The organism is Nocardioides okcheonensis, assembly GCF_020991065.1.
Taxonomy (GTDB): Bacteria; Actinomycetota; Actinomycetes; order Propionibacteriales; family Nocardioidaceae; genus Nocardioides; species Nocardioides okcheonensis.
Genome location: NZ_CP087710.1, coordinates 747120 through 857739, shown reverse-complemented (window position 1 = coordinate 857739; position 110620 = coordinate 747120). Strand labels below are relative to the sequence as shown.

At 72.9% G+C, this 110620-nt stretch carries 116 protein-coding genes, 1 tRNA gene, 1 rRNA gene and 1 riboswitch (1 of these 119 running past the window's edge); of the genes, 77 read left to right on the top strand and 41 right to left on the bottom strand.

Going from position 1 to position 110620, the window contains the following annotated elements; all coding sequences use genetic code 11:
* The 3 genes in view from LN652_RS03905 to LN652_RS03895 are tightly spaced (at most 40 nt apart) and all read left to right on the top strand, a layout consistent with a single transcriptional unit that may run on beyond the window.
* On the top strand, positions 1–30 hold the end of the coding sequence (locus LN652_RS03905) for a hypothetical protein (protein WP_230443387.1). Its footprint begins 153 nt before the window's first position; the window shows 30 of its 183 coding nt (coding positions 154–183); its start codon lies off the left edge, out of view; its stop codon occupies positions 28–30.
* 40 nt (positions 31–70) lie between these two features.
* Positions 71–853, top strand: a complete 783-nt coding sequence (locus LN652_RS03900; RefSeq protein WP_230443386.1) for an aminoglycoside adenylyltransferase domain-containing protein — start codon at positions 71–73, stop codon at positions 851–853.
* Between the two features lie 16 nt (positions 854–869).
* Positions 870–1271 (top strand): hypothetical protein, encoded by a 402-nt coding sequence (locus LN652_RS03895; RefSeq protein WP_230443385.1) that lies wholly within the window; start codon positions 870–872, stop codon positions 1269–1271.
* A gap of 14 nt (positions 1272–1285) precedes the next feature.
* Here LN652_RS03895 and LN652_RS03890 read toward each other — a convergent pair whose 3' ends face one another.
* On the bottom strand, positions 1286–2212 hold the full coding sequence (locus LN652_RS03890; RefSeq protein WP_230443384.1) for a hypothetical protein: 927 nt from the start codon (positions 2210–2212) through the stop codon (positions 1286–1288).
* A gap of 53 nt (positions 2213–2265) precedes the next feature.
* Here LN652_RS03890 and LN652_RS03885 point away from each other — a divergent pair, with 53 nt between their 5' ends.
* Complete coding sequence (locus LN652_RS03885; RefSeq protein ID WP_230443383.1) at positions 2266–2811, top strand: NYN domain-containing protein; 546 nt, start codon at positions 2266–2268, stop codon at positions 2809–2811.
* Positions 2812–2835: 24 nt separating this feature from the next.
* Here the strand turns inward: LN652_RS03885 and LN652_RS03880 are convergent, their stop codons facing one another.
* Positions 2836–3762 (bottom strand): SMP-30/gluconolactonase/LRE family protein, encoded by a 927-nt coding sequence (locus tag LN652_RS03880; protein ID WP_230443382.1) that lies wholly within the window; start codon positions 3760–3762, stop codon positions 2836–2838.
* Positions 3763–3832: 70 nt separating this feature from the next.
* Between LN652_RS03880 and LN652_RS03875 the strand changes: the two genes are divergently transcribed.
* Positions 3833–4438, top strand: a complete 606-nt coding sequence (locus tag LN652_RS03875) for an acVLRF1 family peptidyl-tRNA hydrolase (RefSeq protein ID WP_230443381.1) — start codon at positions 3833–3835, stop codon at positions 4436–4438.
* Between the two features lie 3 nt (positions 4439–4441).
* Here LN652_RS03875 and LN652_RS03870 read toward each other — a convergent pair whose 3' ends face one another.
* Complete coding sequence (locus LN652_RS03870) at positions 4442–4927, bottom strand: GbsR/MarR family transcriptional regulator (protein WP_230443380.1); 486 nt, start codon at positions 4925–4927, stop codon at positions 4442–4444.
* A gap of 55 nt (positions 4928–4982) precedes the next feature.
* On the opposite strand from LN652_RS03870, the gene LN652_RS03865 reads away from it, so the two are divergent.
* The 3 genes from LN652_RS03865 to LN652_RS03855 are packed head-to-tail and all read left to right on the top strand — an operon-like array spanning position 4983 to position 8348.
* Positions 4983–5873 carry an ABC transporter ATP-binding protein gene (locus LN652_RS03865; RefSeq protein WP_230443379.1) on the top strand — a complete coding sequence of 297 codons (891 nt, stop codon included), beginning with the start codon at positions 4983–4985 and terminating at the stop codon, positions 5871–5873.
* A complete protein-coding gene (locus tag LN652_RS03860; RefSeq protein ID WP_230443378.1) occupies positions 5870–7435 on the top strand; it encodes an ABC transporter permease in 1566 nt (521 codons plus the stop codon). Before LN652_RS03865 ends, LN652_RS03860 begins: the two co-directional genes overlap by 4 nt.
* 10 nt (positions 7436–7445) lie before the next feature.
* Positions 7446–8348, top strand: coding sequence for an aminoglycoside phosphotransferase family protein (locus tag LN652_RS03855; protein ID WP_230443377.1), 903 nt, complete (start codon positions 7446–7448; stop codon positions 8346–8348).
* A gap of 13 nt (positions 8349–8361) precedes the next feature.
* Here the strand turns inward: LN652_RS03855 and ypfJ are convergent, their stop codons facing one another.
* On the bottom strand, positions 8362–9300 hold the full coding sequence (gene ypfJ, locus LN652_RS03850; protein ID WP_230443376.1) for a KPN_02809 family neutral zinc metallopeptidase: 939 nt from the start codon (positions 9298–9300) through the stop codon (positions 8362–8364).
* A 111-nt stretch (positions 9301–9411) separates the two neighbouring features.
* Between ypfJ and LN652_RS03845 the strand changes: the two genes are divergently transcribed.
* The 3 genes from LN652_RS03845 (at position 9412) to LN652_RS03835 (ending at position 13874) form a co-directional block, all read left to right on the top strand.
* Positions 9412–11010 carry an ABC-F family ATP-binding cassette domain-containing protein gene (locus tag LN652_RS03845; RefSeq protein WP_230443375.1) on the top strand — a complete coding sequence of 533 codons (1599 nt, stop codon included), beginning with the start codon at positions 9412–9414 and terminating at the stop codon, positions 11008–11010.
* 113 nt (positions 11011–11123) lie between these two features.
* A complete protein-coding gene (locus tag LN652_RS03840; RefSeq protein WP_230443374.1) occupies positions 11124–11906 on the top strand; it encodes an enoyl-CoA hydratase/isomerase family protein in 783 nt (260 codons plus the stop codon).
* A gap of 84 nt (positions 11907–11990) precedes the next feature.
* Positions 11991–13874, top strand: a complete 1884-nt coding sequence (locus tag LN652_RS03835; RefSeq protein ID WP_407941545.1) for an ABC transporter ATP-binding protein — start codon at positions 11991–11993, stop codon at positions 13872–13874.
* A gap of 292 nt (positions 13875–14166) precedes the next feature.
* Here LN652_RS03835 and LN652_RS03830 read toward each other — a convergent pair whose 3' ends face one another.
* On the bottom strand, positions 14167–14670 hold the full coding sequence (locus tag LN652_RS03830) for a GNAT family N-acetyltransferase (protein WP_230443372.1): 504 nt from the start codon (positions 14668–14670) through the stop codon (positions 14167–14169).
* An 88-nt stretch (positions 14671–14758) separates the two neighbouring features.
* Here LN652_RS03830 and LN652_RS03825 point away from each other — a divergent pair, with 88 nt between their 5' ends.
* From LN652_RS03825 to LN652_RS03815, 3 genes are all read left to right on the top strand, one after another.
* Complete coding sequence (locus LN652_RS03825; protein WP_230443371.1) at positions 14759–15112, top strand: hypothetical protein; 354 nt, start codon at positions 14759–14761, stop codon at positions 15110–15112.
* A gap of 66 nt (positions 15113–15178) precedes the next feature.
* Complete coding sequence (locus tag LN652_RS03820) at positions 15179–15487, top strand: hypothetical protein (protein ID WP_230443370.1); 309 nt, start codon at positions 15179–15181, stop codon at positions 15485–15487.
* 154 nt (positions 15488–15641) lie between these two features.
* Positions 15642–16412 carry an SDR family oxidoreductase gene (locus LN652_RS03815; protein WP_230443369.1) on the top strand — a complete coding sequence of 257 codons (771 nt, stop codon included), beginning with the start codon at positions 15642–15644 and terminating at the stop codon, positions 16410–16412.
* Here LN652_RS03815 and LN652_RS03810 read toward each other — a convergent pair.
* Positions 16356–17294 (bottom strand): SURF1 family cytochrome oxidase biogenesis protein, encoded by a 939-nt coding sequence (locus tag LN652_RS03810; protein WP_230443368.1) that lies wholly within the window; start codon positions 17292–17294, stop codon positions 16356–16358. The genes LN652_RS03815 and LN652_RS03810 overlap by 57 nt on opposite strands.
* Positions 17295–17353: 59 nt before the next feature.
* Here LN652_RS03810 and moaA point away from each other — a divergent pair, with 59 nt between their 5' ends.
* Together moaA and LN652_RS03800 are read left to right on the top strand one after the other, a co-directional pair.
* Positions 17354–18343: a GTP 3',8-cyclase MoaA gene (moaA, locus tag LN652_RS03805; protein WP_230443367.1), complete on the top strand. Its 990-nt coding sequence runs from the start codon at positions 17354–17356 to the stop codon at positions 18341–18343.
* Entirely contained in the window at positions 18340–18756 is a 417-nt protein-coding gene (locus LN652_RS03800) for a hypothetical protein (RefSeq protein WP_230443366.1), read from the top strand. The genes moaA and LN652_RS03800 overlap by 4 nt, the downstream gene beginning before the upstream one ends.
* A gap of 5 nt (positions 18757–18761) precedes the next feature.
* Here the strand turns inward: LN652_RS03800 and LN652_RS03795 are convergent, their stop codons facing one another.
* Positions 18762–18962: an acetone carboxylase gene (locus LN652_RS03795; protein WP_230443365.1), complete on the bottom strand. Its 201-nt coding sequence runs from the start codon at positions 18960–18962 to the stop codon at positions 18762–18764.
* A 185-nt stretch (positions 18963–19147) separates the two neighbouring features.
* Positions 19148–19438 (bottom strand): DUF3099 domain-containing protein, encoded by a 291-nt coding sequence (locus LN652_RS03790; protein ID WP_230443364.1) that lies wholly within the window; start codon positions 19436–19438, stop codon positions 19148–19150.
* A 70-nt stretch (positions 19439–19508) separates the two neighbouring features.
* On the opposite strand from LN652_RS03790, the gene LN652_RS03785 reads away from it, so the two are divergent.
* From LN652_RS03785 to LN652_RS03765, 5 genes are all read left to right on the top strand, one after another.
* Positions 19509–19721 carry a dodecin gene (locus LN652_RS03785; RefSeq protein ID WP_230443363.1) on the top strand — a complete coding sequence of 71 codons (213 nt, stop codon included), beginning with the start codon at positions 19509–19511 and terminating at the stop codon, positions 19719–19721.
* A 70-nt stretch (positions 19722–19791) separates the two neighbouring features.
* On the top strand, positions 19792–20511 hold the full coding sequence (gene fabG / locus LN652_RS03780) for a 3-oxoacyl-[acyl-carrier-protein] reductase (RefSeq protein WP_230444676.1): 720 nt from the start codon (positions 19792–19794) through the stop codon (positions 20509–20511).
* Positions 20512–20555: 44 nt separating this feature from the next.
* Complete coding sequence (gene fabI, locus LN652_RS03775; RefSeq protein WP_230443362.1) at positions 20556–21326, top strand: enoyl-ACP reductase FabI; 771 nt, start codon at positions 20556–20558, stop codon at positions 21324–21326.
* A gap of 31 nt (positions 21327–21357) precedes the next feature.
* On the top strand, positions 21358–23058 hold the full coding sequence (locus LN652_RS03770; protein WP_230443361.1) for a Mur ligase family protein: 1701 nt from the start codon (positions 21358–21360) through the stop codon (positions 23056–23058).
* Positions 23055–23702 carry a class I SAM-dependent methyltransferase gene (locus tag LN652_RS03765; RefSeq protein ID WP_230443360.1) on the top strand — a complete coding sequence of 216 codons (648 nt, stop codon included), beginning with the start codon at positions 23055–23057 and terminating at the stop codon, positions 23700–23702. The genes LN652_RS03770 and LN652_RS03765 overlap by 4 nt, the downstream gene beginning before the upstream one ends.
* A 34-nt stretch (positions 23703–23736) precedes the next feature.
* On the opposite strand, the gene LN652_RS03760 is transcribed toward LN652_RS03765, so the two are convergent.
* The 3 genes from LN652_RS03760 to LN652_RS03750 all read right to left on the bottom strand — a co-directional run bounded on the left by LN652_RS03760 (position 23737) and on the right by LN652_RS03750 (position 27919).
* On the bottom strand, positions 23737–24102 hold the full coding sequence (locus LN652_RS03760) for a cupin domain-containing protein (protein WP_230443359.1): 366 nt from the start codon (positions 24100–24102) through the stop codon (positions 23737–23739).
* A complete protein-coding gene (cphA, locus tag LN652_RS03755) occupies positions 24103–26874 on the bottom strand; it encodes a cyanophycin synthetase (protein WP_230443358.1) in 2772 nt (923 codons plus the stop codon).
* A 76-nt stretch (positions 26875–26950) separates the two neighbouring features.
* Positions 26951–27919 carry a cyanophycinase gene (locus tag LN652_RS03750; protein WP_230443357.1) on the bottom strand — a complete coding sequence of 323 codons (969 nt, stop codon included), beginning with the start codon at positions 27917–27919 and terminating at the stop codon, positions 26951–26953.
* A 33-nt stretch (positions 27920–27952) separates the two neighbouring features.
* Between LN652_RS03750 and LN652_RS03745 the strand changes: the two genes are divergently transcribed.
* Both LN652_RS03745 and LN652_RS03740 read left to right on the top strand, forming a co-directional pair.
* Positions 27953–28483 carry a SixA phosphatase family protein gene (locus LN652_RS03745; protein ID WP_230443356.1) on the top strand — a complete coding sequence of 177 codons (531 nt, stop codon included), beginning with the start codon at positions 27953–27955 and terminating at the stop codon, positions 28481–28483.
* Entirely contained in the window at positions 28480–29268 is a 789-nt protein-coding gene (locus LN652_RS03740; RefSeq protein ID WP_230443355.1) for a putative protein N(5)-glutamine methyltransferase, read from the top strand. Before LN652_RS03745 ends, LN652_RS03740 begins: the two co-directional genes overlap by 4 nt.
* Here LN652_RS03740 and serB read toward each other — a convergent pair.
* A complete protein-coding gene (gene serB / locus LN652_RS03735; RefSeq protein WP_230443354.1) occupies positions 29240–30457 on the bottom strand; it encodes a phosphoserine phosphatase SerB in 1218 nt (405 codons plus the stop codon). The genes LN652_RS03740 and serB overlap by 29 nt on opposite strands.
* Positions 30458–30608: 151 nt before the next feature.
* On the opposite strand from serB, the gene LN652_RS03730 reads away from it, so the two are divergent.
* Together LN652_RS03730 and LN652_RS03725 are read left to right on the top strand one after the other, a co-directional pair.
* Entirely contained in the window at positions 30609–31052 is a 444-nt protein-coding gene (locus LN652_RS03730; RefSeq protein WP_268932227.1) for a DUF805 domain-containing protein, read from the top strand.
* Positions 31053–31153: 101 nt separating this feature from the next.
* Positions 31154–31510 carry a VOC family protein gene (locus LN652_RS03725; protein WP_230443353.1) on the top strand — a complete coding sequence of 119 codons (357 nt, stop codon included), beginning with the start codon at positions 31154–31156 and terminating at the stop codon, positions 31508–31510.
* Positions 31511–31523: 13 nt separating this feature from the next.
* Here LN652_RS03725 and LN652_RS03720 read toward each other — a convergent pair whose 3' ends face one another.
* The gene (locus tag LN652_RS03720; protein ID WP_230443352.1) at positions 31524–32252 is read right to left on the bottom strand and encodes a hypothetical protein; all 729 of its coding nucleotides are present in this window, start codon (positions 32250–32252) and stop codon (positions 31524–31526) included.
* Between the two features lie 76 nt (positions 32253–32328).
* Here LN652_RS03720 and LN652_RS03715 point away from each other — a divergent pair, with 76 nt between their 5' ends.
* From LN652_RS03715 to LN652_RS03700, 4 genes are all read left to right on the top strand, one after another.
* Positions 32329–33135: an ABC transporter ATP-binding protein gene (locus LN652_RS03715; RefSeq protein WP_230443351.1), complete on the top strand. Its 807-nt coding sequence runs from the start codon at positions 32329–32331 to the stop codon at positions 33133–33135.
* 17 nt (positions 33136–33152) lie between these two features.
* Positions 33153–33614, top strand: a complete 462-nt coding sequence (locus tag LN652_RS03710; protein WP_230443350.1) for an NfeD family protein — start codon at positions 33153–33155, stop codon at positions 33612–33614.
* A gap of 118 nt (positions 33615–33732) precedes the next feature.
* Entirely contained in the window at positions 33733–34812 is a 1080-nt protein-coding gene (locus LN652_RS03705) for an SPFH domain-containing protein (RefSeq protein ID WP_407941544.1), read from the top strand.
* On the top strand, positions 34809–35570 hold the full coding sequence (locus LN652_RS03700; RefSeq protein WP_230443348.1) for a sulfite exporter TauE/SafE family protein: 762 nt from the start codon (positions 34809–34811) through the stop codon (positions 35568–35570). Before LN652_RS03705 ends, LN652_RS03700 begins: the two co-directional genes overlap by 4 nt.
* Here the strand turns inward: LN652_RS03700 and LN652_RS03695 are convergent.
* Complete coding sequence (locus LN652_RS03695; RefSeq protein ID WP_230443347.1) at positions 35514–36569, bottom strand: alpha/beta hydrolase; 1056 nt, start codon at positions 36567–36569, stop codon at positions 35514–35516. The two genes, LN652_RS03700 and LN652_RS03695, sit on opposite strands and share 57 nt — an antisense overlap.
* A gap of 85 nt (positions 36570–36654) precedes the next feature.
* On the opposite strand from LN652_RS03695, the gene LN652_RS03690 reads away from it, so the two are divergent.
* Both LN652_RS03690 and LN652_RS03685 read left to right on the top strand, forming a co-directional pair.
* Entirely contained in the window at positions 36655–37794 is a 1140-nt protein-coding gene (locus LN652_RS03690; protein ID WP_230443346.1) for a PP2C family protein-serine/threonine phosphatase, read from the top strand.
* A 4-nt stretch (positions 37795–37798) separates the two neighbouring features.
* Positions 37799–38779: an oxidoreductase gene (locus LN652_RS03685; RefSeq protein ID WP_230443345.1), complete on the top strand. Its 981-nt coding sequence runs from the start codon at positions 37799–37801 to the stop codon at positions 38777–38779.
* A gap of 18 nt (positions 38780–38797) precedes the next feature.
* Here the strand turns inward: LN652_RS03685 and LN652_RS03680 are convergent, their stop codons facing one another.
* From LN652_RS03680 to LN652_RS03660, 5 genes are all read right to left on the bottom strand, one after another.
* Positions 38798–39775 carry an ABC transporter ATP-binding protein gene (locus LN652_RS03680; protein ID WP_230443344.1) on the bottom strand — a complete coding sequence of 326 codons (978 nt, stop codon included), beginning with the start codon at positions 39773–39775 and terminating at the stop codon, positions 38798–38800.
* 1 nt (position 39776) lies between these two features.
* Positions 39777–40589: an ABC transporter permease gene (locus tag LN652_RS03675; protein ID WP_230443343.1), complete on the bottom strand. Its 813-nt coding sequence runs from the start codon at positions 40587–40589 to the stop codon at positions 39777–39779.
* Positions 40582–41379 carry an ABC transporter permease gene (locus LN652_RS03670; protein ID WP_230443342.1) on the bottom strand — a complete coding sequence of 266 codons (798 nt, stop codon included), beginning with the start codon at positions 41377–41379 and terminating at the stop codon, positions 40582–40584. The genes LN652_RS03675 and LN652_RS03670 overlap by 8 nt, the downstream gene beginning before the upstream one ends.
* Positions 41380–41477: 98 nt before the next feature.
* Positions 41478–41996 carry a CAP domain-containing protein gene (locus LN652_RS03665; protein ID WP_230443341.1) on the bottom strand — a complete coding sequence of 173 codons (519 nt, stop codon included), beginning with the start codon at positions 41994–41996 and terminating at the stop codon, positions 41478–41480.
* A gap of 295 nt (positions 41997–42291) precedes the next feature.
* Positions 42292–42813 carry a YbhB/YbcL family Raf kinase inhibitor-like protein gene (locus tag LN652_RS03660; protein WP_230443340.1) on the bottom strand — a complete coding sequence of 174 codons (522 nt, stop codon included), beginning with the start codon at positions 42811–42813 and terminating at the stop codon, positions 42292–42294.
* 50 nt (positions 42814–42863) lie between these two features.
* Between LN652_RS03660 and cobA the strand changes: the two genes are divergently transcribed.
* A complete protein-coding gene (gene cobA / locus LN652_RS03655) occupies positions 42864–44111 on the top strand; it encodes a uroporphyrinogen-III C-methyltransferase (RefSeq protein WP_230443339.1) in 1248 nt (415 codons plus the stop codon).
* Positions 44104–44916 carry a TrmH family RNA methyltransferase gene (locus tag LN652_RS03650; RefSeq protein WP_230443338.1) on the top strand — a complete coding sequence of 271 codons (813 nt, stop codon included), beginning with the start codon at positions 44104–44106 and terminating at the stop codon, positions 44914–44916. The genes cobA and LN652_RS03650 overlap by 8 nt, the downstream gene beginning before the upstream one ends.
* On the opposite strand, the gene LN652_RS03645 is transcribed toward LN652_RS03650, so the two are convergent.
* The 3 genes from LN652_RS03645 to def are packed head-to-tail and all read right to left on the bottom strand — an operon-like array spanning position 44879 to position 46944.
* Entirely contained in the window at positions 44879–45514 is a 636-nt protein-coding gene (locus LN652_RS03645) for a DedA family protein (protein WP_230443337.1), read from the bottom strand. The genes LN652_RS03650 and LN652_RS03645 overlap by 38 nt on opposite strands.
* A 9-nt stretch (positions 45515–45523) precedes the next feature.
* Entirely contained in the window at positions 45524–46315 is a 792-nt protein-coding gene (locus LN652_RS03640) for a TrmH family RNA methyltransferase (RefSeq protein ID WP_230443336.1), read from the bottom strand.
* Between the two features lie 14 nt (positions 46316–46329).
* Positions 46330–46944, bottom strand: a complete 615-nt coding sequence (def, locus tag LN652_RS03635; protein WP_230443335.1) for a peptide deformylase — start codon at positions 46942–46944, stop codon at positions 46330–46332.
* 88 nt (positions 46945–47032) lie between these two features.
* Here def and LN652_RS03630 point away from each other — a divergent pair, with 88 nt between their 5' ends.
* Positions 47033–48394, top strand: a complete 1362-nt coding sequence (locus tag LN652_RS03630) for an acyl-CoA dehydrogenase family protein (protein WP_230443334.1) — start codon at positions 47033–47035, stop codon at positions 48392–48394.
* Positions 48394–49608 carry an acyl-CoA dehydrogenase family protein gene (locus tag LN652_RS03625; protein ID WP_230443333.1) on the top strand — a complete coding sequence of 405 codons (1215 nt, stop codon included), beginning with the start codon at positions 48394–48396 and terminating at the stop codon, positions 49606–49608. The genes LN652_RS03630 and LN652_RS03625 overlap by 1 nt, the downstream gene beginning before the upstream one ends.
* A gap of 82 nt (positions 49609–49690) precedes the next feature.
* Here the strand turns inward: LN652_RS03625 and LN652_RS03620 are convergent, their stop codons facing one another.
* The gene (locus LN652_RS03620; RefSeq protein WP_230443332.1) at positions 49691–49984 is read right to left on the bottom strand and encodes a YiaA/YiaB family inner membrane protein; all 294 of its coding nucleotides are present in this window, start codon (positions 49982–49984) and stop codon (positions 49691–49693) included.
* A gap of 97 nt (positions 49985–50081) precedes the next feature.
* On the opposite strand from LN652_RS03620, the gene LN652_RS03615 reads away from it, so the two are divergent.
* The 6 genes from LN652_RS03615 (at position 50082) to LN652_RS03590 (ending at position 55146) form a co-directional block, all read left to right on the top strand.
* Positions 50082–51518 (top strand): pyridoxal-dependent decarboxylase, encoded by a 1437-nt coding sequence (locus tag LN652_RS03615; protein ID WP_230443331.1) that lies wholly within the window; start codon positions 50082–50084, stop codon positions 51516–51518.
* Positions 51519–51570: 52 nt separating this feature from the next.
* A complete protein-coding gene (locus LN652_RS03610; RefSeq protein WP_230443330.1) occupies positions 51571–52203 on the top strand; it encodes a hypothetical protein in 633 nt (210 codons plus the stop codon).
* An 11-nt stretch (positions 52204–52214) separates the two neighbouring features.
* Positions 52215–53651 (top strand): GuaB1 family IMP dehydrogenase-related protein, encoded by a 1437-nt coding sequence (locus LN652_RS03605; RefSeq protein WP_230443329.1) that lies wholly within the window; start codon positions 52215–52217, stop codon positions 53649–53651.
* A gap of 10 nt (positions 53652–53661) precedes the next feature.
* A complete protein-coding gene (locus LN652_RS03600; protein WP_230443328.1) occupies positions 53662–54342 on the top strand; it encodes a sulfotransferase in 681 nt (226 codons plus the stop codon).
* The gene (locus LN652_RS03595) at positions 54339–54887 is read left to right on the top strand and encodes a nucleosidase (protein ID WP_230443327.1); all 549 of its coding nucleotides are present in this window, start codon (positions 54339–54341) and stop codon (positions 54885–54887) included. The genes LN652_RS03600 and LN652_RS03595 overlap by 4 nt, the downstream gene beginning before the upstream one ends.
* Positions 54888–54990: 103 nt before the next feature.
* Complete coding sequence (locus LN652_RS03590) at positions 54991–55146, top strand: hypothetical protein (protein WP_230443326.1); 156 nt, start codon at positions 54991–54993, stop codon at positions 55144–55146.
* Between the two features lie 152 nt (positions 55147–55298).
* On the opposite strand, the gene LN652_RS03585 is transcribed toward LN652_RS03590, so the two are convergent.
* From LN652_RS03585 to LN652_RS03575, 3 genes are all read right to left on the bottom strand, one after another.
* The gene (locus LN652_RS03585) at positions 55299–55880 is read right to left on the bottom strand and encodes a LysR family substrate-binding domain-containing protein (protein WP_230443325.1); all 582 of its coding nucleotides are present in this window, start codon (positions 55878–55880) and stop codon (positions 55299–55301) included.
* Positions 55881–55915: 35 nt separating this feature from the next.
* A complete protein-coding gene (locus LN652_RS03580; protein WP_230443324.1) occupies positions 55916–57598 on the bottom strand; it encodes a BCCT family transporter in 1683 nt (560 codons plus the stop codon).
* A gap of 85 nt (positions 57599–57683) precedes the next feature.
* Positions 57684–59342 carry a bifunctional 3'-5' exonuclease/DNA polymerase gene (locus tag LN652_RS03575; protein WP_230443323.1) on the bottom strand — a complete coding sequence of 553 codons (1659 nt, stop codon included), beginning with the start codon at positions 59340–59342 and terminating at the stop codon, positions 57684–57686.
* A 61-nt stretch (positions 59343–59403) separates the two neighbouring features.
* Here LN652_RS03575 and LN652_RS03570 point away from each other — a divergent pair, with 61 nt between their 5' ends.
* Entirely contained in the window at positions 59404–59862 is a 459-nt protein-coding gene (locus LN652_RS03570; RefSeq protein WP_230443322.1) for a VanZ family protein, read from the top strand.
* Positions 59863–59872: 10 nt separating this feature from the next.
* Here LN652_RS03570 and LN652_RS03565 read toward each other — a convergent pair whose 3' ends face one another.
* Positions 59873–60853 (bottom strand): Acg family FMN-binding oxidoreductase, encoded by a 981-nt coding sequence (locus tag LN652_RS03565; RefSeq protein ID WP_230443321.1) that lies wholly within the window; start codon positions 60851–60853, stop codon positions 59873–59875.
* 133 nt (positions 60854–60986) lie between these two features.
* On the opposite strand from LN652_RS03565, the gene ppk2 reads away from it, so the two are divergent.
* The gene (gene ppk2, locus LN652_RS03560) at positions 60987–61943 is read left to right on the top strand and encodes a polyphosphate kinase 2 (RefSeq protein WP_230443320.1); all 957 of its coding nucleotides are present in this window, start codon (positions 60987–60989) and stop codon (positions 61941–61943) included.
* Entirely contained in the window at positions 61940–62896 is a 957-nt protein-coding gene (locus LN652_RS03555; RefSeq protein ID WP_230443319.1) for a universal stress protein, read from the top strand. Before ppk2 ends, LN652_RS03555 begins: the two co-directional genes overlap by 4 nt.
* A 13-nt stretch (positions 62897–62909) precedes the next feature.
* Here LN652_RS03555 and LN652_RS03550 read toward each other — a convergent pair whose 3' ends face one another.
* From LN652_RS03550 to LN652_RS03530, 5 genes are all read right to left on the bottom strand, one after another.
* A complete protein-coding gene (locus tag LN652_RS03550; protein WP_230443318.1) occupies positions 62910–63629 on the bottom strand; it encodes a gamma-glutamyl-gamma-aminobutyrate hydrolase family protein in 720 nt (239 codons plus the stop codon).
* A 10-nt stretch (positions 63630–63639) separates the two neighbouring features.
* Positions 63640–64419, bottom strand: a complete 780-nt coding sequence (locus LN652_RS03545) for a 3-oxoacyl-ACP reductase (protein WP_230443317.1) — start codon at positions 64417–64419, stop codon at positions 63640–63642.
* A gap of 50 nt (positions 64420–64469) precedes the next feature.
* Positions 64470–65822, bottom strand: coding sequence for an aldehyde dehydrogenase family protein (locus LN652_RS03540; protein WP_230443316.1), 1353 nt, complete (start codon positions 65820–65822; stop codon positions 64470–64472).
* Between the two features lie 5 nt (positions 65823–65827).
* Entirely contained in the window at positions 65828–67195 is a 1368-nt protein-coding gene (locus tag LN652_RS03535; protein ID WP_230443315.1) for a glutamine synthetase family protein, read from the bottom strand.
* A 93-nt stretch (positions 67196–67288) separates the two neighbouring features.
* Positions 67289–68023, bottom strand: a complete 735-nt coding sequence (locus LN652_RS03530; protein ID WP_230443314.1) for a FadR/GntR family transcriptional regulator — start codon at positions 68021–68023, stop codon at positions 67289–67291.
* A 148-nt stretch (positions 68024–68171) separates the two neighbouring features.
* On the opposite strand from LN652_RS03530, the gene LN652_RS03525 reads away from it, so the two are divergent.
* Positions 68172–69749: an amino acid permease gene (locus tag LN652_RS03525; RefSeq protein ID WP_230443313.1), complete on the top strand. Its 1578-nt coding sequence runs from the start codon at positions 68172–68174 to the stop codon at positions 69747–69749.
* An 83-nt stretch (positions 69750–69832) separates the two neighbouring features.
* Here LN652_RS03525 and LN652_RS03520 read toward each other — a convergent pair.
* Positions 69833–69918: transfer RNA gene (locus LN652_RS03520), tRNA-Leu, on the bottom strand.
* Between the two features lie 81 nt (positions 69919–69999).
* Here LN652_RS03520 and LN652_RS03515 point away from each other — a divergent pair.
* From LN652_RS03515 to ribH, 6 genes are all read left to right on the top strand, one after another.
* Complete coding sequence (locus LN652_RS03515) at positions 70000–71331, top strand: M20/M25/M40 family metallo-hydrolase (protein ID WP_230443312.1); 1332 nt, start codon at positions 70000–70002, stop codon at positions 71329–71331.
* Between the two features lie 129 nt (positions 71332–71460).
* Positions 71461–71614: riboswitch (FMN riboswitch) on the top strand.
* Positions 71615–71698: 84 nt separating this feature from the next.
* Positions 71699–72733, top strand: a complete 1035-nt coding sequence (ribD, locus tag LN652_RS03510) for a bifunctional diaminohydroxyphosphoribosylaminopyrimidine deaminase/5-amino-6-(5-phosphoribosylamino)uracil reductase RibD (protein WP_230443311.1) — start codon at positions 71699–71701, stop codon at positions 72731–72733.
* The gene (locus LN652_RS03505; protein ID WP_230443310.1) at positions 72734–73363 is read left to right on the top strand and encodes a riboflavin synthase; all 630 of its coding nucleotides are present in this window, start codon (positions 72734–72736) and stop codon (positions 73361–73363) included. It begins immediately after the preceding gene.
* The gene (gene pnuC, locus LN652_RS03500; RefSeq protein ID WP_230443309.1) at positions 73363–74052 is read left to right on the top strand and encodes a nicotinamide riboside transporter PnuC; all 690 of its coding nucleotides are present in this window, start codon (positions 73363–73365) and stop codon (positions 74050–74052) included. The genes LN652_RS03505 and pnuC overlap by 1 nt, the downstream gene beginning before the upstream one ends.
* Complete coding sequence (locus LN652_RS03495; protein ID WP_230443308.1) at positions 74049–75293, top strand: bifunctional 3,4-dihydroxy-2-butanone-4-phosphate synthase/GTP cyclohydrolase II; 1245 nt, start codon at positions 74049–74051, stop codon at positions 75291–75293. The genes pnuC and LN652_RS03495 overlap by 4 nt, the downstream gene beginning before the upstream one ends.
* Positions 75290–75769, top strand: coding sequence for a 6,7-dimethyl-8-ribityllumazine synthase (ribH, locus tag LN652_RS03490; protein WP_230443307.1), 480 nt, complete (start codon positions 75290–75292; stop codon positions 75767–75769). Before LN652_RS03495 ends, ribH begins: the two co-directional genes overlap by 4 nt.
* Positions 75770–75778: 9 nt before the next feature.
* Here ribH and LN652_RS03485 read toward each other — a convergent pair whose 3' ends face one another.
* Positions 75779–76084, bottom strand: coding sequence for a DUF3072 domain-containing protein (locus tag LN652_RS03485; protein ID WP_230443306.1), 306 nt, complete (start codon positions 76082–76084; stop codon positions 75779–75781).
* A 106-nt stretch (positions 76085–76190) separates the two neighbouring features.
* On the opposite strand from LN652_RS03485, the gene LN652_RS03480 reads away from it, so the two are divergent.
* The 3 genes from LN652_RS03480 to LN652_RS03470 are packed head-to-tail and all read left to right on the top strand — an operon-like array spanning position 76191 to position 77770.
* Positions 76191–76454, top strand: a complete 264-nt coding sequence (locus LN652_RS03480; RefSeq protein WP_211731663.1) for a phosphoribosyl-ATP diphosphatase — start codon at positions 76191–76193, stop codon at positions 76452–76454.
* A 7-nt stretch (positions 76455–76461) separates the two neighbouring features.
* A complete protein-coding gene (hisG, locus tag LN652_RS03475) occupies positions 76462–77307 on the top strand; it encodes an ATP phosphoribosyltransferase (RefSeq protein ID WP_230443305.1) in 846 nt (281 codons plus the stop codon).
* The gene (locus LN652_RS03470) at positions 77291–77770 is read left to right on the top strand and encodes a PH domain-containing protein (RefSeq protein ID WP_230443304.1); all 480 of its coding nucleotides are present in this window, start codon (positions 77291–77293) and stop codon (positions 77768–77770) included. Before hisG ends, LN652_RS03470 begins: the two co-directional genes overlap by 17 nt.
* Before the next feature lie 19 nt (positions 77771–77789).
* Here the strand turns inward: LN652_RS03470 and LN652_RS03465 are convergent, their stop codons facing one another.
* Entirely contained in the window at positions 77790–78707 is a 918-nt protein-coding gene (locus tag LN652_RS03465; protein WP_230443303.1) for an aldose 1-epimerase family protein, read from the bottom strand.
* 31 nt (positions 78708–78738) lie between these two features.
* Between LN652_RS03465 and LN652_RS03460 the strand changes: the two genes are divergently transcribed.
* Positions 78739–79701 carry a GNAT family N-acetyltransferase gene (locus tag LN652_RS03460; protein WP_230443302.1) on the top strand — a complete coding sequence of 321 codons (963 nt, stop codon included), beginning with the start codon at positions 78739–78741 and terminating at the stop codon, positions 79699–79701.
* On the opposite strand, the gene LN652_RS03455 is transcribed toward LN652_RS03460, so the two are convergent.
* From LN652_RS03455 to LN652_RS03445, 3 genes are read right to left on the bottom strand one after another with little or no spacing between them, the layout of a single operon-like run.
* A complete protein-coding gene (locus tag LN652_RS03455; RefSeq protein ID WP_230443301.1) occupies positions 79671–80261 on the bottom strand; it encodes a nucleoside/nucleotide kinase family protein in 591 nt (196 codons plus the stop codon). The two genes, LN652_RS03460 and LN652_RS03455, sit on opposite strands and share 31 nt — an antisense overlap.
* A complete protein-coding gene (locus LN652_RS03450; RefSeq protein WP_230443300.1) occupies positions 80251–81468 on the bottom strand; it encodes an amino acid deaminase/aldolase in 1218 nt (405 codons plus the stop codon). The genes LN652_RS03455 and LN652_RS03450 overlap by 11 nt, the downstream gene beginning before the upstream one ends.
* Complete coding sequence (locus tag LN652_RS03445) at positions 81465–81932, bottom strand: hypothetical protein (RefSeq protein ID WP_230443299.1); 468 nt, start codon at positions 81930–81932, stop codon at positions 81465–81467. The genes LN652_RS03450 and LN652_RS03445 overlap by 4 nt, the downstream gene beginning before the upstream one ends.
* A gap of 47 nt (positions 81933–81979) precedes the next feature.
* Between LN652_RS03445 and LN652_RS03440 the strand changes: the two genes are divergently transcribed.
* From LN652_RS03440 to pheT, 11 genes are all read left to right on the top strand, one after another.
* A complete protein-coding gene (locus tag LN652_RS03440) occupies positions 81980–82516 on the top strand; it encodes an SseB family protein (RefSeq protein ID WP_230443298.1) in 537 nt (178 codons plus the stop codon).
* Between the two features lie 244 nt (positions 82517–82760).
* Positions 82761–83513 carry a translation initiation factor IF-3 gene (infC, locus tag LN652_RS03435; protein ID WP_329958457.1) on the top strand — a complete coding sequence of 251 codons (753 nt, stop codon included), beginning with the start codon at positions 82761–82763 and terminating at the stop codon, positions 83511–83513.
* A 99-nt stretch (positions 83514–83612) separates the two neighbouring features.
* A complete protein-coding gene (locus LN652_RS03430; protein ID WP_211731670.1) occupies positions 83613–83825 on the top strand; it encodes a large ribosomal subunit protein bL35 in 213 nt (70 codons plus the stop codon).
* 74 nt (positions 83826–83899) lie between these two features.
* Complete coding sequence (gene rplT, locus LN652_RS03425; protein WP_201935762.1) at positions 83900–84286, top strand: 50S ribosomal protein L20; 387 nt, start codon at positions 83900–83902, stop codon at positions 84284–84286.
* A gap of 5 nt (positions 84287–84291) precedes the next feature.
* Positions 84292–85083, top strand: a complete 792-nt coding sequence (locus LN652_RS03420) for a TrmH family RNA methyltransferase (protein WP_230443297.1) — start codon at positions 84292–84294, stop codon at positions 85081–85083.
* Positions 85080–85343, top strand: a complete 264-nt coding sequence (locus LN652_RS03415; RefSeq protein ID WP_230443296.1) for a DUF4031 domain-containing protein — start codon at positions 85080–85082, stop codon at positions 85341–85343. The genes LN652_RS03420 and LN652_RS03415 overlap by 4 nt, the downstream gene beginning before the upstream one ends.
* A 10-nt stretch (positions 85344–85353) precedes the next feature.
* Positions 85354–86430, top strand: coding sequence for a sensor histidine kinase (locus tag LN652_RS03410; protein ID WP_230443295.1), 1077 nt, complete (start codon positions 85354–85356; stop codon positions 86428–86430).
* 81 nt (positions 86431–86511) lie between these two features.
* On the top strand, positions 86512–87210 hold the full coding sequence (locus LN652_RS03405; RefSeq protein ID WP_230443294.1) for a response regulator transcription factor: 699 nt from the start codon (positions 86512–86514) through the stop codon (positions 87208–87210).
* On the top strand, positions 87207–89828 hold the full coding sequence (locus tag LN652_RS03400; RefSeq protein ID WP_230443293.1) for a DUF4153 domain-containing protein: 2622 nt from the start codon (positions 87207–87209) through the stop codon (positions 89826–89828). Before LN652_RS03405 ends, LN652_RS03400 begins: the two co-directional genes overlap by 4 nt.
* Positions 89829–89981: 153 nt before the next feature.
* Complete coding sequence (gene pheS / locus LN652_RS03395) at positions 89982–91079, top strand: phenylalanine--tRNA ligase subunit alpha (RefSeq protein ID WP_230443292.1); 1098 nt, start codon at positions 89982–89984, stop codon at positions 91077–91079.
* 16 nt (positions 91080–91095) lie between these two features.
* Positions 91096–93579 (top strand): phenylalanine--tRNA ligase subunit beta, encoded by a 2484-nt coding sequence (gene pheT / locus LN652_RS03390; protein WP_230443291.1) that lies wholly within the window; start codon positions 91096–91098, stop codon positions 93577–93579.
* Between the two features lie 56 nt (positions 93580–93635).
* Here the strand turns inward: pheT and LN652_RS03385 are convergent, their stop codons facing one another.
* Entirely contained in the window at positions 93636–94439 is an 804-nt protein-coding gene (locus LN652_RS03385; protein ID WP_230443290.1) for a maleylpyruvate isomerase family mycothiol-dependent enzyme, read from the bottom strand.
* Positions 94440–94528: 89 nt separating this feature from the next.
* Between LN652_RS03385 and argC the strand changes: the two genes are divergently transcribed.
* Genes argC through argG form a run of 7 tightly spaced genes read left to right on the top strand, consistent with a single transcriptional unit; the run spans position 94529 to position 101800 of the window.
* Entirely contained in the window at positions 94529–95557 is a 1029-nt protein-coding gene (gene argC, locus LN652_RS03380; protein ID WP_329958456.1) for an N-acetyl-gamma-glutamyl-phosphate reductase, read from the top strand.
* Positions 95557–96708: a bifunctional glutamate N-acetyltransferase/amino-acid acetyltransferase ArgJ gene (gene argJ, locus LN652_RS03375; RefSeq protein WP_230443288.1), complete on the top strand. Its 1152-nt coding sequence runs from the start codon at positions 95557–95559 to the stop codon at positions 96706–96708. Before argC ends, argJ begins: the two co-directional genes overlap by 1 nt.
* On the top strand, positions 96705–97688 hold the full coding sequence (gene argB, locus LN652_RS03370; RefSeq protein WP_230443287.1) for an acetylglutamate kinase: 984 nt from the start codon (positions 96705–96707) through the stop codon (positions 97686–97688). Before argJ ends, argB begins: the two co-directional genes overlap by 4 nt.
* A complete protein-coding gene (locus tag LN652_RS03365) occupies positions 97685–98890 on the top strand; it encodes an acetylornithine transaminase (protein WP_230443286.1) in 1206 nt (401 codons plus the stop codon). Before argB ends, LN652_RS03365 begins: the two co-directional genes overlap by 4 nt.
* Entirely contained in the window at positions 98887–99810 is a 924-nt protein-coding gene (argF, locus tag LN652_RS03360) for an ornithine carbamoyltransferase (protein ID WP_230443285.1), read from the top strand. Before LN652_RS03365 ends, argF begins: the two co-directional genes overlap by 4 nt.
* Positions 99807–100358, top strand: coding sequence for an arginine repressor (locus LN652_RS03355; protein WP_230443284.1), 552 nt, complete (start codon positions 99807–99809; stop codon positions 100356–100358). Before argF ends, LN652_RS03355 begins: the two co-directional genes overlap by 4 nt.
* Positions 100355–101800, top strand: a complete 1446-nt coding sequence (gene argG, locus LN652_RS03350) for an argininosuccinate synthase (RefSeq protein ID WP_230443283.1) — start codon at positions 100355–100357, stop codon at positions 101798–101800. Before LN652_RS03355 ends, argG begins: the two co-directional genes overlap by 4 nt.
* A gap of 72 nt (positions 101801–101872) precedes the next feature.
* Here argG and glpK read toward each other — a convergent pair whose 3' ends face one another.
* Together glpK and LN652_RS03340 are read right to left on the bottom strand one after the other, a co-directional pair.
* The gene (gene glpK, locus LN652_RS03345; protein WP_230443282.1) at positions 101873–103390 is read right to left on the bottom strand and encodes a glycerol kinase GlpK; all 1518 of its coding nucleotides are present in this window, start codon (positions 103388–103390) and stop codon (positions 101873–101875) included.
* Between the two features lie 64 nt (positions 103391–103454).
* Positions 103455–104141 (bottom strand): MIP/aquaporin family protein, encoded by a 687-nt coding sequence (locus tag LN652_RS03340; protein WP_230444673.1) that lies wholly within the window; start codon positions 104139–104141, stop codon positions 103455–103457.
* A 202-nt stretch (positions 104142–104343) separates the two neighbouring features.
* Here LN652_RS03340 and LN652_RS03335 point away from each other — a divergent pair, with 202 nt between their 5' ends.
* From LN652_RS03335 to LN652_RS03320, 4 genes are all read left to right on the top strand, one after another.
* The gene (locus LN652_RS03335; RefSeq protein ID WP_230443281.1) at positions 104344–106062 is read left to right on the top strand and encodes a glycerol-3-phosphate dehydrogenase/oxidase; all 1719 of its coding nucleotides are present in this window, start codon (positions 104344–104346) and stop codon (positions 106060–106062) included.
* Between the two features lie 13 nt (positions 106063–106075).
* A complete protein-coding gene (gene argH, locus LN652_RS03330) occupies positions 106076–107545 on the top strand; it encodes an argininosuccinate lyase (RefSeq protein ID WP_407941520.1) in 1470 nt (489 codons plus the stop codon).
* The gene (locus LN652_RS03325) at positions 107529–108104 is read left to right on the top strand and encodes a DNA-3-methyladenine glycosylase (protein WP_230443280.1); all 576 of its coding nucleotides are present in this window, start codon (positions 107529–107531) and stop codon (positions 108102–108104) included. The genes argH and LN652_RS03325 overlap by 17 nt, the downstream gene beginning before the upstream one ends.
* Positions 108105–108571: 467 nt before the next feature.
* Positions 108572–110093 (top strand): 16S ribosomal RNA (locus LN652_RS03320).
* Positions 110094–110620 lie beyond the last annotated feature (527 nt).

Below are 110620 nucleotides of genomic sequence, written 5' to 3'. Positions count from 1 at the left end.
CGTCGCGAGCACGTGTTGCCGCGTCGATAACCCGTGGCGGCGGGGTGTCGGCCGGGCGCACACTCCCTGCGTGCTGAACCCCCACCCCACGCGCTACGCCGAGCTGAACGGCGTGCTGCACGACCTCGTCATCGGCGCGCAGGACGCGCTCGGCGAGTCGTTCGTCGGCGCCTACCTGCAGGGCTCGTTCGCCCTCGGCGCCGGTGACCTGCACAGCGACTGCGACTTCCTCGTCGTGGTCCGGGAGCGCCCCGACGCGGACCAGGAGGAGGCGCTCCGCGCGCTCCACCGCGCGCTCCCGCACCGCGACGGCCACTGGAACCGCCACCTCGAGGGGTCGTACGCCGTCGCCGCCGACCTGCGCACGACCGCGGGCCTCGGCCGCGACTGGCTCTACGTCGACCACGGGTGGGACGAGATGCGCTGGGCGGAGCACTGCAACCAGCCGTGGACCCGCTGGATCCTGCGCGAGCACGGCATCACGCTCGTCGGGCCGTGCCCGGTCGAGCTGATGGACCCGGTGCCGGCGGAGGTGCTGCGCGCCCACGCGCGGGCCGGTCTCGACACCCTCGCCGACGACGTCCTCGGCTGGTGCCCGCCGACGATGGCGTGGTGCCAGCGCTACCTCGTGGTGCAGGCGGCTCGCAGCCTCTACACCGTGCGCACCGGCGAGGTGGCCAGCAAGCGCGACGCGCTGCGCTGGTCGATGGTGCACGGTGACCCGCAGTGGCGTCCGCTGCTGCAGCAGGTGCTCGCCGACCGCGACTGCGGCTTCGACCCGCAGGCGGCACCGCGGCCCGGCTCGATGGAGGCGGCCCGCGCGTTCGCGGCGCACGTGGCGGCCGTGGCCTGACCCGTAGGCTCGGGACATGAGCGAGCACGAGGTCGACCCGCCCGCGACCGGCAGCAGCGAGGTCGACTTCGACCACGAGGAGCTGCGGGTCTTCTGGGACCTCGCCCGGTTCCACGCCAGGCTCAACACCATGCCGGGCTACTTCGGGCCGACCGCGCTGGAGTCGGTCCCGCCGCCGGGATGGGCGTACGGCGACACGGCGGGGGAGTCCGACGCGTTCGTCGCGCAGGTGCTGGCCGACGACGGCGGGTCCACCACCGCACCGCTCGAGGACTACGCCGGGGACCTGCCGCAGACCGGCTCGCTGTCCATCCTGTGCGACGGCGCAGGCGTGCCCCGAGCGCTGCTCGAGGTGACCCACGTGGCCACCTCGGGCGACGAGGTCGTCGAGTCGTTCCGGGTCGTCCACCGGTCCTGACCGGCCGCGCCCGGTCAGCCGCGGTAGGCCGGCAGCGCCGGATGCCAGGTGAGCGGCACGGCCGGCACGATGTCCTCGCTGGTGTCGTCGGGCCAGGTGGCGCGCCCGACGTACGTCGTCCCGGCGAGCGTGAGCCGGACGGTGTAGTCGAACGGCCCGCTGCCGAGCGTCGTCGCGCGCCGGCCGAGCCGGTCGGAGGCGCGGAACGACAGCCCGCCCTCGACCCAGCACCGCTCCGGGCGGCCGAGGGGGAGCACCACGGACGCCCCGTCGGAGGAGGAGACGGTGATCTCGGCGCTCGCGTCGTCGTAGGCCCGGTCGAGGTCGGAGACGAAGAGCTCCACGCCGTAGGAGTCGAGCGTCCCGTCGTGGTCGGCGAGGACCGCGGCCTGCCCGGTCGCGGCGTCGGGGAAGGTGCCGTCCACCGGCGTGCGCCACCGGACGGTCGTCACCGCGTCACCGCCGGTCGGACCGCGCCCGAACAGGTCGACGTCCCAGTCGCCGGCCGGTCCTGCGGGAGCGACCCGGAAGGTGCGCTCGCCGGTCGTCTCGACCGGCACCGTGACCTGACGCCCGCAGCCGTCGCGGGTGCCGTGCTCGCGGAACGTGGCCTCGAACGTCCAGCCGGGGAGGTCGAAGGCGAAGTCCAGCGCGGCCGGGTCGCCGACCGTCGGCGGCGTGTCCGAGGGGCCGCCGTCCGCGCAGCCGTTCGCGTAGCAGATCGTCCAGGGGCTGAGCGACTGCTGGCCCTCGGGCGTGAGCACGTGGAACCGGGGCGGCCGGCTGGTCGAGTACGCGTCGGCGGGCTGCTCCGGCGGGACCTCGAGCCCGTTGGCGAGCGTCGTGGCAGGGGACCGCGGCGCCGGAGCGGCCGCGTCGGGCGTCGAGGCGCCGCAGGCCGAGAGCACGAGCGCCGCCGCAGCGACCAGGACCGTCCGCATGACCGTCTGACGCGGTGGCGGGCCCCGGCGTTCCGGTGTGGGAGAGTCCTCGCATGGCCGAGCGGAAGACCTACCTCCTCGTCGACGGGGAGAACATCGACGCCACCCTCGGGACCTCGATCCTGGGCCGACGGCCCCGGCCCGAGGAGCGCCCGCGGTGGGACCGCCTGCTCGAGTGGGCCGAGCGGGCCTTCGACCAGGACGTCTCCGGCCTGTTCTTCCTCGCCGCCGGCAACGAGCTGCCGACGAGCTTCGTCCAGGCGCTGCTCGCCATCGGTTTCACCCCGATCCCGCTGAGCGGCGAGGGCAAGGTCGTCGACATCGCCATCCAGCGCACGGCCGAGGCGCTCGTGCACCGCGAGGCCGACGTGGTGCTGGTCAGCCACGACGGCGACTTCGTCGACCAGGTCTCGGCGCTGTGCGACGGCAGCCGCCAGGTCGGCGTCATCGGGTTCACCGAGTTCGTCAACGCGCAGTTCCGCAACCTCCCGGGGCTGCGGATCTTCGACCTCGAGTACGACCTCGGCGCCTTCAACGCCTCGCTGCCGCGGACCCGGATCATCCCGATCGACGAGTTCGACCCGCTCGACTTCCTCTGAGGCGTCGGGGGCGCCGCGCCGGGCTCAGCGCCGGGCGCGCACCTTGGTCACCCAGTACTCGGTGTCGGGCGTCGGGGTGGTGCCGAAGCGCGCGTTGGGCAGGTAGAGGTCGCGCCCGAACCGTGCCACCGTGGTCGGCACGTCGACGTCGGCCGGCGTGATCGTGCGCACGAGCCGCCCGCGCGTGCCGGTGCGGTCGAGCCGCAGCACGGCGATCTCCCCCAGCTGGTTGCGCACGACGTAGAGGGTGCGGCCCTGGCGCAGCATCCCGTCGCCCATCGTCAGCGAGGCGCCGCCCAGGTCGACCTCGGTGGCCGCACCGGTCGCCGGGTCGACCCGGTAGAGCAACCCGCTGCCGGAGTTGACCACGAGCAGCGCGCCACCGCCCGGCGCGGTGGTGATGCCGTTGGCGCCGAACCCGGTGCCCTGCACCCAGTCGCCCCCGAGCTCGACGGTGGTGGCGACGGCGTCGGGGGTGCCGCCCGGGCCCCGTGCGATCCGGTAGAGCTGGGGGAGGGACGAGTCGGTGAACCACGCGGCGCGGCGGGTGAGGACGACGTCGTTGACGAAGCCGCCCGACACGTCGTAGTCGGTCACCGTGTCGGTGCGGGTGTCGACGATGCTCGCCGTCCCGGAGTCGGCGCCGGCGACGTAGAGCCGCGCGCGCCGGTCGACCTTGAGGCCCGCCGCGGGGGTGCCGGAGCCGTCGACGACGACCCGGCCCTTCCCGGTGCGGAGGGACACGCGGTAGATGTCGCCGTCCGCCAGCGAGCCGAGCCATGCGTGGGGGCCGGGGCCGATGGCGATGCCCTCGGGCTGGAAGCCGTCGGGGAGCTCGATCCGGGAGGGGAACGGCCGGTCGGGGGCGGCGACGGCGGAGGCCGGAGCGGCGGTGGTCAGGGCGCTGAGGCCCAGGACGGCGGTGAGGCAGGGGACGAGGAGACGGCGCACGGTGGACCTCCGAGGGTGGGTGGACCTTCGACAGTAACCACGGCTGCGTGGGGCGGGCTAGGTTGCGCCCGTGCCCCACGTCCTGGTCCCCGTCCCCCGCTGGCAGCGCTGGGTCGACAACTTCGTCGCCCGACACGGCGCCACGCCGCTGTCCGTGACCGGCGGCAGCCTGCGCGGGACGGCGGTGGACGGCTCGCACTTCGCGGCGCACCTGCCGTTCGGACGGGCGTACGACGGCGCGCCGGACCCGGGTGACTTCACCGCCGCGGCCGACCCGCCGGACGACTGGGGCGTGCTGCTGGTGCGCAAGGGCGGCTTCGCCGTCGCCCGGCTGGCGGGGGAGCGGACGGTGGACTCCAAGACCGGCCAGCGCCACGTCCAGGGGCGCACGAAGGCGGGCGGTCAGAGCCAGCAGCGGTTCGCGCGCCGCCGCGACAACCAGGCGAGGCAGGCCTACGAGGCGGCCGCCGACCACGCCGCCCGGATCCTCGACGGCGTCGCCGTGGTCGTGACCGGGGGAGACCACGCGGCGGTGGACGCGGTGCTGGAGGACGCCCGCCTGGCGCGGGTGGCGGTCGTCGGCCCCTGGCTCCCGGTGCCGGACCCGCGGCGCGCGGTGCTGGAGCAGGCGGTCGCCGACGCCTGCGCCGTGCAGGTCGAGGTCGTCAACGCCTGAGCGTCACGGGTGCGCCCGGAGGTCCGCCTCCAGCTCCCGGCGGCGCGTTTCCCAGCGCTCGGCGATGCCGTCCATCTCGGCGCTGACGAACGCCAGGAACTCCCGCATCAGCACCAGGCGCGGGCGCGCCGGGGAGTCGGCCGGGAGTCCGGCGAGGCCGTCGTCCAGCGCCTTCAGCATCGGGGCGTACGCGGTGTCCTTCTGCACCATCGCGCCGTGCCACGCGTCGTCGTCGACGACGTAGACGTCGCGACGGGTGCCGCGCTCGCGCTCGCGGTGGACGAACCCGACCTGGGTGAGGAACTTGATCGCTCCCGACACGGCCGCCGGGCTGATGCCGAGGGCGTCCGACAGCTCCGCCGAGGTCATCCTGCCGTCGTCGTCGGCCGTCAGCGCGGCGAACACCCGGGAGGGGAGCCGGGGCAGCCCGGCGTCGGTCATCGCGCCGCCCATGCGCTCGACGTACTGCTCGATCGGGGACGGCTTCATGTCACCACCTTACAAAGATTCACACAAGTGTGAAAGCAGGCGTAGCGTGGGTGGCGTGACGTCACCGATCGAGATCAGCGGGCTCGTCAAGACCTTCGGCAGGGTGCGGGCGCTCGACGGCCTCGACCTGACGGTCGACGCCGGGGAGGTGCACGGCTTCCTCGGACCCAACGGCGCGGGCAAGTCGACCACCATCCGGGTCCTGCTCGGGCTGCTGCGCAGCACGGCGGGCACCGTCACGGTGTTCGGTCTCGACCCGTGGCGCGACGCGACCGGGATCCACCGGCGCCTGGCCTACGTCCCCGGCGACGTCAGCCTGTGGCCCAACCTGACCGGCGGCGAGACGATCGACCTGCTGCTGCGGATGCGCGACGTCGACCCGCGCGGCACCCGCCGCGACGAGCTCCTCCAGCGCTTCGAGCTCGACCCGACGAAGAAGGGCCGCGCCTACTCCAAGGGCAACCGGCAGAAGGTGGCGCTGGTCGCCGCCTTCGCCGCGCCGACCGACCTGCTCGTGCTCGACGAGCCGACGTCGGGCCTCGACCCGCTGATGGAGGAGGTCTTCAACCAGTGCCTGGCCGAGCACAAGGCGACCGGCACGACGGTCCTGCTCTCCAGCCACATCCTCAGCGAGGTGGAGCGGCTCGCCGACCGGGTCACGATCATCCGCGGCGGCCGGGCGGTCGAGTCCGGCTCGCTGGCCGACCTGCGCCACCTGCGCCGCAACCGCGTGCGCGCGGAGGTGTCGGGCCCGCTGCCGGACCTGTCGGCCCTCGACGGCGTGCACGACGTCGAGGTCGACGGCCGGGTCGTCTCGGCGTCCGTCGACCCCGCGGGCCTGCCGCTGCTGCTCAGGGCGCTCGACGCCGCGGGCGTCGTCTCCCTGACCAGCACGCCGCCCACCCTCGAGGAGCTCTTCCTCGACGCCTACCGGAGCACCTCGTGAGCACGCGGTTGCGCGGCACCGGCCTGCTGCTGCGGTTCGCGGTGCGACGCGACCGCGTGCTGCTGGCCGCCTGGCTGCTCGTGCTGACCGCGACCGTCGCGGCGAGCGCGGCGGCGACCGGTCCGCTCTACGCCACCACGGCCGAGCGGGTCGCCGCCGCCGAGGCGCTCAACGCCAGCCCCGCGATCGTCGCGCTCTACGGCCCCATCCTCGACACCTCGAGCCTCGGCGAGCTCGCGATGACGAAGATGACCGTGCTCTACGCGGTCTTCGTCGCCTTCCTGTCCGTCGTGCTGGTACGCCGCCACACGCGGGTCGAGGAGGAGTCCGGTCGCGCGGAGGTGGTCGGCGCGACGGCCGTCGGCGCCGATGCTCCGATGGCGGCGGCCGTCCTCGAGGCGGTGCTGGCCTCGGTCGTCCTCGGCGTGCTCGTCGCGGTCGCGGACGTCGCCGCCGGGCTCCCCGCGGGTGGGTCGGTGCTGTTCGGCGCGTCCTGGACCGGGATCGGCCTGGTCGGCGCGGGCATCGCCCTCCTCACGGCGCAGGTGTCGTCCAGCGCCCGCACCGTCGGGTTCCTCGCCTCGGCCGTCATCGGCGTCCTCTACCTCCTGCGTGCGGTCGGCGACCTGACCGCCGGCTGGCTGTCGTGGCTGACGCCGTTCGGCTGGGGCACCCAGCTCAGCGCCTGGTCGGCGCCACGGGTCTGGCTGCTGGCGCTCTACCTGCTGCTCGCCGCCGGGCTGGTCGCGGCGGCCGTCGCCCTGCGCAGGCGTCGTGACCTGGGCGCGGGCCTGCTGCCGGACCGTCCGGGCCCGGCGGAGGGCTCGCCCCGCCTGCGCGACGGGCTGGCGCTGGTCTGGCGCCAGCAGGGCACCGCGCTCGGCGGGTGGACGGTCGGTGCCGCCGTCCTCGGCGGGCTGATGGGCTCGATCGTCCCGTCGATCGGCGACATGCTCGACACCGAGGCGACGCGCGGGGTGGTCGAGGCGATGGGCGGGGTGGGCGAGCTGCAGGACGCCCTGGTGTTCGCCCTCGCGTCTGTCGGAGCGGTCGTCATCACCTGCTTCGGCATCGCGGCGGTGACCCGCGCCGCCGGCGACGAGCACGACGGGCGCACGGAGGCCGTGCTCGCCACCGCGACGTCCCGCTCGTCGCTGCTCCTCGCCCTCGCCTCGGCGGCGCTGGCGGGCACGACCTGGCTGCTCCTGGTCTCCGGGGTGGCCACCGCCGTCGGCCGCGGGGACGGGGTCGCCGCCGTCGGGGCCGCGCTCGCCCAGGCGCCCGCGGTGTGGGTGGTGCTCGGCGCGGCCCTGCTGCTCCTGTCGTTCCGGAGCCGGTGGGCCGTGGCGGGCTGGGCCGTGCTGGTGCTCTGCGTGACCCTCGGCCAGGTCGGTGCGGCGCTCGACCTCCCCGGCTGGGTGCTCGGGCTCTCGCCCTACCACCACGTGCCGAAGTACCCCTCGGAGGCGTTCGCCTGGCGGCCCGAGGTCGGCCTCGCCCTGGTCGCGGCGCTCGCCGTCGCGGCGGCCTGGTGGCGCTACCGGAGCCGCGACATCGGCTAGCGTCCTCGCCATGTGGCAGCCCGAGCCGGGGTGGCAGCGCCTCCCGGGAGCCGGTCCCGCGACGGCGGGCGTGTGGTCGGCGTCGTCCGCGGGCCGCGAGGTGGTCGTCAAGCGGCTCACCGCGCCGGACCCGCACGACCACCCCGGGACCCTCTCGCCCGCGGACGTGAACTACTGGCGGCGCGCCGCCGACGTCGCGCTCAGCGGCGTGGTCGCCGCGTCGCCCGGGCTGCGCGAGCCACCCGTCGTCCGGGTCGAGGAGGACGACGAGGGCATCACGCTGGTGCACGAGCGGGTGGTGCGCCACGACGCGCCCGGTCCCTGGCTCGCGGCCTGCCTGGGCCGCTTCGCCGCCGTCGACCTCGGCGCCCAGCCGTGGCTCGCGCGCGACCAGCTCCGCACCCGCCTCGCGCTGGTGCAGCGGCGCGGCGGGTGGCGGACGCTGGCGCGGACGCCGGTCGCCGACGTCGCCGAGCACCTGTGGTCGCGCCGCGACGGGTGGCTCGACCGGTGCGACGCGCTGCCACAGGTCGCCCAGCACGGCGACCCCTCGGCGGCCAACATCCCGGGCCGGCACGGGGAGGGTGCCGTCGCGATCGACTGGGCGCACCTGGGGACCGGCCCGGTCGGTGCCGACCTCGGCTACCTCTCGCTCGCCACCCGCGAGGACGTCGACCCGCTGGTCGAGGCGTACGCCGCCGCGCTGCCCGCGGGCCTCGCCGACCGTGAGCAGGTGCTCCTCGGTGCGCGGGTGATGGCCGTCTACACCGCCCTCACCCGGCTCGACTGGGCGCTGGCCCGGGTCGCGGACGGCGACGGGGCCCTGGTCGGCAAGTTCCGCCACCCGAGCGTGGCGCCCTACATCTACGCGATGCAGCGCCAGGTCGACCAGATCGAGGCGCTGCTCTCCTGACGGGCGCCCGGGCTCAGAGCTGGTCGGCGGAGAAGGTGTCGCAGGCCTCGAGCGTGCCCTCCTCGAAGCCGGTGGTGAACCACCGCATCCGCTGCTCCGACGAGCCGTGGGTCCAGCCCTCGGGGTCGACCCGCTGGCCGGCCTGCTGCTGGATCCGGTCGTCGCCGACCGCCTTGGCCGAGTCGAGCGCCTCCGCGATGTCGGCCTGGTCGAGGCCGTCGAGGATGCCGTCGCCGTCGCTGGCGTCGCGGGTCCACATGCCGGCGTAGCAGTCGGCCTGCAGCTCGAGGCGGACCGCGTCGGAGTCCGCGCCCTGCTGGGTGCGGACCTGCCCCATGGTGCCCATCAGGTTCTGGATGTGGTGGCCGTACTCGTGGCCGAGGACGTAGGGCTCGACGAAGTCGCCGCCCTGGCCGCCGAGCTGGCCCTCGAGGACGTCGGTGAAGAACGTGGTGTCGAGGTAGATCTGCTGGTCGGCGGGGCAGTAGAACGGGCCGACCTGCGAGGAGGCCTGGCCGCAGCCCGTCTGGACGCCGCCGGCAAAGGTCCTGATGTCGGCCGGCGTGAAGCCGGTGCCGCCCTGCTCGGGCAGGGTGGTCGCCCAGAACTGCTCGAGCGAGTACGCCACCGCCTTGCGCGCGCAGTCGGCGTCGCGGTTGGCGTCGGCACCGGACTTGCAGTCGGCGTAGCGCTGGTCGCCCGAGTCGATGCCTTCGGGCTGGCCGATCGACCCGCCGTCGCCGGCCGGGTCGCCCGAGCCGCCGGGCAGCCCGCCACCCACGCACGTCGTGAGCACGATGAAGAGCACGATGATGACCAGGCCGCCGATGCCGCCGCCGGCGCGGGCGCCGCCGGGGATCGGGATCCGCATCGGGCCGCCGCCACCGCCGCCACCACGTCCGGCGTCGCTGACCCGACCCCTGCTGATGTCGGCCTTCGGGTTGAAGCGCATGGTCGTGCCTTTCGCCGTCGCTCACGCCCCGGTGGTGGCGTCAGCGCAGGTTAGCGCCTGTCGGCGACGATGCGGCTCCACGCGTCACCCCTTCGTAGGATGGGGCACGAGATGATCACCGCCCAGAAGCTCGAGGTCCGAGCCGGCGCGCGGCTCCTCATGGAGGACGTCACCTTCCGCATCGCCGCAGGCGACAAGGTGGGCCTCGTGGGGCGCAACGGAGCCGGCAAGACGACCCTCACCCGCATCCTCGCCGGCGAGGGCACCCCCGCCGAGGGGCAGGTGCTGCGCAGCGGCGAGATCGGCTACCTCCCGCAGGACCCCCGCGTCGGCGACCCCACGGTCCTCGCCCGCGACCGGATCCTGTCCGCGCGTGGCCTCGACGAGGTCGTGCGCCGCCTGCGCGAGGCCGAGGTCGACATGGCCAGCGAGGACCCGAAGGTCCACGAGCGCGGCATGAGGCGGTGGGCCAACGCCGACGCCGAGCTGCACGCCGGCGGTGGCTACGCCGCGGAGTCCGAGGCCGCCCAGATGGCCGCCGCCCTCGGCATCGAGGAGCGCCTGCTCGCCCAGCCGATCGGCACCCTGTCCGGCGGCCAGCGCCGCCGCGTCGAGCTCGCCCGGATCCTCTTCTCCGGCGCCGAGATCATGCTGCTCGACGAGCCCACCAACCACCTCGACGCCGACTCGATCGTCTGGCTGCGCGACTTCCTCAAGGCGCACCGCGGCGGGTTCGTGGTGATCAGCCACGACAACGCGCTGCTCGAGGCGACGGTCAACAAGGTCTTCCACCTCGACGCCAACCGCGCGGTGATCGACGTCTACAACATGGGGTGGCACAACTACCTCACCCAGCGCGAGGACGACGAGAAGCGCCGCCGGCGCGAGCGCCAGAACGCCGAGAACAAGGCGAAGGTCCTCACCGACCAGGCCAACAAGATGCGCGCCAAGGCGACCAAGGCGCAGGCCGCGCAGTCGATGCTCAAGCGCGCCGAGAAGATGATGGCCGGCATCGAGGGCGAGCGCGCCGCCGACAAGGTCGCACGGATCGCGTTCCCCGAGCCCGCCCCCTGCGGCAAGACGCCCCTCATGGGCACCGAGCTGTCGAAGTCCTACGGCTCGCTCGAGGTCTTCACCGCCGTCGACCTCGCGATCGACCGCGGCAGCCGCGTGGTCATCCTCGGCCTCAACGGCGCCGGCAAGACGACGATGCTGCGGATCCTCGCGGGCGTCGACCAGCCCGACACCGGCCAGGTCGTCCCCGGCCACGGCCTCAAGATGGGCTACTACGCCCAGGAGCACGAGACGCTCGACGTCGACCGCACCGTGCTGGAGAACATGCACAGCGCGGCCCCCGAGCTCACCGACACCCAGGCACGGTCGGTGCTGGGCTCGTTCCTCTTCTCCGGCGACGACGCCCACAAGCCGGCCGGCGTGCTGTCCGGCGGCGAGAAGACCCGTCTCGCGCTGGCGATCCTCGTCGTCTCCAGCGCCAACGTGCTGCTGCTCGACGAGCCCACCAACAACCTCGACCCGGCCTCCCGCGAGGAGGTGCTGCACGCGATCCGCAGCTACAAGGGCGCGATCATCCTGGTGACCCACGACGAGGGCGCGGTGCGCGCGCTCGACCCCGACCGGGTGCTGCTGCTGCCCGACGGCGACGAGGACCTGTGGACCGACGACTACGCCGACCTGGTGTCCCTCGCCTGAGCTCCTCGGTGGTTGAGGTGCGAGCCCTTCGAGACGCCTCGTCCCTCGGCTCCTCAGGATGAACTCCGCGAGCCTCGAAACCACACGTTACCGATCAGTAGTAACCTCGCGGCATGACTCCCGAAGAGCTCGCCGCCGTCGGTCTCCGCCTCGACCTGGACGGCGCCGTCGCCACGATCACGCTGGACCGGCCCGAGGTGCGCAACGCCCAGACGCCCGCCATGTGGCTGGCGCTCGGCGAGCTCGGCGCCAGCCTGCCCGACGAGGTGCGGGTGGTGGTGGTGACGGGGGAGGGCGACACCTTCTCCGCCGGCCTCGACCGCGCGATGCTCGACCCCGCCAACGCCGGCCCCGGCACCGTGCTCGAGCTGCTCTCGCTGGGCGACGAGGAGGCCTCGTCGCGCATCGACGGCTTCCAGGGCGGCTTCACCTGGCTGCGCGACCCGCGCTTCGTGTCGATCGCGAAGGTGCGCGGGCACGCCGTGGGCGCCGGCTTCCAGCTGGCCCTGTCGTGCGACCTGCGGGTCGTCGCCGACGACGCGAAGTTCTGCATGAAGGAGTCGGCGCTCGGCCTCGTGCCCGACCTCACCGGCACCAAGCCGCTGGTGGAGCACGTCGGCTACGCCCGGGCGCTCGAGATCTGCGCGACCGCCCGGACGGTCGGCGCCGAGGAGGCCGTGCGGATCGGCCTCGCCACCGCGTCGTGCGCCCCCGCGGACCTCGACGCCGCGGTCGCCGACCTCGCGGCCGCGCTCTGCGCCCCGATGCCCGGCGTCGTCACCGAGACCAAGACCCTCCTGCAGGGCGCCGCGGACCGCGACCTCGACGAGCAGCGCCGCCTCGAGCGCGAGGCGCAGGTGCGCCGGTTCCGGGCGGTCGCCGCGGCGTTCGCCTGAGCCCTGGGGTCGGTCCGCGAAGGAACAACTGTCGGTGCCGGGTGGTTCGCTCTATGGACACGAGGAGAGGGAACACGCATGTCGATGGGGCCTGGAGGCGGGGGACCGCCGTGGCGCCACCTCCGCAGCGACCGCAGCGTGGTGGACAACAAGATCGAGCGCAGCACGGTGCGCCGGGTGCTCGGCTTCGCGCGACCCCACCGACGCCTGATCGCAGCGTTCCTGGCCGTGACCGTGGTCGACGCCGCGCTGGTGGTGGCCCCGCCGCTGCTGCTCAAGATGATCATCGACGACGGGGTGCGCACCGGTGACACCTCGCTGGTCGTGGGGCTCGCCGCCCTCGTCGCGGTGGTCGCGGTGGCCGACTCGGCCTTCGGGCTCGTCACCGGCTGGCTGTCGAGCCGGATCGGCGAGGGCCTGATCTACGACCTCCGCACCCAGGTCTTCGCCCACGTCCAGCGCCAGTCGCTGGCGTTCTTCACCCGCACCCAGACCGGCGCGCTCGTCAGCCGGCTCAACAACGACGTGATCGGCGCCCAGCGCGCGTTCACCTCGACCCTGCAGGGCACCGTCTCCAACATCATCTCGGCCGTCGTCGTCGGCGTGACCATGCTGTTCCTGAGCTGGCCGGTGACGCTGCTGTGCGTCGCGCTCTTCCCGATCCTGCTGATCGCCTCGCGGCTGGTCGGCACCCGCCTCGCCGACCTGTCGCGCCAGCAGATGGACGGCAACGCCGACCTCGGCAACGCGATGACCGAGCGCTTCAACGTGGGCGGCGCGATGCTGCTCAAGCTGTTCGGCCGCCGCGAGGAGGAGGACGTCGCCTACGCCCGCAAGGCCGCGGTGGTCCGCGACCTCGGCGTCCGCATCTCGCTGCTGACCCGGATCTTCTTCGCCGCGATGACCCTCGTGCCGTCGCTCGCGACCGCGCTGGTCTACGGCATCGGCGGCTGGCTGGCCATCCGGGACGACCTCTCGGTGGGCACCATCGTCGCCCTCGGCGTGCTCCTCACCCGGCTGCTCGGCCCGCTGCAGGGCCTGTCCAACGTCCGCATCGACGTGATGACCGCGCTCGTCAGCTTCGACCGTGTCTTCGAGGTGCTCGACCTCCCCTCGCTCATCCAGGAGAAGCCCGACGCGGTGGTCCTGCCCCCCACGGCGTCGCGGCTGGAGTTCGACCACGTCGCCTTCACCTACCCCCGGGCCGACCAGATCTCGCTGGCCTCGCTCGAGACCGTCGCCCGCACCGAGTCGCGCGACTCCGGGCAGGTGCTCCACGACGTGTCCTTCACCGCCGAGCCGGGAGCGATGGTCGCGCTCGTCGGGCCGTCCGGCGCCGGCAAGACCACCGTCACCCACCTCGTGGCGCGGCTCTACGACGTCGAGTCGGGCACGGTGCGGGTCGGCGGCCACGACGTGCGCGACGTGACCCTGCAGTCGCTGGAGGACGTCGTCGGCTACGTCACCCAGGACGCGCACATGTTCCACGACACCATCCGCGCCAACCTGCTCTACGCCCGCCCCGGCGCCCTCGAGGCCGACATCTGGGCCGCGCTCGAGGCCGCACAGGTCGCCACGCTGGTGCGCTCGCTGCCCGACGGGCTCGACACGGTCGTCGGCGACCGCGGCTACCGGCTCAGCGGTGGCGAGCGCCAGCGCCTCGCGATCGCCCGCCTGCTGCTCAAGGCACCCTCGATCGTCGTGCTCGACGAGGCGACCGCCCACCTCGACAGCGAGTCCGAGGCCGCGGTCCAGCAGGCGCTCGACGCCGCGCTCGAGGGGCGTACGTCCCTCGTCATCGCCCACCGCCTGTCGACGGTCCGCAACGCCGACCTGATCCTCGTCCTCGACGACGGGCGGGTCGTGCAGCAGGGCACCCACGCCGAGCTGCTGGCCGCCGGCGGGCTCTACGCCACCCTCCACGCCACCCAGTTCCGCGACACCGTGACGGAGTCCGTCCCCGGCTGACTCCTGCGACGTCCCTGCACGGCACGTCAGGGCGAGCGGTCGCCGGGCCCGCTCCGGGCCATGACGTCGCTCGCGGTCGCCGCTCCACCTGATCCGGCGATGTGCGGACGCGATGCGCCGTGACGCTCTCCGGTGGAGCGCATCGGCGTCGGCAGAGTCGTACACGTGTCCGAGATGTTGACCTCGAGCCGGCGGACGGAGGGCGAGAAGTCGGACACGTGTGCCCGTTCGGGCAGCACGCGACCTCGCCGTCCGCGCAACGGCCGCGCTGCGCGCGGATCTGCCCCCGCGGTCAGTCGACGCGGCCACCGGAGACGGGGATGAGGGAACGTCGGAAACCGATCTGCCGCCCAGCGTCACGAACCTCTCCGGAAGCCCGCCAGCCAGTGGCCTCGTAGAAGGTCCTGCCCCGCTCGTAGTGCGCCAGCGTCCACAGGATGCCCTCCTGGTAGCCCGACTCGCGCAGATCATCCAGGGCACGATCCATGAGTCGACGACCCACGCCACGACGCCAGGCCGACGGCGCCACTGCGATGGTGTCGAGCTCTCCGAGCGCGGGATCGATCGGGTCGCGACTCGCTCCCGTTCCCGCGAAGCCAACGACCGACTCGCCGCTCTGAGCCAGCCACCACCGCGTTGGTCCGGCGTCGAGGTCCCTGGACCAACGACCGACCTGCTCGGCGTCGAGCACTCGCGGCACCATCAGGTGTCCGAAGCCCTCGTTCCAAGACGCGACGTACACACGGGCGACCTCCTCGGCATCCGCCCGGGACGCCAGCCGCAGGTGCAGGTCCACAGACGCCAGTCTCGCACCGGACGCAGGGTCGTGCCGTGACGCGGGCACCTGTTCTGCCGGCCGGATGCAGCGAGGCAGACTTCTGCCTGTGACCCAGCACGACGAACCCGCGCTGCCTGAGGATCGCTTCACCTACGAGGTGGGTGCGCACGAGAAGAAGGCCGACGACTGGGAGGCGCCGCCGGTCGGAGCGTCGATCAGGCTGATGGGTGACCACGGAGCCGACATGCCGCTGTGGACGGAGGAGCTCCTGCTCGCTGACGCCGGCGAGGGAATCAGACTGCTCGGCCTCAGCCAGGGGCTCGCGTCGGACCTCGAGGACTGGGGAAGGAGCTGGGACGGGCGAGGCGACCACGCCCGGCGCGATGCAGAAGCCGAGATCCTGTTGGCGCGGCTCCGTTCCGAGCTCGGTGACCGGTACGAGTTCCGCTACCACCGCTAGGCCGCGGGTCGACGTCGCCGAGGCCGAGGGGCGGCGGTCGATCGCGGGTCGTGCCATCCTGCCCTGATGGAGCGAGGCATCGACACCTGGTGGGACCACCTCGTCGAGGTGCTCGCCACCGTCGGCGACGTGACCGCCCGGGATCCTCGCGGTCTCACGGTGGTCCTCGACAGAGAGGACGGTCACTCCCAGGTGGTCGAGGTGGACATGACCCCGGGTGAGTGGGACGCCATGTGCGGGGTCGGCGGGTGGCACATGGACTCGGGTGCACAGCACGTTCGGCAGCTCGTCCTCGACCAGCCGCGTGACTGTCGTTTCCTCGTCTACGCGGAGTACGTGCTCACCCCTCGGGACACCTGCTGGGAGCGGGGCTGAGCGTACGGGCGGAGCAACCCGCTCACACCGATCAGCGTCCGTGCCGACACGGCGGGCGTCAGGCGCGGTGCCGGTGCGCCGGGCGCCCGCACCTCCGCGACCCGCTCGTCACGGCGTCGCGCACCCGGTGAGGGAACGCCACTAGGGTCGGGGCATGGACCTCCAGCTCTCCGACAAGGTCTTCGTCGTCACGGGCGGCGCCCGCGGCCTGGGGCGCGCCACCGCCGACGTTCTGGTCGCCGAGGGGGCGCGGGTCGTCCTCTCCGGACGCTCGCAGGAGACCCTGGACGCAGCGGTCGCCACGATGGACGACCGGGCCGGTCGCCGCGCGGCCGTGGGTGTCGTGGCCGACAACGCCGACCCCGGGACGCCGGCCCGCCTGCTCGCGACCGCCGAGGAGGCGTTCGGCCGGCTCGACGGCGCGCTGGTCAGCGTCGGGGGCCCGCCCAAGGGGCCGGTCGCGACGATCACCGACGCCCAGTGGACCGCCGCCTTCGAGTCGGTGTTCCTGGGCGCCGTACGGCTGGCGCGCGAGGTCGGTGCGGCGCTGCCCGCGGGCGGGGCGCTCGGGCTCGTGCTCTCCTCGAGCGTCCGTTCGCCCCTCCCGGAGATGGCGATCTCCAACGGCCTGCGCCCGGGACTGGCAATGGTCGCCAAGACCCTCGCCGACGAGCTCGGACCCCGCGGCGTCCGCGTCAACGGGCTGCTGCCCGGCCGGATCGCGACGGAGCGGGTGGCCGAGCTCGACGCGACCACGGGCGACCCGGACGCGGCCCGGCGGGCCGCGGAGGCGCTGATCCCGCTCGGGCGCTACGGCGAGCCCGCGGAGTTCGGGCGGGCGGCGGCGTTCCTGCTCTCGCCGGCCGCGTCATTCCTGACGGGCGTGATGCTCCCGGTCGACGGAGGCCTGCTCCGGTCGCTGTGACGCCTGCGGTGTGTCGCGGGGGTCGTCCGGCTCGTCGTCCGGCTCGATCATCTCGCGCCAGGTGCGGCGCTTCTTCGCCGGCTCCTTGGCGGGCCTGGCCGGTCCGGCCGACCGTGCGGCGCGCGGCTCCGCGGGCGTCCGGGCGGGTGAACCGGGACGTCCGCCCCTCATCTCGTCGTAGATGAGGTAGAAGAAGCCGAATATCGCCATCGCCCCGAAGAACCACCACTGCAGCCCGTAGAAGAAGTGCGGGCCGTTGTCGAGCTCGGGGAGCTCGACCGGCGCGAGCGCGGTGGCGGGCTCGGGCGACTCGGACCTGAGGTCGACCCAGCCGCCGAGCACCTCGCGGTCGAGCGCCGCTCCGATCCGGCCGCTGTCCACGGCCCGGGTCGAGCGGTCCGACACCTCGGTGCTGTCGCCCTCGGCGTCGAGGCGCACCCACCCGGTCACGGTGACCTCGCCGGGCGGCGGCTCCGGCACGTCCTCGGACGTGGCGCCGCGGTTGTCGGTGGCGTACCAGCCGCGGTCGACGAGCAGGCTGGTGCCGTCGGCGAGCTCGAGCGGCACCACCACGTCGACGCCGGCCTCACCCTCGCGGGTGCGGTAGCGCACGATGACGGTGTCGTCGACGGCGTAGGTGCCGGTGGCCTCGACGATGCGCCACTCGTCGGCACGCCCGGGGTCGGTGCCGGGGGACAGGACGTCCTCGACGGGGGAGGCGCCGGCCTCCTCGTTGCGCTCGATGATCGAGTTGCGCTCCTGGCGGTCGTCGAGGCGGTGGAACTGCCACTCGCCGAGCCGCCACGCGACCCAGGCGAGGAAGACGACGACGAGCGCGAAGACGATCCAGCGCCGCGACACGAGGAACCGCAGCTGGTGCACGGGTCGAGGTTATCCGGCGGATCCAGAGCGGCTCGGGGCGGCCTCGGTAGACTCATGGGGTGACGACACCTCTCGCAGACCGCTTCGGCCGCGTGGCCACCGACCTGCGGGTCTCGCTGACCGACCGGTGCAACCTGCGCTGCAACTACTGCATGCCGGCGGAGGGCCTCGACTGGCTGCCGACCGAGCAGACGTTGACCGACGACGAGGTCGTCCGCCTCGTGACGATCGGCGTCGAGCGCCTCGGCATCACCGAGGTGCGGTTCACCGGCGGCGAGCCGCTGCTGCGGCGCGGCCTGGTCGACATCGTGGCGCGTACGCACGCCCTCGGCGTCGAGACGTCGCTGACCACCAACGCGCTCGGGCTCTCACGCACCGCGCAGGCGCTCGCCGACGCGGGGCTCGACCGGATCAACGCGAGCATCGACTCGGTGCGTCCCGAGACCTTCGCGGCGATCACCCGGCGCGACCGGCTCGCCGATGTCGTCGCGGGCCTCGAGGCGGCCAAGGCGGCCGGGCTCGGACCGGTGAAGCTCAACGCGGTGCTGCTGCGCGGCACCAACGACGACCAGGCCGCCGAGCTGCTCCGCTGGAGCATCGACCACGGCTACGAGCTGCGCTTCATCGAGCAGATGCCGCTCGACGCCCAGCACGACTGGAGCCGCGCGGCGATGGTGACCGCCGACGAGATCTTCGAGGCGCTGACCGCCGAGTTCGACCTGACCCCGCACGGCGAGCCGCGGGGCAGCGCCCCGGCCGAGCTGTTCGACGTCGACGGCGGACCGGCGACCGTCGGCATCATCGCGTCGGTCACGCGCCCGTTCTGCGGCGACTGCGACCGGGTCCGGCTCACCGCCGACGGCCAGGTCCGCAACTGCCTGTTCGCCCGCGAGGAGTCCGACCTCCGCACCGCGCTGCGCTCCGGCGCGGACGACCAGGAGATCGCCGAGCGCTGGGTGATCGCGATGCGCGGCAAGCGCGCCGGTCACGGCATCGACGACGAGACGTTCCTCCAGCCCGACCGCCCGATGTCCGCCATCGGGGGATGAGCGACGACGGGGCCGATCTCACACCCCTCGGCTCCTGGTTCGGGCCGATCCCCGCGTGGCGGTTCGGGTTGTTCCTCGCGACCGGCGTGCTGCTGCACCTCGCGTTGCCGTACGCCGTCGACGGCATCGAGCGCCATCCCTGGCTGCTGCTGGGCGTCGGCGCCGTCGGCGCTGCGCTCGGCGTACCGCTGGGGCGTCAGGACGCACGGGGCGTCCTGCGTCCCCGCGTGCACCGGTCGGGACGGCTCCTCTGGCCCGGCCTGCTGGTGTTCGCGGCGTCCTGCATCGGGCTGCTCGTCGCGATCGTCCTCGTCGAGGACGTCCTGCTCCACTTCCCGCTGTTCCTGGTCGGGGCAGGTGCGGCCGGGGTGGCCGGCGTGCGCTCGCGCGACCGCGCCCTGGCGAGGAGCTGAGGCGCTCAGGCCGGCACGTGCGGCTCGACGTCGCGCAGGAACCCGCGCGCGCCGAGGAAGTCCGACAGCGACGCGCGGTGCTCGTCGCACGCGAGCCAGGCCTTGCGCCGCTCGGGGGTGTGGATCTTCGGGTTGTTCCACAGCAGCGCCCAGACGGCGTCGGCCTGGCAGCCCTTGGCCGAGCAGGTGTCGCGGTCGAGCTCCACGGGCGGCCTCTCCGAGGGGGACGTCAGGTCGGGGAAATGAGAAGTGCCGGACAGCCACGGGGGGAAGCTGTCCGGCACTTCAACCGCGAGCGCAGACGGGGGATGCTGCGTTCGCTGTGCAGAATCATGGCATGTGGCTGCGGGAAAACCAAACTTTTGGATGAATCCGCAGCATCAAAATTTCTTCAGTCTTTCGTCTCGTTCGCCTTCAGTTCATGGGCGTACGGGGCGTCCGGCAGTGCGAATCCGTCGTTGCGGGTGTCCGATGCGTTCCCGATCACCACGGCGAGGAACGGAAGGAAGACCGCGGCGCCCACCAGCACCCAGCGCAGCAGGCCGTCGCCGACGAACACCGCGGCCACGAAGCACACGGTGCGGATCGACATCGAGATGGCGTAGCGGCGTTGCCGTGACTTCATGTCGGCGGCAGCGCTGCTGCGGGCCGTCGTGATGCGTACCGCGTCGGGCTTGGCCATGCTCCCGAGTCTACGTCGCTAGGCTCCGTTTCCCACGGGCCGACCGGGTCCGCGGGACCCAGGAGGAACCATGTCCAACCGCACCTACCGCGTCACCGAGATCGTCGGCACCTCGCCGGACGGGATCGACCAGGCCATCCGCAACGGGATCGAGCGCGCGGGCCAGACCCTGCGCCACATCGACTGGTTCGAGGTCACCCAGGTCCGCGGCCAGGCCAAGGACGGCGCGGTCGAGCACTTCCAGGTCGGCATGAAGGTCGGCTTCCGCCTCGAGGACGAGTGAGCGGGACCGCCCGACGGACCCTGTTTCGGTCTACCCCCCGGTAATCACTAGCGTCGGGGCCGTGACCGAGATGCCTGCCGCCAGCACCCCACGCTCCGTCCTCGTGACCGGAGGCAACCGCGGCATCGGCCGCGCGATCGCCGAGGCGTTCCTCGCCCAGGGCGACAAGGTCGCCGTCACGACCCGCAACGGCGGGGCGCCCGAGGGTGCGCTCGACGTGCGCTGCGACATCACCGACCCCGAGGCGGTCGAGGCCGCGTTCGCCCAGGTCGAGGAGGCGCACGGGCCGGTGGAGGTGCTGGTCGCCAACGCCGGCATCACCAAGGACACCCTGCTGCTGCGGATGAGCGAGGACGACTGGTCCTCGGTCATCGACACCAACCTCACCGGCACGTTCCGGCTGGCCAAGCGGGCCTCGAAGGGCATGCTGCGCCAGCGTCGGGGCCGGATCATCCTGATCTCCTCCGTCGTCGGGCTGCTCGGCTCGGCCGGCCAGGTCAACTACGCCGCCTCCAAGGCCGGCCTCGTCGGGCTCGCCCGCTCGCTGGCGCGCGAGCTCGGCAGCCGGTCGATCACGACCAACGTGGTCGCCCCGGGCTTCGTGGAGACCGACATGACCGAGGTGCTCACCGACGACCAGAAGGCCGCGATCAAGGCCCAGGTGCCGCTCGGTCGGTACGCCTCGCCGGCCGAGGTCGCCTCCGCCGTCACCTGGCTGGCCTCCGACGGCGCCGCCTACGTCACCGGGGCGGTCATCCCCGTCGACGGCGGCCTCGGCATGGGCCACTGACCACCGCAGACCACCCGACCGCCCACAGAGAAGGACACACGCACATGGGAATCCTCGACGGCAAGCGCATCCTGGTCGCCGGCGTGACGATGGACAGCTCGATCGGCTTCGCCACGGCGCGGGTCGCGCAGGAGCAGGGCGCGACCGTGCTGATCTCCAACTTCGGCCGTGCGCTCGGCATCACCAAGCGGATCGCCAAGCGGCTCCCGCAGGAGGCGCCGGTCCTCGAGCTCGACGTCACCGACCAGGCCCACCTCGACGGCCTCGCCGACCAGGTCCGTGAGCACGTCGACGGCCTCGACGGCGTCGTGCACTCCATCGCCTACGGCAACCCCGAGACGCTGCTCGGCGGCAAGTTCATGAGCGGCCCGTGGGAGGACGTCGCGCAGGCCGTGCAGGTCTCGGCGTACTCGCTGAAGTCGCTGGCGGTCGCCACCCGTCCGCTGATGCAGCGTGGCGGCTCGATCGTCGGGCTCACCTTCGACGCGACGACCGCGTGGCCCGCCTACGACTGGATGGGCGTGGCGAAGGCCGCTCTCGAGAACACCTCGCGCTACGTCGCCCGCGACCTCGGTCCCGAGGGCATCCGGTGCAACCTGGTGTCGGCCGGTCCGCTCAAGACCCTCGCCGCCAAGGCGATCCCGGGCTTCGAGGACCTCGAGTCGGCCTGGAAGGACCGGGCCCCGCTGGGCTGGGACGAGGCCGACCACACCCCGACCGCCCAGGCCGTGTGCGCGCTGCTGAGCGACTTCTTCCCGGCCACCACCGGCGAGATCGTGCACGTCGACGGCGGCTTCCACGCCATGGGGCTGTAGCGACGCCCCCGGGGTTCGGTAGTTTTCGGCGGTGACCTCACTCGTCGAGCTGCGGATCCTCGAAGGCCCGAACCTCTACTTCCCCCGCGCCGCGGTCAAGCTGACGCTCGACGTGTCCGTGATCAGCGAGGCGAGCGACGAGGCGGCGCTGCGGTTCGCGCGGCGCATCGGCCTGCGCACCACACGTCCGGGAGCCCCGGGATCGGGCTTCCGGCAGCGGTTCGCGCTGCGCGCGGTCGAGCGGCTCGTGCGCGCGATCGCCGGCGAGGCCGGCACCCAGCGCCTGGCCGTCCGGGTGCGGCCGACGTCCGACCCGCAGGTCCTCGTGGTCGCGTTCCCGTGGCGGAGCCGGGGACGCGCGCGGGCGCTCGGCGAGGCGGTGGCGCGCGCGCTCGACGCGCTGCCGGCGCCGGACCTCGACGCCGCCGTCAGCGCGGCCGCCGCCGAGGTCGCCGCGGCCGAGCCGGGGGAGCGGCCGACCACGATCACGCCTCGCATCCCGGTCGTGGCGGTCACCGGCACCAACGGCAAGACCACCACCAGCCGGATGGTCGCCCACATCGCCCGCACCAGCGGCCTGGTCGTCGGCTGGTCCAACACCGACGGCATCTACCGCGACGGCGTGCTCGTGGAGGGCGGTGACTACTCCGGTCCGTCCGGCGCCGGGCGCGCGCTGGGCCTGCCGGGCGTCCAGCTCGCGGTGACCGAGACCGCCCGCGGCGGCATCCTGCTCAAGGGCATCGGGATCACCCGCAACGACGTCTCGGTCGTCACCAACGTCACCGCCGACCACCTCGGCCTGCAGGGCATCGACACCGTCGATCAGCTCGCCGAGGTGAAGTCCGTGGTCCCGCGGATCACCCGCCGCGACGGCTGGGCGGTGCTCAACGGCGACGACCCGCGGGTGCTGGCGATGCGCCAGGTGGTGTCCGCCCAGCCGTGGATCTTCAGCCGTGACCCCGACTCGCCGGCGGTCCGCGAGGCGCTCGGGCACGGCGGCCGCGCCACGACCGTGATCGACGGGTGGCTCACCGTCCTGGTCCCCGGCGCCGACCCCGACCCGCTCGTCGAGCTCGTCGACGTCCCGATGACGCTGGCGGGGCTGTCCCGGTTCAACATCGAGAACGCCCTCGCGGCCGCCTCCGCGGCGCTGGCGCTCGGCCTGGAGCGGGAGCACGTCGTCGAGGGCCTGAGGTCGTTCCGCCCCGACGCCGAGCACAACCCGGGCCGGATGAACTTCTTCTCCCTGCCCGCCCCCGACGGCGACAGCGTGTCCGTCGTGATGGACCTCGCCCACAACGAGGCCGGGCTCGAGGCGCTGCTCGAGATCATGGGAGGCGTACGCCGTCCCGGCGCGCGGCTGCTGCTCGGCCTCGGCGCGGTCGGGGACCGCACCGACGAGCTGATCGACGCGCTCGGCGAGATCGGCGCCAAGGGGAGCGACGTGGTCGCGATCGGGCACAAGGCCCACTACCTCCGCGGCCGCACCATGGACGAGATCGACGCGCTGCTGCGCGCCGGCGCGGCCCGGGTCGGCGTCACCGACATCGACACCTACGAGACCGAGGTCGAGTGCCTGGCGGCGCTGGTGGCGCGCGCCGAGCCCGGCGACGTCGTCGGGCTGATGTGCCACGCCGAGCGCCAGGAGGCGTACGACTGGATCGCGGCCCAGGGCGGGACGGCCGACAGCCCGGAGACGCTGGCCGACAAGGTGAGGGCAGCAAGCGGGTGAGCTGGACCGTCGTCTACGACGCGCTCGCCGCGACCTACGACGCGGGCACCGCGGGCACCTGGCAGGCCAACCGGCACGTCGCGGAGGTGCTGCGACCGCAGGCGCTGCGCCCCGCACGGGTCCTCGACCTCGGCGCGGGCACAGGCCAGACCGCCGCGATGCTCCGCGCGCTCTACCCCGACGCGGCGCTCACCCTCGTCGACCCCTCGGCCGCGATGCTGGCGCTGGCACCGGAGAAGGTGCCGGGTGCGCGGACCTTCGTCGCCGACGCCGAGAGCTTCCTGCGCGACACCGACGGGTCGTGGGACCTCGTCGCCGCCGTCGGGTTCCTCGAGCTGGTGCCCGACCTCGACCGGGTGCTGGGCCTGGCCGCCGCGCGCGTCGCTCCGGGCGGGCACCTCGTGGTGAGCCACGAGCCGCTGCTCGACGACGGGTCGGTCCAGTCGCGCCCGGTGAGCGTGGTCGGTGGGGCGCAGCACGTACACCGTCGTCCGCGGACCCACGTCGAGGACGTGGCCCGCTCGTGCGGGCTCCTGCGCACCGCCTCGCTCGAGGCGCCCGCCTTCGTGCGGAGCGGCGAGGGCGAGGGCGACGCCGTCTACGAGTACGTCCTGTGGCACCGCCCGGCGGCACCGGCCCCCTGAGCCGGGCGTCGGTCCGCCCGCCCAGCGGACGACCTCAGGTGTCGCCGGGGTCGACCTGCTCGCCGGGGGCGCCGATGTCGAGGTCTCCCTCGACGATGACGGCGGTCATCCCGCCCGGCGACCGGGTCTCGTGCTGCTCGCCCGGCTCCCAGACGGCGGCCTGCCCCGCCGACAGCCGGCGCACGACGCCCTCGGCGCCCGCCACCTCGGCCTCACCGGTCAGCACCACGAGCAGCTGCCGCCCGAGCGCCGGGTGGCGGCCGATCGTGCCGCCGGGCGTGAGCGACACCGCGACCAGGTGGGTGTCGGCCCCGAGGCCGAACGCGCCGACGGCGAACCCCCGGCTGCCGTGCGCCTCGACCGGCCGGTGCGGCAGGTCGGCGAGGTCGAGGACCCGCACTCAGGCCTCCGGGAGCGGGGTGTAGTCGGGGTCGGCCAGCGGGGCGTCCGGGTTGGCGCCGGAGCCGGCCTGGGCCACGTCGGACCAGTTCTCGAGCTCGGCCATCACCTCGGCGTGCTTGTCGACGCAGACGACGACGAGGTCGCCGCGGTTGGCCCGGCTCATCGCGTGGCGGACCGCCTCGATCTCCTCGAGCACGAGCTCGGCCTGCTTGCAGCGGGCCCCCTCGGCCATCGCCTCCCGGACGCCGTCGAGCACCAGCTGGGCCGTGGCCCCGCGCTCGCGGCCGCGCAGCGCGACGTCCTCGCGCACGATGCAGACGTCGAAGTGCTGGGCCGCCACGCGGCCGAGGTCGAGCATGTCCTGGTCGCGCCGGTCGCCGGCGGTGGCGATGATGCCGATCCGCGACGGCCGGGCCAGGTCGTGCGACGACGCCAGCGAGTCGCCGACGCGGTCGACGAAGTCGCCGAGCATCTTCATGCCCGGCGCGTTGTGGCAGTAGTCGACGATCACGTTGACGCCGTTGACCTCGACCTCGTTGAGGCGGCCGGGGGAGAGGTAGTAGTTCGTCGAGAACGTGCGCAGGCCCTGCCGGATGTCGTGGAGCGGGGCACCGGCCGCGAACGCCGCGGCCGCGGCGGCCAGCGCGTTCTGGACGTTCATCCGGGCGCGGCCGTTGAACGTGGCGGGCAGCAGGTGGGTCCACGCCAGCTGCATCTCCCGGCGTCCGTGCTGGACGACCATCATCTCGCCGCGCTCGCTGGGGTTGAGCACGATCGCCTTGCCGCCTCGGCGGCAGTGCGCGTCGATCATCTCCCGGGCCTCGCTGCCCGGCTCCTCCATCGAGAACCACACGACCTGCCCCGAGCAGCGGCGGCGCATCTCCCGCACCAGCGGGTCGTCGGCGTTGAGCACCGCGTGACCGTCGCGCGGCACGGCCTCCACGATGACGGCCTTGACGTCCGCGAGCTGCTCGACGGTGTCGATGCCGCGCATGCCGAGGTGGTCGGGCTGGACGTTGAGGACGACCGCGACGTCGTTGCGCTCGTAGCCGAGGCCCTCGCGCAGGATGCCGCCCCGGGCGACCTCGAAGACCGCGAAGTCGACGCGCGGGTTCTGCAGGACCATCCGGGCCGACCGCGGCCCGGACGCGTCGGCCCGGATCACCAGGCGCTCGTCGATGACGACGCCGTCGGTGGAGGTCATGCCGACCTTGCGGCCCATGCCCTTGAAGATGTGGCTGATCATCCGGCTGGTGGTCGTCTTGCCGTTGGTGCCGGTGACGGCCACGATCGGGATCCGCGACGTCGCGCCCGGCGGGAAGAGCATGTCGACGACCGGCTTGGCGATGAACTGCGGCTCACCGATGGTCGGGTGGGTGTGCATCCGGAACCCGGGGGCAGCGTTGACCTCGCAGATCGCGCCGCCGGCCTCGCGGACCGGCTGGGTGATGTCGGGGCAGATGAAGTCGATGCCGGCGATGTCGAGGCCGACCATCCGGGCGGCCTCCTCGGCGATCTCGACGTTCTCCGGGTGCGCCTCGAAGGTGCGGTCGATGGAGATGCCGCCGGTCGACATGTTGCCGGTCAGCGCCAGCTTGACCATCTCGCCCTCGGCCGGCACCGACGTGAGGCTGTGGCCCTGGTCGGCGAGCACCTCGACGGCGGCGTCGTCGACCTTGATCCGGGTGAGCACCTTCTCGTGGCCCACGCCGCGGCGCGGGTCGGCGTTGGTCAGCTCGACCAGCTCCTCGACGGTCGAGGTGCCGTCGCCGGTGACCGACGCGGGCACCCGCTCGGCGATCGCGACCATCCGGCCGTCGATGATCAGGCAGCGGTAGTCCTTGCCGGTGACGAACGACTCCACGATCACGTTGCCGCGGCGCGACTGGCCGTGCGCGACCGGGAACGCGGCGCGTACGTCGGCCTCGTCCTGCAGGTCGAGGCACACGCCGCGGCCGTGGTTGCCGTCGAGGGGCTTGAGCACGACCGGGTAGCCGATCCGGCGGGCCGCGGCGACCGCCTGGTCCTCGGTGCGGACCGACTCCTGCTTGGGCACCGGGAGGCCGGCCGCGCCGAGGAGCTTGGTGGTCAGGTCCTTGTCGGAGGCGATGTCGACGGCGATCGAGGACGTCTCGGAGGTCATCGTGGCGCGGATCCGCTTGGCGTGGACGCCCTGCCCGAGCTGGACCAGCGAGTACTGGTTGAGCCGGATCCACGGGATGTCGCGCGACACCGCCTCGTCGACGATGGCCTGGGTGGAGGGCCCGAAGGCGGTGCGCTCGGCGCGCCGGATGAAGTCGTCGCGCTCGGCCTCCCAGTCGAAGTCGGGGTCGCCCTCGACGAGGTGGTTGACCAGCCGCACGGCGAGCCGGCCGGCGCTGAGGCCGACGTTCTCGTCGATGTAGCCGTAGATGATGTTGTAGCGCCCGGTCTGGCCCTTGACCTGCCGGGTCTTGCCGCGACGGATGTCGTGGCCGACGAGCTGCTGCAGGGCCAGTGCGACGTGCTCGGCGACGTGGCCGAGCCAGGTGCCCTCGTTGAGCCGCTCCAGGAAGCCCCCGCGGCGTCCGCGCGAGCAGGAGTGCTCACGCAGGCCGGGCAGCATCGACACCAGGTCGTCGGAGAAGCCGGGCAGCGTGTTGGTGGGGAACTGCTCGAGCGAGCCGAGGTCGACGACGAGGTGGATCGACTTGTCGTAGGACCAGACGTTGGCGCCGCGGTAGACCCGGGTCTCCACGATCTCGAGGTCAGGCGTGGGTCGCTCACTCATGCACGTACTCGCTTCGCTCCGTGCGCGCATGAGGCACATGTCACGCAGTGTTGGATGATTCGCTCGCTGCGCTCGCTCATGCTTCTTCTCCCTGGGGGGTGGGGGTCTGGGGGCGGCGCAGCTTCAGGCGGCGCCGGATCGCGGCGGGTGCGGCATCGGCGGCGGCGATGTCGCGCGCGAGCTGGCGCAGGTCGCGGCTGGCCTCGGCGAGCTCGACGGCGTCCTCGGGGTCGACCTCGCCCTGCTGCGGCACGAGCTGGCGGGTGGTGAGGTTGAAGACGGACCCCTCGGGCAGGACGTGGAAGACCACGCCGCTGGCGAGCAGCGGGGAGGACCGCTTCGCCTCGTAGGCGTTCGACACCATCCGGGCGCCGTCGAAGACGGTGACCGCGCCCTTGCCGATGACCCGCATCACCGAGTCGCCGTCGACGTCCTCGACGAGTCCGCAGGTGTCCTCGTCGACGCCGATGCCGAGCAGCTGCGGGCTCTGCGCCACGATCATCAGCAGCCGGCCGTAGCGGTTGCGCTGGTCGAAGTGCTGGTCGATGACGGTCGTCGGGACCAGCCCGAGGCCGGCCGCCACCTGGGTCATCCGCTGCTTGGGCGTGGAACCGCCGACCCCGAAGGCGACCATGTGCGAGGACTGGATGCTGGCCCCCGCCGAGGTGCCGGCGACGACCGCCCCGCGCTCGTGGGCGCGCAGGATCGCCTCGCCCACCGGCGTGCCGCCCACGACCGAGGACAGCTTGAGCTGGTTGCCCCCGGTCATGAAGACACCGGTGGCGTCGTCGAGCGCCTTGACGAGGGCGGGGTCGTGCGCCTGCTCGCGGGTCTCGGGGCGTACGGCGTCGACCTGGGCCGCACCGAACTTCGAGAACAGCGCGTCGTAGACGTCGACCACCTCGCGGCCCAGGGACGAGGCGGTGGGGATCACGGCGATGCGTGCGTCACGCCCGCCGCTGAGGGACACGAAGTGCTTGAGGATGGTCGGTTTGCGCACCTTGTCCTCGGCACCACCGATGATCATGAGTGGTCCGTTGGGCATGACAGGCAGGCTAGCGGCTGGGAGGCTGACCCGATGCAGGAGTCAACGAGCGACGGACGGCGCCGCCTGGTGCTCGTCCGTCACGCGAAGGCGGAACCGACCGCCCCGACGGACCACGAACGCGACCTCACCGCAGGCGGGCGCGGCGACGCCGAGGAGGCCGGCCGCTGGCTCGCCGGGCAGGGCGTGGCGGCCGACGCCGCGCTGGTGTCCGACGCCCTCCGGGCCCACGAGACCTGGCTGCACCTGTCCCTCGGCGCCGGGTGGACGCTGGAGCCCGAGCTCTCACCAGCGCTCTACGCGGCCGGCCCCGACGCCGCGCTCGACATGGTCCGCGAGACCGCGCCCGACGTCGGCACCCTGCTGGTGGTGGGCCACAACCCGACCATGGCCTACCTCGCCGAGATGCTCGACGACAGCGAGGGCGACGACGACGCGACGACCTCCATGCTGGTGCGCGGCTTCCCGCCGGCAGCGCTCGTGGTCCTCGAGCTGACGGGCGGGTGGGCCGACCTCGCGCCCGGCACCGCCCGGCTCGTGGCCTTCCACGTCGGCGAGGCGTGACCACGCCGGACGACGTCGTGTCCCGGCTCAGGGCGGCCGGCTGCGTGTGGGCCGAGGACGAGGCGGCGCTGCTGCGCGAGGCCGCGGGCTCGGACGCCGAGCTCGACGGCCTCGTCGCCCGGCGGGTCGGCGGGGAGCCGCTGGAGCTCGTGCTCGGGTGGGTCGCGTTCCTCGACCGGCGGCTGCTGGTCGCCCCCGGCACCTTCGTCCCGCGGCGTCGCACCGAGCTGCTCGCCCGCGCGGCCCGGGAGGAGGTCGGCCGGCGCGCGGCCACGGTCCCGGTCGTGGTCGAGATGTGCTGCGGCGTGGGCCCCGTGGCGGCCTCGCTCGAGGGCCTGCCGGTGGTCGTCCACGCCGCCGACCTCGACGAGGTGGCGCTGGGCTGCGCGCGCGCCAACGCGCCGTCCGCGAGCCTCCACCGCGGCGACCTCTACGACGCGCTCCCGGCGACGCTCGCCGGCCGGGTCGACGTGCTCGTCGCCAACGCGCCGTACGTCCCGACCGGCGCCATCGCCGGGATGCCGCCGGAGGCGCGGCAGCACGAGCCGCGGGTGGCCCTGGACGGCGGTCCGGACGGTGTCGACGTCCACCGGCGGCTGGCGGGCGGCGTACGCCCGTGGCTGGCGCCCGGCGGCGTCGTCCTGGTCGAGACCAGTCCCGGCCAGCTGCCGCTGACCCGCGGTGCGCTGGAGCGGGCCGGCCTCGACGTGCGCTCGCTCAGCGACGACGAGGTCGGCGGGTGCGTCGCCGTCGGCGTCAGTCGGTCAGGGGCGGGGCCGGCGTGACGATGCCGACCTCGGCGTCGGCCTCCTCGATCTCCTCGCGGGAGATCCCGAGGAGGTAGAGCACGCTGTCGAGGTAGGGCGTGTTCACCGAGGTGTGGGCGGCGTCGCGCACCACCGGCTTGGCGTTGTAGGCGATCCCGAGGCCGGCGGTGTTGAGCATGTCGAGGTCGTTGGCGCCGTCGCCGATCGCGATGACCGCGTCGAGCGGCACCCCGACCTCGGCGGCGAACTCGCGCAGCGCGGTGGCCTTGCCGGCCCGGTCGACCACGTCGCCGACGATCCGTCCGGTCAGCACGCCGTCGACGATCTCGAGCTCGTTGGCGCGGGCGAAGTGGATCCCGAGGTCGGCGGCGAGCCGGTCGGTGATCTGGCTGAAGCCGCCCGACACGATCGCGAAGCGATAGCCCAGGCGCCGCAGGGTGCGGACCATCGTGCGCGCACCGGGCGCGAGCACGACGGACTCGTAGACCTCGTCGAGCGCCGACGCGGGGACGCCCTCGAGCAGGGCGACCCGCTGGCGCAGCGACTCCTCGAAGTCGAGGTCCCCGCGCATCGCCGCCTCGGTGACCCGGGCGACCTCTGCCTCCTGCCCGGCGTGGGCGGCGATCATCTCGATCACCTCGCCCTGGATCAGGGTGGAGTCGACGTCCATCACGATGAGCCGCACGCCGCGCCGGTGCAGGCTCTCGCGCTGCACGGCCAGGTCGATGCCCTGGCGGACCGCCTCGGTGGCCAGCAGGGGGCGGAGCTGGTCGGCGGGTGCGCCCGAGACGTGCAGCTCGATGGCGGTGACCGGGTAGCGGGCCATCCGCTCGATCCGGTCGATGTTGGCGCCCGAGTCGGCGATCCGCCCGGCGATGGCCGCCACCGCGGACGCCTTGAGCGGGCTGCCGATCAGCGTGATGTGCGAGCGGTCGCCGCGCCGGCTGCGGTTGTCGCCGGCGCCGCGGTCGACCTCCACGCTCATGCCGAGCTCGGCGCCGGTGCGCTCGATGACGTCGCGCAGCTTCTTCCAGTCCCGCGGCGCGGTGACCAGGATGCCCAGCAGCAGCCGCCGGCGCAGCACGACCTGCTCGATGTCGACGACCTCCACCCCGGCGCCGGCGAGGGCGTCGAAGATGGCCGAGGTGACGCCGGGCCGGTCCTTGCCGATGAGGGTGACCAGGAGGGTCTTCGGCTCGTCTTCCATGGTGGGGGAAGGCTAGCCGTGGCCGGGAGGGCCGGCGCGGGCGGTCCGCGCACCGGTCCAGTCCGACTGCTGGCCTCGGCGCACGTGATCCCCTAGGTTGCTCGGCGGTGGCGGTCCCGCTGGTGGGGCCGCCCGGACTCAGGGGGTTTGGATGGACTTCATGACCGCGGTCCGCACGTGCTTCTCGAAGTACGTCGGCTTCTCCGGGCGTGCGCGACGCTCCGAGTACTGGTGGTTCGGGCTCTTCTCGTTCCTGCTCGGCGTCGTCACGAACATCATCGACGCCATCCTCGGCACCGGCTACGACAACACCACGGGCGGGCTGGTCAACACCCTCGCCAGCCTGGCGATCTTCCTGCCCGGCCTCGCGGTCGCCGTGCGCCGCCTGCACGACACCGACCGCAGCGGGTGGTGGGTCCTGATCGGCCTCATCCCGATCATCGGCTGGATCCTGCTCATCGTGTGGTTCTGCACCGACTCCAAGCCCGGCGACAACCGCTTCGGCCCCAACCCGAAGACCGGTCCGGCCGGCTACGAGGGTGGCTACCCGCCGCCGCCCCCGCCGGCCTACGGCAGCGGCCAGTACGGCGCCTGACCCGCACCACGCCTCACGATCCCGCCCGGGACCTGCCACGGCAGGACCCGGGCGGTCGTGCGTCCGGGGCCGCTGTCGGTGGCCGGTCGTAGCGTCGGCGCATGAGCCAGGTCCACCACACCATCGACTACGTCGAGATCAACGTCTCCGACATGGCCGCCGCCAAGGCGTTCTACGAGCAGGCCTTCGGCTGGGTCTTCAACGACTACGGCCCCACCTACGCCGGCATCCGCGCGGCCTCGGGCGACGGGGAGGTCGGGGGCCTCGACGGCACCGGCACCCCCGGTCCCGGGGGCCCGCTGGTCCTGCTGTTCTCCGACGACCTCGACGCGACGGTCGCGGCCGTCACGTCGGCCGGCGGCACGATCACGGCAGGGCCCTACGCGTTCCCCGGCGGTCGACGGTTCGAGTTCGCCGACCCCAGCGGCAACGTGCTCGGAGCCTGGGCGACGTCCTAGCCCCTGGCCGCCCTCAGGGCTCGGGCCACACCTCGGGGGAGCACGCCGCGACGATCGCGCGGCGGGCCGCGCGGCCCAGCGGGGTGATCAGGTCGCGTCGGCGCTCGACCTCGTGCGCCGACATCGCACCGCCGTCGTCGACGAGCGCGAGGTCGACGATCGACCAGGCCTGCAGTCCCCGCCCGGCGAGCTCCACGCACCGCGCCGGCGTGCCGAGCGGGGCGTCCAGCCCGGGACGGTGGTGCAGGTTCATCAGCGCGTCGGCCGCCTCGGGTCGCCACCGCGCGACGTCCAGGTCGGCGAGGTCCCGTGCGGCCACGAGCAGCGCCTCGCGCAGCCCGCGGTCCGCCTCCCCGACGTCGGGCAGCTGGCGTCGTGCCGCGGGGTGGGCGGTCCACTGCACCGTCTCGCCGACCTCGGTCGGCACCAGGCCGAGGTCGCCCGCGACCACGGCCTGCCCGGCCTCGAGCGCCGCCTCGTTGAAGGCGCGGGGGCCGCCCAGCCCGAGCGGGTCGCCGTCGACCGGCAGCGCCAGCCCGGCGTACGTCGCCCCGGCTTCCCGGCACCGCACGAGCAGGTCGAGCGCGGAGCCGCCCGCGAGGAGGTGCGTGTCGTCGGCCAGCACGTCGAGGACGTGGTCGGTCTGCTCGTGCCCGCGCAGCCACGCGGTCACCCACCACGCGAGCGTCGCGGAGTGCGGCAGGGCGTACGGCAGGGAGTGGGGGTGGGCGTGCGACGACATCGTCGGCGAGGGTACTCGCCGCGCCCCGCGCGTCGCGCCGACCGGAGCGGCACCCGCGCTGGATAGGGTGAGGAACATGGTCGCCGTCATCGAGTTCGCCGGGGTCACGGTGCGCCGTGGCACGACGTTGCTGCTCGACGACGTGAGCTGGCAGGTCGAGGAGGACGAGCGCTGGGTGGTGCTCGGCCCCAACGGCGCCGGCAAGACCACCCTGCTGCAGGTGGCCGCCGCCCAGCTGCACCCGACCTCCGGTGTCGCCGGCATCCTCGACGAGGTGCTCGGCACCACCGACGTGTTCGACCTCCGCCCGCGCATCGGGCTCACCAGCGCCGCCCTCGCCGACCGCATCCCGCGCCACGAGCTGGTCAAGGACGTCGTCGTCTCGGCCTCCTACGGGGTGGTGGGGCGGTGGCGCGAGCAGTACGCCGACCTCGACCACGACCGCGCGGCCTCGCTCCTCGGCGAGGTCGGCGCCGCCCACCTCGCCGAGCGCACCTTCGGCACCCTGAGCGAGGGCGAGCGCAAGCGCGTGCAGATCGCCCGCGCCCTCATGACCGACCCCGAGCTGCTGCTGCTCGACGAGCCCGCCGCCGGCCTGGACCTCGGCGGTCGCGAGGACCTGGTGGCGACGCTCTCCGAGCTCGCGCTCGACCCCGACTCACCGGCCACGGTGCTCGTCTCGCACCACGTCGAGGAGATCCCGCCCGGCTTCACCCACGCCCTGCTGCTGCGCGAGGGCCGCGTCGTCGACGCCGGCCCCGTGGAGGACGTCGTCACCGCCGAGACGCTGTCGGAGACCTTCGCGATGCCGCTGCTGCTGACCCGGGCCGACGACCGCTTCGCCGCGCGGCGACGGCCCGGCGACCACCCCGGCGACCGGTAGATCGATAGGGTCGGGACATGGACTGGATCCGCGAGCACCTCTGGGAGACCTGGCTGGCGCTCTCGATCGCGCTCGGCGTGGCCGAGATGTTCAGCCTCGACCTGATCCTGGCCATGCTGGCGGCCGGTGCCGCCATCGGGATGGTGGCCGCCCTCGTCGGCCTGCCCCTGGAGGTGACCGTCATCGCGGCGATCGCCTCGTCGGTGGCGATGCTGGCGCTCGTGCGTCCGTCCTTCGTCAAGCGGCTGCACAGCGGCCCCGAGCTGTCGCTGGGCCACGGCAAGCTCGTCGGGACGCGCGGCATGGTCACCGAGGAGATCACCGGTCTGTCCCCGGGCCGGATCAAGGCCGGCGGCGAGATCTGGACGGCCCTGCCCTACGACGAGAACCTGCGGATCGCGCCCGGCGAGACCGTCGAGATCCTGCAGATCAAGGGCGCCACGGCCTACGTCCACCCGGTCGCCACGCTCGAGCCCTGAGCGCGCCGGCGCCCAGCCACCCACACCAGACCACCCACCACGCAACATCCGAGATCGGGGGAGCCCAGTGACACCACTGCTCATCCTGTTCCTGCTCGTCCTCGTGTTCGTCGTCGTCATGCTCGCCAAGACGGTCCGGATCGTGCCCCAGGCACGCGCGGCCATCGTCGAGCGCTTCGGCAAGTACAAGGGGACGCTGCCGGCGGGACTCAACATCGTCGTTCCGTTCATCGACAAGGTGCGCTACCTCATCGACCTGCGCGAGCAGGTCGTGAGCTTCCCGCCCCAGCCGGTGATCACCGAGGACAACCTGGTGGTGTCGATCGACACCGTCATCTACTTCCAGGTCACCGACCCGGTCACCGCGACCTACGAGATCGCGAACTACATCCAGGCCGTCGAGCAGCTCACCATGACCACCCTGCGCAACATCGTCGGTGGCATGGACCTCGAGCAGACCCTGACCAGCCGCGACGAGATCAACAGCGGCCTGCGCGGCGTCCTCGACGAGGCGACCGGCAAGTGGGGCATCCGGGTCAACCGCGTCGAGATCAAGGGCATCGACCCGCCGCCGTCCATCAAGGACGCGATGGAGAAGCAGATGCGTGCCGATCGCGACAAGCGCGCGCTGATCCTCACCGCCGAGGGCCAGCGCCAGTCCGCGATCCTCACCGCGGAGGGCAACAAGCAGTCGTCCATCCTCAACGCCGAGGGTGACCGCGAGTCGCTGATCCTGCGCGCCCAGGCCGACCGCGAGGCCGCGATCCTGCGTGCCCAGGGTGAGGGGCAGGCCATCCAGACGGTCTTCCAGGCCATCCACGACGGCCAGCCCGACCAGTCGCTGCTCGCCTACCAGTACCTCCAGATGATGCCGAAGATCGCCGAGGGCAGCGCCAACAAGGTGTGGGTCATCCCCTCGGAGATCACCAAGGCGATGGAGGGCCTCGGCTCCTCGATCCACGAGATCGCCGGCATCCCGAAGGACACCACGCCGCGCAAGCGGGTCGACATGGGTCCGTCGGAGCCGCAGCTGCCGCGTCGTTCCGACGACCCGGAGATGGCGGCGACCAACGCCGCGGTCCAGCAGGCGATCGCGGAGGCCGAGATCGCTGCCAAGCCGGGCAAGTCGCTCCCCAGCTCGGCGGACGTGGCGGGACCTGCCGACCCGGCTGACCCGGAGGCACCTGCCGCCCCGTGAGTCCGGTCGAAGCCCTGCTGGTCGTCCTCGCGGGAGTGGCGGCCGGCACCATCAACACCGTGGTGGGGTCGGGAACGTTGATCACGTTCCCGACCCTCCTCGCGTTCGGCGTACCCCCGGTGACGGCCAACGTCAGCAACACCGTCGGCCTGGTGCCCGGCAGCGTGTCCGGCGTGGTGGGCTACCGCCGCGAGCTGGCCGGCCAGCGTTCGCGCGTGCTCCGCCTCGGCTCCGCGTCGCTGCTCGGCGGCGTCGCCGGCGCCCTCCTGCTGCTGTGGCTGCCGTCGTCGGCGTTCGACGCGATCGTCCCCGCCCTCATCGCGCTGGGCGTCGTGCTGGTGCTGCTCGGCCCGCGCATCCAGCGCTCGGTGGCCGCCCGCGCCGATCGGCGCGGCGGCATCCCCGACCACGGCGTGTGGTGGGTGTGGCCGGCCGTCGCCCTCACCGGCGTCTACGGCGGCTACTTCGGGGCGGCGCAGGGCGTGCTGCTGATGGCCGTCCTCGGCATCGGCGTGGTCGACTCGATGCAGCGCCACACCGCCACCAAGAACGTCCTCGCGCTCATCGTCAACGCCGTCGCGGCGATCGTGTTCATCCTGGTCGCCGACGTCGACTGGGTCGTCGCCGGCCTGATCGCCGCGGGCTCGATCGTCGGCGGCCAGATCGGCGCCACCGTCGGACGACGGCTGCCGCCGGTGCTGCTACGCGCCGTGATCGCCGTCGTCGGCGTGACCGCCCTCGTCGTGCTGCTGGCCTGACCCCGTCGCCGGTCCCTCCGGTCCGGCCGGGCCCACCCAGGCGCCGAGCCAGGTGTCGAGCACGTCGTAGACGCGGCGCCGGACGTCGGGGCGCGACAGGACCATGTCGTGGACCGCACCCTCGACCGCGACCGACGTGACGTGCCGTCCGATCGAGGAGGCCCAGCGGCGGATCTGCTCGACGTCGAGCACGATGTCGCTCGACCGCACCGCCTCGTCGGTGGGCTCGGTGAAGGTCGAGCGCGCCGAGGACAGCACCAGCACGGGTCCGGGCACGTCGAGGCCGGCGTGCAGCCGGGCGTGCCCGCGCCGCACCGCACGCAGCCAGCCGACGTAGACCGGGCGCGACTCGAGCGGCTTCCAGTCCAGGTCGTAGTCCCACTCGCCGCCGTGGTCGCGGTGCAGCGACCGGCCGTAGACCTCGCTGACCCGTCGCGGGATCTCCTGCAGCGGTCGTCGGGCGCCGAGGCGCTCCAGGGCGATCGTCGCCGCCGGGCTGCGCAGCCAGGCCGAGCCCTGCATGTCGAGCCACGGGGAGTTGAGCACCATCCCGACGAGCTCGTCGGGGCGGCGCTCGTGGGCCCACAGCGGCACGGTCAGGCCGCCGGTCGAGTGGGCCGAGACCACCACCTCGCGGTGTCCGTCGCGCTGGGTGATGCGCCACCAGGCGAGGTCGATCTCGGCGAAGTACTCGCTGAGGTCGGCGACGAAGTGGGGCGTCTGGTGCTCGCGCAGCGACCGCCCGTACTTGCGCAGGTCGACGGCGTAGAACGTCCAGCCGCGGTCGGTCCACCAGCGGGCGTACTCGTCGTGGAAGAAGTAGTCGGCGAAGCCGTGGACGTGCAGGACCGCGCGGCCGAGCGGCCGCTCGGGCCGACGGGTCACGAGGGTGGCGACGACCGCGCCCTCGTCGTCCGGGGGCAGCGAGATGGTCTCCACCCGGTAGTCGGGGCCGAGCACGTCAGCGTCGACGTCGGCCGGCGGCGGAACCAGCGTCATGGGGTGAGGATATCGACCCCGTCCCGGCGTCCCCAGATTTCCCATTAGACCGCGACCCCCACGGCCCCGGCTCTACCCTTGGGCAGTGTCGAACGCCCTGAGCAACGTCCCGCGCGCGCTCTCGGCGTACCTCCGGACGCACGCCGAGAGGTGGCGCACCGGATCCCGGGGAAGCCAGGCGTTCCTGCTGCTGGTGCTCAGCGCGCTGGTCGCGCTGGCGGTCATCCTGGGCGACCTCACCGCGGTCGTCCTCCCGGTGGCGCTGTGGTTCCTGTTCCTCATGGTGGGGCTGATGATGCTCCGCTTCGTGCCGCTGGTGATGCTGACCGTCGTGCTGTCCGCGGCGGCGGTGGGCACCTCGGTCGGCAACGACTTCAAGACCGGCAGCCGCGCCCTGGCCCTCTCGGTCTTCGCCGTCGGCGTGCTGCTCGCGGTCTACCAGTCGAGCCGCCAGCGCTCCGGCCTGCCGATGGCGCTCAGCGAGGCGGTGCTGACCCAGCTCCGCGACCGCCTCCAGCGCCAGGGCGTCGTCCCGCAGCTGCCCTCGGGGTGGCGCTCGCAGTCGGCCACCATCACGGCCAACGGGCCGAGCTATGCCGGTGACTTCCTCGTCGCCGACCTCCGCGACGGCCGCTGGCTGGAGATGGCGCTGGTCGACGTCTGCGGCAAGGGCACCTCGGTCGGTCCGCAGGCGCTGCAGTTCGCCGGCGCGCTCGGCGGGCTGATCGGCGCGCTGCCGCCCCACGAGCTGATGGCGGCGGCCAACGGCTTCCTGCTGCGCCAGGAGTCGGACGAGTCCCTCGCCACCGCGGTGCACGTCAAGGTCGACCTCGTGACGGGGGACTACACGATCACCAGCGCCGGGCACCCGCCCGCCCTCCACTGGCACCTCGACCACCGGGGCTGGTCGGTCGACAACGCCCGGGGCATGGCGCTCGGGGTGATCCCCGAGGCCGACTTCACGCCCAGCCGCGGCCGGCTCAAGCCGGGGGAGGCGCTGATGTTCTACACCGACGGTGTCATCGAGTCGGCCGACAAGGACCTCGACGGCGGCATCGACTGGCTGCGCGACGTCGCCCTCCAGGCGGTCGACGCGCGGGGGTTCTCCGGTCTGCCCCGCCGCGTGCTGAAGAAGGTGCCGCGCGGCGACGACGACCGCGCCCTGCTCCTGCTGGAGCGCCAGCCGCTGACCTCTCCCGAGCGCACCGCCGAGGCCCTAGCCTGAGGGCATGGTCACCACGCAGGACATGCTCCAGCGCCAGCAGCCGCTCGAGACGGGGTTCGGCTACCGGACCACCGCCGCAGAGGTGATCGCCGGGCACGACCTCGCCGGACGGCGTGCCGTCGTCACCGGCGGCTACTCCGGCCTCGGCCTCGAGACCGTACGGGCGCTGGCCGGGGCCGGCGTGTCCGTCCTGGTCCCGGCCCGGCGGCCCGACGCCGCCTCAGCGGCCCTGGCCGACCTGTCCGGCGTCGAGGTCCGGGAGATGGACCTCGGTGACCTCGACTCGGTCGCGGCGCTCACCGCGTCGGTCCGCGACGATCGCACCCCGATCGACCTGGTGATCGACGTGGCAGGCGTGATGGCCACCCCGCACCGGCAGACCCCGCAGGGCTGGGAGCTCCAGCTCGGCACGAACCACCTCGGCCACTTCGCCCTCGTCGGCGGCATCGCCGACCTCCTCGTCGACGGCGCCCGCGTGGTGTCGTACTCCTCGATCGGCCACTACCGCTCGCCGGTGCTGTTCGACGACCTCCGGTTCGAGACCACGCCCTACGACCCGTGGGTCGCCTACGGCCAGTCCAAGACGGCCAACGCGCTCTTCGCGGTCGGGCTCGACGCGCGGGGTGCTGCCCGCGGCATCCACGCCTACTCCGTCCACCCCGGCGGGATCCTCACCGACCTCCAGCGGCACATGCCGCGCGAGGAGCTCGTCGCGCGCCAGTGGATGGACGAGGACGGCAACCCCAACCCGCTGTTCAAGACGCCGGCCGAGGGCGCGTCGACGGGGCTGTGGGCGGCCACCGCGCCCGAGCTGGAGTCGCGCGGCGGCGTCTACTGCGAGGACTGCTCGGTCAAGGGCGTGGTCCCGGCGGACCACAGCGACCTCAGCACCGGCGGCGCGAAGGAGTGGGCCCTCGACGTCGAGGCGGCCGAGCGGTTGTGGGGGCTGTCGGTGGCGGCGACCGGTCTCGACCCGCTGGGCTGAGCGCTCCGGCTCATCGCCTCACCCCGCGACGCCGCGGGAGTAGAGCTCGCGGATCACGTCCTCGATCGCGGGCTCCTGGATGGACAGGTCGGCGACGTCGTACGCCGCCGCGACCGCAGCGACGACCGGTGCGGCGCTGGCGTCCGCGGGGAAGGACAGCCACTGGCGCGGGCCCTCCACCCGGCGCACGGTCGCACCCGGCACCTCGATCGGCGGCGCCTCGTCGACGAGGTCGACGACGAGGGTGCGGCTGGAGCCGCCCTGCGCGTGGAGGCCGGACAGCGGGCCGTCGTAGACGCTCGTGCCGTGGTCGATCACGATGACCCGGTCGCACAGCGCCTCGATGTCCTGCAGGTCGTGCGTGGTCAGCAGCAGCGTGGTGCCGCGCTCGGCGTTGAGCGCGCGGAGGAATTCGCGCAGCCGGCCCTTGCTGACGACGTCGAGGCCGATCGTCGGCTCGTCGAGGTAGAGCACCTCGGGGTCGTGCAGCAGCGCGGCGGTGATGTCGCCCCGCATCCGCTGACCGAGGCTGAGCTGGCGCACCGGGGTGTCGAGCTGGCCGCCCAGGTCGAGCAGGTCGACGAACCGCTCGAGGTTGGCCCGGTAGCGGGCCGGCTCGATCCGGTACATCTTGCGCAGCAGGTCGAAGGAGTCGCGCAGCGGCAGGTCCCACCACAGCGTGGTGCGCTGGCCGAACACGACGCCGATCCGGCGCGCCAGCTCGACGCGGTCGCGGCTCGGGTCGAGGCCGGCGACCCGCACCGTGCCGCCGGTCGGGACCAGGATGCCGGTCAGCATCTTGATCGTCGTCGACTTCCCGGCGCCGTTGGGCCCGATGTAGCCGACCATCTCGCCGGCCGCGACGCCGAAGGAGAGGTCGTGGACGGCGCGCACGCTGTCGCGCGTGCGCCGACGCCGTCCCTCGACCCTGCGCCGCACGTCGAAGGTGCGCTCGAGGTCGCGCACGTCGACCAGCGGTCCTGGCGTCTCGGTCATCTCAGCTCCCGGTGGAGGTGTAGTGGCGCACGCCGGTGCGCCAGACGAGCAGGGCCGCCCCGAACGTCACCAGGCCGGCGAGGGGCGACGCGAGCTGGAAGGCGTCGGGCGTCCCGAACGGGTCGTCGCGGCCGAGCAGGAAGAGGCAGGGGTACCAGTTGACGAACGCGACGGGCACCACGAACGTCAGGCCGACCATGACCTCGCGCGGGAAGATGCTCAGCGGGTACTGGGTGACGGTCGCGCCGCCGTAGGTGAAGGCGTTCGCGAACTCGGTGGCGTCGGTCGTCCAGAACTGGATGCAGGAGAAGCCGACGAAGAGCCCGAAGAACACCAGCGCACCGCTCACCAGCATCGACACCGCCACCAGCACCCGCGCCGGTGTCCAGTCGACGTGGGTGCAGGCCCAGCCGAACACGACGGAGGCCTGGGTGAGGCGCCCCAGCCGGCGCAGGGTGAACTGGTCGGCGCAGACCTGCACCAGCAGCGGCACCGGCTTGGTCATCATCTGGTCGAGGCGGCCCGTGCGGATGTAGGCGCCGATCCGCTCGACGCTGCCGATCGCGGTGTCGGCGAGCGCGAGGGCGAGCGAGGCGCTGCCGTAGAGCAGCGCGACCTCCTGCAGCGAGAAGCCGGCGAGGTCGCGCAGGTGGGAGAACATGATCCAGAGGCCGACGAAGTCGAGGCCGGTGATCAGCCCGTTGCCGACCGCGAGCAGCACGAACGACGTGGGGTACTGCCAGGCGGCGCGGACCCACAGCCATGCGATCTGGCCGTAGGTGCGCAGGTGCCGCGCGGCGAGGGCCTCAGCCACCCTGCACCACCACCTTGCGCGTGGCGAGGCCCAGCACGCCCTGGCACGCGGCGAGCAGCACGACCGCCCAGAAGACCTGGAAGCCGAGCGCGGCGACGAGGTCGTCGCCGACGTGCGTGCCCAGCCAGATGTCGGCCGGCACCTGGACGTAGGAGGCCCAGGGCAGGGCGTTCGCGACGGTGCCGAGCCAGCCCGGGAAGAGGACGAGCGGGAGCATCATGCCGCTGAAGAAGATCGCGAACGCGCCGCTCATCACCTTCACCCCCGACTGGTCGAGCAGCCAGAACGCGGTGCTGGCGACGAGGAAGCGGATCGCGAAGCTCACCACCACCGCCAGCACGAGGGACAGGCAGAAGGCGAGCGCGGCCACGGGGGAGGCGGGCAGCGCGATGTGGAAGACCACCAGGCCGATCACGGTGGGACCGAGACCGCGCGTGAGCAGGTGGTAGGCCGCCCGACCGAGGTCGGCCGCGAGGTACCAGCCGACCAGCCCCACCGGGCGGTAGAGGTCGATCGCCACGTCGCCGGTGCGGATCCGCTCGGCGAGGTCGTCGGTGCTGCCGCCGCCCCACAGCGCGATGGTCATCAGCAGCGCCTGGCCGAGCCAGACGTACGTCACCGCGTCCTGCTGGTCGTAGCCGCCGGCGGTCGGGTTCGCCCGCCACAGGGCGATGTAGGCGTAGGAGTAGATGACGCCGAAGACCGAGTTGGTGAAGATCCCGGCCAGCGTCGCCGCCCGGTAGGTGGAGTAGCGGCGGAAGGCGCGCGCGGCGATCGCGGCGTGCAGCACGTGCTTCCCCCTGACGACGAGATTCCCTGCCCCTCGAGGGGGCCGGGGATCGTCTCACATCCGGGGGGTGCGCCGCACCCCGGTCGGCGCACCCGGGGTCAGCGGTGGCGCACCAGGTTCACGACGCCGATGGTCCGCCCCTGCCCGTCGCGGGTGATCGCGACGCCGGCACGGTCCGCGCGGCGGTTCAGCAGGATCTCGCGGTGCCCGGGGGAGTCGAGCCACAGCCGCACCATGTCGTCCGGGGTGAGCCCGCTGCCCCGCACGAGCGTCTCGCCGGCCCAGCTGCCGCGGCACCGGTCGGCCACGTCGCCCTGGTCGCGGTGCGCGAACACCCCGGTGTGGGCGATGCGGCGGCCCCACTTCTCCGACATCCGGTCGGTGCACGCGTCGAACACGCGGACCTCGTCGAGGCCGTTGGCCGCGCGGGCCGCGTTGATCTCGACCATCAGCAGATCCTCGAGCTGGGCGGACGACAGGGTGCTGACGTCGCGGGCGCTGTCCGCCGACGACGGGACCGGCCAGGTGCCGGCGTGCGCCGCGGCGGTCGTGCCGACGACGGCGGACGCCGCCAGGCACAGCGAGGCGACGAGGGTCAGGGAGCGGTGGCGCAGCATGGGTTCCTCCAGGAGATCCGCTGCTCGGGGGATGAGCGAATCTTGAGGGAATCTTTCAAGATTCCGTCTTGATTGTAGGACTCTCGTGTGGGTCGTGTCGAAAAAGGAGGATCTGACGACGACACGCCGACGCTTTGGCAAGTTCTCACCAGAAGTCGCCCTACTCCCGGCTCCCCTGATGAAAGCGCCTTGACGGAATCTCCGTGGTCGGAACGACGAAAAGAGGCCCTGCGGTCTGGACCGGGGTCCGGGCCGCAGGGCCTCGACTCGTGCGCGCCTCGGCGGGCGCGCGGGGTCAGTGCTGGTAGGTGCCGTGCAGGATCGCACGGCCGAGGGTCTTGAAGGCGAGGTTGAACGACACCACGGCGGGCGAGGCGTCGGCGTCGACGCCGAGGGACTCCTCGCCGACGGCGTGCACGACGAAGAAGTACCGGTGCGGCTGGTCACCCTCGGGCGGGGCGGCGCCCATGAAACCGGCCTCACCACCGTCGTTGCGCACGTGGAAGGCGTTGCCGGGCAGGTCGCCGGACGCCGCGCCGGTGTCGAGGGAGGTGACGTCCGCGGGCAGGTCGACGAGGACCCAGTGCCAGAAGCCGCTCGGGGTGGGGGCGTCGGGGTCGAAGCAGGTGACCACGAAGGACTTCGTGCCCTCGGGCGCACCCGACCAGCTCAGCTGCGGCGAGGTGTTGCCGGCGGAGGCCACCTGGTCGTCGGAGAGAGGGGCGCCGTCGGTCACGTCGGTGCTCGTGACGGTGAACGACGCCGTGGCGGGGAGGTACTCGTACGGGTTCGGGGAGACCGGTCGCTCGATGCTCATTCCTCGAACCTAGCCACCCGCACCACGTCGGGGCCAGCGAGACTGGACCCATGACCGACGCCCCGCATCCCGAGCCCGGAGTCGCCCGCCCCTACCTGGCCGGACTGGTGCTGGAGGGGCGCAAGGTCGTCGTGGTCGGCGGTGGACACGTCGCCCAGCGGCGGGTGCCGTCGTTCCTCGCGACCGGCGCCCTGGTCACCGTGGTGAGCCCGGAGGTGACGCCGGCGATCGAGGGGTTGTCCGGGGAGCTGACGCTCGTCCTGCGCGAGTTCGTCGAGACCGACGTCGACGGCGCCTGGTACGTCGTCGCCGCGACCGACGACCCCGAGGTCAACTCCCGCGTGGTGGCGGCCGCCGAGGCCCGCCACACCTTCTGCGTCCGCGCCGACGACGCCCGCGGCGGCAGCGCGTGGACCCCGGCGGTGGGCCACCACGGCAGCGTGACCGTCGGGGTGCTGGGCAACCGGGAGCCCCGCAAGTCCGCGGCCCTGCGCGACGACATCGTCACCGCGCTGCGCGACGGCGACCTCAGCGCCACCGACGCGCACGACCGCACGCCGGGGGTCGTCCTCGTCGGCGGTGGCCCGGGGGAGCCCGAGCTGGCCACGGTCGCGGCCCGGCACGCCCTCGCGTCGGCCGACGTGGTGGTGGCCGACCGGCTCGCCCCCCGCGAGCTCCTCGACGGACTGGGCCCCCACGTCGAGCTGGTCGACGTGGCCAAGCTGCCGCGCGGACGGTCGGCCACGCAGGAGCGGATCAACGAGGTCATCGTCGACCGTGCCCGCGCCGGCAAGCGCGTGGTGCGGTTCAAGGGCGGCGACTCCTTCGTCTTCGGGCGCGGCTACGAGGAGGTGCTGGCCTGCCTCGAGGCGGACGTGCCGGTCACCGTCGTCCCGGGGCTCACCTCCGCCATCGCCGTCCCGGCGCGGGTCGGCATCCCGGTCACGCACCGCGGCGTCGCCCACGAGTTCACGGTGGTCTCGGGGCACCTGCCGCCCGGCCACCCGGACTCGCTCGTCGCCTGGGACGCCGTGGCGCGGATGCGCGGCACGGTCGTCCTGCTGATGGCGGTCGACAACGCCCCGGCGATCGCCGACGCCCTGGTGTCGGGCGGTCGGCCGGCGACCACGCCGGTGGCGGTCGTCGTCGACGGCACCATGCCGACGGAGCGCACGGTGCTCAGCACGCTCGGGGACCTGGCCGGCGACCTGGTGGCCCACGAGGTGGTGCCCCCGGCGATCATCGTGGTAGGCGACGTGGTCGCCGTGGCCCGTCCGGCACACTACGGGCGTGGCTGACCCGCTCCGCACCATCGAGATCGACGACCCGGACGACCCCCGCCTCGCCGACTACCGCGACCTGCGCGACGTGGAGCTGCGCAAGTCGCTCGAGGCCGAGCACGGGCTGTTCCTCGCCGAGGGCGAGAAGGTGGTCCGCCGCGCGGTCGAGGCCGGCCACCGGCCGCGCTCGTTCCTGATGGCCCCGCGCTGGCTCGACGGCCTCGGTGACGTGATCGGCGACGGGGACGCTCCCTGCTTCGTGCTGTCCGAGGCACTGATCGAGCAGGTCACCGGCTTCCACGTCCACCGCGGCGCACTGGCCTCCCTCGAGCGGCGGGTGCTGCCGTCGGTCGACGACGTGCTGGCGGGTGCGCGGTCGGTGCTGGTCCTCGAGGACCTCGTCGACCACACCAACGTCGGCGCGATCTTCCGCTCCGGGGCGGCGCTCGGCTTCGACGCGGTCCTGCTGGCGCCGCGGTGCGCCGACCCGCTCTACCGCCGCGCGGTCAAGGTCGGGATGGGAGCGGTGTTCACGACTCCGTGGACCCGGCTCCCGGACTGGTACGACGCGCTGCCGGACCTCGCGCGCCGCGGCTTCACCACCGTCGCGCTCACCCTGTCGCCCGACTCGGTGCCGATCGAGGACGCGGTCGCCGGGGTGGACCGGCTCGCACTGGTGCTCGGCTCCGAGGGCCACGGCCTCTCCGCGCGCTGGGAGGCGTCCGCCGACCGCCGCGCGATCATCCCGATGCGCGCCGGCATCGACTCCCTCAACGTCGCCGCCGCTACTGCGGTGGCGTGCTACGCCGCCGCGCGCCGGTGACGCGGTGGCGCAGCCTCCGGGCCGCCACCACCACCAGCACGATCGCCACCAGCACGTAGACCACGTTGCTCACGGGTCCGACGTAGCCCTCCACGACGTGCCACTGCGCGCCCAGCTCGTAGCCGGCGAGGATCAGCGCCGCGTTCCAGAGCAGGCTGCCGAGCGTGGTGTAGAGGCAGAACGTGGGCAGCGGCATCCGGTCGAGGCCTGCGGGGATGGACACCAGGCTGCGCACGCCCGGGACCAGCCGGCCGAAGAACACCGCCGAGCGGCCGTGCGCGCCGAACCACGCCACCGAGCGGCGTACGTCGTCGGCGTGCACCAGCGGGACCCGGTCGGCGAGCCGGCAGATCCGTTCCAGCCCCCACGCCGCGCCGAGCCAGTAGAGCACCAGCGCGCCCACGAGCGAGCCCGCGGTCGCCCAGGCGATCGCCGCCACCAGCCCGTAGTGGCCCTGGCTGGCGGTGTAGCCCGCGAGCGGCAGCACCAGCTCGCTCGGCACGGGCGGGAACACGGTCTCGAGCGCGGTCGCCAGGCCGACGCCGGGCGAGCCGATGGTGCGCATGACCAGGACGACCCAGTCGAGGACGGCTTCCATCTCCCGCCCTCAGCCGCGCTGCCGCAGGGCTTCGTGGAGGACCAGCGAGCCCGCCACGGCGGCGTTGAGGGACGACGCGGACCCGACCATCGCGATGCTCGCGACGTCGTCGCAGACCGTGCGCCACGACGAGGAGAGCCCGTGGGTCTCGTTGCCGACCACCACGACCACCCGTCCCGACAGGTCGACCGAGCCGAGGTCGGTGCCCTCCTCGTCGGTGCCGACGATGCGGTAGCCGTGGGCGTGGGCGTGCTCGACGACCGGGCCGGGCCCGGGGACGCGGAGGACGGTGAGCGCGAAGAGGGACCCCGTGCTGGCCCGCACCGACTGCGGGTCGTAGGGGTCGGCGGCGTGGCCGGTGACGACGAGCGCCGAGGCCCCGAACGCGTCGGCGGAGCGGGCCAGGGTGCCGATGTTGCCGGGGCTGGTCGGGCGGTCGAAGACGACGACCGGCCCGTGCGGGCGCGCCGAGTCGGCGAGCCGGGCGACCCCGTCCTCGGGCATCTCGACGACCGCCACCAGCTCGGCGCCGTCCTTGCCGCTGAGCCGGGCGTGGAGCTGCGGGGCCAGCGCGACGCGCTCGGCCGCGGTCGTGGCCCACATCTCCTCGGCCCAGGCGGAGGTCGAGTCCTCGGAGCGCAGCAGCTGGCGCACGGTCCAGCCCTCGGCGACCGCCCGGGTGACGGGGCGGACGCCCTGGACGAGGAACTCACGGTTGCGGTGCCGCTTGGAGCGGTTGGTCAGCAACGCCTCCCACTGCTGGAAGCGCGCGTTCTCACGGGTGATGCGCAGGTCGTTCATCGCGGCGCGGGCCCTCAGCCGGTCTGCTCGGCGGGCCAGGTCAGCGGGTAGTCCTCCGCGGCGGCGTCGTGCTTCTTGCCCAGCCGCTTGCGGGACTTGGCCGACAACCGGTCGCCGAAGACCGTGCCGAGGGTGTGGTCGGTCTCGTGCTGCAGGCAGCGCGCCAGCAGGCCCGTTCCCTCGAAGGTGACCGGCTCGCCGTCGAGGCCGGTGCCGTCGACCCGCGCCCAGTCGGGCCGCGGGCAGGGCTCGAACGAGCCGGGGAAGGACAGGCATCCCTCGTCGTCGTCGTCGAGGCGCCGCTCGCGCCCCTCGGGGAGCGTGAGGACCGGGTTGCACACCACGCCGACGGTGCGCACCCCGTCGTCGTCGGGGCAGTCGAAGACGAACATCGCGACGTCCTCACCGACCTGGCAGGCGGCCAGGCCGACCCCGTCGGCGGCGTACATCGTGGCGACCATGTCGGCGGCCAGCGTGGCGAGCGCGTCGTCGTACGCCGTGACCTGCTGCTGCGGGGCGTGCATCACGGGCGTTCCCCAGCGGGTGATCGGGCGCACGGTGCCGCCGGTGGGCAGGGGGCCGTGCGGGGCCCGGACGTCGTCGGTGGGGGCGGTCGGCTCGTCGGGCATGCGGACGATCGTACCGAGCGGGGGTGGGGTGACCTGCGCCACGGGGTGCCCTCTGGTGGAGTCTGTAACTCACAGTTACATTGGCACCATGTCCCTCCTCAGCAGTCTCCGGCCCGGCGGTCGCCACGGCTTGTCCTCCCGGGAGACCCGCGACCCGATCGGCTACGCCGTCGCCGCGGTCAACCGGCTCGCGCAGAGCGACCTGATCGACCGCGTGGGGCTGCGCCGCCAGGCCGAGCAGGCCGTCTACGTGTCGACGCGCGGCGGCTTCCGGGCCGCGACCGCGGCGGGGCGGACCTTCGCCCGCGCCGGCCGACGCTCGCCCGGCGCGCGACCCGCCGCCGCGTCCGCCCGCGGGGTCTTCGACCTCACCCCCACCGAGGACGAGCAGATGCTCGTCGACGTCGTCACCGAGCTGGCGGCCGAGGTGCTGCGACCGGCCGCGTCGGCGGCCGACGACGCCTGCGCCGCGCCACCCGAGGTGCTCGCCGCCACGCGCGAGGTCGGGATCCCGGTCCTCGGCGTGCCCGAGTCCCTCGGCGGGATCCTCGAGGAGCGCTCGGCGATGGCCGGGACGCTGGTCGCGGAGGCGCTGGCGAAGGGCGACATGGGGCTCGCCGTCGCGTCGCTCGCGCCCGGCGCGGTCGCGACCGCGCTCGGCCTGTGGGGCACCGACGCCCAGCAGCAGACCTACCTGCCGGCCTTCACCGGTGACGACGTCCCCGCCGCCGCGCTCTGCCTGGCCGAGCCCACGGTCCTCTTCGACGCGCTCGCGCCCGCCACCACGGCGACCCGCGACGGCGACGGATTCGTCCTCGACGGCGTGAAGTCGGCGGTGGTCCGCGGCGCGGAGGCCGAGCTGTTCGTGGTGTCCGCGGCCCTCGACGGCGTGCCCGCGCTGTTCCTGGTCGAGTCCGGCACGGCCGGGCTCGAGGTCGAGGCCGACCCGTCGATGGGCCTGCGTGCGGCCAGCCTGTCCCGGCTGCACCTCACGGGCGTCCGGCTGCCCGCCGACGCGCTGCTCGGCGACACCGACGGGCGGGCCCACACCGAGTGCGTACGGCTGTCCCGGCTCGCGTGGTGCGCCCTTGCGGTCGGCACCGCCCAGGCCGTCCTCGACCACGTGTCGGCCTACGTCAACGAGCGCGTGGCCTTCGGTGAGCCGATCAGCCACCGCCAGTCGGTGGCGTTCATGGTCGCCGACATCGCCATTGAGCTGCAGGCGATGCGGCTGCTCACCTGGAAGGCCGCGAGCCGCGCCGCCCGCGGCGACGACTTCGCCCGCGAGGTCGGGCTCGCGCGCCAGCTGTGCGCGGAGAAGGGGATGCGGATCGGCCTCGACGGCGTCCAGCTGCTCGGCGGCCACGGCTTCGTCAAGGAACACCCCGTCGAACGGTGGTACCGCGACCTGCGCGCCATCGGTGTCATGGAAGGTGCGGTGCTGGTCTGATGGCGATCAACCTGGAGACCCCCAAGAAGCACGCCACGCTCATCGACCAGGCCCACCAGCTGGCGATGAACATGCTGCGGCCGATCTCACGGACCTACGACCGCGCCGAGCACGCGTACCCCAAGGAGCTCGACATGCTCGCCGCGCTGATCGACGGCGTCTCCGAGTCCGGCGCCAGCAGCGGCGCCGGCGCGGGGGGCGTACGCCGTGCGGACGGACCCGACGACGGCCGGGTCCGCAACGGCGCCAACCTCGCCTCGGTGCTCTCGGTCGCCGAGATGTGCTGGGGCGACGTCGCACTGCTGCTGTCGATGCCGCGCCAGGGACTGGGCAACTCGGCCATCGCGTCGGTCGCCACGGAGGAGCAGCTCGAGCGCTACCGCGGCACGTGGGCGGCGATGGCGATCACCGAGCCCGGCACCGGGTCCGACTCGGCCAGCATCACCACCACGGCGGTGCGCGACGGGGACGAGTACGTCATCAACGGCGAGAAGATCTACGTCACGTCGGGCGACCGCGCGGACAGCGTGGTGGTGTGGGCGACGCTCGACCGGGACCTGGGCCGGGCCGCGATCAAGTCGTTCCTGGTCCGCAAGGACAACCCGGGCCTCACGGTCGAGCGGCTCGAGCACAAGCTCGGCATCCGCGCCTCCGACACCGCTGCGATCACCTTCACCGACTGTCGCGTGCCGGCCGAGGACCTGCTCGGCTCGCCCGAGATCGACGTGAAGTCCGGTTTCGCGGGAGCGATGGCGACCTTCGACAACACCCGCCCGCTGGTGGCCGCGATGGCGGTCGGGTGTGCCCGGGCGTCGCTCGACCTGACCCGCGACCTGCTCGAGCAGGCAGGCGTGGTCGTCGACCACGACCGGCCCGCGCAGCTGCAGAGCGCCGCGGCCGCGACGTTCCTGCGGCTCGAGGCCGACTGGGAGGGCGCGCAGCTGCTGATGATGCAGGCGGCCTGGATGGCCGACAACCGCAGGCCCAACTCGCTGGAGGCCTCGATGGCCAAGGCGAAGGCCGGCCGGGTCGGGTCCGACGTCACGCTCTCCTGCGTCGAGCTGTGCGGCACGCTCGGCTACAGCGAGGTGGAGCTGCTCGAGAAGTGGGCGCGCGACTCCAAGATCCTCGACATCTTCGAGGGCACCCAGCAGATCCAGCAGCTGATCGTCGCGCGGCGGATCCTCGGGCTGACCAGCGCTCAGCTGAAATAGCACTGACCTCCCCCCCTTCCTCGCCAGACCACACGCAAGGACCGGGCACCTCCTCTGCGAGGAAGTGCCCGGTCAGCGTGTGTCAGGAGACGGACTTGAAGGGGTCGTGCTCGGCGAGCAGCTTGTCGACGCGGGCCTGATCGAGGCGGTGGAAGACCCGTGCGTCCTCCTGCTGGTCGCGCACGACCTTGGCGAGCGTGAAGGTCGAGGTCGTCAGGTAGAGCGTGCCGAGGGCGAGGAAGCCCTTGATCCACGGGTCCGCGTCCATGAAGTAGATGGCGACCAGCATGGCGAAGAGCGAGGCACCGAAGGAGATGGTGGCCTGCAGGGCGAAGGCGGCGGTGTTCTTGGCGGTGGTGTCGGTCTTGGAGGGCATGGCAGAAGCCTGCTCGCGGGGGCCGGCGCGCGGACCTGTCGTGCTACCCGATCCGCACTGAGTACGCGCACCCGACCTGCCCCGGTACGTTCGGGCCATGCCAGACCAGCCGGGGCACATGTCGCCCGAGGAGTTCCGCCGCCAGGGCCACGCGGCCATCGACTGGATCGCCGACTACTGGGCCTCGCTCGACGACCTCCCGGTGCGCTCGCAGGTCGCCCCGGGTGACGTCCGCGCGCTGCTCCCCGCGTCGGCGCCGGAGCAGGGGGAGCCGTTCGACGCGGTGCTCGCCGACCTCGACCGCGTCGTCGTGCCCGGCCTCACCCACTGGCAGCACCCGCGGTTCCTCGCCTACTTCCCGGCCAACTCCTCGCCCGCGGCGATCCTCGGCGACCTGCTCTCCAGCGGCATCGGCGCGCAGGGGATGATCTGGGCCACCAGCCCGGCGGTGACCGAGGTGGAGCAGGTCGTCCTCGACTGGTTCGGCGAGGCGCTGGGCCTGCCCGCGGCGTTCCGCAACGACGGCCCCGGCGGCGGCGTCATCCAGGACACCGCCTCCACCGCGACCCTGACCGCGCTGCTGGCCGCGCTGCACCGCGCCAGCGGAGGCGACGTACGCCGCCACGGCACGGGACTGGAGCGGTGGACCGTCCACGGCTCCACGCAGGCGCACTCGTCGCTGGTCAAGGCGGCGATGATGGCCGGGCTGGGGGAGGAGTCCGTGCGCACGGTGCGCGTCGACCCGGTCACCCAGGCGATGGACGTGGACGCGCTGCGCGACGCGCTCGCCGCCGACGTGGCCGAGGGCCGCCGGCCGGTGATGGTGCACGTCGCGTCCGGCTCCACGTCCACCGGCGCGACCGACGACGTCGCCGCCGTCGTGGAGGTGGCCCGTGGGCACGACGACCTGTGGGTCCACGTCGACGCCGCGTGGGCGGGCGTGGCGGCCGTGTGCCCCGAGCTCCGCGACCACCTGAGGGGCGTCGAGGACGTCGACTCGTTCGTCACCAACCCGCACAAGTGGCTGCTGACGACCTTCGACTGCAGCACGTTCTGGGTGCGGGACCGGGCCGCGCTCACGGGCGCGCTCTCGATCCTCCCGGAGTACCTCCGCAACGCCGCGACCGAGTCGGGCGCGGTCGTGGACTACCGGGACTGGCACCCGCAGCTCGGACGCCGGTTCCGGGCGCTCAAGCTCTGGGCGGTGCTGCGCACCTACGGGCTGGAGGGGTTGCGCGCCCATGTGCGGTCCGGCGTCGAGCTGGCGCGGCGGGTGGCCGACCACGTGGCGGCCGACGACCGGTTCGAGATGGTGACCGAGCCGTCGCTGTCGCTGGTCGTGTTCCGCCTCCGCGCCGGGGACGAGCAGACGCTCGCGGCGATGGAGGCCGTCAACGCCTCCGGCGAGGCCTACCTCAGCCACACCGTCGTCGAGGGACGTGCGGCGATCCGCATCGCGGTCGGCAGTTGGCGCACCACCGAGGCCGACGTCGACCGCACCTGGCGCGCGCTCCAGGCGGCCGCCGCCCGCTGAGTCCGCAGCACCTTCCTGCCCACTCGGCGGGGTGTCTGGGAGGGTGCACGACATGAAGCTCTTCGCCGACTCGCCGGGCCGCCGCACGCGCCAGGTGGTGGCCGACCTCCTGTTCGTCGCCTGGCTGGTGCTGTGGGTCTGGGCCGGCCACGCCGTCCACGACGGCACCCTGGACCTCGCCGGGCCCGCGCGGCAGACCGACTCCGCGGCGTCGTCGATGGCGGAGAACCTGCGCGACGCGGGGGAGCGGCTGGGAGGCACCCCGCTGGTCGGCGACGAGCTGGCGGTCCCGTTCGACCAGGCGGCCGCCGCGTCCGACGGCCTCGCGTCCGCCGGGCGCGACACCGTCGAGGCGGTGGAGCGGCTGGCGCTGCTGCTCGGCCTGGCCGTCGCCCTGATCCCGATCCTCGTGGTCGCGGCGATCCACCTGCCGGCCCGCTGGCGCTTCGTCCGCGAGGCGACGGCGGGTGCCCGGTTCATCGACGCGCGGGAGGACCTCGACCTCTTCGCGCTGCGGGCGCTGGCGCACCAGCCGATGCACGTCCTGGCGCGGGTCAGCGACGACCCGGCGGGTGCATGGCGGGCCAGGGACCCGGACGTCGTACGAGCCCTCGCCGCCCTCGAGCTGGCCGACGTGGGGCTGCGGCTGCCGGAGCTTCCGGACGCGGTCGGTGGGCCCGCGTAGAGTCATCCCACGTGCAGTTCCTCGACGGCGCGACGCCGCCCCACGACCTGACCTACGACGACGTGTTCATGGTGCCGCGGCACTCCGCGGTCGCCAGCCGCTACGACGTCGACCTCGCCACCTCCGACGGCACGGGCGCGACGCTGCCCCTCGTCGTCGCGAACATGACCGCGATCGCGGGCAAGAGGATGGCCGAGACGGTGGCTCGCCGCGGTGGGCTCACGGTGATCCCGCAGGACATCCCGATCCCGGTGGTCGCGGACGTGGTGGCGTGGGTCAAGCGGCGCCACCACGTGTTCGACACCCCCATCGAGCTGCGCCCCGACCAGACGGTCGCCGAGGCGCTCTCGCTGATCCCCAAGCGGGCCCACCGCGCCGCCGTGGTCGTCCAGGACGGCCGGCCCGTTGGCGTGGTGTCCGAGGCCGACTGCGCCGACGTCGACCGCTTCGCGCAGGTCGGCTCGGTGATGAACCGTGACGTCGTGACGGTGTCGGCCGGCACGGACCCGCGCGAGGTCTACGACGCGATCGAGCGGGCGAAGGCCCCGCTGGCGGTCGCGGTCTCGGAGGAGGGCGGCCTGGTCGGTGTCCTCACCCGGCTCGGTGCCCTGCGGGCGACGCTCTACACGCCCGCCCTCGACGAGCGTGGCGGCCTCCGCATCGCCGCCGCCGTGGGCGTCAACGGGGAGGTCGCCGAGCGCGCCGAGCAGCTCCTCGCCGCGGGCGTCGACTGCCTCGTGGTCGACACCGCGCACGGCCACCAGGACCGGATGGTCCAGGCGCTGCGGTCCGTGCGCGCCCTGTCGCCGACGGTCCCGGTCGCGGCCGGCAACGTCGTGTCGGCCGAGGGCACCCGAGCGCTGGTCGAGGCCGGGGCGGACATCGTCAAGGTCGGCGTCGGCCCCGGCGCGATGTGCACCACCCGGATGATGACCGGGGTCGGCCGCCCCCAGTTCTCGGCCGTGCTGGAGTGCGCGGCCGCGGCGCGCGAGCTCGGCAAGCACGTGTGGGCCGACGGCGGCGTACGCCACCCGCGCGACGTGGCCCTGGCGCTGGCCGCGGGCGCGTCCTCGGTGATGATCGGCTCCTGGTTCGCCGGCACGCACGAGTCGCCCGGCGACCTCGTGCACGACGTCGACGGCCGGCCGTTCAAGATCTCCTTCGGCATGGCGTCCGCACGCGCGGTCGCCAACCGCACGGCGGCCGAGTCGTCGTACGACCGGGCCCGCAAGGGGCTCTACGAGGAGGGCATCTCCTCCTCGCGGATGTACCTCGACCCCCAGCGCCCGGGCGTCGAGGACCTCATCGACCAGATCTGCTCCGGCGTGCGCTCCTCGTGCACCTACGCCGGCGCCGCGACCCTCGCCGAGCTCCACGACAACGCCCTGGTGGGCGTGCAGTCGGCGGCGGGCTTCCACGAGGGCCGACCGCTCGAGCGGTCCTGGTGAGGGTGGTGGCGTGGTGACCGTGCGCGACCTCCAGCACGTCTTCGTGATGACCTACGGCCGGTCGGGCTCGACCCTGCTCATGGGCATCCTCAACTCGATCCCCGGATGGCTGGTCCGCGGCGAGAACCGGCACGCCATGCGGCACCTCTACGACTTCCACCGCACCGGCCTGGCTGAGCGGGACCGCGTCGACGCCGCGCGGGCGAGCCAGCCGACGCACCCGTGGTTCGGCATCGAGGGGTTCCCCGAGGTCGCGTCGCTGCAGCACATCCGGGCGCTCGCCGAGGCGACCCTGATGCGGCCCGAGCACGACACGCGGGTCACCGGCTACAAGGAGATCCGCTGGTACGACGCCGACCTGCCCGACTACCTCGCGTTCCTGCAGCAGGTCTTCCCGGGCGCCCGGTTCGTCCTCAACACCCGCAACCTCGAGGACGTCGCGGCCAGCAACTACTGGACCCACAAGGACGACCCCCTCGCCCAGGTGACGGCGATCGAGGAGAAGATGCTCGCCGCGGCGGCGGGCCTCGGCGACGCGGTGCACCGGGTGCACTACGACGACTACGTCGCCGACCCGGAGGTGCTGCGGGGACTCTTCGACTGGCTGGGCGAGACCTACGACCAGAACCGCGTCGAGGCCGTGCTCGCCACCCCGCACTCGCGCCGCGGCAAGCACCGGGACGCCGAGTGAGCCGGAGCGTCCTGGTCGTCTCGGCCACGACCGCCGAGGCGGCGCACGTGCCGCCCGACCTCCCGCTCGTGATCACCGGCATGGGCAAGACCGCCGCCGCGACTGCGACCGCGCGTGCCCTCGCGGCGTACGACGACCTCTCCGGCCTGACCGTGGTCAACATCGGCACGGCCGGCGCGCTGCGCCCCGGGCTGACCGGCCTGTTCGAGCCCGGCTCGGTGCTCAACCACGACCTGAGCGCGGACGTCGTCCGCGCCCTCGGCCACGACCCGCAGGAGCGGCTCGAGGTGGGGGAGTCCGAGGTGGTGCTGGCGACCGGCGACGTCTTCGTCAGCGACCCCGTCGTCCGTGACGCGCTCGCCGAGCGCGCGCACCTCGTCGACATGGAGGGCTACGCCGTGGCCTACGCCGCGCAGCAGGCCGGCGTGCCCGTGCGCCTGGTCAAGCACGTCTCGGACGCGGCCGACGAGTCCGCGCTCGACTGGCCGAGCCTGGTGGCCGCCTCGGCGGTCGTCCTCGGGGAGTGGCTCGCCACCGAGCTCTGAGGGACCCCGCTGCACTTCAGGACGTCCCGCACCTCCGAGACTGGGCGCATGGGTGTCGACGTGGCCCTGAGTCCCGCCCGCGGGTTCGTGCGAGGATGGCCACATGATCGTCAACCCCGGCAGCCACGACCCGCAGGGTCCCTGGGACCCCGACGCCAAGAAGAAGTGGATCGACACCCGCTACTTCTGGACGCTGCTCCCCGCGCTGGTGGTGATGGTCGGCCTGATCGTCGCGGGGCAGTACCTCGGCGACAGCTGAGCCATCGGCGTGCGCCCGAGCCGTCGGCGTACGCCCCTGAGCGGGGATCGGTCAGGCTCTCGCTGAACTTGTCAGGGCGTGCACGGCCTGACAAGTTCAGCGATCCCCGGTCAGCCGGGGATCGCTGAAGGCCGCCCCGTCGGCCCCGGAGATCACCGCGAGCTGTTGGGGGTGCGGCCCTTCGTGGTCCCCACGAACGCCTGGGTCACGTCGTCGTCGCGCTCGACGAGCCAGACCAGCGCGATGGTGGTCGGCTCGAGGTCGGCCACCACCCGGGTGACGACGTCCTTGCGCTGGTGCAGCCGCGCGACCGACATCGGCACGATCACCACCCCCGTGCCGGCGGCGACGGTCTCGACCGCCTCCCGCTCGGTCATCGGCGGCCAGTCGAGCTGCGCGGCGGACGGCGTCCAGCCGCTCGGGTGCGGACGCACCAGCTGCTCGTCGGCGAGGTCGGCGAGGGCGACCTCGTCGTCGGCCGCGGCGACGAGGTGGTCCTTCGACGCGACGACCACCTGCACCTCGTCGTAGAGCCGCACGCAGTGCAGCCCGTCGCGGTCGACCGGGAGCCGGACGATCGCCATGTCGAGGCTGCCGTCGCGCACGCCGTCGACCTGGTCGGCCTCGGTGGTCGGCACGAGGTGGAGCGTCTCGCGCCGGGCCGCACGCCAGCTGCGCGCCCACTTGTCAGGGGTCGCGCCGGTCACGAAGCCGACGCGGAGGGGAGCGATCATGGGCACGACCCTACGGCGACCGCTCCCCGTCCCGGTCAGGCCTCGGGGTCCTTCTCGACCGAGATCACGAAGTCGTCGCCGTGCTCGGTGACACCGGTGATGACGGCCGCCTCGACGGCCTCGATGGCGTACTTGCGGCGCACCACCATCGGGTCCTGGCCGAGGTCCTTCACCAGGGCGGTGGCGAGGCCGATCATGATCACGACGAACGGCAGGGCGGCGATGACGGTAATCGTCTGCAGGCCGGTCAGCGCGTCCGCTCCGCCGACGAGCAGCATCACCGCGGCGACGGCGCCGGTCGCGACGCCCCAGAAGATGACGGTCGGGCGCGACGGGTGGGTGGTGCCGCGCTCGGACAGCGTGCCCATCACGATCGAGGCCGCGTCGGCGCCGGAGACGAAGAAGATGCCGACCAGGACCATGACCACGATGCTGGAGATCGTGGCCAGCGGGTACGCCGCGAGGGTGCTGAACAGCTGGTTCTCCAGCCCGCCGGCGCCGGCGATGTCGGTGCCGGCCTTCTGCAGGTCGATGGCCGCGCCGCCGAAGATGCAGAACCACACGACGCTCACCAGGCTCGGGACGAGCAGCACGCCGGTGACGAACTGGCGGATGGTGCGACCGCGCGAGATGCGCGCGATGAACATGCCGACGAACGGCGTCCACGACAGCCACCAGGCCCAGTAGAAGACGGTCCACGAGGAGAGCCAGTCGCTCGTCTCGGAGCCCTCGGCGGCGGTGCGCGCGGCCATCATCGGCAGGTCGGCCACGTAGGAGCCGATCGACGTCGGGACCAGGTTGAGCATGAAGACGGTCGGGCCCACCACGAACACGAAGAGCGCGAGACCGATCGCGAGCACCATGTTGATGTTGGACAGCCACTGGATGCCCTTGGCGACGCCGGACACCGCGGAGAGCACGAAGGCGGCGGTCAGGACGGCGATGATGCCGACGAGCACGGCGTTGCCGGTGTCGCCGATGCCGGCGACGATCTGCAGGCCGGACTCGATCTGCAGGGCGCCGAGGCCGAGCGAGGTGGCCGAGCCGAAGAGGGTCGCGAAGATCGCGAACATGTCGATCGCCTTGCCGCCGACGCCGTGGGCGTGGCGGCCGAGGATGGGCTCGAACGCCGAGCTGATCAGCTGGAGGCGGCCCTTGCGGTAGACGCCGTAGGCGACGGAGAGGCCGACCACGGCGTAGATCGCCCACGGGTGCAGCGTCCAGTGGAACATTGTGGTGGCCATCGCGGTCTGGGCGGCCTCGGGGTTGCCGGCCTCACCGGTGCCGGGCGGCGGCGTGACGAAGTGGGTGATCGGCTCGCTGACGCCGTAGAACATCAGGCCGATGCCCATGCCCGCGCTGAACATCATCGCGATCCACGACACCGTGCGGAACTCCGGCTCCTCGTCGTCGCGACCGAGCGGGATGTTGCCGAACTTGCCGACCGCCAGCCAGATCACGAAGACGACGAACGCGCTCGAGGTCAGGACGAACAGCCATCCGGTGTTGCCCATGACCCACGACAGGCCGCTCGCCGAGGCGTCGGCGAGGCTGCCGGTGCTGACGAAGCCCCACACCAGGAACGCGACGCTGACCAGCGCCGTGACGCCGAAGACGACCTTGTCCAGGCCGCGCTCGGGGGTCGCGGAGGGTTCGATCGCCGCGTCGAGCGCGGGGTGCACGTCGTCGAGGCCGGGAATCTCGTGGGGGTGTTCCATGCCGATAGCCATTCCTCGACCAGATCAAGAATCTTGGTGTCAAGCAAACCGGGACGGGAGTTCCCCGCGGCGGTGGAGACGGATGTCACCCTGGCGGATCGCCCGCAGGGGTGGCTCCCTTCGCGGCGTCGGCGTAGGACCGGACGACGGACACGGAGAGCGGGAAGTCGACCGGCAGGTCGCGGAAGAGCAGGCGCGCGGCGGTGTCGGCGGCCGCCCCGACGGCGGCCACGACCTCGTCGGCACGGTCGGCCGGCGCGTGGACCACGACCTCGTCGTGCAGGAAGAACACCAGGTGCGCGCGTGCCTCGAGCGGTCCGTCGCCCCCGAGCGCCCACAGCCGGTTGCGCAGGTCGGCGATCCAGCACAGCGCCCACTCCGCGCCCGTGCCCTGGACGACGAAGTTGCGGGTGAACCGGCCGTAGGCGCGGCGCCGGCGGTCGAGTCCGGTGAGGTCGTCGGGCGGTGCGTCGGGCTCCTCCTGCCACGAGCCGCCGAGGGCCGGGCAGCCGCGCCCGAGCAGCGTCCGGACGACCTGTCCCCGCTCGCCGACGCGGGCGGCGTCCTCGACGAGCCCGAAGGCGCGCGGGTAACGCCGCGCCAGGTCGGCCGCCATCCGGCCGCTCTCGCCGCTGGTCGCGCCGTACATCGCGCCGAGCAGGCCGAGCTTGGCGTGCTGGCGCGACGCGACCGCGCCGTCGTCGACCATGCCCTGGTAGAGGTCGGCGCCGCGGGCGGCACGGGCCAGGGCGGTGTCGCCGCTCATCCCGGCCAGCACCCGGGGCTCGAGCTGGGCGACGTCGGCGACGACCAGCACCCAGCCGTCGTCGGCGACCGCGGCCGGCCGCACGACCGCGGGGAAGGACAGCGCGCCGCCGCCGTTGGAGGACCAGCGCCCGGTGGCGGAGCCGGCGGGCTGGTAGACCGGGCGGAACCGCCCGGCGGACACCCACTCGTCGCTCCACGCCCAGCCGACCGTCTGGAACAGGTGGGCGAGCTTCTTGTAGCGCAGCAGCGGCTCGACCACCGGGTGGTCGACCTGGCGCAGGGTCGACGCGCGGGTGTCGGGCACCTCGACCTCGGCCCGCCGCAGCGCCGCCAGCAGGTCGGGCCGCGAGTCGGGGTTCAGGGCGGGGCTGCGGAGGAGGCGCCGCACCTCCGCAGCGGCCTCCTCGAGCAGCATCGGCCGCGCTCCTCGTGGTGGCCGCGGGCCGAGCAGCCCGGTGAGGATCTCCTGGTGGACGTCGACCCGCCACGGCACGCCCGCGTGGGTCATCTCGGCCGCCGCCAGCGCACCGGCCGACTCGGCGGCCAGCAACAGCGCCAGCCGGGGCGACGCCGGAGAGGCCCGCACGGCGGCCGTCTGCCGCTCGTCCTCGGCGTCCGCGCCCAGGTGCTCGGCGGCGGCGTCGGCGCTGAACAGCACCGGGTCCCCGGCCACGGCCGGCCCGAGCCGGTCCCAGTGCGGGCGGTCGGCGCCGTCGAGGAGCCCCTGGTCGACCTCCGGCGCACGACGGAGCAGGTGGTGGCCGAGCCGGAGGTCGTGGCAGCGACCGACCCGCACGCCCTGCGCGAGCAGCGGGGGGTACCACCGGGCGGTGTCGTCCCACACCCAGCGTGGGTCGTCGGGCTCGCGCCGGGCGACGTACGTCGGCAGGTCGGCCAGGTCGATCTCGATCGACGTGCCGGCCTCGGTGATCCGCACCCGCTCGCCCGGCAGGCGGGAGAGCTGGACGCGGGTCATGGGGAGAGCATCCCCGAGGCCACCGACGGTCCGGCGCTTGGCACACCCGGATGATGGTGGGGTGCTGCACCGCCACCCGTTCCTCAGCCTGCTGACCGTCCTCTACCTGGGCTTCGTCGGGCTGGTGACGCTCACCCCGGGGTCCGACCAGCCCGACTACGCCGGGCTCGCCGGACGCGTGCTGGCGCGGCTGGAGCGCTACCCCGGCCTCGACCCGCTCACCAGCCGGCTCAGCGTGGAGCGCATCGAGTTCCTCGCCAACGTCGGGCTCTTCGTGCCGCTCGGCGTGTTCCTGCTGCTGCTCGTCGGGACCCGCTTCTGGCTGGTCGCGATGGCGGCGGGCATCGTGCTCACCTCGATGATCGAGAGCGTCCAGCGCGAGATCCCGGGCCGGGTCTCGGACCCGCGGGACGTGGCGGCCAACTCGATCGGCATGTTCGCGGGGATCGTGCTGGCTGTCCTGCTCACCCTCCCGGCAGCGATGCGTCGGCGGCGCGAGCGGGCGGTGCGGCAGGCGTGAGCCGCGCCGGTCAGTCGGCGTCGAGCACGTCGTCGAGGGGCCGGCGCGGGGTGCGGGCGAGGTCGTCGCGCCCGATGGCCTGCCAGCCCACGCGGACGAGGACCAGCGGGTGTGCGAGACCCCCGAGGACGTCGTGCTGGAAGGCGCGGCGGGTCTCGGGGACCTCGACCACCTGGCTGAGCGGGACCACCGACAGCCCCTCGCGGACGGCGGCGAGCCACAGTGCGGTCAGGCCCTCGCCGGCGCGCAGCCACGCCGGGACGTCGTCGTGGCCGTCGAACAGCACCACGAGGCCGTCCGAGGACTCCAGGTCGGGGCTGGGGACGGGGTGGAGCGGCGAGGTGTCGAAGCGCTGGGCGTAGGTCCCGACCCGGTGCGTGCTCTCCGGCAGCACCTGGTGCGGGATGCCGTCCACCGGGCCGCGATCGACCCACTCCTCCTGCTCCGCGCGGGCGGTCGGGCGCGAACGCTGGAGCTGCGCGGCGAGGAGGACGAGCCGTTCGGCGCGGAACCGCTCGGACACCTCGGTGAGCGCGATTCCCCGGGCCCCGCACTCGTGCGCGACCGCCGCGAGGTGCTCGAGCCGCTCCTCCGGGACCGGCCAGGACGTGAAGCGCCGCCGGTCGGTGGTCCGCCGGACCAGCAGGTCGAGGACGTCGGCGCCGTGCGGTGGCGGGGAGCCGGGTCGGAGCACCAGCCGGGCGAGGAGGTCGGGTCGTCGCGGGTCCGGGTGGCGCTCGACGGTGACGTCCCACCCCAGGGCGTCGGCCGCGACGCGGGCGTGGTGCAGCGCGGCGCCGCAGCTGATGACCAGGTTGCGGCCCACGGGGTCGGTGACCTCGAGCTGGCGCCGCCGGTCCGCGTGCAGCTCGAGACCGCGCCCCGTCGTGCGCCAGCGCCAGGGCTGGGTGTTGTGCACGCTCGGCGCCAGGCACGCCGCCCCCACGACCCGCCGCACGACGCGTTCGGGGACCGCCTGCCGCTCCGCCATGGCTCCTCCTCGGCTCGGCCCCCGCTGGACCCAGCCTGCTGCCTGGCGGGCCGCGGGGGCAGGGACGAAGGGCCTGCCGCGACGTGCCCTTGGGCTCTGGGGACGCGACCGCTGCGGCTCCTAGTCTCGCGGCATGTCGACGCTGGACGCCCGGGGAACGGGCCATGCCGAGGACCTCGACGAGCTGCTCGACCTCGAGGACGACCTCAGCCCCGAGGGGCAGGAGGCGGACGACCGCGCCGGCGAGGGCGGGGTGCCGGCCTGGCGCCAGGGCTACCCGTACGAGAAGAAGCTCAGCCGCAGCGACTACGAGCACACCAAGCGGCTGCTCCAGATCGAGCTACTCAAGCTGCAGGCCCACGTCAAGGACACCGGCCAGAAGGTGGCCGTGCTGTTCGAGGGGCGTGACGCAGCCGGCAAGGGCGGTGCGATCAAGCGGTTCATGGAGCACCTGAACCCCCGTGGTGCCCGCATCGTCGCGCTCAGCGTGCCGACCGCGCTCGAGCAGTCGCAGTGGTACTTCCAGCGCTACGTCGCGCACCTGCCGAGCGCCGGGGAGATCGTCCTGTTCGACCGGTCCTGGTACAACCGCGCCGGGGTCGAGCGGGTGATGGGCTACTGCACCCCCGTGGAGTACCTCAACTTCATGCGGGAGGTGCCGGACCTCGAGCGGATGCTCACCCACGCGGACATCCACCTGGTCAAGCTGTGGTTCTCGGTGTCGCGGGCCGAGCAGGCGGCCCGCTTCGCCGCCCGGTCGTCCGACCCGGTGCGCCAGTGGAAGCTCTCGCCCACGGACCTCGCCAGCCTCGACAAGTGGGAGGCCTACACCGAGGCGAAGGAGGCGATGTTCTTCCACACCGACACCGGCGACGCCCCGTGGACGGTCATCAAGTCCAACGACAAGAAGCGTGCCCGGATCGAGGCGATGCGGGTGCTGCTGTCCGGCCTGGACTACCCGCAGAAGGACCACGCACTGGTCGGCACGCCCGACCCGCTCATCGTGGGGCCGGCGGCGCTGGTGCACGAGGACGACGAGGACCCGGGACGCTTCTTCCCGTCGACCAGCCCGCAGCGGAGGACCTCATGAGCACGCACGACCACGTCGAGACCGGGACGGCCGGAGCCGTGGTGGTCGGCGTCACCGGTCCCGGTCGCGAGACCGCCGCGCTGCGCCTCGCCGCCGGTGTCGCGCACCGCGAGGGTCGCGAGGTGGTGCTCGTCCACGCGTTCCGCACGGCGCTGCCGGCGCCCCCGCAGGCCGCGTTGGTGTCCTACGCCGCGACGGCGGACGTCGCCGAGTGGGTCGTCAAGGAGGTCGAGGACGAGCTCTCCGGCCTCGCCGCCGGACGGGTCCGCTTCCGCAGCATCACCGTGGCGGGCGCCCCGGCCCGGGTGCTCGCGGACCTCTCCAGGGACGCGCGGGTCGTGGTGGTCCAGCACCGTACCGACCACGGCGCCGGTCGGCTCTTCACCGGCTCCACGGTCACCGGGACCGCCACCCACGCACACTGCCCGGTGGTCTCGGTGCCGGCGGACTGGGAGCCGCCGGCGAGCGACGCCGCGGGCGAGGTCGTGGTCGGCGTCCACGAGGGCGGGCTGCCGCGGCCCGTGCTCGAGGCAGCGTTCGACTGGGCCGAGTCGACCGGGGTCCCGCTGCGGGTCCTGCACGCGTGGCGCCTCGACCCGGCCTACGACGACATCATCACCGCGCGGGTCGCCGACGAGTGGAACCACGACAAGCGGGTCGTCCTCGGCACCGCGGTACGCGCGCTCGGGAACGCCCACCCCGGCGTCACCGTCGACGTCGAGGTCCGCCACCAGTACCCGCCCGAGGTGCTCGTCGACGCGTCCCGGGCGGCGTCGCTCGTGGTGATCGGCCGCCGCGGCCCACACCTGTGGCCGGGCGCGCACCTCGGCTCGCTGGCCCGCACGGTGCTGCGGGCGGCCCACGGACCCGTGATGGTCGTCCCCGTGGGCCGGCACGACGAGTCGCCCCGCGACTGGGACCTCCTCGCCGACGAGGTGTCCCCCCAGGCCTGAGCCGCGGCGGAGCTCAGGAGGCCGTCCGCCCGGCGCGCAGCCGGGCGGCGGCCACCAGGCCGGCCATCAGGCCGATCTCGACGCGCGTCTCGGGGTGCCACTGCACCGCGAGGCACCAGCGCTCGCCCGGCGCCTCCATCGCCTCGAGGGTGCCGTCGGCGGCGTGGGCCACCGCCTCGAAGCCGGGGTGGGTCGCCACGGACTGGTGGTGGTGGCAGCTCACCTCGACCTCGGGACCTACGAGCCCGGCGAGGCGTGACCCCTCGGTGGTCGCCACGGCGACCGTGCCGTACGCGTCGCCGCCGGGGGAGTGCGTCTCGTGGCCCACCAGGTCGGGGGTGTGCTGGTCGAGCGTCCCGCCCCCGTGCACCGCCATCAGCTGCATGCCGCGACAGATGCCCAGCACGGGGAGGTCTGCGTCGTCGGCGGCGGCCAGCAGCGCGAGCTCCCACGCGTCGCGCTCGGGCTGCCAGCCGGCCGTGCGCGGGTGCGGCTCGGCGCCGTAGCGCGACGGGTCGACGTCCGCGCCGCCCGCGACCACGAGCGCGTCGATCCGGGCGACGACCCGCGAGGCGGCTCCGGGGGTCGCGACGGGTGGCAGCAGCAGCGGCACGCCGCCCGCCGCCTCGACCGAGGCGGCGTACTCCGTCGGCAGCAGGTCGGCGGTCGTGCGCCACACGCCCCACGCGGCGTGCTGCCGGTAGGTCGTGAGGCCGACGACGGGCGCGTCCACGGTCCGGTCCTCAGAGCGGGGTGACGTACGCGCCGGAGATGCCGCCGTCGACCAGGAAGGTGTTGGCGGTCATGAAGCTCGACTCGTCCGAGGCGAGGAACAGCACGGCGTTGGCCATCTCCTCCGGCTCGCCGAAGCGACCCATCGGCACGTGCACGAGCCGGCGCGCGGCCCGTTCGGCGTCGCTGGCGAACAGCTCCTTGAGCAGCGGCGTGTTGACCGGCCCGGGGCACAGGGCGTTGACCCGCACGCCCTCGCGGGCGAACTGCACGCCGAGCTCGCGCGACATCGACAGCACCCCGCCCTTGGAGGCCGAGTAGGAGATCTGCGAGGTGGCGGCACCCATGACGGCGACGAACGACGCGGTGTTGATGATCGAGCCGCGCTTCTGCTCGAGCATGTAGGGGAGCGCCGCCTTGCAGCACAGGTAGACGCTGGTGAGGTTGACCTCCTGCACCCTGCGCCACGCGTCGAGGTCGGTGTCGAGGATCGAGTCGTCCTCCGGGGGCGAGATGCCGGCGTTGTTGAACGCGATGTCGACCGAGCCGTAGGTGTCCTTGGCGGTCCGGAAGAGGGCGTCCACCTCCTCCTTGGACGTCACGTCGACGTGGACGTAGGTCGCGACGTCGGAGCCGCCGAGCTCGGCGACGAGCGCCTCGCCCGACGCGTCGTCGATGTCGCCGATGACGACGCGCGCGCCCTCCTCGACGAAGCGGCGCACGGTCGCGAGACCGATGCCGCTGCAACCGCCGGTGACGACGGCCGTGCGGCCCTCGATGCGTCCTGCCATGGGTGTCTGCCTCTTTCCGGTGCTGGTGCGGGGGGTCTGGGTGCGGGTGGTCAGTGGGCGATGAAGACGTTCTTCTCCTCCGTGAACGCGTCGGGCGCGTCCGGCCCGAGCTCGCGGCCGAGCCCGGACTGCTTGTAGCCGCCGAACGGCGTCCAGTAGCGGACCGAGGAGTGGCTGTTGACCGAGAGGTTGCCGGCCTCGACGCGGCGGGCCACGCGCAGCGCGCGACCCACGTCGGAGGTGAAGATCGAGCCGGACAGGCCGTAGTCGCTGTCGTTGGCCAGCGCGACCGCCTCGTCCTCGTCGTCGAACGGCATGACCGCGACGACGGGTCCGAAGACCTCCTCACGCCAGATCGCTTCGGACGTGTCGGTCGACTCGACGACCGTCGGCGGCAGCCACCACCCGGGTCCGTCGGGCGCGCTGCCGGTGAAGGCGACGGTGGCGCCGTCGAGGTAGCGCTGCACGGCGTCGCGCTGCCCGGCCGAGACCAGCGGGCCCATCTCGCTCCGCTCGTCGGCGGGGTCGATGACGCGCAGCGCCCTGACCGCGGTCTCGAGGCGCCCGACGAACTCGTCGTAGGCCGAGCGCTGGACGAGGATCCGCGAGCGCGCGCAGCAGTCCTGGCCGGCGTTGTCGAACACGGCGTACGGCGCGCTGGCGGCCGCCGCGGCCACGTCGGTGTCGGCGAAGACGATGTTGGCGCTCTTGCCTCCGAGCTCGAGGGTGACCCGCTTCACCTGGTCGGCGCAGCCGGCCATGATCTGCTTGCCGACCGCCGTGGATCCCGTGAAGCAGACCTTGCGGACCAGCGGGTGGGTGACGAACCGCTGGCCGACGACCGAGCCCTGCCCCGGCACGACCGTGAGCACGCCCTCGGGCAGTCCCGCGAGCCGGGCGAGCTCGCCGATCCGGATCGCGGTGAGCGGGGTGAGCTCGGCCGGCTTGAGCACCACCGTGTTGCCGGCCGCGAGCGCGGGCGCGAAGCCCCACGCGGCGATCGGCATCGGGAAGTTCCAGGGCACGATGATCCCGACGACGCCGAGCGGCTCGTGGAACGTGAGGTCGGTGCCGCCGGCGACGGGGATCTGCCGGCCGAAGAGGCGCTCGGGGGCCGCGGAGTAGTAGTTCAGGCAGTCGCGGACGTTGCCCGCCTCCCAGCGGGCGTTGCCGACGGTGTGGCCCGCGTTGAGCACCTCGAGCCGGGCCAGCTCCTCGAGGTGGTCGTCGACGACGGCGGCGAAGGCGCGCAGCAGCCGCGCGCGCTCCCCGGGCGCGACGTCGCGCCAGGCGGGGAACGCGTCGTGGGCGCGCTGGATCGCGGCGTCGGCGTCGTCGAGCGTGGCGAGTGCGGGGGAGGAGTCGAGCTCCTCGCCGGTGGCCGGATTGATCAACGTGCTCATGTCTGTCACAACCTCTCGAAGCCGCGGACGAGCTCCCAGTCGGTGACGGCGGCGTTGTAGGCGGCGAGCTCGACGTCGGCCATGTTGGCGTAGTGGTCGACGACGTCGTCGCCCAGGGCCGCCCGGACCACCGCCGAGGAGTGGAACAGCTCACGCGCGGCGCCCATCGTCGAAGGCACCCGCGGCTTGTCGGAGGAGTAGGCGTTGCCGGTCAGCTCGGGCTCGAGCTCCAGCTCGTGCTCGATGCCGTGCAGGCCGCCGGCGACCATCGCGGCCAGGGCGAGGTAGGGGTTGGTGTCCGCGCCGGGGATCCGGTTCTCCATCCGGGCGCCCGCACCGCGGCCGACGAGGCGGACCGCGCAGGTGCGGTTGTCGAGCCCCCAGCCCAGCGTCGTGGGCGCGAACGACCCGTCGGCGAAGCGCTTGTAGGAGTTGACGTTCGGGGCGAACAGCAGCGTGAAGTCCGCCGCGGTCGCGAGGACGCCCGCGATGAACTGGTCGTAGAGCGGCGTGCGCGTGCCGGCCTCCTCGTCCCAGAACACCAGCTCGCCGTCGGCGCCGCGCAGCGAGAGGTGGATGTGGCAGGAGCTGCCCTCACGCTGGTTGGGCTTGGCCATGAAGGTCACTGACTTGCCGTGCTGCGCGGCGATCTCCTTGGCGGCGTTCTTGTAGACGACGTGGTTGTCGGCGGTCGTCAGCGCGTCGGCGTAGAGGAAGCCGACCTCGTGCTGGCCGAAGTTGCACTCGCCCTTGGCGCCCTCGACGTCGAGCCCCGCGGCGTACATGTGGTTGCGGATGTCGCGCAGCAGCGGCTCGAGCTTGGTGGTGCCGAGGATGGAGTAGTCGACGTTGTAGTCGTTGGCGGGGACGAGGTCGCGGTAGCCCTTGCGCCGCGCCTCCTCGTAGGTGTCCTCGTAGACGACCAGCTCGAGCTCGGTCCCGGCGTACGCCACCCAGCCGCGCTCGGCGACGCGGTCGAGCTGGCGGGTGAGGATCGCGCGCGGCGACGCCGTCACCGGCGTGTGGTCGGTCCACTCGAGGTCGCACTGCACCATCGCGGTCGCGGGGAGCCACGGCAGCAGCCGGATGGTGCGCTCGTCCATCACGAACTCCATGTCGCCGTAGCCCTGCTCCCACGAGGTCATCGCGTAGCCGGACACGGTGTTCATGTCGACGTCGACGCCGAGCAGGTAGTTGCAGCCCTCCGTGCCGTGCCCGACGACGTGGTCGAGGAAGTAGCGGCCGTGCAGCCGCTTGCCCTGGAGCCGGCCCTGCATGTCGGTGAAGGCGAGGACGACCGTGTCGACCTCGCCCTCCTCGATGAGGCTGCGCAGGGCGTCGAGGCTGAGGTGGCGGTCGTTGCGAGTGGTCACGTGCTCTCCGTCTCCGGTGGGTCGGTCGGTGCGGTCGTGCTCGGGTCTGGTCGCGGTCGGGTCGTGGTCGGGTCGTGGTCGGGTCGTGGTCGGTCAGGCGAGCAGGCCGCGCAGCAGCGCGGCCGTGTCGTCGCAGTGGTCCTCCATCACCTCGCGGGCGCGGTCCGGCCGTCCGGCGAGGACGGCCTGGCAGATCCGGCGGTGCTGCTGGTGGGAGTGGCTGATGTTGGTGTCCAGCGCCGGGATCGAGGCCAGCGCGGTGTCGAGCACGGACTGCACCGAGGTGACCGCCTCCTGGACGCGCGCCGACCCGCTGAGCGCGGCGAGGGTCAGGTGGAACCGCGAGTCGGCCTGGCGGTGGGCGCGCTTGCCCGTGGCGTCGTGCACGGCCGCCTCGGCCGTCGTCAGGCGCTCGCGCTCGCCGTCGGTGAGGACGCGCGTCGCGGCGAGGTAGGCCGCTCCGGGCTCCACGACCCGCCGGAACTCGAGGGCGTCGAGCCACTCCGCGGTGGTCGACTCCGACAGCCGGGCCAGGCCGCCGGTGAAGCGTGACCGGGCGCCGGAGGTGACCGTCGAGCCGCCGCCGCGACCGCGCCTGGTCTCGACCAGCCCGGCCTGCCGCAGCGCCGCGATCGCCTCGCGCAGGGTGGCGCGGCTGACCGCCATCCGCTGCGCGAGCTCCCGCTCGGGCGGCAGCACGCTGCCGACCGGGTAGACGCCGAGGCGGATCGCGGTGGCGAGCTGCTCGACGCACCCCTCGAACGCGTGGTGGCCCCGCACCGGGCGCAGCACCGCGGAGGTGAGGTGCTCGTGCGGCTGCGCGGACATGGGCGCCAGTCTGGGCACCCGCGGGCAGCGTCGTCAATGGTCAGGGTTCAGACCAATTTCTGTTTCACCTATTCACAACCCCTCGCCCTCGGGTCTACGGTGCCGAGCACCCAACTGACGCTCGTCGAGCTCCGCGAGAGGTGTTGCCATGCCCCCCGAGTCCACGTCCCAGCCGTCGGCCCCGCACCTGTCCGAGGACGAGGCGCACCTGGCCAAGCTCGGGTACAAGCAGGAGCTGGCCCGGTCCTGGTCGGGCTTCTCCAACTTCGCGATCTCGTTCTCGATCATCTCGATCCTCGCCGGCTGCCTCACCACCTACGGCGCCGGCATCGCCAACGGCGGACCCGTGTCGATCTCCTGGTCCTGGCCGATCATCTCGGTCTTCATCCTGATCATCGGCTTCACGATGTCCGAGCTGGTCTCGGCGATGCCGACCTCGGGCGGCATCTACTACTGGTCGTCGAAGCTCGGCGGTCCCGCCGCGGGCTTCTTCACCGGCTGGCTCAACCTCATCGGCCTGGTCGCGGTCACCGCGTCGGTGGCCTACGGCTGCGCGACGTTCTTCCACCTGACGTTCCTCGCCTGGGGCTGGCAGGACGCGTTCTCGCTGAACACCGTCTTCCTGTTCTTCCTGGTCATCCTGGTGTTCATCACCGTGGTCAACATCTTCTCCAGCCACCTGCTGGCCGTGATCAACAACGTCTCGGTCTGGTGGCACGTGGCCGGCGCGGCATTCCTGGTCGTCGTGCTCATCGTGGTGCCCGACCAGCACCTGAGCGTCTCGCAGGTCTTCACCGACCGGTTCAACGGCTCCGGGTGGGCGGACGGGTCGACGAGCAGCCTCGTCTACTTCTTCGCGATCATCCCGTTCGGCTTCATCCTCACCCAGTACACGATCACGGGCTTCGACGCGTCGGTGCACCTGTCCGAGGAGACCCAGGGGGCGGCCAAGACCGCGGCCAGGGGCCTCTGGCAGTCGATCTTCTACTCCGCAGTCGGGGGCTACATCCTGCTGCTGGCGGTCACCTTTGCGATCCCCCAAGTCGACGGCGCCCCCGACTACGCCAGCATCCCGGCCGGCGGTGTGGCCTACATCTTCGACACCGCGCTCGGCTCGACCTGGGGCGGCCTGCTGCTGTTCGTCTCGTCGTGCGCCCAGCTGTTCTGCGCGACCGCCTGCCTGACGTCGACGTCGCGGATGATGTTCGCGTTCAGCCGTGACCGCGCGGTGCCCGGATCGCGCCTGTGGTCGAAGGTCAACGCACAGCGCACGCCCGCCAACGCGGTCATCTTCGCCGCCGCCCTCGGCGCGATCATCACCCTCCCGGCCCTCAAGTCCGTCAACGGGATCCCGACCGCCTTCTACGCCGTCACCTCGGTGTCCGTGATCGGCCTGTACTTCTCGTTCGCGATCCCGATCTACCTGCGGTGGCGGGCCGGTGACTCCTTCGAGGTCGGCAGCTGGAACAACGGCGCGAAGTACAAGTGGATGAACCTGGTTGCCGTGATCGAGATCGTCGTGGTGGGCATCATGCTGATGCTGCCGACGTCGCCCTTCGGCGCGCCGTGGCGCGACGAGTTCGACTGGGCGGCGGTCAACTACGCGCCGATCATGGTGCTCGGCGTGTTGCTCCTGCTGGCCCTGTGGTGGACCACGTCGGCGAAGAAGTGGTTCACCGGCCCGGTCAAGACGATCGACGAGGACGTGGTCAACGCGTTCGACTGACCGGCTCTGGGGCGACCCCGCCGCGGTCAGCGCTGGTGGGAGCGCGAAGAGCCCCAGGTCGACGACCTGGGGCTCTTCGTGTGTGTCCGAGGGGGGACTTGAACCCCCACGCCCTAATACGGGCACTAGCACCTCAAGCTAGCGCGTCTGCCAATTCCGCCACCCGGACGAGTGCGGTGGAACAGTAGCAAAGGGCTTGCCCGCAGGTGCAAATCGGGGTGCTGTTCCGCGCTGGGGCAGGATGGTCGACATGGACCAGGCCACGAACGACCCGTCGGACAGCCGCTCGTACGACCCCGCCGCCGAGGTGGTGCGGCTGTGCCAGGACCTCATCGCGATCGACACCTCGAACTACGGCAGCGAGGCCGGGCCGGGGGAGCGCAAGGCCGCCGAGCACGTCGCGACGCTGCTCGACGAGGTCGGCATCGAGAGCCAGGTCATCGAGGGCCGGCCGGGCCGGGCCAACGTCGTCGCCCGGTGGGGTGGCGGGGACGGCCGACCCCCGCTGCTCCTGCACGGCCACCTCGACGTGGTCCCGGCCGAGGCCGACGACTGGCAGGTCCACCCGTTCTCCGGCGAGATCAAGGACGGCCAGGTGTGGGGCCGCGGGGCCGTCGACATGAAGGACTTCGACGCGATGCTGCTGAGCGTCGTGCGCGCCCGCGCACAGGCGGGTGCGGCGCCCGACCGGGAGGTGGTGCTCTGCTTCACCGCGGACGAGGAGGCAGGCGGCCACCACGGCGCCGGGGTCCTGGTCGAGGAGCACGCCGACCTGCTCGCCGACTGCACCGAGGCCGTGGGCGAGGTCGGCGGGTTCTCCGCCACCGTGCGTGGTCGCCGGGTCTACCTGATCGAGGCCGCAGAGAAGGGCATGGCCTGGATGCGGCTGACCGCCCGCGGCCGCGCCGGCCACGGCTCGATGATCAACGACGACAACGCCGTCACCCGGCTCGCCGGCGCCGTCGCCCGGATCGGCGCCCACCAGTGGCCCGTCCGGCTCACGCCCACCATGGAGGTCCTGCTCGCCACGGTCGGCGAGCTCGCCGGGACCGAGGCCACCCCCGACAACGCCGAGGCGCTCGTCGAGGAGTTCGGTGACGCGGCCCGCATGCTCGGCGCCGTCATCCGCAACACCGCCAACCCGACGATGCTGCAGGCGGGCTACAAGACCAACGTGATCCCCACCGAGGCGCGCGCCACCGTCGACGGGCGGTTCCTGCCCGGCTACGAGGACGAGTTCTTCGCCACCCTGCACCAGCTGGCGGGCGACGGCATCGAGTTCGAGTTCGAGTCCAAGCAGGACCCGTGGGAGACGCCGTACGACGGCGACCTCGTCACCGCGATGAGCCGCAGCCTCCTGGCCGAGGACCCCGACGCCCTGGTCGCGCCCTACCTGATGAGCGGCGGCACGGACGCCAAGCACTTCCGCAAGCTCGGGATGCGGTCCTACGGCTTCGCGCCGCTCCGCCTGCCCGCCGAGCTCGACTTCACCGCGCTCTTCCACGGCGTCGACGAGCGCGTGCCGGTCGACGCCCTCGAGTTCGGCGCCCGGGTCTTCGACCGGTTCCTCGACCAGGTCTGAGCCGGCGCGGCGCGCCGCTGCGGTGATCGCCGCCGCCGGGCGGGGGCGCGGAAGATGTTGTGCACGTCACCGGTGGGCACGGCGCGGGGAATGCCACCGGCTGTGGCAGAGTTGCGACCACGCAAGAGCAAGCGTGCTCTGGGGGCGGTGAAATTCCGCACCGGCGGTGACTGGACCGAGGTTTCCTCGCCCAGAAGTCCGCGACCCGACCACAGCCAGTGGCCGGTTGACCAGGTGGAACTCCTGGACCGACGGTCAAAGTCCGGATGAGAAGCGCACGCACACGACCGCACGACCACCGCCCGCCGGTGCGTGCCGCGTCGTCGAGGCCCCCCTGAGTCCGCACCCGACGGACCGGAGGCAGGGCATGACGACGAACGACGCCGAGCGTCGCGCGATGCGGCGCGCGCTCGAGCTGGCGGTGACGCCGGGCGTCCCGCTCGGCCCCAACCCGCGCGTGGGCTGCGTCGTCCTCGCTCCGGACGGCCGCACGGTCGCCGAGGGCTTCCACCGCGGCGCCGGCACCCTGCACGCCGAGGCCGCCGCCCTCGCCGAGGCCGGCGAGGAGGCCCGCGGATCCACCGTCGTGGTCACCCTCGAGCCCTGCAACCACACCGGCCGCACCGGCCCGTGCAGCGAGGCGCTCATCGCCGCCGGCGTGCGTCGTGTCGTCTTCGCCCAGCCCGACTCGAACCCGGTCGCGGTCGGCGGCGCCCGCCGCCTGCGCGAGGCAGGGATCGAGGTCGTCGGCGCCGAGATGATCGAGGAGGCGCAGGCGATCAACCGCACCTGGACCTTCGCGATCGCACGGCGCCGCCCGTTCGTGACCTGGAAGTTCGCCGCCACGCTCGACGGGCGCAGCGCCGCCGCCGACGGCACCAGCCGCTGGGTGTCCAGCCGGGCCGCGCGACGCGACACCCACCGGCTGCGAGGCCTGTGCGACACCATGCTCGTCGGCACCGGCACCGTGCTCGTCGACGACCCGGAGCTGACGGTGCGCGACGACCTCGACGAGCCGCTGCCCGTCCAGCCGCTGCGCGCGGTGATGGGGCTGCGCGACCTGCCGGCCGACCGGCGCGTGCTCAACGACCGCGCCGAGACCGTCCACCTGCGCACCCACGACCCGCGCGAGGCGCTCGAGCAGCTCCACGACCTCGAGCGCCAGCACGTGTTCCTGGAGGGTGGGCCGACCCTGGCCCGGGCCTTCCTCGACGCCGACCTGGTCGACGAGGTCGTCGCCTACGTCGCCCCGATGCTGCTCGGCTCCGGCGCCTCCGCGGTCGCCGACCTCGGCATCACCACCATGACCGACGCCCTGCGCCTGCACGTCACCGACGTGACGGTGCTGCAGGGCCACGACGGTGAGGACACCAACGTGCGCCTCACCATGAGGAGGAAGTGAATGTTCACCGGGATCGTCGAGGAGCTCGGCACGGTGGCCGCGGTCGTCGACCAGGGCGACGCCATCCGGCTCACCATCGAGGCGGGCACGGTGCTCGAGGGCACCGGGCTCGGCGACTCGATCGCCGTCAACGGCTGCTGCCTCACCGTGTCCGAGCTCGGCGACGGCCGCTGGACGGCCGACCTGATGCAGGAGACGCTCGACAAGACCTCGCTGGCCGGCGTCGCGCCGGGCGACCGGGTCAACCTCGAGCGAGCGGTCACGGTCGACAAGCGGCTCGGCGGCCACATCGTCCAGGGCCACGTCGACGGGGTCGGCGAGGTGATCTCCCGCGCGCCCAGCGAGCACTGGGACGTCGTGACGGTCTCGCTGCCCTCCCACCTGTCGCGCTACCTCGTCGACAAGGGCTCGATCACCGTCGACGGCGTCAGCCTCACGGTGGTCGAGGCGGGCGAGGACAGCTTCACCGTCAGCCTGATCCCCGAGACCCTGGCCCGCACGACCCTCGGCTCGCGGCGTCCCGGCGACCGGGTCAACCTCGAGGCCGACGTCATCGCCAAGCACGTCGAGAAGCTGCTCGGTGCCTATCCCGCCGCGCAGTCCCTGCGCCCCACCGACGAGGAGGAGTGATGTCCCTCCTCGAGTGGCTGGTGCACGGAACCATCCCCGTCCCCGGCGGCGTCCTCGGCGTCCGCGAGGTGATCGGCAACCTGTTCGGCCTCGCCAGCGCCGTCCTCGGGATGCGGCGGCTGGTGTGGGCGTGGCCGATCGGCCTCGTCGGCAACGTGCTGCTCTTCACCGTCTTCGCCACCGGCGAGCTCTCCGGCCACATCGACGAGCCGCTGTGGGGCCAGGCCGGCCGCCAGGTGTTCTTCGCCGCCGTGTCGGTCTACGGCTGGTGGCGCTGGTCGCAGGTCCGCTCCCACGGCGGCGCCTCGGACGGCGGCGCGATCGCGCCGCGGTGGGCGAGCGCCCGCGAGCGGGTCCAGCTCGTCGTCCTCGGGGTCGTCGGCTACGCCGCGGCGTACCTGCTGCTCACCCGGGTGCTCGGCTCGTGGGGGCCGACCACCGAGGCGTGGATCCTCGCGGGCTCGATGCTCGCGACCTACGGCATGGCCCGCGGCTGGACGGAGTTCTGGCTGGTCTGGATCCTCGTCGACGTCGTCGGCGTGACGACGCTCGTCCAGGCGGGCTACTACCCGACCGCCGGCATGTACCTGTTCTACGCCGTGTTCGTGGTGATCGGCTTCGTGGTGTGGTGGCGCGCCAGCCGCACCGTCGTCGACGCCACCGAGACCAAGGAGGTGGTCGGCGTATGAGCGTGCGACTGGACAGCATCGAGCGCGCGATCGAGGACATCGCCGCCGGCAGGGCCGTCGTCGTCGTGGACGACGAGGACCGCGAGAACGAGGGCGACATCATCTTCGCCGCAGCGAAGGCGACGCCCGAGCTGATGGCCTTCACCATCCGCCACTCCAGCGGCGTGATCTGCGTGCCGATGCCGGGCGACATGCTGGAGCGGCTCGAGATCCCGCTGATGACCCCGCACAACAAGGACCGGCTGCGCACGGCGTACACCATCTCGGTGGACGCCCGCGACGGCGTCAGCACCGGCATCAGCGCCGCGGACCGCGCCCACACCGCGCGGGTGCTCGCCGACTCCGCCACCGAGCCGTGGGAGCTGACCCGCCCCGGTCACGTCTTCCCGCTGCGCTACCGCGAGGGTGGCGTGCTCGTCCGGCGCGGCCACACCGAGGCGGCGGTCGACCTCGCGAAGCTCGCCGGGCTGACCCCCGCCGGCGTGCTGGTCGAGGTCGTCAACGACGACGGCACCATGAAGCGGGCACCCGAGCTGCGGGAGTTCGCCGACGAGCACGGGCTGGCGATGATCTCCATCGAGGACCTCGTCCGCTACCGCCGGCGCCACGAGCGCCACGCCCAGCGGGTCGCGGAGACCCGGCTGCCCACCCGGCACGGCGACTTCACCGCCTACGGCTACCGGATCACCATCGACGGCAGCGAGCACGTCGCGCTCGTCCACGGCGACATCAGCGGTCCCGAGCCGGTGCTCACCCGCGTGCACAGCGAGTGCCTGACCGGCGACGTGTTCGGCAGCCAGCGCTGCGACTGCGGGCCCCAGCTCGACGAGGCGCTGGCCGCGGTCGTCGCCGAGGGCAGGGGAGTGGTCGTCTACCTCCGCGGCCACGAGGGCCGCGGCATCGGCCTGGTCGCCAAGCTGCAGGCCTACCAGCTCCAGGACGGCGGCCGCGACACCGTCGACGCCAACCTCGACCTCGGGCTGCCCGCCGACGCGCGCCACTACGGCACCGCGACCCAGGTGCTGCGCGACCTCGGCGTGCGGTCCGTGCGCCTGATGACCAACAACCCCGACAAGACCGCGAGCCTCGAGGACTTCGGGGTCCACGTGGCCGAGCGGGTGCCGCTGACGCCGCACCCCAACGACCACAACCTCGCCTACCTGCTCACCAAGAGGGACCGCATGGGCCACGAGCTGCCCGACCTCCTCGCGGCCCCCGGACCCGAAGGAGACGACGCATGAGCGGCGCCGGAGCCCCCACCTCCCAGCCCTACGACGCCAGCGGGCTGAAGGTGGCCGTCGTGGCCGCCAGCTGGCATACCCAGGTCATGGACGGCCTGGTCGCGGGTGCCGAGCGCGCCCTCGCGGCCTACGGCGTCACCGACGCGCCGGTGCTGCGGGTGCCGGGCACCTTCGAGCTCCCCGCCGTCGCCGCCGCGCTGGCCCGCGAGGGCTACGACGCGGTCGTCGCGCTGGGCGTGGTGATCCGCGGCGGAACCCCGCACTTCGACTACGTCTGCTCGGCGGCGACCGACGGCCTGACCCGGGTCAGCGTCGAGCACGCGCTCCCGGTCGGGTTCGGCGTGCTGACCTGCGACACCGAGGAGCAGGCGATCGACCGGGCCGGACTGGACGGCTCGGCCGAGGACAAGGGCTGGGAGGCCACCTCGGCGGCGCTCGACACCGCCCGGGTGCTGGCGGCGGTCCGCGGCGCCTGAGCCCGGGCGTCAGTCGACCCGGTCGCTGCCCGCCTGCAGCCGGTCGATGTGCTCGGAGGCCTGCGCCTTGGTGAGGTCGCCGGGCAGCTCCTCGCCGGCCTCGCGGGCCAGGGTGTCGAGGTAGCTGCGCTGCGCACCGGTCATCGGCTCGTCGCCGGTGACCCACTCCTCGGGGTCCTTGCGCGTGCTGTCGCCCTGCGGGCCGCCCAGGGTGTCGGGCCGCGGGCCGCCCAGCGTGTCGGGCTGCGTGTCGGCCGGGGCGTCGGGGGCGACGTCGCCGGTGGGCTCGTTCGAAGAGGTGTTCGATGTGGTCATGGCTCGACCGTAACCCCGGCCGCCGACACCGCCACCGCCTCGAGGGGTGGTCCGGCCGCAGGACCCGCGGAGCGCACGCGCGCGAGCCGCAACTAGGCTGATCCCCGTGAAGACGTTCGAGGACCTGTGGGCGGAACTGTCCGCGAAGGCTGCCGAGCGACCCGAGGGGTCCGGCACCGTCAAGCAGCTCGACGCCGGGGTCCATGCGATCGGCAAGAAGCTGCTGGAGGAGGCCGCCGAGTCCTGGATGGCGGCCGAGCACGAGGGCAAGGACGCGACCGCGCTGGAGATCAGCCAGCTGCTGTACCACGCGCAGGTCCTCATGCTGGCCTCCGGCCTGACCCTCGACGACGTCTACGCCCACCTGTGAGCCAGTCATGACCTTGCGCATCGCGGTCCCCAACAAGGGGTCCCTGTCCCAGTCCGCCACCGACATCCTGCGGGAGTCCGGCTACCGCCAGCGCTCCGACTCCAAGGAGCTCGCGCTCGTCGACTCCGAGAACGACGTCGAGTTCTTCTACCTGCGTCCGCGCGACATCGCGCTCTACGTCGGCGAGGGCACCCTCGACGTCGGCATCACGGGGCGCGACCTGCTGCTCGACTCCGGCGCGAAGGCCGACGAGGTCATGCCGCTCGGCTTCGGCCGCTCGCGCTTCCACTTCGCCGGACCGGCCGGGCGCTACTCCTCGCTGTCCGACCTCCAGGGCCTGCGGGTCGCCACGTCCTACGTCGGCGTGGTCGAGGACTACCTGTTCCGCCAGGGCGTCGACGCGACGGTGACCCGTCTCGACGGAGCGGTCGAGACGAGCATCCAGCTCGGCGTCGCCGACGTCATCGCCGACGTCGTCGAGACCGGCTCGACCCTGCGGGCGGCCGGGCTGGCCACCTTCGGCGAGGTCATCCTCGAGTCCGAGGCCGTCCTCATCACGCGCGGCGGCACGGTGCCCGATGACTTCGAGATCTTCCGCCGCCGGCTCGAGGGCGTCCTCGTGGCGCGGAGCTACGTGATGATGGACTACGACATCGAGGAGTCGAACCTCGACCGCGCCACCGAGCTCGCCCCGGGGCGCGAGGGTCCGACGATCTCCCCGCTCGGCAAGTCCGGCTGGGTCGCGGTCCGGGTGATGGTCCCGCGCTCCGGCTCCCAGCGGCTGATGGACGAGCTCTACTCGGCCGGGGCCCGCGCCATCCTGCTCACGGACATCCATGCCTGCCGGCTCTGACGCCCGCGCGGGCCGTCCGCTCCCGGACCTCCCGCACACCTGGCGCCCGCTCGGGGTGCGGGTCGCGGTGATCGGCTTCGGCGTGATGCTGCTCGTCGTCTGCACGGCCGCCTGGTACGGCTTCGACCCCTCGGTGCGCGAGCGGTTCAGCGGGCTCCAGCGGTTGACGGTGCTGGCGATGGGCGCGGCGCTCGCGACCTGCGGCTGGGCCCTGGCGCGGGCCCGGCTGACCGTGCGCGCGGACACCCTGGTCGTGGTCAACGGCTTCCGCTCGCGGCGCCTCGAGCGCGCCGAGGTCGTCGACATCCACCTGCCTCCGGGGGCGCCGTGGGCGACCCTCGACCTCGCGGACGGCAGCACCCTGTCGGCGATGGCCTTCCAGGGTTCCGACGGCCGGCGGGCCCGCGACGGCGTGCGGCAGGTCCGCGCGCTGCTCGACCGCGACGCCCCCACCGGCTCCTGACCGGGGCCGCCCAGCCGCCTCAGTCCTCGGGCTGCAGGGCGTGGATGCCCCACGACACCGACAGCTCGTCGCCGTCGGCCCCGGCCGCTGCCAGGGTGACCAGGTCGGTGCCGGAGTTGAAGGCGTCCGCCGGCGCCGTCATCGGCTCGACCGCGATCCCGGGCCGCGGCCCGTCGGAGGGCGGCGTGAAGACCTGCAGCCAGCGGTGGTGCTCGTCGAGCCACAGCACGACGCCCCGAGACGTCGCGGGGTCGCGCAGCACCACGGTCGCGCGGCCGTCGACGTGCTCCACGTCGCCGAACGCGGTGTCGAGGCGCAGGTCGCCGATCCGTCGACCGGCGGTGAAGTCGTGGTCGCCGGAGACCGGCTCGGTCCCGGTCGGGAGCAGCCGGTCGTCGACCAGCACGCGGGTCCTCGCCGGCAGGGTGAGCTCGAGGTCCTCGATCCCGTCACCGACGCGGAGGTACGGGTGGGCGCCCGAGGCGTACGGCGCGGGCCCGGGCGAGAGGTTGGTGGCGGTCTGCGTGACGACGAGGCCGTCGGCGGACAGGTCGTAGAGCACGTGCAGGTCGAGGGTCCACGGGTAGCCGGTCTGCGCGAGCACGCGGCAGACCAGCGACACCGTCGTGTCGGTGTGCTCCTCGACCGTCCACGACGCCCAGCGGGCGAGGCCGTGGGAGGCGTTGTGGTGGCCGGGGTCGGTCAGCCCGAGCTGGTGCTCGCTGCCCCCGAACTCGTAGCGCCCGTCCCGGATCCGGTTGGGCCACGGCATCAGCAGCTGGCCGCGGCAGCCGGTCGACATCTCGTGCTCCGCGAACCCGTCCACCAGGTCCCGTCCGTGGTGGGTGAGGCTGCGCAGGGCGGCGCCGCTCTCGGTGACGACCGCGCGGTATCCCGCCGCCGCGATCTCGTACTGGTCTCCGCTCGGCTGCACCATGGCGACACCCTAGGGCGACTAGCCTGCGCGGGTGCACACCACCACGCGGCTGCTGGGACCGGACGACGCCGCGGCGACGGCCGCGCTGATGGCGCGGATCGACGCCGACCACCCGACGGGCTTCTGCCTGTCGGCCGACGAGGTCGTGGAGGTGATGGAGCACCTGCCGGGCAGCCTGGTCCTCGGCGCCGAGGACGACGAGGAGCTGGTCGGCTACGCGGTGGTCCTGGGCGGCCAGCCGCACGACAGCGGGCAGCGGATGACGCTGTTCGGCGACGTCGACCCGACCCGGCTCGGCGAGGGGATCGGCAGCCTGCTCCTCGTGGAGGCGCTGCGCCGTGCCAGGGAGGTCCACGCCGAGCAGGCCCCGCACCTGCCCGCGCGCTACGCCAGCCAGGCGCTCGCGGGCCGCGACGACCAGGCCGACCTGCTCCGCTCGGTCGGGATGGAGCCCGGCCGGCACGCGTTCCTGATGCGGGCGGAGCTGCGCGGCACCGCGGTCGACCTGCCGGTCCCGTCGGGGCTCACCGTCACGGCGTTCGACCCCGCCGACGCCGAGGAGCTGCGCGCGGCGCACAACGACGCGTTCGCCGACTACCCCGACGGGAGCCCCGCCGACGCCGACTACTGGCAGGCGTTCATGGTGCGGGCGACCCATGCGCGACACGAGCTGTCGGTGGTAGCCCGGGACGAGGGCGGCCGGGTGGCGGGCTACGTCTTCGCCCACGAGTACGCGGTCCCGATGTCGCCCGGGCCGGGGCGCGAGGCGTACGTCCCGTTCGTCGGCACGCTCCCGGAGCACCGCGGCCGCGGACTGGCCACCGCGCTCCTCGCCGGCGTGCTCGCCCGCTGCCGCGCGGCCGGCTACGACCGGGTGACCCTCAACGTCGACACCGCGAACCCGACGGGCGCGCTCGGGATCTACGAGCGGGCCGGCTTCGCCGAGGTCTACCGCCAGGACTTCTACCGGCTCGACGAGCCGGCGGCCGGCTGAACCGACCCGTCGGTGTCGACCAGCACGTCGGCGTGCTGCCGCGTGCCGAGCGTGGCGAAGAGGGCGTCCTCGTCGAGGCGCCACTGCTCCCACTGCGGGCGCATCTGCTCCCCGTCGCGGGCGATGCCGCGCCGCAGGCGCAGGGTGGAGTCGGCCTCGACCCACACCAGGACGCCGACGAGGTGGGCGATCGCCGGCGACCAGCTGCCCACCCCCTCGAGCACGAGCACCCCACCGGGGTCCACGACGTGGCTCTCGGCCCAGCCGTCCGCGAGCCAGTCCCACCGGCGCCAGGTGCCGGGGCGGTCGACGGCCAGCGGGGCGAGCAGGTCCGCGACGGTCGCGGCCAGCCCCGGGAGCCCGCGCCAGCCCTGCAGCATCTCGTCGCAGTGCACGACGGTCGAGCCGGGGAGCGCGTGGGTGAGGGCGTCGGCGAGGGTCGTCTTGCCGGACCCGGCGGGGCCGTCGACGCACACCAGCCGCGCGGACCCGAGCGTCGGTCCCGCGGCGAGCAGCCGGCGGCCCACCTCGGCTGCGACCCGTGCGGGGTCAGAAGGCACGGTCGCACCCGCGGTAGGACGGCACCACCTCGGTGACGGACTCGCCCCGCACCAGGTGCACGTCACGCACGTGCTCGAACAGCTCGCCCGACTTGGCGTGGCGGAACCACACCAGGTCGCCGATCGCGAGCAGCGCGGCCGGGTGGCCGGTCAGCGGCGTCTGCACCTCGCCGGCCCCCTCCAGACCGGTCAGGTGGAGCCCCGGTGGCGCCCACGGGACGGGGGAGCGGTCGGCACCGGTCGCGCCGCTGGCGATCAGGCCGCCGCCGTGGACGGTCGCCATCTCGGGGGTCGGCTTGCGGGTGACGCGGAGCCCGAAGTACGCGGCGGGGCGGGGGTCGAAGGACGCGTAGTGGTCGAAGATGCCGGGGACGAGGAGGCCGGACCCGGCCGCGATCTCGGTGACCGCACCGTCGGCAGCCGTGGCCTCGACCGAGCCGGAGCCACCACCGTTCCAGAACTCGAGGTCGACGAGCCCCGCCAGCGCGTCCGAGATCTCGCGCCGCCTCACCTCCAGCTGGGCCATCGACGCCTGCTTGAGCCGACGGACCAGCAGCGACCTCGTCCGCTGGTCCGGGACGTCGTCCTGGACGCCCGCGACCTGGCCCTCGTAGGTCATCACCCCGACGAGGCGGAAGCCGTCGCGCTCGACGACGCGGCGGGCGAGGGCGAGGACGTCCGCGGTGTCGAACAGCGGGGACCGCTTCGGGCCGATGTGCTGGCCGCCGAGCCGGAGGCCGGCGTCGAGGTCCAGCGCGACCCGCACCGGGACCGCGCGCGAGGAGCGGGTGGCGTCCACGGCGTCGAGGTGGGCGACGTCGTCGACCATCAGGGTGATCGCCGCGGCGGCGGACGGAGACGCGGCCAGGCGGCCGAGGGCGGCGGCGTCGACGCTCGGGTAGGCGACCACGATGTCGTCGCTGACCCCGGTCTCGTGCAGCCACAGCGCCTCGGCGACGGTGAAGGCCAGCACCCCCGCGAAGCCGTCGTGGGCCAGCGCCCGGGTGATCAAGCCGGGCACTCGGAGCGACTTCGAGGCGACCCGCACCGGCTTGCCGCCCGCGCGCCGCACCAGGTCGGCGGCGTTGGCGTCGAAGGCGTCGAGGTCGACCACCGCGATGGGCGTCGGGGGCGGCTCGGGCAGGCTCGCGACGGCAGCGCCGAGCCGCGACCACAACCGGTTGCGGTCGACGAAGGCGTCGCTCACTCGATGCCCCGCTTGCGCAGCATCGCCTCGATGTCCGCCAGGTCGTCGTCGATCACGGGCTTGCCGCGTCCGGGGGGCGCCGTCGGCGGGAGCGCGTCGCGACCGGCGTCGTCCTTGCGGGTCCGGCCGTCCTTGCGGGTGCGGCCGACCGCCTGTCCGCGGGCGAGCTGGCGGTCACGGATGAAGCCGCTGACCACGAGCAGGAGCACGGCCAGGCCGGCCAGGCCGACCCCTGTCCAGGTCCGTACGTCGAAGACCAGGCCGGTCGCCCAGTCCGTGACGGCGCTGCCGATCTCGACGACCGTGCGCAGCGTCCCGGTCAGCCAGGCGGCCGCGGGGAGGAGGGTGAAGCCGAGCGCGCGCAGCCCGTTCGCGGCGCCGCGGCGCCGGAAGGCGATCCACGTCCAGATCGCGCCCGCCACGGTGAGCGCTGCGGTCAGTGCTGCCCAGGTCGTCTCCTCCACGGCCCCACACTCCCACAGCGCACCACGCCTGCGGGACAATGGACGACGTGCACCACGACGACACCGAGCCCCTGGTCCGGACGATCCCCGACCCGGGCTTCGCCGACGACACCGGCGCGGCCGATGCGGCCCTCGCCGCGGCGCTGGCCTCCCACGCCTCCGGCGCGGCCACGTCGGCCGAGGTGCTCGCGGTGCTGCAGGACGCGCGCCTGCTGGTCCCGGTGGTCGCGGTGCTCGGCGAGGTGGAGGTCGACGAGCAGGGTCTGGCCCACGACAAGTCCTCCGACATGGCGGCGGTGCTGGTGCGGGCCGCCGACGGCAGCACCGGCCTGCTGGCCTTCACGGCGACGGACACGATGGCGCGGTGGGACCCCCAGGCCCGGCCGGTCCCGGTCGACGCCCGGACGGCGGCGACCGCGGCGGTCCAGGACGGTGCCGAGGCGCTCCTGGTCGACCTCGCCGGCCCCGCGACGTACGTCGTCGACGGCGACGACCTCACCCGACTCGCTGCCGGCTGGCGCCTGGTGGCGCTCGGGGAGGGCTCGGGCGGCACCCACGGCTGGATTGGGCCCGCGCCGGAATGATCGGCTAGTCTTCGGTGTTGACCGATCAGTGACGTGACGGGACCACCCTCCCGACCACGCCACCGATCCCGCCAAGCGGAGGCAGCAGCACCCGTCTCCCACCCGCACCGATCGCCCTGCACCACAGATCGTCGGGTCCAGGTCCCAGTTCCACCGACCGCGCAGCGCGTGGGGGTGGACACCAGTTCCCGAGAGCTCGGGGACGGGTCACGACTGGCTCCCGCTTGGCACACAGCGGGAGCCATTGTTCATTTCCGGGGCCACCAGTTCCGGGCGGGCAGCAGCTCCCACCCACTCGATCACTGGAGGACCCATCAGCACCGAGCTGCGCATCAACGAGCGGATCCGCGTACCCGAGGTCCGGCTCGTAGGACCCAACGGCGAGACCGTTGGCATCGTGCCGACCGACCAGGCACTGAAGCTGGCCGTGGAGGCCGACCTCGACCTCGTCGAGATCGCCCCCCAGGGACGCCCGCCGGTCTGCAAGCTCATGGACTACGGCAAGTTCAAGTACGAGAACGCCCAGAAGGCCCGCGAGTCGCGCCGCAACCAGACGAACGTGATCATCAAGGAGATGAAGCTTCGTCCCAAGATCGACAAGCACGACTACGAGACCAAGAAGGGTCACGTCGTGCGGTTCCTCGGCGCGGGCGACAAGGTCAAGATCACGATCATGTTCCGCGGCCGTGAGCAGCACCGCCCCGAGCTCGGCTTCCGCCTGCTGCAGAAGCTGGCCGAGGACGTGCAGGAGCTGGGCTTCGTCGAGTCCTCGCCCAAGCAGGACGGCCGCAACATGACCATGGTCATCGGCCCGCACAAGAAGAAGGCCGACGCCAAGATCGACGCCGACGCCGCCCGCGCCTCCAAGGAGCAGGCCCGCGCCGAGCGCAAGGCCGAGGAGGACGCCGAGCGCGAGGCCGCCCACGCGGCCGGCCCGGTCGCCCAGAAGAAGGAGCGCCGTCGCTCCGAGAACCTCGACCCCGACATCGAGGCCTGAGAGCAAGGCACGAGCGAAGCGAGAGCCTCGCTCGAGCATGTCGCGGCGGAGCCGTGACGATGACCCGAACCACGCAAGCACAAGGAAGTTGAGGCAGACATGCCGAAGAACAAGACCCACTCGGGCGCCAAGAAGCGCTTCAAGGTGACTGGCTCGGGCAAGATCCAGCGCCTGCAGGCCGGCCGCAAGTCCGGCGCTGCGTTCGCGTCCGCGCCGACGACCGGCAGCCGCAAGAAGCACCGCCGCAACGCCGGCGTCGTCGAGCTCGAGAAGGCCGACGTCGCCCGCGCCAAGAAGATGCTCGGCATCTGAGGCACACCACCGCACATCCCCTGGTGGCCCAGCCGCCGTCCATCTGATCTTCATCCGCACCAAGGAGTAACCCCATGGCACGCGTCAAGCGCGCAGTGAACGCCCAGAAGAAGCGTCGTACCACCCTCGACCGCGCGAGCGGCTACCGCGGCCAGCGCTCGCGGCTCTACCGCAAGGCCAAGGAGCAGGTCACCCACTCGCTGGTCTACAGCTACAACGACCGCCGCAAGAACAAGGGCAACTTCCGCAAGCTCTGGATCCAGCGCATCAACGCCGCGGCCCGCGCCAACGGCATGACCTACAACCGCTTCATCCAGGGCCTCGGCCTGGCCGGCATCGAGGTCGACCGCAAGATCCTCGCCGAGCTCGCCGTCAACGACGCCCCGGCCTTCGCCGCGCTCGTCGAGGCCGCCAAGGCCGCGCTGCCCGAGGACGTCAACGCGCCCAAGGTCTCCGCCTGAGCCACATGAGCACCCCCCTGACCGTCGGCAACAGCCGCGTCAAGGAGGCTCGCAAGTTGAGCCGCCGCTCGGTCCGCACCGAGCGGCGGCTCTTCCTCGCTGACGGCCCGAAGGCCGTCGAGGGGGCGCTGGCGGTCGCCGGGTGCGTGGTCGAGGTCTTCGCCACCCCCGCCGCCCTCGAGCAGCACGCCGCGCTGCTGGCCGCCGTCGACGTCACGCTCGTCGACGACCGCGCCCTCGCCTCGCTGTCGGACTCGGTCTCCCCGGCCGGCGTCGTGGCGGTGTGCCGCCCGGTCGACGCGCCCCTGGCCCACGTCGTCGCCGCGGCCCCGCGGCTGCTCGCGATCTGCGCCGACGTCCGCGACCCGGGCAACGCCGGCACCGTGATCCGCACCGCCGACGCCGCAGGCGCCGACGGCGTCGTGCTGGCCGGCCGGTCGGTCGACGCCTACAACGCCAAGACGGTGCGTGCGACGGTCGGCAGCCTGTTCCACCTCCCGCTCGCGGTCGAGCCCGACCCGGCCGTCGCCGTCCGCTCTGCCCAGCAGCGCGGGCTCACGGTGCTCGCCGCCGACGGGGCGGGCGAGGTCGACCTGTTCGACGCCGACCTGACCGGGCCCACCGCCTGGCTCTTCGGCAACGAGGCGTGGGGCCTGCCCGACGAGCTCGCGGCGCTCGCCGACCACCGGGTCTCGATCCCGATCCTCGGGGGGGCCGAGAGCCTCAACCTCTCGACCGCCGCTGCGGTGTGCCTCTACGCCAGCGCCCGCGCCCAGCGGACGGGCCGCCGGCGGTGATCCTCATCGACCCGCCCGCCGTGCCCCGCTGGGACCGGCTGTGGTCGCACCTCGCCAGCGACACCTCCTACGACGAGGCGCACGCGTTCGCCGCGGCCCACGGCATCCCCGAGCGCGGCTGGGACGGCGACCACTACGACGTGCCGGCGGAGCACTACGACGCGATGGTGGCGGCGGGAGCCGTGCCCGTCTCCTCGCGCGACCTGGTGGCCGCGCTGCGCGCCGCCGGGTTGCGACGACCCAAGCCGCTGCGCGGCTAGGGTGACCGACGTGGCGGAGAGCAGCGGGCGCAGGGTGGACAGCGGCCCCAGCAGGCTGCACTCGCTTGCCGACTTCTATCCCGACGGGATCCTGGGGGCCACCCGCGAGGGGGTCGTGACGCTGCTCAACGCCCAGGCTGCGGCGCTCCTCGGCGTCGGCCAGCAGGAGGCGCTCGGGATGGACCTCGGCGACGTGCTGCGCCTGCTGGACCAGGACGGTCGCACCTGGCTCGCCGCGAACCGGCCCTTCGAGAGCATCTCCATCGTCCGCGCCGTGCCCGAGCAGTCGTGGCTCAACGCCTCCGGCGAGGAGGTGCTCACCACCGCGACGTTGATCCGCGACGCGCCCCTGGGTCGGGTCGTCGGCATCGCCGTGGGGCTGCGCAGCGGCCGGGGACGGGCCCTGCTCGACCGCGAGCGCTCCGACCTGGTCGCGACGGTCGCCCACGAGCTGCGCTCACCGCTGACCGGCGTCAAGGGCTTCGTGCAGGCGCTGCTCAACCGCTGGGACAAGCTCAACGACGACCAGCGCAAGCTCATGCTCACCACCGTCAACGCCGACGCCGACCGGCTGGCCCGGCTGATCGCCGAGCTGCTCGACGTCGCCCGCATCGACACCGGACGGCTCCAGCTCTACCCGCGCGAGTGCTCGGCGGAGACGCTCACCCGCCGCGTGGTCGACTCGATCGAGGCCGGCACCGCCCGCTCGATCATCCTGCAGGTCCAGGAGGACCTGCCCGAGGTCTTCGCCGACCCCGACAAGTTCACCCAGGTGGTCACCAACCTCGTCGAGAACGCGATCCGGCACGGCCAGGGCCAGGTGAGCGTCGGGCTGGCGTCGTCGCCGGCCGTGGACGGCGTGCGGATCACCGTCGACGACGAGGGCGACGGCATCCCCGTCGAGCTGCGGCGCCGCGTGTTCACGAAGTTCTGGACGACGGGGGAGTCGGGCGGGAGCGGCCTCGGGATGTACATCATCGGCGGGCTCTCGCGGGCCCACGGCGGTCGGGTGATCATCGACGACGCGCCCGGCGGTGGCGCCCGCGTGATGGTCGACTGGCCCCGGGAGGACCTCCGCCCGGAGTGACCGGCCGCCGGCGGCCGACCTCCACACAACCTTCACGAGTCGTCCGCCACTCCCGCGCGGTCCGGCTCCTAGGGTCGGGGCATGACCACTCGCAGCGCCCTCGTCGTCGAGGACGAGCGCACCATCAACGACGCGCTCACCCAGCGGCTGCGGGCCGAGGGCTTCGACGTCCTGCAGGCCTTCGACGGCCCGTCCGCGGTCGAGCTGGCCCGGACGGCCCGGCCCGACGTGGTGCTGCTCGACGTGATGCTGCCCGGCTTCGACGGCCTCGAGGTCTGTCGCCGGATCCAGGCCGACCGGCCCGTGCCGGTGCTCATGCTGACCGCGCGCGACGACGAGGCCGACGTCCTCGTCGGGCTGGGCGTCGGCGCCGACGACTACCTCACCAAGCCGTTCTCGATGCGCGAGGTGGTCGCCCGGGTCGCGGCGCTGCTCCGCCGCGTGGAGCGGGCGGCGGCGCTGGCCGACGAGCGGCCCACGGCGATCGGGGTCGGGGCGCTGTCGATCGACCCCGGCACGCGTCGTACGACGGTCGCCGGCGAGCCGGTCCACCTCACCCCGACCGAGTTCGACCTGCTGCTCTGCCTGGCCCGCGAGGCCGGGCAGGTGCTGTCGCGCGAGCGCCTGCTGCGTGAGGTCTGGGACTGGGGCGACGCCTGGGGCAGCCCGGGCGCCTCCCGCACGGTCGACAGCCACGTGAGGGCGCTGCGCAGCAAGGTCGGCGCCGCCCGCATCCGGACCGTGCACGGGGTCGGGTATGCGCTGGAGGAGCTCAGGTGAGCGCCCCGCCCTCGCCCGCGCCCCTCGCCGCGGTGTCGAGCATCAAGGTCAAGCTCGGCCTGCTGGTCGTCGTCTCCGTCGTGACCGCCGGGCTGCTCACCCTGCTCGGCTCGGCGGCGGACGTCTCGTCCTGGCTGGTGCTGCCGGTCAGCGTCGCGCTCGCGCTCGGCGTGACCCAGCTGCTGGCCGCCGGCATGGTCGCCCCGCTGCGGCGGATGACCGAGGTGACGCGGGCGATGGCGCGCGGCGACTACACGGGGCGGGTCACGACCACCGCCACCGACGAGGTCGGCCAGCTCGCCGCCGCGTTCAACACGATGGCCGAGGACCTCGCGCGGGTCGACCGCGAGCGACGCGACCTGATCGCCACGGTGTCCCATGAGCTGCGCACCCCGTTGACCGCGATGACCGCGCTGCTGGAGAACCTCGCCGACGAGGTGGTGCCGGCCGACCGGGAGCACCTCGGCGCCGCCCTGGACGAGGCCCAGCGCCTCGGACGCCTCGTCGACGACCTGCTCCAGCTCTCCCGCCTCGAGGCGGGCGTGGTCGACCTGCAGGTCGACGACCTCGACCTGCGGCCGCTCGTGGAGGCCTGCGTGCGCGAGGTCGAGTCGGCCGGCCGGCCGGGGGCGTTCGTCGTCGACGTCCCGCCCGGCCTGGCCGCGCCGGGCGACCCGGCCCGGCTGCGGCAGCTCCTCGTCAACGTGCTGGAGAACGCCGGGCGCCACGCGCCGCCCGGCACCCCGGTCACGGTCACGGGCGGCGCCGGCGCCGACGGCTGGTGGCTCGAGGTGGTCGACCTCGGCGGGGGAGTCGCGCCACGGGACCGCGAGCGGGTCTTCGAGCGCTTCGGCACCGACGGCGCCGGCGGCACCGGCCTCGGCCTCGCCGTCGCGCGGTGGGCCGCCCGGCTGCACGGCGGCACGCTCCGCTTCCTCGACCCGGTCGGCGGCACCGGCGCCCGGCTGCGCCTCGACGTGCCGCGTGCTCACGCCCCCGTCCACGCCCCCGTCCCCGTCCCCGACCCTGCCGCCCGCCCGACCGTTCCGGAGGCCACCATGACCACGACCGCACCCGTCCCGCAGCCCCCGTCACCCGCGACCCCGGAGCGTCCCCCGGCCGGCCTCGACGGCCTGTTCGGGCGCTTCTGGCCCGAGCCCCCGCTGCCGCCGGGCCTGCGCACCGTGCTCGCCGCGGCCGTCGCGGGCGTCGTCGCCGGGATCGCGCTGTCCTTCACCGCCCCCGGCATCACCTGGACCCTCGTCGCGGTGGTGTCCGGCACCGCTGCGCTGGCCACCGCCCGTCGCCGTCGCGAGCCGTGGACCCTCGCGTGCTCCGCCGTGGCGTTCCTGCTGGTGCTGCCGCTGACCCTGCTCGACGCGTGGTGGGTGCAGATGCTGTGCCTGGTCGCGTCCGCCGCGGTCTTCCTGTGCGGCGTGACCGGCGCCCGTACGTTGCCCGGGATCCTGCTCAGCGGCCTCTCGTGGCCGCTGGCGTCGCTGCGCGGCCTGCCGTGGTTCGGGCGCTCGCTCCGCCTGGCCGGCACCGGTGCCCGCACCCCTGCGGTGGTGCGCACCGCGGCGTGGTCCGCGCTCGGGCTCGTGGTGTTCGCGACCATCTTCGCGAGCGCCAACCCGGTCTTCGGCTCGTGGGTCGACCGGCTCGTCCCGACCCTCACCTTCAACGACCTCGTCGGACGCGCCTTCCTCGCCTGCTTCGTCTTCGCCGTCACCCTCGGAGCGGCCTACCTCGCGCTCAACCCCTCGCACGTCGAGGTGCTCGGCGGACGCCGGCCCCAGGCACTGACGAACCGGTTCGAGTGGCTGGTGCCGGTGCTGGCGGTCGACCTCGTCTTCGTCGCGTTCATCGCGGCCGAGGCGCGCGCTCTCGTCGGCGGCGAGGACTACATCCGCGAGACGACCGGCCTAACCTACGCCGACTTCGTCCACCAGGGGTTCGGCCAGCTGACCCTGGCGACCGCGCTGACCGTGCTGGTGGTGTGGGTGGCCGCTCGCCGGGCCGGGACCTCGCGGGACGACCGGCGCTGGCTGTTCGGCTCCCTCGGCCTGCTGTGCGGCCTCACCCTGCTCGTGGTGGCGTCCGCCCTGCGCGGGATGGCCGTCTACCAGGACGCGTACGGCTTCACCACGCTGCGGCTGTTCGTCGACGTCTTCGAGGGCTGGCTCGGCTTCGTGGTGCTGGCGATCATGGTCGCGGGCGTCGCGGGGTGGGGTCGCTGGCTGCCGAGGATCGCCCTCGTGTCGGGCGCCCTCGCCCTGGTCGGCCTCGCCGCGGTCAACCCCGACGCGTGGGTGGCCGGGCAGAACCTCGACCGCTACGACGCGACCGGCAAGCTCGATCTCTCATACCTGCAGTTCCTGTCCGCGGACGCGACGCCCGTCATCGCCGAGCGGCTGCCGGCCGACGTGGCGCGGTGCGTGCTCGACCTCCAGCCGCTCAACTCGATGAGGCCGGAGGCGCTGGACGACCCGCGCGCGTGGAACCTCGGGCGTGCCCGCGCCGAGGGTCCGCTCACCGAGCTCGGGCTGCTCCCCGTCAGCGGGCAGCAGCAGGCGGCCGACGCATGCACTCGCGTGTGGACCGCCTTCGCGCAGTAGCATGGGCGACGTGGACACGAGCCTGCGATTTCTGCGCCCCGGACCTCCTCCGGCGGGCTGCTGACGTCGACCTGGTCCGGGGACGCCTCCGACCCGACCTCCGTCCACACCTAGACTCTGCGGCGAACTGCTGACGCCGCGCGAAAGGGAGCCATGTCCGGCCCCAACACCGACTACGACCCTGTCGAAGTGACCCCGCTCAAGGCCGACCAGGTCGACGAGATGCGTGAGGCGGCCCTGGCCGCGATCGCCACCGCCGCCGACCTCGACGCGCTCAAGCAGGTCCGTCTCGACCACGCGGGCGACCGTTCGCCGATCGCCCTCGCCAACCGCGAGATCGGCGCCCTGCCGCCGCAGGCGCGCAAGGAGGCCGGCCAGCGGGTCGGCCAGGCCCGCGGCGCGATCAACCAGGCGCTCGCCGCCCGCCAGACCGTGCTCGAGGCCGAGCACGAGGAGCGGATGCTGGTCGAGGAGACCGTCGACGTGACCCTCCCGACGACGCGGCGCCGTCGCGGCGGCCGGCACCCGCTCACCCTGCAGTCCGAGCTCATCGCCGACCTCTTCGTCGCCATGGGCTACGAGGTCGCCGAGGGCCCGGTCGTCGAGGCCGAGTGGCTCAACTTCGACGCGCTCAACCTCGGCCCGGACCACCCGGCCCGCACCATGCAGGACACGTTCTGGACCGAGCCCGCCGACGACCACGTCGTGCTGCGCACCCAGACGTCACCGGTCCAGGCGCGCACGATGCTGACCCGGAAGCCGCCGATCTACGTCGTCTGCCCGGGGCGCGTCTTCCGCACCGACGAGTACGACGCGACCCACTCGCCGATGTTCCACCAGGTCGAGGGCCTCGTCGTCGACGAGGGCATCACGATGGCCCACCTCAAGGGCACCCTCGACCACTTCGCCTCCCAGCTCTTCGGCGACGGCATCACCACCCGGTTCCGGCCGTCGTACTTCCCCTTCACCGAGCCGTCGGCCGAGGTCGACGTGAAGTGCTTCGTGTGCCGCGGGATCGACAGCGACGCCTGCCGCACCTGCCGCGGCGAGGGCTGGATCGAGTGGGGCGGCTGCGGCGTGGTCAACCCGCGCGTGCTGGTCGCGTGCGGCGTCGACCCGGAGGTCTACAGCGGCTTCGCGTTCGGCATGGGCATCGACCGCTCGTTCATGTTCCGCCACAACCTGGAGGACCTCCGCCCGCTCTTCGAGGGCGACGTCCGGTTCAGCAGCGCCTTCGGCACCGAGATCTGAGAGGGGACGCAGAGCCATGAAGGCCCCACTGTCCTGGATCCTTGACCACGTCGACGTCCCCGCCGGGACGACGACCGACGACATCACCCACCGCCTGACCCTCACCGGCCTCAAGCTCGAGGCGATCGAGAGCCCCGGCCGCGACATCACCGGCCCGCTCGTGGTCGGTCGCGTGCTCACCATGGAGCCGGAGCCGCAGAAGAACGGCAAGACCATCAACTGGTGCACCGTCGACGTCGGTGACGCCAACGGCACCGGCGAGCCGCAGGGCATCGTCTGCGGCGCGCACAACTTCGCGCCGGGCGACCTCGTCGTCACCGTGCTCCCCGGTGGCGTGCTGCCCGGCGGATTCGAGATCAGCGCCCGCAAGACCTACGGCCACGTCTCTGCCGGCATGATCTGCTCGGCCCGCGAGCTCGGGCTCGGCGAGGACCACGACGGCATCATCGTGCTGCCCGAGGGTGCCGGCGCGCCGGGCCAGGACGTCCGGCCGCTGCTCGGGCTCGACGAGGAGACCATCGAGTTCGAGATCAACCCCGACCGCGCGTACGCCCTCTCGATCCGCGGGATCGCCCGCGAGGTGCTGGTCTCGGTCGAGGGGGCGAGCGGCTTCCGCGACCCCGCCGACCGCGACACCCCAGCGGCGAACGGCGACGGCCACCCGGTCGTCGTCGAGGACGCCGAGGGCTGCCCGGTCTTCGTCGCCCGCACGGTCACCGGGTTCGACCCCACGGCACCGACGCCGGACTTCATGGTCCGGCGGATCACCGCCGCCGGCATGCGACCCATCTCGCTCGCGGTCGACGTCACCAACTACGTGATGCTCGAGACCGGGCGCCCGATCCACGGCTACGACGCCGACAAGGTGCAGGGCGCGCTGGTCGTGCGCCGCGCGCGGCAGGGCGAGACCCTGACCACGCTCGACGGCACCAAGCGCACCCTCGACCCCGGAGACCTCGTCGTCACCGACGACTCCGGGATCATCGGCCTCGGCGGCGTGATGGGCGGCGAGACCACCGAGATGTCGGAGACCACCACGAGGGTGCTGGTCGAGGCCGCCCACTGGGACGCCGTCTCGATGTTCCGCACGGGTCGTCGCCACAAGATCACCTCCGAGGCCGGCAAGCGCAACGAGCGCGGTGTCGACCCCACCATCTGCGAGGCGGCCGCCGACAGGGTCGTCGAGCTCCTCGTCGAGCACGGCGGGGGACAGGCCGACCCCGGCGTCACCGTCGTCGGCACCCCGCCGGCGATGCCGACCATCGAGGTCCGCGGCGACCTCGCCGAGCGCGTGTCGGGGATGGAGATCCCCGAGGAGCGCGCGGTGGAGTGCCTGCGCGCCATCGGCTGCGAGGTCACCGGCTCGGGCACCCTGTCGGTGACCCCGCCGCCGTGGCGCCCCGACCTCACCGACGCGCAGGACTTCTCCGAGGAGGTCGTCCGGCTCGTCGGCTACGACCGCGTGCCGTCGGTGCTGCCGACGCCGCCCTCGGGTCGCGGTCTCACCCGCGCCCAGCAGCTGCGCCGACGGGTGGGTCGTACGCTCGCCGGCGACGGCTTCGTCGAGGTGGTGAGCTTCCCGTTCGTCGGCGACGCCGACCTCGACGCGCTCGGCCTCCCGGCCGACGACAGCCGGCGCGACCTGCTCCGCCTGACCAACCCGCTCAGCGCCGAGTCGCCGTTCATGACCACCACGCTGCTCCCGGGCGTGCTGCGCACGGCCGGCAAGAACGTCGGCCACGGCAACGCCGACCTGGCGATCTTCGAGACCGGCACGGTGACGCTCCCGCGGCACGCCGGCCCGGCGGCGATCCTGCCCGTCGACCGTCGGCCCACCGAGGAGGAGTTCGCCGCCCTCGACGCCGCGCTGCCCGCGCAGCCGCTCCACCTCGCGGTCGTCGCGTCGGGCGACGCGACGGCCGACGGCTGGTGGGGCGAGGCCCGACCGGTCACGTGGGCCGACGCGGTCGACGCCGTCCGCTCGGTCGCCGACGCGCTGGGCCTGGAGGTGACCACGGCCGCCGCGTCGCTGGCCCCCTGGCACCCGGGACGTTGCGCCGAGCTGTCGGTCGACGGCGAGGTCGTCGGCCACGCCGGCGAGGTGCACCCGAAGGTCTGCGCGGCGTTCGGCCTGCCGAAGCGCACCGTGGCGGCCGAGGTCGACCTCGACGCGCTGATCTCCCGTGCGGTCCACCTGCGGCCCGCGCCGGCGTTCTCGTCGTACCCCGTCGCGAAGGAGGACGTCGCGCTCGTCGTCGACGCGTCGGTGCCCGCCGCCGACGTCGAGGCGGCGCTGCGCGAGGGCGCCGGCGACCTGCTCGAGTCGATCCGGCTCTTCGACGTCTTCACCGGCACGCAGGTCGGCGACGGCAAGAAGTCGCTCGCCTACGCCCTGCGCTTCCGCGCACCCGACCGGACCCTCAAGGAGGGCGAGGCGGCGGCGGCTCGCGACGCCGCGGTGGCCCTGGCCGCCGAGCGCACCGGGGCCGTCCAGCGGTGACCGTCGACGGTGGAGCGCCCGGCCCGACCTAGCGGCCCTGCGCTCCACCGTCGGGCTCAGTTGATCGGCGAGCCCACGATCGCCCGGAAGCGAGCCAGGACCTGCGGGTCACCGGCCACGGCGATCCCGGTGTCGTCGCTGCGGTCCCACAGCCACAGGTCGAGCGCGGCGGCGGTGCCGTCGACGACGACGTCGGGGTCCACGTCCGGGTCGTCCGGGGCCTCGACGACGTGGACGTCCTCCTCGTCGGCGTAGGAGCGTCCGCTGTCGGGGTCGGTGCCCGAGAACGCGCCGAAGCGCACCCAGAACGCGTCGCCGGTGTCGGTGACGTCCACCCGCACCAGCTCCTCGCCCGGCTCCCACGTGCCCCAGGCCGGCATCCCGCCGTACATGACGTCGAGGCACTCGTGCACCCCGTCGGCGGCCAGCGGTGCGTCGACCTCGCTGCCGACGCCGGCCGCCTGCTCGGCGTCGACCCGGTGCACGAGCGCCTCGTGGGCCTGGCGCCTCAGGATGAAGCCCACGGTGTGGTCGTCGGACCAGTTCCAGGCCTCCTCCGCCGGGTCCGCGCCCTCCAGGGCGGCAAGCAGGTCGGCCGACCACGCGTCGAACGCGGCGAGCAGGTCCTCGTGGGACTCGGGGCGCGTCGGCTCGACCTCCTCGGGCCGGGCCGGCCGCGCGGCGACCACCTCGCCCCACCACCGCTGGACGGTGGCGAGGTGCCACAGCAGGTCGGCGGCGGACCAGTCGGGGCACGCCGGCACCCGCGCCTCGGGATCGCAGGAGGCGAGGACGTCGCGGAACCGCGCGGACTCGGCGCCGAGGGCGGACAGGTAGGCATCGGGTGCGAGACGGGTCATCCGAGCACCGTAGGCGAGGAGGGCGACCGACGGCGCGCGGTTTCCGACCCGGTTCGCACAACCATGCAGGCATCTGTATAATCATGCATATGTCCGCATCAGTCGCCGTCGCCGGAGCCAGTGGGTACGCCGGGGGCGAGGTCCTCCGCCTGCTCCTCGGCCACCCGGGGGTGGAGGTCGGCGCCGTGACCGCCGGCAGCAACGCCGGCGAGCGCCTCGGCGCGCTGCAGCCGCACCTGCTGCCGCTCGCCGACCGGGTGCTCGCCGACACCACTGTGGAGACCCTCGCGGGGCACGACGTGGTGTTCCTCGGCCTGCCGCACGGCCAGTCGGCCGCGATCGCGCAGGCGCTCGGTGACGACACGGTCGTCATCGACTGCGGGGCCGACTTCCGGCTCACCGACCCGCAGGAGTGGGAGGCGTTCTACGGCGGTGAGCACGCCGGCTCCTGGCCCTACGGCCTGCCCGAGCTTCCCGGCCAGCGCGACCTGCTGCGGGGTGCCCGCCGGATCGCCGTGCCGGGCTGCTACCCGACGGTCTCCACGCTCGCGATCGTCCCCGCGCTCGCCGCCGGCCTCGTCGAGCCCGACGTCACCGTGGTCGCCGCGTCCGGCACCAGCGGGGCGGGGAAGGCGGCCAAGCCGCACCTGCTCGGCAGCGAGGTGATGGGCAACGCGAGCGCCTACGGCGTCGGCGGCACCCACCGGCACACCCCCGAGATCGTCCAGAACCTCAGCGGCGTCACCGGCGCCGAGGTGAAGGTGGGCTTCACGCCGCTGCTCGTCCCGATGTCCCGCGGCATCCTGGCGACCGTCCAGGCCCCGCTGCGCGACGGCGTGTCCGCCGAGCAGGCGCGCGATGCCTACGTGGCGGCGTACGCCGACGAGCCGTTCGTCCACGTCCTGCCGGAGGGGCAGTGGCCCCAGACCCAGTCCGTGCTGGGGTCCAACGCCGTGCAGGTGCAGGTCGCGGTCGACGAGCGCGTACGACGACTGGTGGCGGTGGCCGTGGTCGACAACCTCGCCAAGGGCACCGCCGGCGCCGCCGTCCAGTGCATGAACCTCGCCCTGGGCCTCGACGAGGCCACCGGGCTCTCCACGATCGGACTCGCTCCCTGATGACTGTCACCCACCCCGCCGGCTTCACCGCCGCCGGCGTCGCCGCCGGACTCAAGTCCACCGGCGCCAAGGACCTCGCCCTGGTCGTCAACCAGGGCCCCACCTTCGACTCCGCCACGGTCTTCACCAGCAACCGCTGCAAGGCCAACCCGGTGCTCTGGAGCCAGGAGGTCGTCAAGGACGGCACGGTGCGCGCCGTCGTGCTCAACTCCGGCGGCGCCAACTGCTACACCGGGCCCGAGGGCTTCCAGACCACCCACGCGGTGGCCGAGAAGGTCGCGAGCGGGCTCGGCATCGGCGCGATCGACGTCGTCGTCTGCTCCACCGGCCTCATCGGCCTGGCCAACGACCGCGACGACCTGCTCGCGGGCGTCGAGGCCGCGACCGCGGCGCTGTCGGCCGAGGGTGGACCGGCCGCGGCCGAGGCGATCATGACCACCGACTCGGTCAGCAAGAACACCGTCGTCGAGGGGGCCGGCTGGTCCGTCGGCGGGATGGCGAAGGGCGCCGGCATGCTCGCGCCCCAGCTGGCCACGATGCTCGTCGTGCTGACCACCGACGCGGTGGTCCCCGCCGCCGAGCTCGACGCCGCGCTCCGGGCCGCCACCCGGGTGAGCTTCGACCGGCTCGACTCCGACGGCTGCATGTCGACCAACGACACCGTCACCGTGATGGCCAGCGGCGCCAGCGGGATCACGCCGACCCCGGAGGACTTCACCGCCGCCCTCACCCAGGCCTGCACCGACCTGGCGATGCAGCTGCTGAAGGACGCCGAGGGCGCCGACCACGAGATCGCGATCACCACCCTCCACGCCGCGACCGAGGACGAGGCCGTCGAGGTCAGCCGCAGCGTCGCACGCAGCAACCTGTTCAAGGCCGCGATCTTCGGCAACGACCCCAACTGGGGCCGCGTGCTGGCCTCCATCGGCACCACGCAGGCGAGCTTCGACCCCGCCGACCTCGACGTCGCCATGAACGGCGTCTGGGTCTGCCGGGAGTCGACCCCCGCCGAGGACCCCGCCTCCGTCGACCTCACCGGTCGCGAGGTCAGCGTGACCATCGACCTCAAGTCCGGCGACGCCCGCGCCACCGTCTGGACCAACGACCTCACCCACGCCTACGTCCACGAGAACAGCGCCTACAGCTCATGAACCAGACCCAGGACCAGCCCGACGACGCCACCGGCAGCACCGCGTCCGCCGTCGACCAGCACCCGCGCCGCCCCGACCCGGCCAAGGCCCGGACGCTCGCGGCCGCGCTGCCGTGGCTCAAGCGCTACCACGGCCAGACGATCGTGGTGAAGTACGGCGGCAACGCGATGACGGACGACGCGCTCAAGGTCGCCTTCGCGGAGGACATCGCGTTCCTCCGGTTCGCCGGCTTCAAGCCCGTCGTGGTCCATGGCGGCGGCCCGCAGATCTCGCGGATGCTCGACCGGCTCGGCATCGAGTCGGAGTTCCGCGGCGGACTGCGCGTCACGACGCCCGAGGCGATGGACGTCGTCCGGATGGTGCTCGTCGGCCAGGTCCAGCGCGAGCTCGTCGGGCTGATCAATCAGCACGGTGCCCTCGCCGTCGGCCTGTCGGGCGAGGACGCGGGCCTGTTCCGGGCGGTGGCGGCCAGCACCGTCGTCGACGGGGAGGAGGTCGACCTCGGCCTCGTCGGCGAGGTCGCCGAGGTCCGCCCCGAGGCGGTGCTCGACCTGATCGAAGCCGGCCGCGTGCCGGTCGTCAGCTCGGTCGCACCCGACGCACGCGGCCTGGTCCACAACGTCAACGCGGACACGGCCGCCGCTGCGCTGGCCGTGGCGCTGGGCGCCGAGAAGCTGATGGTCCTGACCGACGTCGAGGGCCTCTACCGCGACTACGACAACTCCGACGACCTGATCCAGGAGATCAGCCCGGAGGCGCTCGGGGAGATGCTGCCCGGCCTCGACGCGGGGATGATCCCCAAGATGCGCGCCTGCTACGAGGCGGTGGTCGGGGGAGTGCCGCGCGCCACCGTCGTCGACGGCCGCGAGCCGCACGCCGTGCTGCTGGAGATCTTCACCGACGAGGGCGTCGGCACCCAGGTGCTGCCCGGCGCCGCCACCAGGCTGCGCAAGCCCTACGCCGCGGAGGAGCAGTCGTGAGCGACGTCCAGGAGCGCTACGCCGGCGCCGTCATGAACACCTTCGGCCCGCCCGCGCTGGCGCTGGCCCGGGGGAGGGGCGCCCACGTCTGGGACACCGACGGCAAGGAGTACGTCGACCTGCTCGGCGGCATCGCCGTCAACGCCCTCGGTCATGCCCACCCCGCCCTCGTCGCGGCGGTGACCACCCAGCTCGAGACCCTCGGCCACGTCAGCAACTTCTTCGCCACCGAGCCCCAGGTGGCGCTCGCCGAGCGGCTCGTCGGGCTGCTCGGGTGGGGCGACGACGCCCGGGTGTTCTTCAGCAACTCCGGTGCCGAGGCCAACGAGGCCGCCCTCAAGCTGACCCGTCGCACGGGTCGGACCCGGGTCGTGGCGGCCGAGGGCTCGTTCCACGGCCGCACCATGGGCGCCCTCTCGCTGACCGCGAAGGCCGCCTACCGCGAGCCGTTCGAGCCGCTGCCCGGCGACGTCACCTTCGTCCCCTTCGACGACGTGGCCGCGCTCGAGGCGGCCGTCGACGAGACTGTCGCCGCCGTCGTCCTCGAGCCGATCCAGGGCGAGGCCGGGGTCGTCGTGCCCTCCTCCGGCTACCTCGAGGCGGCCGGACGGATCGCCCACGCCAGCGGCGCGCTGCTGTGGCTCGACGAGGTGCAGACCGGCATCGCCCGCACCGGTGCGTGGTTCGCCCATCAGCTGGTCGAGGGAGCCGAGCCTGACGTCGTCACCCTCGCCAAGGGCCTCGGTGGTGGCCTCCCCGTCGGCGCCACCGTCGCCCGGGGCGCGGCCGCGACCCTGCTGCAGCCCGGCAACCACGGCACCACGTTCGGCGGCAACCCCGTCGCCGCCGCCGCCGCGCTGGCCGTGCTGGACACCGTGGTGGCCGAGGGTCTGCTCGAGGCGTCGTACTCGCGCGGCGAGCAGCTCGCCCGGCTGCTCGGCGACCAGTCCGGCGTCGTCACCGTCACCGGCGCCGGCCTGATGCGCGGCGCCGAGCTCGACGGGCCGTACGCCACCCACGCCGTCGCCGCGGCACGCGACGCCGGCTTCATCCTCAACGCCACCGGCCCCACGCGGCTGCGCCTCGTCCCGCCGCTGGTCCTCACCGCCGAGGACGTCGACGCCTTCGGCGCCGCGCTCCCAGCGATCCTCGACACCGCCCGCACCGCCGCCGGACACCCGAAGACGGAGACCACGCCATGACCCGCCACTTCCTCCGCGACGACGACCTGTCGCCCGCCGAGCTGCTCGAGGTCCTCGACCTGGCCGACCGGATGAAGGCCGAGCCGTTCGCCCACCGGCCGCTCGCCGGGCCGCACACCGTCGCGCTCGTCTTCGACCGGCCGACCCTGCGCACGCAGGTGTCCTTCGCCGCCGGCATCGCCGAGCTCGGCGGCAACCCGATGACCGTCGACGGTGGGCTCGCCGCGATGGGGTCGCGCGAGGGCGTCGAGGACGTCGCGCGGATCCTGGGCCGCCAGGCCGCGGCGATCGTGTGGCGGACCGCCCACCAGAGCGACGTGGACACCATGGCCGCCCACGCAGGCGTCCCCGTCCTCAACGCGCTCACCGACGAGTTCCACCCGTGCCAGCTGCTCGCCGACCTCCAGACGGTCCGCGAGCACAAGGGCCGGCTCGCCGGGGTCCGGGCCGCCTTCGTGGGCGACGGCGCCTGCAACATGGGCAACTCGTGGGTCCTGGCCGGGGCGGCCGCCGGCCTGCACGTCGTCGTCGGGGCGCCCGCCGGCTTCGCCCCCGACCCCGACGTCGTGGCGCGGGCGCGCGAGATCGCCCAGGACACCGGGGGCTCGATCGACCTGACCACCGACCCCGCCGAGGCAGCCGCCGGTGCCGACGTCGTGATCACCGACTCGTGGGTGAGCATGGGCCGCGAGGAGGAGGCCGCCGAGCGGCTGCGGATCTTCCCGCCCTTCGGCGTCACCGACGAGCTCCTCGCCCACGCCGCCCCCGACGCGATCGTGCTGCACTGCCTGCCCGCCTACCGCGGCAAGGAGATCTCCGAGGAGGTTATCGAGGGCCCGCAGTCGGTCGTGTGGGACGAGGCGGAGAACCGCCGGCACGCGCAGAAGGCGGTGCTGACGTGGCTGCTGGAGCGCGGATGAGCGCCCTGACGCCCCTCACCAAGGGGGCTCGCCACCAGCGCATCGTCGACATCGTCACGACCCACCCGGTGCGGTCGCAGACCGAGCTCGCCGAACTGCTGGCCGACCATGGCGTCCGCGTCACCCAGGCCACCTTGAGCCGCGACCTCGTCGAGCTCGACGCGGTCAAGGTCCGCGGGACCGACGGCGCGCTCGTCTACGCCGTGCCCGGCGAGGGCGGCGACCGGTCCGCCCAGGCGCCGCGCGAGAGCGCTGCCGGCCGCGAGCGGCTCGCCCGGCTCTGCGCCGAGCTCCTGGTGAGTGCGGAGGCCAGCGCCAACCTGGTCGTCCTCCGCACCCCGCCCGGTGCCGCGCAGTTCCTGGCGAGCGCCTTCGACAAGGCCGACCTCGGCGACGTCCTCGGCACCATCGCCGGCGACGACACCCTCCTGGTCATCGGCCGTGACCCGCTCGGCGGCGACGCGCTCGTGCAGCGCTTCCTCGACCTCGCGAACGACCACGCCGCGACCACCCACCCCACCACCAGCACTGCAAAGGACACCCCGTGAGCAAGGTCCTCACCTCCCTCCCCACCGGCGAGCGCGTCGGCATCGCGTTCTCCGGCGGTCTCGACACCTCCGTCGCGGTCGCGTGGATGCGCGACAAGGGCGCCGTCCCCTGCACCTACACCGCCGACATCGGCCAGTACGACGAGCCCGACATCTCCGGCGTCCCGTCGCGCGCCCTGCAGTACGGCGCCGAGCTGGCCCGGGCGGTCGACTGCAAGACCCAGCTCGTCGAGGAGGGCCTCGCGGCCCTGGCCTGCGGTGCGTTCCACATCCGCTCCGGCGGCCGGGCGTACTTCAACACCACCCCGCTCGGCCGCGCGGTGACCGGCACCATGCTGGTCCGCGCGATGCACGAGGACGACGTCAACATCTGGGGCGACGGGTCCACCTTCAAGGGCAACGACATCGAGCGGTTCTACCGCTACGGCCTGCTCGCCAACCCGGACCTGCGCATCTACAAGCCCTGGCTCGACGCCGACTTCGTCACCGAGCTCGGCGGCCGGCACGAGATGAGTGCGTGGCTCACCGAGCACGGGCTGCCCTACCGCGACAGCCAGGAGAAGGCGTACTCCACCGACGCCAACATCTGGGGCGCCACCCACGAGGCCAAGACCCTCGAGCACCTCGACGTCTCGCTCGAGACCGTCGAGCCGATCATGGGCGTGAAGTTCTGGGACCCGTCGGTCGCGATCGAGACCGAGGACGTCACGATCCGCTTCGACCAGGGCCGCCCGGTGGCGATCAACGGCACCCGCTACGACGACCCGGTCGCGCTGGTCCACGAGGCCAACACCATCGGTGGGCGCCACGGGCTCGGCATGTCCGACCAGATCGAGAACCGGATCATCGAGGCCAAGTCGCGCGGCATCTACGAGGCCCCGGCGATGGCGCTGCTGTTCATCGCCTACGAGCGGCTGGTCAACGCGATCCACAACGAGGACACCGTCGCGCAGTACCACAACGAGGGCCGCAAGCTCGGCCGGCTGCTCTACGAGGGTCGCTGGCTCGACCCGCAGGCACTGATGATCCGCGAGTCGATCCAGCGGTGGATCGCCTCCCTCGTCACCGGCGAGGTGACCGTGCGGCTGCGCCGCGGCGAGGACTACACGATCCTGCGCACCGACGGCCCGGCGTTCTCCTACCACCCCGACAAGCTGTCGATGGAGCGCACCGAGAACGCGGCCTTCGGCCCGACCGACCGCATCGGCCAGCTGACCATGCGCAACCTCGACATCGCCGACTCCCGGGCCAAGCTGGAGCTCTACGCCTCCCAGCCGCTCGACCAGGGGCAGGTCCTCGTCGAGAACGGCACGCTCTACGGCGCCATCGAGGCGGGCGGCTTCGACCGGATCACCGGCAGCAGGTCGGGCGACGACGCGGACGGCGACGCCCTCGACGAGTCCGCCCTCGACAACGCCGCGATGGAGTTCGGCACCGACTGAGCCCCCGGACGCAGCGGCGCCCGAGGTCGAGGACCTCGGGCGCCGCTCCACGTCGCTCCCCGTGCGGGAGCCTCACTCCACGTCGTCGTCCACCCAGTCGAGGGTCTTGGTGACCGCCTTCTTCCAGTTGCGGTAGAGGCGCTCGCGCTCCTCCTCCGGCATCTGCGGGCTCCAGCGCTTGTCCTCGCCCCAGTTGTCGCGGATGTCGTCCTCGTTCTCCCAGTAGCCCACCGCCAGGCCCGCGGCGTACGCCGCCCCGAGCGCCGTCGTCTCGGCGACCTTGGGACGGACGACGTCGACGCCGAGGATGTCGGCCTGGAACTGCATGAGCGTCTCGTTGACGACCATGCCGCCGTCGACGCGCAGCTCGGTGAGGGGGACGCCCGAGTCGGCGTTCATCGCGTCCAGCACCTCGCGGGTCTGGAACGCGGTGGACTCCAGCACCGCGCGGGCGATGTGGTTGCGGTTCACGAAGCGGGTCAGGCCGACCAGCGCGCCGCGGGCGTCCGGGCGCCAGTGCGGTGCGAAGAGGCCGGAGAACGCCGGCACGAAGTAGGCGCCGCCGTTGTCCTCGACCTTCATCGCCAGCTCCTCGATCTCGGCCGCGGAGCCGATCATCCCGAGGTTGTCGCGGATCCACTGGACCAGCGACCCGGTGACCGCGATCGACCCCTCGAGGGCGTAGACCGTCTCCTTCTCGCCGATCTTGTAGCAGACCGTGGTCAGCAGCCCGTTCTCGCTCGGGACCTGCTCGGTGCCGGTGTTGAGCAGCATGAAGTTGCCGGTGCCGTAGGTGTTCTTGGCGGTGCCCTTCTCCAGGCACGCCTGGCCGAACGTCGCCGCCTGCTGGTCGCCGAGGATGCCGGCGATCGGCGTGCCGTTGAGGACGCCCGGCTTGCACTCGCCGTAGACCTCCGACGACGACTTGATCTCCGGGAGCATCGACATCGGGATGCCCATGTCGGAGGCGATCGACTCGTCCCAGGTCTGGTCCTCGAGGCGCATCAGCATGGTGCGGCTGGCGTTGGTCACGTCGGTGACGTGGACGCCGTCGTTCTCGGCACCGCCGGTGAGGTTCCACAGCACCCACGTGTCGGTGTTGCCGAAGATCAGGTCGCCGGCCTCCGCCTTCTCCCGGGCACCGTCGACGTTGTCGAGGATCCACGTCACCTTCGGACCCGAGAAGTACGTCGCCAGCGGCAGGCCGCAGATCGCCTTGTAGCGCTCGACGCCCTCGTCGCCGGCCAGCGCGTCGACGATCTTCTGGGTGCGGGTGTCCTGCCAGACGATGGCGTTGTAGACCGGCTGGCCGGTGTTCTTGTCCCACACGACCGCGGTCTCGCGCTGGTTGGTGATGCCGACCGCGGCGATGTTCTTGCTGTTCAGGTTGGCCTTGGCCAGCGCGCCACCGATGACCTTGCGGGTGTTCTCCCAGATCTCGATCGGGTCGTGCTCGACCCACCCGGCGCGCGGGAAGATCTGCTCGTGCTCGACCTGGTCGACCGCCACGACCGAGCCGGAGTGGTCGAAGATCATGGCGCGGGTGCTGGTGGTGCCCTGGTCGATGGACAGGACGTAGGTCGTGGGCATCGGTGCCTCCGTGTGGGTTCCGTGTGGGTGGGTGCTGGACGGGCGGACGGTGGGTCGGGGTGGCTCAGACGAAGCCGACGGCGTTGGCGGCCAGACCGCCGAGGACACCGCCGATCAGGGGTGCGACGACGGGCACCCAGGCGTAGTCCCAGCCGCTGCTGCCCTTGTCGGGGATCGGCAGCAGTGCGTGGACGATGCGCGGACCCAGGTCGCGGGCCGGGTTGATCGCGTAGCCGGTGGGGCCGCCCAGGCTGGCGCCGATCGCCACGACGAGCAGGGCGACGGCGAGCGGACCGACCTCGGTGGGCGTGCGCCCGAACGACAGGATCACGAAGACCAGCACGAACGTGCCGATCACCTCGGTGACGACGTTCCAGCCGTTCGATCGGATGGTCGGCATGGTGCTGAAGACACCGAGCTTGGAGCCCTGGTCGGCCTCCGGGTCGTCGAAGTGCTTCTTGTACGCCGCCCACGCGAGCGTCGCGCCGATCATCGCGCCGACCATCTGGCCGGCGAGGTAGGTCAGCACGTCGCCGACCGACAGACCGGAGTCGCCGCCCGCGACGATCCCGAAGGTGACCGCCGGGTTGAGGTGGGCCCCGGACTTGTAGGCGACGTAGACGCCGGAGTAGACGGCGAGGCCCCACCCGAAGTTGATCATCAGGGTGCCGCCGGCGTTGCCGCCGGTCCTGGGCAGCAGCACGTTGGCCACCACGCCGCAGCCGAGCAGGATGAGGATCGCGGTCCCCATCAGCTCGGGGAGGAAGATGTCGCTGATCACGCGTTGCCTCTCGTCGAGGGTCGGACGCCCGAGAACGTGACGTGAGCCACAGGCGCTGGGTCCCGGCATCCTTGCACAGCGCCCACGCCCGGCCGAGACGCCCGGAGGCGGTTCTGGCCGGCTGAGTAGGGTGGGACCGACCCCATGCACACGTCTCCCGGAGGTGCCCGGAATGCCCCGATCCTCTCGTCTCGGCCCCGAGGAGCGTGCCGCCGGCTGGCGCTCGCTCGCCGACGCCGACATCGACGTCCTGGTCATCGGTGGTGGGGTCACCGGCGCCGGCGTCGCCCTCGACGCGGCCACCCGCGGGCTGCGCGTCGTCCTCGTCGAGCAGCGCGACCTGGCCTCCGGCACGTCGTCGCGCAGCTCGAAGCTCTTCCACGGCGGACTGCGCTACCTCGAGCAGATGAACTTCTCGCTCGTGCGGGAGGCGCTGCGCGAGCGCGAGCTGATGCTGACCCGGATCGCGCCGCACCTGGTCCGCCCGGTCTCGTTCCTCTACCCGCTCCAGCACCGCGTCTGGGAGCGCCCCTACGTCACCGCAGGCCTGACCCTCTACGACACCATGGGCGGCGCCCGATCGCTCCCGCGGCACCGCCAGCTGACCCGCACCGGCGCGCTCAGGCTCGCGCCCGGGCTGCGCCGCGACGCCCTCGCCGGCGGGCTGCTCTACTACGACGCCCAGGCCGACGACGCCCGCCACACGATGATGCTGGCCCGCACCGCGGCGTCCTACGGCGCCACCGTCCTGCCCTCGGTCAAGGTCACCGGCCTGACCCGCGCCGGCGAGCGGATCGTCGGCGCCACCGTCACCGACGTCGAGACGGGGGAGGAGCAGACGCTGTCGTCGCGCGTGGTCATCAACTGCGCCGGCGTCTGGACCGACGAGATCCAGACGCTCGCCGGCGGCCGCGGACGCTTCAACGTCCGCGCCTCGAAGGGCGTGCACATCGTGGTCCCGCGCGACCGGATCAACTCCGAGACCGGCATGATCCTGCGCACCGAGAAGTCCGTGCTGTTCGTGATCCCGTGGGGCACCCACTGGATCGTCGGGACCACCGACACCGACTGGGAGCTCGACCGCGCCCACCCGGCGGCCAGCCGCGCGGACATCGACTACATCCTCGACCACGTCAACACCGTGCTGGCCAAGCCGCTCACCCACGACGACATCGAGGGCGTCTACGCCGGCCTGCGTCCGCTGCTGAGCGGGGAGAGCGAGGCCACCTCGAGCCTGTCGCGCGAGCACGCCGTGGCGCGACCGCAGCCGGGCCTGATCTCGATCGCGGGCGGGAAGTACACGACCTACCGGGTGATGGCCGCCGACGCGGTCGACGCCGCGCTCGTCGACCTGCCCTCGGGCGTCGGGGCCTGCGTCACCGACCAGATCCCCCTCGTGGGCGCCCAGGGCTACCAGGCGCTGTCCAACCAGACCGACCGGCTGGCCCGTGAGCGGCACCTGCCCACCTGGCGGATCACCCACCTGCTCGAGCGCTACGGCTCGCTCCTCGACGAGGTCCTCGAGCTCGCCGACGGCGACGCCTCGCTGCTGGAGCCGCTCCCCGGGGCGGAGGAGTACCTCAAGGTCGAGCTCGTCTACGCCGCCACCCACGAGGGCGCCCTGCACCTCGACGACCTGCTCGCGCGCCGCACCCGCATCTCGATCGAGGCCCACGACCGCGGCGTGGCGTGCGCCGACGACGCGGCCCGCCTGGTCGCCCCGATCCTCGGGTGGGACGACGAGCGCGTCGCGGACGAGGTGGCTGCCTACCGCGCCCGCGTGGCCGCGGAGCGGGAGTCGCAGGTCGAGCCCGACGACCTGGCGGCCAACGCCGAGCGCCTCGCGGCGCCCGACATCCGGGCCCGTGCGGTCGGTCGCGCCCTCGACTGACATCCTTGGCGTCGTGACCGAGCCGCAGGAGACGACCGCGTCCGCCCAGGCACCGGACGGTGCCACGCACCGTGGGAGCCTGTGGGGCGGGCGCTTCGCGAGCGGACCGTCGCCCGAGCTGCAGGCCCTGTCGCGCTCCACCCACTTCGACTGGCAGCTCACCCCCTACGACCTCGCCGGCTCCCGCGCCCACGCCAACGCGCTGCACCGGGCCGGGCTGCTCACCGACGCGGACCACGCCGAGCTGCTGCGCGGGCTGGGGGTGCTGGGGGAGCGCTACGCCGCCGGCGACCTGCGGCCCGACCCGTCCGACGAGGACGTGCACGGCGCCCTCGAGCGTCTGCTGCTGGAGGAGGTCGGACCCGAGGTCGGCGGACGGCTGCGCGCGGGTCGCTCCCGCAACGACCAGGTCGCGACGCTCTTCCGCGCCTACCTGCGCGACCATGCCCGGACCGTGTCCGCCCTGCTGCTCGACCTGGTCGACGTGCTCGCCGGCCAGGCCGCCGACCACCTCACGCCGGGGCGGGAGAGCGTGATGCCCGGACGTACGCACCTCCAGCACGCGCAGCCCGTGCTGCTGTCGCACCACCTGCTCGCCCACGCGTGGCCGCTGCTGCGCGACGTGGAGCGGCTGCGCGACTGGGACGCACGCGTCGCGGCCGACTCGCCCTACGGCTCCGGCGCCCTCGCCGGCCAGACCCTCGGGCTCGACCCCGAGGCCGTCGCGGCCGAGCTGGGGTTCTCCGGGTCCTCGGCCAACTCGATCGACGGCACCGCGTCGCGCGACTTCGCCGCCGAGTTCGCCTTCGTCACCGCGCAGGTCGGCGTCGACGTCTCGAGGCTCGCCGAGGAGGTCATCCTCTGGACCACGCGGGAGTTCGGCTTCGCCACGCTCCACGACTCGTGGTCGACCGGGTCGAGCATCATGCCGCAGAAGAAGAACCCCGACATCGCCGAGCTCGCGCGCGGCAAGTCCGGGCGGCTGATCGGCAACCTGACCGGCCTGCTGGCCACGCTCAAGGGCCTGCCGCTGGCCTACAACCGCGACCTGCAGGAGGACAAGGAGCCGGTCTTCGACTCGGTGACCACCCTCGAGGTGCTGCTGCCCGCGGTGACCGGGATGGTCGCGACCCTGTCCTTCGACGCCGACCGGATGGCCGAGCTCGCCCCGCAGGGGTTCTCGCTGGCGACCGACGTGGCCGAGTGGCTCGTCCGGCAGGGGGTGCCGTTCCGCGACGCCCACGAGCTCGCGGGCGCGTGCGTACGCCGGTGCGAGGAGCTCGGGTGCGACCTCCCCGAGCTCGACGACGACCAGCTCGCCTCGATCTCGCCGGCGCTGACCCCCGAGGTCCGCACCGTCCTGACCGTCGAGGGGTCCGTCGCCTCGCGCTCCGGCCGGGGCGGCACCGCACCGGTCCGCGTGCGCGAGCAGCTCGACGCCGTCCGCGACGCGAGCGCGACGCACCGTGGCCGGCTGGGCTGAGGGGGACCCCCTCGACGTCGCTCCCCGGCTGCTGGGAGCGGTGCTCACCCACGCGGGCGTCTCGGTACGCCTGACCGAGGTGGAGGCCTACCGCGGTCCGGACGACCCGGGCTCCCACGCCTTCCGCGGCCAGACGGCGCGCAACGCGACCATGTTCGGCCCGGCCGGACGGCTCTACGTGTACTTCGTCTACGGCATGCACCACTGCGTCAACCTGGTGACCGGCCCCGAGGGCGATCCCGGCGCCGTCCTGCTCCGCGCCGGCGAGGTGGTGGACGGCCTTCCCTCCGCACGCGCACGCCGACCGGGCAGCAGCGACCGCGACCTGGCCCGGGGGCCCGCGCGCCTGTGCCGTGCCCTGGACATCGATCTGACCAGCGACGGCGCGATCGCCGACCTCGCGGGGGAGCAGGGCCCACCCGGCGCGATCCGGGTGGCGACCGGTCCCAGGGTCGGCCTGCGGCACGCCGCGGACCGTCCGTGGCGGTTCTGGATCGAGGGTGACCCGACCGTGAGCGCCTACCGTCCCGCGGCACCACGCCCACGCACAGGCCGCTGACCTGCGGTTATGCGCAAAGGGCACCCCCGGTTTGGCACACCCGCGGGGATGGGTCTAATGTTTTCTCTGTCGCCAGGGAGCGGCGGGGAGCAAGGCCGGTCAGGCCGGGCTCCCGGCCCCGAGGCGATCCGCTCGAAGTGGTCATCGGTCACGGTGACACCACCGAGCGTGTGAAGGTCCAGTTGCTCCACGCGACCGAGGTTCCTCGCGGACCGCGATGTGGATGCGTCTGATTCTTGAGAACTCAACAGTGTGTTTGATTAGTCGACGAATTAGTTTGTTTTGCCCCGTTGGCATCATGGTCTGCCTTTTGGTGGGTGGTGGTGTCGCGGTTTCTTTGACGATGATTCTGACAACAGTCAGTTTTGTTCGGTCAGGGGATGTGGCTCTTATTGATAGTCGCTTCTGCTGTCTGTTCCTGCTCCTTTTTTTGTTGGGGTGGGGTGGGTGGTGGGGGTTGATGGTTTTCGATGGAGAGTTTGATCCTGGCTCAGGACGAACGCTGGCGGCGTGCTTAACACATGCAAGTCGAGCGGAAAGGCCCTTTCGGGGGTACTCGAGCGGCGAACGGGTGAGTAACACGTGAGTAATCTGCCCCTGGCTTCGGGATAGCCACCGGAAACGGTGATTAATACCGGATATGACTATTGCCTGCATGGGTGATGGTGGAAAGTTTTTCGGCCAGGGATGTGCTCGCGGCCTATCAGCTTGATGGTGAGGTAATGGCTCACCATGGCTTCGACGGGTAGCCGGCCTGAGAGGGTGACCGGTCACACTGGGACTGAGACACGGCCCAGACTCCTACGGGAGGCAGCAGTGGGGAATATTGGACAATGGGCGGAAGCCTGATCCAGCAACGCCGCGTGAGGGATGACGGCCTTCGGGTTGTAAACCTCTTTCAGTACCGACGAAGCGCAAGTGACGGTAGGTACAGAAGAAGCACCGGCCAACTACGTGCCAGCAGCCGCGGTAATACGTAGGGTGCGAGCGTTGTCCGGAATTATTGGGCGTAAAGGGCTCGTAGGCGGTTTGTCGCGTCGGGAGTGAAAACGCCGTGCTTAACACGGCGCTTGCTTTCGATACGGGCAGACTAGAGGTATTCAGGGGAGAACGGAATTCCTGGTGTAGCGGTGAAATGCGCAGATATCAGGAGGAACACCGGTGGCGAAGGCGGTTCTCTGGGAATATCCTGACGCTGAGGAGCGAAAGTGTGGGGAGCGAACAGGATTAGATACCCTGGTAGTCCACACCGTAAACGTTGGGCGCTAGGTGTGGGGTCCATTCCACGGATTCCGTGCCGCAGCTAACGCATTAAGCGCCCCGCCTGGGGAGTACGGCCGCAAGGCTAAAACTCAAAGGAATTGACGGGGGCCCGCACAAGCGGCGGAGCATGCGGATTAATTCGATGCAACGCGAAGAACCTTACCTGGGTTTGACATACACCCTGCCGCTCCAGAGATGGGGCTTCTTTTGGGGGTGTACAGGTGGTGCATGGCTGTCGTCAGCTCGTGTCGTGAGATGTTGGGTTAAGTCCCGCAACGAGCGCAACCCTCGTTCTATGTTGCCAGCACGCCCTTCGGGGTGGTGGGGACTCATAGGAGACTGCCGGGGTCAACTCGGAGGAAGGTGGGGATGACGTCAAGTCATCATGCCCCTTATGTCCAGGGCTTCACGCATGCTACAATGGCCGGTACAAAGGGCTGCGATCCCGTGAGGGGGAGCGAATCCCAAAAAGCCGGTCTCAGTTCGGATTGGGGTCTGCAACTCGACCCCATGAAGTCGGAGTCGCTAGTAATCGCAGATCAGCAACGCTGCGGTGAATACGTTCCCGGGCCTTGTACACACCGCCCGTCACGTCACGAAAGTCGGCAACACCCGAAGCCGGTGGCCCAACCCTTGTGGAGGGAGCCGTCGAAGGTGGGGCTGGCGATTGGGACGAAGTCGTAACAAGGTAGCCGTACCGGAAGGTGCGGCTGGATCACCTCCTTTCTAAGGAGCACACACCCCGATCATCAGCTAGCTGGCCACAAGGTCCAGTGAGGTCTGGTGGCGCATGGTGGTGTCTCACTAGTGGAATCGTCGACTGTCACAGCTTGTCTGTCTGGTCCTCTTCGGGGGGCTGGGTGGGTGGGGTTGTGGGCATCAGGCCTGCCGTTGGGTGGGGTGGTGGTTGGACACACTGTTGGGTCCTGAAGGATCAGCCGTGGGGGTCTTCGGGCCTTCTGGATGGGGTTGCCCGTGTGGGTGGTCCTGGTTGGTGTCTTCTGGTCCTCCTGCTACCTGTCTGTGCCCGTGGGGTGTGGGTGGGGGTTGGTGGGGTTGTTGTTTGAGATCTGCATAGTGGACGCGAGCATCTTTTGCAGCCGGTGCCGTGCCTGTTCCCCCCGTATGTGCGCATGTACGCATGTGTGTGCGTGTTGGGTGGGGTGGGTGTTGGTGGCTGGTTGTGAATAGTGTTTTTTGCTGGCTGGTTCTTCCTTGTCTTGAGGGGACTGGCTGGCGTTGCCGGCGCATCT

Coding starts and splice junctions, on each gene's coding strand:
- pheS (WP_230443292.1), top strand. CDS start 89,982: ATGTCCGGCCCCAACACCGACTACGACCCTGTCGAAGTGACCCCGCTC.
- LN652_RS03705 (WP_407941544.1), top strand. CDS start 33,733: ATGCTCGCCAAGACGGTCCGGATCGTGCCCCAGGCACGCGCGGCCATC.
- LN652_RS03555 (WP_230443319.1), top strand. CDS start 61,940: ATGAGCACGCACGACCACGTCGAGACCGGGACGGCCGGAGCCGTGGTG.
- LN652_RS03725 (WP_230443353.1), top strand. CDS start 31,154: ATGAGCCAGGTCCACCACACCATCGACTACGTCGAGATCAACGTCTCC.
- hisG (WP_230443305.1), top strand. CDS start 76,462: ATGACCTTGCGCATCGCGGTCCCCAACAAGGGGTCCCTGTCCCAGTCC.
- ypfJ (WP_230443376.1), bottom strand. CDS start 9,300: ATGCGCTTCAACCCGAAGGCCGACATCAGCAGGGGTCGGGTCAGCGAC.
- LN652_RS03800 (WP_230443366.1), top strand. CDS start 18,340: ATGAGCGACGACGGGGCCGATCTCACACCCCTCGGCTCCTGGTTCGGG.
- LN652_RS03680 (WP_230443344.1), bottom strand. CDS start 39,775: ATGACCGAGACGCCAGGACCGCTGGTCGACGTGCGCGACCTCGAGCGC.
- LN652_RS03565 (WP_230443321.1), bottom strand. CDS start 60,853: ATGGCGGAGCGGCAGGCGGTCCCCGAACGCGTCGTGCGGCGGGTCGTG.
- LN652_RS03815 (WP_230443369.1), top strand. CDS start 15,642: ATGGACCTCCAGCTCTCCGACAAGGTCTTCGTCGTCACGGGCGGCGCC.
- fabI (WP_230443362.1), top strand. CDS start 20,556: ATGGGAATCCTCGACGGCAAGCGCATCCTGGTCGCCGGCGTGACGATG.
- ribD (WP_230443311.1), top strand. CDS start 71,699: ATGACGACGAACGACGCCGAGCGTCGCGCGATGCGGCGCGCGCTCGAG.
- LN652_RS03525 (WP_230443313.1), top strand. CDS start 68,172: ATGCCCCCCGAGTCCACGTCCCAGCCGTCGGCCCCGCACCTGTCCGAG.
- LN652_RS03890 (WP_230443384.1), bottom strand. CDS start 2,212: ATGCGGACGGTCCTGGTCGCTGCGGCGGCGCTCGTGCTCTCGGCCTGC.
- def (WP_230443335.1), bottom strand. CDS start 46,944: ATGCCCGACGAGCCGACCGCCCCCACCGACGACGTCCGGGCCCCGCAC.
- LN652_RS03685 (WP_230443345.1), top strand. CDS start 37,799: ATGGTCACCACGCAGGACATGCTCCAGCGCCAGCAGCCGCTCGAGACG.
- cobA (WP_230443339.1), top strand. CDS start 42,864: ATGACCGACGCCCCGCATCCCGAGCCCGGAGTCGCCCGCCCCTACCTG.
- LN652_RS03585 (WP_230443325.1), bottom strand. CDS start 55,880: ATGATCGCTCCCCTCCGCGTCGGCTTCGTGACCGGCGCGACCCCTGAC.
- LN652_RS03625 (WP_230443333.1), top strand. CDS start 48,394: ATGGCGATCAACCTGGAGACCCCCAAGAAGCACGCCACGCTCATCGAC.
- LN652_RS03845 (WP_230443375.1), top strand. CDS start 9,412: ATGATCACCGCCCAGAAGCTCGAGGTCCGAGCCGGCGCGCGGCTCCTC.
- argJ (WP_230443288.1), top strand. CDS start 95,557: ATGACTGTCACCCACCCCGCCGGCTTCACCGCCGCCGGCGTCGCCGCC.
- LN652_RS03485 (WP_230443306.1), bottom strand. CDS start 76,084: ATGACCACATCGAACACCTCTTCGAACGAGCCCACCGGCGACGTCGCC.
- ppk2 (WP_230443320.1), top strand. CDS start 60,987: ATGTCGACGCTGGACGCCCGGGGAACGGGCCATGCCGAGGACCTCGAC.
- LN652_RS03505 (WP_230443310.1), top strand. CDS start 72,734: ATGTTCACCGGGATCGTCGAGGAGCTCGGCACGGTGGCCGCGGTCGTC.
- LN652_RS03530 (WP_230443314.1), bottom strand. CDS start 68,023: ATGTCCGCGCAGCCGCACGAGCACCTCACCTCCGCGGTGCTGCGCCCG.
- LN652_RS03715 (WP_230443351.1), top strand. CDS start 32,329: ATGGTCGCCGTCATCGAGTTCGCCGGGGTCACGGTGCGCCGTGGCACG.
- LN652_RS03665 (WP_230443341.1), bottom strand. CDS start 41,996: ATGCTGCGCCACCGCTCCCTGACCCTCGTCGCCTCGCTGTGCCTGGCG.
- LN652_RS03405 (WP_230443294.1), top strand. CDS start 86,512: ATGACCACTCGCAGCGCCCTCGTCGTCGAGGACGAGCGCACCATCAAC.
- LN652_RS03545 (WP_230443317.1), bottom strand. CDS start 64,419: ATGGCAGGACGCATCGAGGGCCGCACGGCCGTCGTCACCGGCGGTTGC.
- argF (WP_230443285.1), top strand. CDS start 98,887: ATGACCCGCCACTTCCTCCGCGACGACGACCTGTCGCCCGCCGAGCTG.
- LN652_RS03870 (WP_230443380.1), bottom strand. CDS start 4,927: ATGAAGCCGTCCCCGATCGAGCAGTACGTCGAGCGCATGGGCGGCGCG.
- LN652_RS03785 (WP_230443363.1), top strand. CDS start 19,509: ATGTCCAACCGCACCTACCGCGTCACCGAGATCGTCGGCACCTCGCCG.
- LN652_RS03720 (WP_230443352.1), bottom strand. CDS start 32,252: ATGTCGTCGCACGCCCACCCCCACTCCCTGCCGTACGCCCTGCCGCAC.
- serB (WP_230443354.1), bottom strand. CDS start 30,457: ATGGAAGACGAGCCGAAGACCCTCCTGGTCACCCTCATCGGCAAGGAC.
- LN652_RS03515 (WP_230443312.1), top strand. CDS start 70,000: ATGGACCAGGCCACGAACGACCCGTCGGACAGCCGCTCGTACGACCCC.
- LN652_RS03610 (WP_230443330.1), top strand. CDS start 51,571: ATGAAGCTCTTCGCCGACTCGCCGGGCCGCCGCACGCGCCAGGTGGTG.
- LN652_RS03580 (WP_230443324.1), bottom strand. CDS start 57,598: ATGGAACACCCCCACGAGATTCCCGGCCTCGACGACGTGCACCCCGCG.
- LN652_RS03340 (WP_230444673.1), bottom strand. CDS start 104,141: ATGGGGACCGCGATCCTCATCCTGCTCGGCTGCGGCGTGGTGGCCAAC.
- LN652_RS03710 (WP_230443350.1), top strand. CDS start 33,153: ATGGACTGGATCCGCGAGCACCTCTGGGAGACCTGGCTGGCGCTCTCG.
- LN652_RS03895 (WP_230443385.1), top strand. CDS start 870: ATGAGCGAGCACGAGGTCGACCCGCCCGCGACCGGCAGCAGCGAGGTC.
- LN652_RS03430 (WP_211731670.1), top strand. CDS start 83,613: ATGCCGAAGAACAAGACCCACTCGGGCGCCAAGAAGCGCTTCAAGGTG.
- ribH (WP_230443307.1), top strand. CDS start 75,290: ATGAGCGGCGCCGGAGCCCCCACCTCCCAGCCCTACGACGCCAGCGGG.
- LN652_RS03470 (WP_230443304.1), top strand. CDS start 77,291: ATGCCTGCCGGCTCTGACGCCCGCGCGGGCCGTCCGCTCCCGGACCTC.
- LN652_RS03495 (WP_230443308.1), top strand. CDS start 74,049: ATGAGCGTGCGACTGGACAGCATCGAGCGCGCGATCGAGGACATCGCC.
- LN652_RS03355 (WP_230443284.1), top strand. CDS start 99,807: ATGAGCGCCCTGACGCCCCTCACCAAGGGGGCTCGCCACCAGCGCATC.
- argC (WP_329958456.1), top strand. CDS start 94,529: ATGTCCGCATCAGTCGCCGTCGCCGGAGCCAGTGGGTACGCCGGGGGC.
- LN652_RS03835 (WP_407941545.1), top strand. CDS start 11,991: ATGGGGCCTGGAGGCGGGGGACCGCCGTGGCGCCACCTCCGCAGCGAC.
- argB (WP_230443287.1), top strand. CDS start 96,705: ATGAACCAGACCCAGGACCAGCCCGACGACGCCACCGGCAGCACCGCG.
- rplT (WP_201935762.1), top strand. CDS start 83,900: ATGGCACGCGTCAAGCGCGCAGTGAACGCCCAGAAGAAGCGTCGTACC.
- LN652_RS03540 (WP_230443316.1), bottom strand. CDS start 65,822: ATGAGCACGTTGATCAATCCGGCCACCGGCGAGGAGCTCGACTCCTCC.
- LN652_RS03820 (WP_230443370.1), top strand. CDS start 15,179: ATGGAGCGAGGCATCGACACCTGGTGGGACCACCTCGTCGAGGTGCTC.
- LN652_RS03465 (WP_230443303.1), bottom strand. CDS start 78,707: ATGGTGCAGCCGAGCGGAGACCAGTACGAGATCGCGGCGGCGGGATAC.
- LN652_RS03575 (WP_230443323.1), bottom strand. CDS start 59,342: ATGACCCGCGTCCAGCTCTCCCGCCTGCCGGGCGAGCGGGTGCGGATC.
- LN652_RS03855 (WP_230443377.1), top strand. CDS start 7,446: ATGTGGCAGCCCGAGCCGGGGTGGCAGCGCCTCCCGGGAGCCGGTCCC.
- LN652_RS03745 (WP_230443356.1), top strand. CDS start 27,953: ATGCAGGAGTCAACGAGCGACGGACGGCGCCGCCTGGTGCTCGTCCGT.
- pheT (WP_230443291.1), top strand. CDS start 91,096: ATGAAGGCCCCACTGTCCTGGATCCTTGACCACGTCGACGTCCCCGCC.
- LN652_RS03790 (WP_230443364.1), bottom strand. CDS start 19,438: ATGGCCAAGCCCGACGCGGTACGCATCACGACGGCCCGCAGCAGCGCT.
- LN652_RS03385 (WP_230443290.1), bottom strand. CDS start 94,439: ATGACCCGTCTCGCACCCGATGCCTACCTGTCCGCCCTCGGCGCCGAG.
- LN652_RS03420 (WP_230443297.1), top strand. CDS start 84,292: ATGAGCACCCCCCTGACCGTCGGCAACAGCCGCGTCAAGGAGGCTCGC.
- LN652_RS03630 (WP_230443334.1), top strand. CDS start 47,033: ATGTCCCTCCTCAGCAGTCTCCGGCCCGGCGGTCGCCACGGCTTGTCC.
- fabG (WP_230444676.1), top strand. CDS start 19,792: ATGCCTGCCGCCAGCACCCCACGCTCCGTCCTCGTGACCGGAGGCAAC.
- LN652_RS03750 (WP_230443357.1), bottom strand. CDS start 27,919: ATGCCCAACGGACCACTCATGATCATCGGTGGTGCCGAGGACAAGGTG.
- glpK (WP_230443282.1), bottom strand. CDS start 103,390: ATGCCCACGACCTACGTCCTGTCCATCGACCAGGGCACCACCAGCACC.
- LN652_RS03730 (WP_268932227.1), top strand. CDS start 30,609: ATGGACTTCATGACCGCGGTCCGCACGTGCTTCTCGAAGTACGTCGGC.
- cphA (WP_230443358.1), bottom strand. CDS start 26,874: ATGAGTGAGCGACCCACGCCTGACCTCGAGATCGTGGAGACCCGGGTC.
- LN652_RS03660 (WP_230443340.1), bottom strand. CDS start 42,813: ATGAGCATCGAGCGACCGGTCTCCCCGAACCCGTACGAGTACCTCCCC.
- LN652_RS03645 (WP_230443337.1), bottom strand. CDS start 45,514: ATGGAAGCCGTCCTCGACTGGGTCGTCCTGGTCATGCGCACCATCGGC.
- pnuC (WP_230443309.1), top strand. CDS start 73,363: ATGTCCCTCCTCGAGTGGCTGGTGCACGGAACCATCCCCGTCCCCGGC.
- LN652_RS03695 (WP_230443347.1), bottom strand. CDS start 36,569: ATGACGCTGGTTCCGCCGCCGGCCGACGTCGACGCTGACGTGCTCGGC.
- LN652_RS03335 (WP_230443281.1), top strand. CDS start 104,344: ATGCCCCGATCCTCTCGTCTCGGCCCCGAGGAGCGTGCCGCCGGCTGG.
- LN652_RS03590 (WP_230443326.1), top strand. CDS start 54,991: ATGATCGTCAACCCCGGCAGCCACGACCCGCAGGGTCCCTGGGACCCC.
- LN652_RS03620 (WP_230443332.1), bottom strand. CDS start 49,984: ATGCCCTCCAAGACCGACACCACCGCCAAGAACACCGCCGCCTTCGCC.
- LN652_RS03885 (WP_230443383.1), top strand. CDS start 2,266: ATGGCCGAGCGGAAGACCTACCTCCTCGTCGACGGGGAGAACATCGAC.
- LN652_RS03640 (WP_230443336.1), bottom strand. CDS start 46,315: ATGAACGACCTGCGCATCACCCGTGAGAACGCGCGCTTCCAGCAGTGG.
- LN652_RS03615 (WP_230443331.1), top strand. CDS start 50,082: ATGCCAGACCAGCCGGGGCACATGTCGCCCGAGGAGTTCCGCCGCCAG.
- LN652_RS03840 (WP_230443374.1), top strand. CDS start 11,124: ATGACTCCCGAAGAGCTCGCCGCCGTCGGTCTCCGCCTCGACCTGGAC.